The following is a 94,109-nucleotide window of genomic DNA, read 5'->3' as shown; positions in this document are numbered from 1 at the left end:
TTGATGCTGGCCTCCATTCCAGCATCAATGATCAATCACAAATCTGCTGATTTGGGAATCCCGCAACGATTCCGATAAGAAATGATCCGCTCTAGCGGGTGTTCGATGGTATATAGTAATTTCGTTGCAGCTTAATATTGAGGCAGACGCTTTCGTTTTTTAATCTGAGTACCGAGGTTGCAAAGGTATCGATGCCCGATTGAGATAATGGGTACGCACCCACGATTGAATACCTGCCGTCATTCTGACTTTACAGTTAGCACAAGCTTAAGCCCAGAGCCATTTACCACGTCAAAAGGAACGCCGGCCGCTTCCAGTGCGGCCTTAACCACCGTTTCGGTTGGACTAAGGGCGCTAGAATCATTAACTACCAGAGAGACACCGGATGGCGGAAAGTCCCTAAGACCCATTAATTCACTTTGAGAGGTGGTCCAGCCTGCATTGTTCGCCGCCACGGAGAAATCAGCTACCAGCCCGCGAAGCTGCGGAGAGCCCATGTCCTGAGCAATATCCAGATTTCCTTTTTGGTTCTTCAATTTATTTGTAATCGCTGATATTTGCGCTGGACTTAACCTGCGGACGTCGAGCAGTTTCAGTTTTGTCTCCAAAGCATCGATGCGCTTTTTTGCCTCGATCGGAGTTGCTCCGCTCAATTTATCTTTGTAATCCGCGATCATTGCATCTTTCAGTTCAACTAGCGCTTTAGCCGAACTAAGCTCCACGGAATCAAGATAGCGAGTAACGGCAAAAGCCAATGCTGACGCGGCACAAACCAACATAATGACAGAGCGTGGCGCCCTTTTCACTATTGGCCACTCTTTGCTAAAGGTGGAAATAAATTCTTCAATCGACATATTATCGCCTGCTATTAACGATCTCTTTTTGAGCTATATTTGATTCTATCCTTCAAGTCGGTCCAAAAAAACAGATATGCTACATAAGTATCGCAGGTTTGCTCTGAGCCGAGAGTAACGCAGGCGTATGCTCAACCGCATCGGCACGGACCCGTAGGCTTCACCGAGCACGATGAAATTATTCTTCTTCGTTCTGCCAACTAATTATAATCAAAAGCCTCCGGATGGTTCTCCAAGCTGGTCGTCAATGCCGCGTAGAGAATGGTCCTGCCATCGATCGATTCGTTGCCAGCGCCGAGGTTCATCCATGTCAGCCTTTCCGATCTGGTCTCGGGATCGGCAAGCAGCAGTACGCCATACACGATCTTCTTGCCGGGATCGTACATGACGGCGATCTGCTCGGCGCCGCAATCATGCTGCTTGCAGGCGTTCATCACGTAGATTTTCTCTCCTCCGAACACAATCTCATGACCGAGAGATTCCATCGTCTCTCCGTGAATCCAGTCCGGCAGTCGATGCCCCTTCGTCATTGCCTTGAAGGCTGCGGCGGCAGCGGGATCGGCTGAGATTTCGCGGAATGTGGTAGGATGACCCTGGGTGAATGCACCCGCTGCGGCGGAAAAAATGCCCGCCAGAACGACGATCATCATCATCCTTCTCGTGCGCTTAACTCAAGATGCTGTGCACCGAGAAATCGTATCGGCCGCAGGATGAACATGGGCTAAAAGCCGAATGGTCACCCGACCGCAATCCTGTTCCTCACCAGCCTGACGCCTGGGATCGACTCGGCCACCGCGGTTGCCCGCTTCACCTCCTGCGGGGTGGCGACCATGCCGTCGAGGCGGATCTCCTGGCCTGCGGCCGTCACCCTGACATCGGAGGCATCGATACCGCCGGCGACCGCCAGCGCGTTGGCAACCGTTGATTCCAGTTCCGAACGCCTCGAATGCTCGCTTTCCAGATAAAGCTCCACGCCATGGAATGTCGCCGCCTTGAAAACCATACGTTACCCTCCGCAGACAAGTGGACGGGAAACGCGACACCGGGCATTTGGTTCGGCAATTGGCGAAAAATATCATCAAATCAGTAGTTTCGCCTTAAACGGGCATTGCCGGCGGCGCGAAGTTGCATTGCGGCATACTTGCCGCTACCCGCGTTCCCCTGTAGAGCCTTGGAAGATGACAGCAACACGCGGATACCCGAATGACCACCGATAGTAAGTCGAAGCGTCGCCTGACGATATTGGGTTCGACCGGCTCCATCGGCCAGAATACGCTTGATGTCGTTGCCCAACTGGGCGGCCGCGATGCCTTCGACATCGCCGCGATCACCGGGCATGACAATATCGACCTGCTGGCGCAGCAGGCAAAGGACTGCGGCGCAGCCTTCGCCGTTACCGCAAACGAAGATCGCTATCAGCAGCTGAAGGATGCCCTTGCCGGCAGCGGCATCGCCGTCGGCGCCGGCAAGAATGCCCTGATCGAAGCGGCGTCCATGCAGTCGGACTGGGTGATGGCAGCCATCATCGGCACAGCCGGCCTGGCACCGACACTGGCGGCCGCCCGCCGCGGCGCCGATATCGCCCTTGCCAACAAGGAATGCCTCGTCTCCGCCGGTGATCTCTTCGTCCGTGCCGTTTCGGAAGGTGGCGGACGGCTTATCCCGGTCGACAGCGAACACAGCGCCATCTTCCAGGCACTGGAAGACGATCAGCAGCACGCGGTCGAGCGTATCATCATTACGGCGTCGGGCGGTCCCTTCCGTACCTGGACGCGCGAGCAGATGGCCAATGTCACGCCAGCGGTCGCCCGCGCCCATCCCAATTGGTCGATGGGCTTCAAGATCTCCATCGGCAGCGCCTCGATGTTCAACAAGGCGCTGGAAATGATCGAAGCCAAGCATCTGTTCAATGTGCGCCCCGACCAGATCGAAGTCGTGGTGCATCCGCAATCGGTCATCCATTCCATGGTCGGCTATACGGATGGCTCGGTGCTGGCGCAGCTCGGCTGTCCCGACATGCGCACGGCCATCGGCTATGCGCTGACCTACCCCGCACGCACAAAGCTCAGCGTCGAGCGGCTGGATTTTGCGAAACTCGCGCGGCTGGATTTCGAAGCACCGGACGAAGTTCGCTTCCCCGCACTGCGCCTCGCCCGCACCGCGCTGGAGCGCGGCGGCTTGCAGGGCGCGATCATGAACGCGGCCGAGGAAATCGCCTTCCACGCCTTCGTCGACGGTCGCATCGGTTTCCTTGAGATGGCTGACATCGCCGAGGCCGTCATGGACGAGATGATCGCTACGGGCGGCGCCGAAACCATGGATGCGGTCTTTGCCGCGGACGAGGAAGCGCGCGGCCGCGCGGCCGCACTTGTCGCCCAGAGAGAAAAGGTGGCCTGAAACACACCGCGATCTTTCCGGTCGCTCTGTGTGCTTCGGACCCTTGAGGTTATGCATCTCGCTATCGCCAACAGCGCCCACGGGGGCAGATCATTCCATGGCACTTCACCTCGAAACTCCGCTCATCGAATCCCGCCCGCTCAGCCAGGCATCGGGCCGCTCCGTCTGGTTGAAGATGGACGCGCTCCAACCGCCCGGCTCCTTCAAGATCCGCGGCATAGGTGCCGCCTGCGAGCATCATGCCAGAAACGGCAAGCGACGCTTCGTCTCCTCTTCCGGCGGCAATGCCGGCATCGCCGTCGCCTATGCCGGTCGCCGCCTTTCGATCCCGGTCTCGGTTTTCGTTCCGGAAACTACGTCGGATCGAGCAAAATCGCTGATCCGCCAGGAAGGTGCCGAGGTCTTTGTGCACGGCGCATCCTGGCAGGAAGCAAATGAGCGCGCTTTACAGGCGCTCGATGGCGAAACGGCCTTCATCCATCCCTTCGATGACCCGCTCCTCTGGACGGGCCACGCAACGATGATCGACGAGGTCGTCCGCGCCGGGGCGCAGTTCGACGCGGTCATTCTCTCGGTCGGCGGCGGCGGGCTGTTGGCCGGCGTTTCGGAAGGGCTTGATCGCAACGGCCTTCAGCATGTTTCGATCATCGCCGCAGAAACGGCGGGCGCCGCCTCGCTCGCGGCCGCAGTAAAGGCCGGCAAGCCGGTGGAACTGCCTGCCATTACCAGCATCGCCACGTCGCTGGGTGCTCGAAAGGTCGCCGAACGCGCGTTTGAGATTACGCAAAGCAGATCGGTCGATTGCGTTGTCGTCGATGACCGCGCAGCCGTCGACGCCTGCATGCGCTTCCTCGACGACCATCGCGTTCTGGTGGAGCCGGCTTGCGGCGCTGCATTGGCCGTCGCCTATGCCCATGCAGATCGGCTGGCCCGCTTCGAGCGCGTGCTGATGATCGCCTGCGGCGGTGCGACCGCCACCCTCGCGCAGTTGCAGGCCTGGCAAGCATCCTGATCATTATTGCGTCTTGGACAATGGTGCCGTTTAGCGCGGTCGCCGTCGCCCTTGGCGCGGATCGATAAGTAAGCGAAAACTTACTTATCGGCTCTAATGTTGCCAATCCCGAGGATCATGCTAGAGAGGAATTCCGGCCTCACTTTCAAGGGAATCAAGATGCCGGACTTCTCCACACTCGTTCTTTTCGCCGCCGCCGCGCTGGTGCTGACAGCCACGCCCGGTCCTGACATGCTCCTCATCGCCTCGCGCAGCGTCAGCCAGGGCCGCTCCGCCGGTTTCCTCACCTATGCCGGCATTGCGCTCGGCACCTATTGCCACGCCATGGCCGCAGCGCTCGGCCTGTCTCGGCTGTTCCTCACCGTGCCCATTGCCTACGAAATCGTCCGTTGGGCCGGCTGCGCCTATCTGCTTTATCTCGCGGTCAAGACACTGCGCTCGCAGGGCTCAGCCTTCGCACCCTCGGCCGAGCTGAAACGGCTTTCGGGCAGACGCATCTTCATCGAGGGCCTTGCGACCAATATTCTCAACCCGAAGATGGCCTTGTTCGTGCTCGCGCTGTTTCCGCAATTCGTCGATCCGAACGGCGGGTCGATGATTGTCCAGATGGCGCTGCTCGCCACCATCCTGAACGGGATCGGTTTTCTGGTGAATGGTTCCGTCATCATGCTCGGCAGCCACATTCGAGACCGGCTCTCGGCGATCAAACGCGCTCCGAAGCTGCCGCAATATCTGCTGGCGACGGTCTTTGCCGGTCTTGCCTGCCGCCTGGCCGTGGGAAGCCGCGGCTGATCCCAATAGCCTGAAAAGTCATTGCGGAAATGGGCGCCAGCCGACATTTCCGCAATGAGATCATCTCATTTTGTCAGAAGCTGCAACTGGCGATCCAGTCACAGCGCTGGGAAAGCCGTCGCTTACGCGACCGCCCTTGCCAGCGCACAGCGCGACCAGAGCGCATGCAGCGCGCCGACCAACTGCTCGATATCGCCATCCGAATGCAGCGGCGTCGGCGTGATACGCAGACGTTCAGTCTTCTTCGGCACTGTGGGATAGTTGATCGGCTGGACATAGACGCCGGCGTCGAGCAGCAGATCCGAAATCCACTTGCACTTGGCCGCATCGCCAACCATCACGGGCACCACATGGCTCGGGTTGGGCATATGCGGAATGCCGGCAGCATCGAGCTGGGCGCGCAGCTTGCGCACACGATCCTGATGCCGCAGGCGTTCGAACTGGCTGACCTTCAGGTGCTGGATCGAGGCAACGGCGCCCGCGGCAAGCGCCGGCGGCAGCGATGTCGTGAAGATGAAGCCCGAGGCGAACGAGCGGACGAAATCGCAAAGCGCAGCCGAAGCGGCGATATAGCCGCCCATGACGCCGAACGCCTTGCCAAGCGTGCCTTCGATGACGGTCAGGCGATCCATCAAGCCTTCGCGCTCGGCAATGCCGCCGCCGCGCGGGCCGTACATGCCGACGGCATGCACTTCGTCGAGATAGGTCATCGCGCCATACTTGTCGGCGAGATCGCAGATTTCCTTGATGGGCGCGATATCGCCATCCATGGAATAGACGGATTCAAAAGCGATCAGCTTCGGCGCCTTCGGGTCGGCAGCCTTCAGCTTGGCTTCTAGATCGTGCAGGTCGTTGTGCTTCCAGATGACCTTGTCGCACTTCGCATAGCGAATGCCTTCGATCATCGATGCGTGGTTCAGCGCATCCGAGAAGATGATCAAGCCGGGAATGCGCGAGCCAAGCGTGCCGAGCGTCGCCCAGTTGGAGATGTAGCCCGAGGTGAAGATCAGCGCGGATTCCTTGCCGTGGAGATCGGCGAGTTCCTGTTCGAGCAGAACATGGTAGTGGTTGGTGCCAGAAATATTCCGGGTGCCTCCCGCACCCGCGCCACAGTGATCGATCGCCTGCTTCATCGCCTCGATCACTTTTGGATGCTGGCCCATGCCAAGATAGTCGTTGGAGCACCAGACGGTCACTTCCTGCGGGCCATTTGGAGTATGCCTGATAGCACGAGGAAAATTGCCACTGCGACGTTCGAGATCCGCGAAGATCCGGTAGCGGCCCTCATTGTGAAGACCTTCCAGCTCGCCCTTAAAAAATGCTTCGAAATCCATCATCTGCTCCAGTACCGTGCGACCGTTTTCGATAATGCCGGTTCGCCCGTCAACCCCTCCGCATTGCTTTCGCGCCCGCTGCGGCAAATGGCCCCTGATTTTGAACAATTCCAGACAAGAATAGTGATTCACGTCAATTTGACAATCGAAACCATGCTGGAAACACTCTCTCCGGAGCGGAGGGTAAACCCACCGCTCCGGGTTTGTTCGTGGCGAATCTATGCCGCGGCCAGAGCGCGCTTCGCCATGACCTTGATCAAATTGGCGCGATACTCCGCCGTTGCATGCAAATCGGACAGCAACGTCGATGCATCCACCTTTATAGCGGCAACGGCATTCGGCGACCAATTGACCGCAAGCGCCTGCTCCATATCACCCTGGCGGAACACGCCGTCGGCGCCCGCGCCGGTCACGGCGACGCGCACGCCGCCAGCCCCCTTGGCGACGAAGACCCCCGTCATCGCATAGCGCGATGCCGGGTTGGGAAACTTGGCATAGCCCGCTTTCTCCGGTGCATCGAAAGCGATGGAGGTGATGAGTTCGGCTCCCTCCAGTGCCGTTTCGAACAGGCCCCGGAAAAAGTCATCGGCCGCGATCTGGCGCCGGTCGGTGATGATGGTGGCGTTGAGCGCCAGCATCGCCGACGGATAATCCGCGGCCGGATCGTTGTTGGCGACGGAGCCGCCGATGGTGCCCATATGCCGGACGTGCGGATCGCCGATCATGCCTGCAAGGTCGCACAGCGCCGGGCAGACCGCACGGATTGCCGCCGAGGAGGCGACTTCCGCATGGGTCGTCGCAGCCCCGATGGTGACCCTGCGCCCGTCGACGCGAATCCCCTTAAGCGAGGGAATGTGCCTGAGATCGACGAGATCGCCCGGCGAGGCCAGACGCTGCTTCATGGTGGCAATCAGCGTCATACCACCAGAGACATATTTGCCCTCGTCTGCGTTCGAAAGAAGCTTCACGGCTTCGTCGACCGAGGAGGCGCGATGGTAGTTGGTTGCGTACATTGTCTTCTCCTCCTCTCTTTTCAGGCCGTAGCCTGCGCTGCTTCCCACACCTTGAGCGGCGTGGCAGGCATCGTCAGTGCATTGTTGCCGATGGCGTCGGTGATGGCGTTCATCAGCGCCGGCGGCGAGCCGATGGCACCCGCCTCGCCGCATCCCTTGATCCCGAGCGGATTGCTCGGGCAAGGCGTGTTCTGATGCGAGAGCTTGAAGGACGGCAGGTCGTCGGCGCGCGGCATGGTATAATCCATGAAGCTCGCGGTCAGAAGTTGGCCGCTCTCGTCGTAATGCACGCCTTCCAGGAGTGCCTGGCCGACGCCCTGCGCGATGCCGCCATGCACCTGCCCTTCGACAATCATCGGGTTGATGATGTTGCCGAAGTCATCGGCTGCGACGAACTGGACGATCTCGGTCTTGCCCGTCTCCGGATCCACCTCGACCTCGCAGATATAGCAGCCAGCCGGGAAGGTGAAGTTCGCCGGATCGTAGAAGGCGGTTTCCTTCAGGCCCGGCTCCATGCCGGCGGGCAGGTTGTGCGCGGTGTAGGAGGCGAGCGCCACCTGGAACCATGGCAGCGCCTTGTCGGTGCCAGCCACCTTCACCTCGCCGTTCTCGATGACGATATCGCTTTCGTCGGCTTCCATCAGATGCGCCGCGATCTTCTTTGCCTTCGCCTCCACCTTGTCGAGCGCCTTGACCACGGCGGACATGCCGACAGCACCCGAACGGGAGCCATAGGTGCCCATGCCCATCTGCACCTTGTCGGTATCGCCGTGGACGATCGAAATGCTGTCGATCGGCACGCCGAGCCGGTCTGCGACCAGCTGCGCAAAGGTGGTTTCATGCCCCTGGCCATGGCTGTGCGAACCGGTGAGCACCTCCACCGTTCCGACGGCATTCACCCGCACCTCGGCCGATTCCCACAGGCCGACGCCGGCACCGAGCGAACCCACCGCCTGCGACGGCGCGATGCCGCATGCCTCGATATAGCAGCTCATGCCGATGCCGCGTTTCATACCGCGGGCAGCGGCCTCGGCTTTACGCGCGGGGAAGCCGTTCCAATCCGCCTGTTGCATGGCGGCGTTAAGCGAAGCTTCATAGTCACCCGCGTCGTAGTTCATGATCACGGGCGTCTGGTATGGGAAGGACCGAATGAAGTTGATCCGTCTCAACTCCGCCGGCGATACGCCGAGCTCGCGCGCCGCCGTTTCCACCGTACGCTCGAGGAGATAGGTCGCCTCCGGACGCCCTGCCCCGCGATAGGCATCGACCGGCACGGTATTGGTATAGACCGTTCGGACATTGGCGTGGATCGCCGGAATGGCGTACTGGCCCGACAGCAGCGTCGCATAAAGATAGGTCGGCACCGCCGAGGAAAAGAGCGACATATAGGCGCCGAGATTGGCGATCGTGTCGACCTTCAGCGCGGTCATGCGGTTTTGCACATCGAACGCCATCTTGACCTTGGAGACATGGTCGCGGCCATGCGCATCAGTCAGGAAAGCTTCCGTGCGGTCGGCCGTCCATTTGACCGGCACGCCGGTCTTCTTCGATGCCCAAAGGCAGACGATTTCTTCCGGGTAAATGTAGATCTTCGAACCGAAGCCGCCGCCGACATCCGGTGCGATGACGCGCAGCTTGTTTTCCGGCGCGACATTGTAGAACGCGCTCATGACGAGCCGGGCCACATGCGGGTTCTGGCTCGTCGTGTAGCAGGTATAATGGTCTTCGGCCGCATCATAGATGCCGAGCGTGGCGCGCGGCTCCATGGCATTCGGCGAGAGACGGTTGTTGTGGATCTCGATCTCGGTGACGTGTGCGGCCTCGGCGATCGCCTTGTCGGTCGCCGCCGCATCGCCAAGCTCCCAGTCGAAGATCAAATTGTCCGACGACTCCGGATGGATCTGCGGCGCACCGGCTTTCAGCGCATCCACCGCCTCGACGACGGCCGGCAGTTCCTCATAATCGACCGCCACGGCCTCGGCCGCATCACGCGCCTCGCCGAGACTATCAGCTACAACAATGGCGACGGCATCGCCGACATAGCGGACTGTGTCGACCGCCAGGGGGCGCCAAGCGCCCATCTTCATCGGCGAGCCGTCCCTGGAATGGATCATCCAGCCGCAGATCAGGTTGCCGATGCCGTCGGCGAGCAGCTGCTTGCCTTCAAGCACACCGATCACGCCTGGCATCGCCATAGCTGCAGAAATATCGATACCCTTTATCTTCGCATGCGCATGCGGGCTGCGGACGAAATAGGCATATTTCATGCCCGGCGTTACCATGTCGTCGGTATAGCGCCCCTTGCCCGTCAGAAATCGCTTGTCTTCCTTGCGCGCCACGCGCGCGCCAATGCCTTCAACGCCCATCACATCCTCCATTGGGGTTCCGGGCCCGGCAATTCGCCAAGATCACGGTCCAGGCGCTTCGCCAGACGGTCTCGGTGAAACTTTATTCCGCCGCTTGATTGGCGGCGTGCATTTCAGCATTGGCGGACAGGACCGCCTGGACGATATTGTGATAGCCGGTGCATCGACAGATATTGCCTTCCAGCTCGCTGCGCACGATCTTTTCGTCCAGCTTGCCGCTATGACGATTGATCATGTCGACCGCTGTCATCACCATGCCCGGTGTACAGAAGCCGCATTGCAGGCCATGATGCTCCTTGAAGGCAGCCTGAACCGGATGCAGCTCGCCATTGGCGGCCAGACCCTCGATGGTTGTGATCTTGGAGCCGGAAGCCTGTACGGCCAGGATGGAACAGCTCTTTACCGACTTGCCATCCATGTGAATGACGCAGGCGCCGCACTGGCTCGTGTCGCAGCCGACATGCGTTCCGGTCAGGCCAAGCTTTTCCCTGATGAAATGGACAAGCAGCGTGCGATCTTCGCACTCACCGCTGACCGCACGGCCGTTCACCGTCAAAGTCACTTTTGCCATATTTTCCTCCTCGCCTCTCCTCCAGAGGCAGAAGGCATCATTTGACTTTTTTGTAGTCCAATCAACCTCTACTTTAGCGCAGCGGCCGATTTTCTATGCCGCATCGATTGTTTTATTGTTCGAATACGAGGCCAACTTTAACCAGAAGCAAAAAAACTATTCAGTCCCAATGGACAATCATATTTTGCACGATATTTTTTCGTAGTTGCAGGACTGAAAAGACAGCCCATCGTGGTGGAGCTGAAGAATGGGGACGACGTTGCCGGGTTCGGCGTAACTAACGTTGGAGAGAATAAATGAAGAAGATTCTAATGCTCGCATTGGTCGGCTTGTCTATCGCAAGCTGCACGCCGACCGAACAGGGCGCAGGTATCGGTGCGGCATCCGGTGCGATCATCGGCGGCGCAGTCACCGGCAACGTACGCGGCGCAGCGGTTGGCGCAGCGATCGGTGGCGTCTCCGGCGCCCTCATCGGCAGCGTGCAGGAACAGCCTGGCCAGTGCTACTACCGTGACCGCTATGGCCGTCGCTACATCGACGATTGCCCGCGTGGCGGCTATCGCGGCGGGTATGGTGGTGGCTACGGCGGCTACTGATCGATCCCCGATCCAGCAGGTATCGACGTCCCGGACCGCAAGTCCGGGACTTTTTATTTCTGCCGAGACACCGGGCCGTGACACGCCCTGCATGCAGCCTTTCCGGCGCTCCTAATAAGCGCAAACTGCATCGGGTACCGTGTGTTCCTGCCCTTTGAGGTCATCTTTTCGAGGTTTTTGACTCCAAAACGGTACACCTGAGGGACTTTTGCCTCTATGGTGGCCGCGCGTTAACCTGGGGGAAACGTCGAGCTGAGTAAGTTCTCATGTAACCGTAAAGCGGCGTATGCATAAAAGAACTGAACCGAAGAAGAGTATTGCGTATCGGCAGGCAGGAACCGTTGTGGCGGTTGCGGCAGCGCTTGCGCTCGGCCCGGTTTGGGCCGGCAATGCCTTCGCTTTCAAGCTCTTCGGCATCAAGCTCTGGGGTGAGGACGACAACACTGCAGATCAGGTGTCCGATCCCGTCCACTACACGGTCGATTTCAAGTCGGACAACCTCGACAAGGACCTGAAGAGCGCGCTCAGCGACACGTCGATGCTGATCGCGAACAAGGACAAAGCCGTATCCGGCGACCTCGGCGTCGTCGTGAAGGCACGCGACGATCGCGACCGGCTCATTGCCGCTCTCTATGAAAAAGCGCGCTATGGCGCGGTCGTGACGATCACCATCAACGGCACGCCGCTTGATGCATTGCCGCCGACGCCCACCTTCGGCCGGTCCAAACCTGTCGCCGTTGCCATAAGTGTCGATCCCGGCCCGCTGTTCAAGCTCGGCAATATCCATCTGCTGGGTGATGCCGCCAGACTGGATCCGGCAAATTATGGCCTCCTGCGCGGCGGCGACGCGGGCTCCCTGACTATTCTGAAGGCCGGCGACAAGATGGTTGCCGACTTCAAGAAGGAAGGGCATCCGCTCGCCAGGCTCGACAAGCGCGATGTCATCGCCGACCACGCCAGCAACACCGTCGACGTCTCGCTGAAGGTGGAGAGCGGCCCTGTGGCTCCATTCGGCAATGTCGGCGTAACCGGCCAGAAATCGGTCGATCCGGATTTCATCAAGCGCTATGCCCGCATCAACGAGGGCAAGCCCTACTCGCCGGATGAATTGAAGAAGGCTTCGGATCGCCTCCGCAAGCTCGGCGTCTTTTCCAGCGTCACCATCCGCGAAGCCGACAAGCTGGCGCCGGATGGCAGCATCCCAACGACCATCGAGGTATCCGAAGGCAAGCAGCGCTTCTTCGGCGTCGGAGCACAATATTCCACCATCGATGGCTTCGGTCTGCAGGGCTACTGGGGACATCGCAACCTGACCGGCCGCGCAGATTCCCTGCGCATCGAAGGGGCCGTTTCCCGCATCGGCGAGACCACGGACTTCGGCCAGCTCGATTACTCGGCCGGCCTTACCTATGTCCGACCGGCAACCTTCTATCCCTCGGCGACCTTTACTGCATCGCTTAAGATGCAGACGCTGCATCCGGACGCCTACGACGCCAATCTCGTGACCGGGAGCGGCAGTCTTGCCTACGATATCAACGATCAGGATACCGTCTCCGCCGGCGGCGAGGTCAGCTACGAAGCGGATACGACCAACGCCTTCGGCAAGCACAAGTATCTGACGGTCGCGATCCCGCTCGAATATGTCAGAGACACGCGCGACAACAAGCTGGACCCGACGGAGGGCTATCGCGCTTCGATCAGCGCCAAGCCGAGCTATGAAGCGATGGGCGGCTCGGTATTCAGCTCCTTCGAAGGCTCGATCACCGGCTACAAGGGCATCGGCGCCAACAACAACGTCGTCTTCGCCGGCAAGCTCGCCGCCGGCTCGCTGCTCGGCGCAAACGGCATCGAGGATATCCCCGCAACGCGGCGCTTCTATGCGGGCGGAGGCGGCTCGGTGCGCGGCTACGGCTATCAGGAGATCACGCCCTACAACTCCAATGGCGATGCGCTCGGCGGCCGCTCCTATGTGACGGCATCCTTCGAAGCCCGCGTAAAGATCACCGATTCGATCGGCGTCGTGCCTTTCGTCGACGCGGGCAGCGTCACCGATACCGCATTTCCGGACTTTTCCGATCTGCGCATTGGCGCGGGCGTCGGCCTGCGCTACGCTACGCCATTCGGTCCGATCAGGCTTGATGTCGCCGTTCCGCTGAACAAGTACAACAACGGCACCGCCTATGGTATCTACGCCGGCATCGGCCAGGCCTTCTGACGAAACGCATAGTTGTCGCAGACGTTTCAGCACGCGGTTACAAAATTGGGACTATTGTTGCCTTCATGAGCATATTGATTCGAATCCTCGGGAGATTGGTACGCTGGATCGCCTATGCGGTCGTGGCGATCCTTTTGCTCGTGATCGCAGCGGTGCTCGTCGTCGGCATGGTACCTTCGGCTACGAATTATGCCGTCGACCAGGTGGCCAAGCTCGCCTCGACGCCGGACCACACCATCACCATTGCGGCCCCATCAGGCCTGCTCAGCGGTAACCTGAAGGTCGGTTCAATCACGGTCGCCGACACGAAGGGCGTTTTTGCCAAAGTGCAGAATCTCGCGATCGACTGGTCGCCGCTATCGCTGTTGACCGGCACATTCCATGCCGATCGCGTCGCCGCCGATGTGATCGATTTCCAGCGCTTGCCAGTCGCGACGGTCGCTCCGGCACAGCAAACGCAGACGGCAAGCAGCGGCGGTTTCTCCCTGCCCATCGCCATCGATATCGGCAGGATCGCCCTACCCGATCTTCGCATCGGGCAGGCCGTTGCCGGACAGGACTTCATTCTGGCCGCCGACGGCAGCGTGAAGGCAAACAGCGGCAGCATGGGTCTGACGCTCAATGCCTCCAGGCAGGACGTGCCCAATGCCAAGCTGAGCGCCGACATTGCATTTGCCCCAGCCGAAAACCAGCTGAAGCTGAAGACACAGATTTCCGAACCGCGGGACGGCATGCTGGCGAACCTCCTGCATCTACCGGGTGGCCCCGCCGTCAGCATCGACGTCTCGGGCGAAGGCCCGCTGTCCAATTGGGCCGGCAAGCTGCAGGCAGCCCTCGACGGCAAGCCGACGGTCGCCATCAACGGCCACCACAGCCTTTCCGCCGATGGTCTTCATCACATCGACGTCAAGGGCGGCGGCAATGTCGACACGCTTTTGCCTCCGACCATGCGCCCGCTTTTTGCCGGCCAGACGAATATCGATCTTTCAGCGACCTTCGACGGCAAGGGCAAGATCGACATCCAGACAGGCAACCTTGCGACTGGCAGCGTCGTTGTCGCCGCATCGGGTACGCTCGATCCCGCCGGCAACAACAGCCTCAACGCCAACCTCATCGGCACCTCCGGCCCCGTCGATTTTCGCTGGCCGATGGACGACGGCGAGGTTCGCGCCCTGATTTCGCGCGTCGACGTCGCACTGACGGGCGCGGCGCAATCGGTGAAAATCGAGGCCAAGGCAGCTATCGAGAGCGCCAGCACGCCACAGGGCCAGGTCGGCCAGGTAAATCTGAGCGCCAGGAGCGACGCCTTCAATCTCACAACCATGTCGGGTCCGTTGCAGCTGAAACTCGTCGTCGGACAGACGGCCTTCGTCGGCGCCGATCTCAACCGGCTGATCCGCGCGCCGATCGCCCTGACCGCGCCTCTGCAGCTCTCGCCGGACACGATCGGCTTCAACAACACGACGCTGGAAAGCGCCAGCATCGGCGGTACGCTCAACGGCAAGTACACGCTGTCATCGAAGGCGCTGACGGGCAATTTTAAGCTGTTCGCCCTGCCCGGCGTGCTGCCGGATGGCGTATCGAACAAGTTCGAGGGAACGATTGCTCTGGAGGGCCAAGTCGGCGGCACCGTGCCGACCAAGCTCAGCATCTCCAATCTGGCGATAAAATCCAATGTTGCCGAGATTCGCGGCAATGTCTCGCTCAACGACCAGTCGCTGACATCGGATCTATCGGGCAAGCTGCTCGATCTTTCCAAGCTCGTTCCGAATGCGCAGGGGCAAGCCGACATCGCCCTCAAGGCCAAGGGGCCGCTGAGCGCACTCGGCATCGACGCCAAGCTCAAGGCCGTCAACGTAAAACTGGCGGGACGGCTGCTGGACACGCTCGACCTCGGCGTGACGGGAACGGCGGATCCCAAGGCTCCGCAGGCCAATATTCAGGCAAGCGGCGCAATCGACGGCAAGCCGATCCGTATCACGGCAGACGCCATCTCCAAGGACGGCCGCACGAGCATACCGTCCCTGGCAGCCGAAATCGGTACGAACAAGCTGCAGGGCAAGCTGGACCTTTCGTCGAGCTTCGAACCATCGGGGACCATGACGTTCAACCTTCCCGATCTCAGCCTCCTCGCCGCCCTTGCCGGGCAAAAGGCTGAGGGCGACCTCAAGGGCTCGCTCGATATTTCGAGCGCGAATGGCAAGATTGGACTGAAGATCGATGCCAGCGGCAGCGGCATCCGTCGCGACGATCTGGTCATCAATAAGCCGGCAGTGGCGCTCACAGTCGATGATCTCAAGGCATTTTCGGCCAATGGCAGCATCCGCGCCGATGCTATCGCTTCCGGCGCCAACCGCATCGCAGACCTGGGATTGACCTTCACCCAGCAGGGCAGCCGCACCAACTTCGATCTGAAGTCGAACTATGACAATGCACCGCTGACGACGCGCGGCAGCGTCGAGACGGCTGGCGGCCAGACGACCGTCAACCTCGACGCCTTCGCCGGCGCGCCGCGCACGATCCCGGTCAAGCTCGCAGCCCCCACTAAGATCATCATCAAGGATGGTATCGTCTCGCTGAACGGACTGACGCTTCAGGCCGGCGGCGGCTCCGTCACTGTCGACGGCACGGCCGGACAGACGCTGAACATCGACGCCAAGATCGTCAATCTCCCGGCAAGCCTTGCCAATGCCTTTGCGCCGACGCTTGCCGCCGAAGGCGTCATTTCGGGCACCGCATCGGTCACCGGCAAGGCGACGTCACCCATCGTAACGTTCCAGACCAACTGGTCCGGAGCGGCCACCAGCCAGACGAAATCGGCGGGCCTCGCGCCGCTGGGCATCAAGGCGGATGGCAAGTTCGCCGACAATGTCGTCACCATCAATACCAACCTCACCGGACAAAGCGGACTGGCGCTTAACGGCGGCGGCACGGTCGCCATCGCCGGCAGCAAAGCCATAGCGCTGAAGTTTTCCGGCAATCTGCCGTTCGATGCGCTTGCCGGCCAGCTTGCCGCGCAGGGCCTGGTCATGACGGGTGCCGCAAGGATCGACATGCAGGTCGGCGGCACAACCGCATCGCCTGCCATCACCGGCTCTATTTCCACCGACGGCGCCAAGCTCGTCGACGTTCGCCGCAACCTCACCTTGAGCGGTCTCGCCATAGCCGTGACGCTGGATGGAAAACAGGCCGTCATCTCCCGCTTGAGCGGCAACCTGGCCAGCGGCGGCAGCATTTCAGGCAGCGGCACGGTCGGCATTGCCCCGGACAGCGGCTTCCCGGCAGACATCCAGGTGAAGTTCAACGATGCCACTTATGTCGACGGGACGCTGGTCGCGGCAACCGTCAACGGCACGCTCGCCGTCAAGGGTCCGCTCATGACCGCGCCGGTACTGACGGGTAATCTGCGTATCAACAAGGCGTCGATCACCGTGCCCGAGAAGCTCCCGGCATCGCTCTCCGAGATCAATATCAAGCACAAGAACGCCTCGGCCGCCGTCAAAGCCCAGTTCAAGGACCAGCAGCCGGAAGGGCCAAGAAGCAAGTCGACGACGCTCGGCATCGACCTGCAGCTCGATGCTCCCTCGCAGATTTTCGTGCGCGGCCGCGGCATCGACGCCGAACTCGGCGGCAGCCTCACGGTCCGCGGCACAGCGGCGGAACCAGTCGTATCCGGCGGCTTCACCATGCGGCGCGGCCGCTTGAGTATCCTGAGCCGCCGGCTGAATTTCACCGATAGCAGCAAGATCACGTTCGGCGGCGACCTGACCCCCGCGCTCAATATGGAAGCGACGTCAACGGCTGGTTCCACGACCATCACGGTCAACGTAAGTGGCCTCGCTACCGATCCGCAGATCAGCTTTTCCTCCTCTCCGACCTTACCGCAGGACGAGGTTCTCGCACAGCTGATCTTCGGTCAGTCCATGTCTAAACTCTCAGCCATGCAGATTGCACAGCTGGCCGATGCCGCAAGCCAGCTCGCAGGCGGGCGCTCCACCTCGCTGTTCGAAGGACTTCGCAGCCATCTGGGTGTCGACGATCTGGATATTTCGACCGATGCGAACGGTCAGGCACAGGTCGGCGCCGGCAAATACATCAACAAGCGTACCTATATCGAGATCCAGCAGGGCGCCTCCAACAACACCAAGGCGATCATCAATCTGGATGTCGGGCGCGGCGTAAAACTGCGCGGTGCGGCGGGATCGGACGGCGCGGGCGAAGCCGGTGTCGTCTACGAACGCGAATATTGAGTTCGGAACCCTTGTTGCCTGACGTACTACAGCAAGAGGTCAGATTCGAACTTTGTGAAGCGATTGATCGGCGCTGGCTTTGGCAGCCTGGGTTCACTACGGCCTGAAAGGATTGCAGGGCGGCGGCCGTTGCCATAGTTGCGAAGCGCACTGGGCAAATTGCACTCACCTTGACCTCTGCGCCTGCCATTCTGGCAAATGGCACTGAACAATCTGTCGAAAGCTCAGCAATTTTCGACAATTTTCCATCTTTTTGCTGTCATGCAGAAAATCGATAATGGCCGGACAGATAGCATCTAACCCTCGGAGCAATGCCGATGAATACGCAATCCACCACCATCACATTGATCGGCGTTCCCCTTGAAGAAGGCTCGGGTCGCCGCGGCGCCGGCATGGGACCGACGGCGCTGCGCATCGCCGGCATCGAGAGCACGCTGACCGAGCTTGGCCATCGCGTTACCGACAGCGGTGACCTGCGCCCCGTGCCCGCGGCAGACCTGCCCGAGGATCCGAAGGCGCACAATCTGAAAATCGTTGGCGCCTTCACCCGCTCGCTCGAGGAGAAGGTCTATGATGTCGCGTCATCCGGCAGCTTTCCGCTGATCCTTGGGGGTGACCACAGCCTATCCATGGGCAGCGTTTCCGGCATGGCGCGTCACGCAGCGGAAGTCGGCCGTCCGCTTTTTGTCCTTTGGCTGGATGCACATTCCGATTTCAATTCGCCGGCCACATCACCGTCCGGTAATATTCACGGCATGCCTGTTGCCTTCTTCTGCGGCGAGGCCGAGATCGCCAATGTGCTGCCGGCTGGCCGGCCCTTGGTCGATCCGACCAAGGTCTTCCAGGTCGGCATCCGCTCCGTCGATCCACGCGAGCGCGAGGAAATCCGCGAGCACGGCGTCAATGTCTTCGACATGCGTTCGCTTGACGAACAAGGCGTGGCCGCGATCATGCGCAAGGTGCTCGATACCGTCAGTGCCGCAAACGGCCTGCTGCATGTCAGCTTCGATGTCGATTTTCTCGATCCGGACATCGCGCCGGGCGTCGGAACGACTGTGCCGGGCGGCGCGACCTATCGCGAGGCCCATCTCATCATGGAGATGCTCTCCGACAGTAACCTCGTGTCGTCGCTGGATCTCGTCGAACTCAATCCTTTCCTCGATGATCGCGGCAAGAGCGCCCGCGTCCTCGTGGAGATGGCAGCAAGCCTCTTCGGCCGCCGCATCTTCGACCGGCCGACAAGAGCCGCCTGACACCAACGGCTTCGTGATCCCGACCTGCGGCTCGGGATCACGTTTTTCTCGTGCTCGAAAACCCCGGAAAGCGGATTTAGGTTTGAGCAACGTTCTTGTTCTATCGTGGCCTTAACGCGCCGGATTCGGCGTTACGGTTCAACGGGAAGAACGTTCATGGCCACGATCAATTCCACCAACTTCAACGGCGATACTCTGGAGATCATTGCTTTCCGGCTTCATGAGCAGGAATTCTGCGTCAAGACCACCACGATCCGCGAAATCCGCGGCTGGGCACCGTCCACGCCGATCCCGCATGCCCCTGCCGATGTCATCGGCGTCATGAACCTGCGCGGCTCGGTCATCCCGATCATCGACCTCGCCTACAAGCTCGGCATGCAGAGCACGGTCGCCAACGAACGCAGCGCCATCGTCGTTGCTGAAGTCCACAACATGGTCATCGGCATGCTGGTCGACCGCGTTTCCGATATCCTGACGATCGCTTCCGATCAGGTTCAGCCGGTTCCGGAAGTAACGGCCTCCTTCGATCGCGCCTATTGCGAAGGTATCATCGCCACCGAAAACGGCATGATCTGCTTCCTGAACCTCGCCAAGATGTTCAAGGAAAACGAAGCAGAAGAACTGGCCGCCTAAACTCTTATAATGTTGTTTGAAAAAGCCGCTACCTTTTGGGTGGCGGCTTTTTTTATCACCTAAGTTTAGTCAATCTTATTTTATTTAGTTTATAACTTATAATATTCTAAAATATAATCGAAATAATGGAGCTCTCGCATCATTAACGTGTGAAGCGAGGAACGAGATACACCCTCAACATTCCGGCCATTCCCATTCCCGTGCGGAGCGCCGAGCTTTTGGTGTGCCGACGAGCACAGCCGGCCGCTTCGATGCCTGTCCGAGGGGGACCTGACGAAGACACTCGACCACGCTTTCGTGCCCTCAGTGGAACAGCTTCGCCACGACTTCAACGCAACCGTCGAAAGGCTCTCGGAGACGCTGACCACGGTTGGCGAGAATGCCGGCGCCGTTGCCGCCGGCTCGCGCGAACTCTGCGGAGTCCTTCTCAAGACGCACCGAGCAACAAGCGGTCTCCGTGGAAGAAGCGGCAGCCGCGCTGGAAGAGATCGTCACCCAGGTCGGCGCGACATCAACTCCAACGTCGCGGCCATCGTGGAAGCCTTGAAGGAACAGACGACCGCCTCAGGAAATCAACGCGGCGATCAATTCGCTCGATCAGACGACGCAACAAAACACCGCCGCAAGCCTCCGGTTGGCAAACGAGGCCGGTGTGCTTGACACGCTGCTCGCACAGTTCCGCCTGGCGGATGTGATCGTCAGGGAGATGATCATGCGCCACGCAGCATGATTGCTGCTGCATGGACTTCAGTGTGCGAAGCCGCCTCGTCAGCCGGGGCGGCTTTCTCGTTTCATGAAGATCTTTCAGCCGGACCGGTTGGGATTTCGATCATCATTCAGCAGTTTCATCGGAGGCGGGGCGAACTCCCGCGCCACTCTCCAAATACTAAGCCGGCTTAACTTCCCCCGCCGGCGCCGGCTTGTGGATCAGCGCGGCGGCCTCAAGCACCAGAGGGTTGAGCCCGCTATCGCCATTGTCGATGATGGCAAAGAGCTGGCGCCGCATACGCGGCTCCCAGAATTTGTTGATATGGGTGGCGACGCCTTCTACCGCCTCATCCGCTGGCTGGGTCTTGAAGAAGGTGGCGATCTGGTTCGCCATGTAGATGAGCTTGGTTTCGGTCTTGCCGTGCGGCGTTTCGTCAGGCGACATCGGCGATGCTCCCCGTGATGATGCGATGCGGATGGGTGAAAATCTCGAAATCGTCGCCGCGCACCAGCGCCACCAGCGTCATGCCGGCCTCTTCGGCGGTGCGGATGGCAAGCGCCGTCGGCGCGGAAATGGCGACCAGCACCGAACTGCCCAGGATCGCCGCCTTCTGCACCATTTCGACCGATAGTCGGCTGGTCACAGCCACGACGCCATCGGCGCCCTTGCGACCGGAACGAATGACCGCACCGCAGAGCTTGTCGAGCGCATTGTGCCGGCCGACATCCTCGCGTACGGCAAGCAATCCTTCCGACGGTATATAGAAGCCTGCGCCATGCACTGCGCGGGTCTCGCGATGCAGCGGCTGGGCGTCGTTGAGCAGCGCAATCGCCCTGACGATATCTTTCTGCGTGAGCTTCAAGACGACCTTCGAAACGTCAGGCACCTTCCGCACCGCCTGTTCGATCGATTCGATGCCGCAGAGGCCGCAGCCGACGGGACCTGCCATATGCCGGCGGCGCAGCCGCAGCGCATCGGCCGCATCGTCGACCAAGGCAATCTGCACATCGATCCCCTGCTCGTCCTCGACCGGCTCGATCACCGCAATCTGATTGATATCCGTGATGATACCTTCGGTCAGGCTGAAGCCGACAGCAAAATCTTCGATGTCGGCCGGCGTTCCCATCATGACCGCATGCGACGTCCCGCCATAGGAAAAGGCGATCGGCACTTCCTCGGGGACGATGCGGGAGCCCGAGCGGACCAGGCCGTTGCGACGGGCGGTCTCGGGAACGGTTATAGTGGGGGTGAATTTGGTCATTGGATGATGGGGTATGAAATACCCCCCTCTGTCGCTATCGCGACATCTCCCCCACAAGGGGGGAGATCGTTTGGAGTGTGCCGCTTCGTACCTGCAAAACAATAGGCTGCTGATGCTGCGGCTTTGCTATCCATTTCAGTCGAGAGCGTCCCACGAGTCGTTGATCTCCCCCCTTGTGGGGGAGATGTCACGAAGGTCCGAAGGACGAGGGGGGTATTCCTCCGCATCCTCGAATTCACTCCGCCGCCGCCATCTTCCCGACGATACGGCGCGACTGCTTGGCCTGCTCGTCATAGTCGACCTGCCACTGCGAGGGACCATTCGATGGCGAGACCTGTACCGCCGTCACCTTGTATTCCGGGCAGTTCGTTGCCCAGTCGGAATAGTCAGTCGTGATCACATTCGCCTGCGTATCGGGGTGATGGAAGGTCGTGTAGACGACGCCTGGGGCAACGCGGTCGGTGATAAGTGCCCTCAGCGTCGTGTCGCCGGAGCGGCTTGTCAGCTTGACCCAGTCGCCATCGCGGATGCCGCGCTGCTCCGCATCGTGCGGATGGATCTCCAACCGATCCTCCGCGTGCCAGACGACATTGTCCGTACGGCGCGTCTGAGCGCCGACATTGTACTGGCTGAGAATGCGCCCAGTCGTCAGCAACAGCGGGAAGCGCGGACCGGTGCGTTCGTCGGTCGGGACATACTCCGTTCGGATGAATTTGCCCTTGCCGCGCACAAAGCCGTCGATATGCATGATCGGCGAGCCAAGCGGCGTCTTCTCGTTGCAGGGCCACTGCACCGAGCCCATCTTTTCCAGATAGTCGTAGGAGACCAAAGCGAAGCTCGGCGTCGTTGCGGCGATTTCGTCCATGATTTCGGACGGATGCGTGTAGTTCCAGCCGAGACCCATGGCCTGCGCCATCTTCTGCGTCACTTCCCAGTCTGCATAGCCGTTGCGCGGGGTCATGACCTTGCGCACGCGATTGATGCGGCGCTCGGCATTGGTGAAGGTGCCGTCCTTTTCCAGGAAGGTCGAGCCGGGCAGGAAGACATGCGCGTAGTTGGCCGTCTCGTTGAGGAAGAGATCGTGGACGACGACGCATTCCATCGCGGCAAGGCCGGCTGCGACATGCTTGGTATCCGGATCGGACTGGAGGATGTCTTCACCCTGGATGTAGAGGCCCTTGAACGTGCCGTCGACGGCGGCATCGAGCATGTTCGGGATGCGCAGGCCCGGCTCGTTGGCGAGCTTCACGCCCCAGAGCTTTTCGAAGATATCGCGGGTCGCATCGTCGGAGATGTGGCGATAGCCCGGCAGCTCGTGCGGGAAGGAGCCCATGTCGCATGAGCCCTGCACGTTGTTCTGGCCGCGCAGCGGGTTAACGCCCACGCCCGGACGGCCGATATTGCCCGTCACCATCGCGAGATTGGCGATCGCCATGACGGTGGTCGAGCCCTGGCTGTGTTCGGTGACGCCGAGGCCGTAATAGATTGCGCCATTGCCGCCCTTGGCATAGAGGCGAGCCGCGCCGCGCACGAGATCGGCCGGAACGCCGGTGTATTTTTCCGTTTCTTCCGGGCTGTGCTGCGGCTCGGAAACGAAGGCTGCCCAATCTTCGAACTCTGACCAGTCGCAGCGTTCTCGGATGAATTTCTCGTCGAACAGGCCCTCGGTGACGATCACATGAGCCAGCGCCGTCATCATGGCGACATTGGTGCCCGGCTTCAGCGGCAGATGATAGCTGGCCTCGACATGCGGCGTGCGCACCAGATCGATGCGGCGCGGATCGATGACGATGAGTTTGGCGCCCAGACGGAGCCGCTTCTTCAGGCGCGAGCCGAAGACCGGGTGGCCGTCCGTCGGGTTGGCGCCGATGACGATGACGACATCGGAATGCTCGACGCTGTCGAAATTCTGCGTGCCGGCTGAGGTGCCGAAGGCCTGGCCGAGACCATAACCGGTGGGCGAATGGCAGACGCGGGCGCAGGTATCGACATTGTTGTTGCCGAAGCCCGCACGCACCAGCTTCTGCACCAGATAGGTCTCTTCATTGGTGCAGCGCGACGAGGTAATGCCGCCGATCGAATCGCGGCCGTACTGGTATTGCAGCCGCTTGAACTCGGTGGCGATATGGGCAAAGGCCTCATCCCAGGTCACTTCGCGCCAGGGATCGGTCACCTTCTCGCGGACCATCGGGTTGAGGATGCGGTCCTTGTGGGTCGAATAGCCATAGGCGAAACGACCCTTGACGCAGGAATGGCCGCGATTGGCCTGGCCGTCCTTCCAGGGCACCATGCGCACCACTTCCTCGCCGCGCATCTCCGCCTTGAAGGAGCAGCCGACGCCGCAGTAGGCACAGGTGGTGACAACAGAATGTTCCGGCTGGCCGATCGAGATCACGGATTTTTCGATCAGCGTCGCGGTCGGGCAGGCCTGCACGCAGGCGCCACAGGAAACGCATTCGCTGTCGATGAAACTCTCGTGCATGCCGGGCGAGACGCGCGAGCCGAAGCCACGGCCCTCAATGGTCAGCGCAAAGGTGCCCTGCACGTCCTCGCAGGCGCGCACACAGCGCGAGCAGACGATGCACTTCGAGGGATCAAACGTAAAATAAGGATTCGACTCGTCTTTCGGCGTCCATTTCAGATTAATGTCGCCATTGTTGCGCGCCTTGACGTGATTGTCGCCATCATAGCCATAGCGCACGTCACGCAGGCCAACCGCGCCGGCCATATCCTGCAATTCGCAATCACCGTTGGCGGCACAGGTCAGACAGTCGAGCGGATGGTCGGAGATATAGAGCTCCATCACACCGCGGCGGATGTCCTTCAGCCGGCCCGTCTGCGTGTGGACGACGAGACCGGGAGCGACGGGCGTCGTGCACGAGGCCGGCGTGCCGTTGCGGCCTTCGATCTCGACGAGACAGAGCCGGCAGGAGCCGAAGGCATCGATCATGTCGGTGGCGCAGAGCTTCGGCACCTCGATACCGGCCTCCATCGAGGCGCGCATGATCGACGTGCCTTCAGGCACGGTGATCTGGCGCCCGTCGATGGTCAGCGTCACCATGGTTTCGGAGGTGGAGGCCGGCGTGCCGTAATCGATTTCTGGAACGAGGGACATGGCTCTTACTCCGCCGCTTCAATCAAGGGAGCCGGAGAAAAATCCTCCGGAAAATGGGTCATCGCGCTCATGACAGGATAGGGCGTGAAACCGCCGAGTGCGCAGAGCGAGCCGAACTTCATCGTATTGCAGAGATCGGCGAGCAGCTCCTTGTTCTTCTCCGGTTCGATGCCGCGCGCGATCTTGTCGGCCGTCTCGACGCCGCGGGTGGAGCCGATGCGGCAGGGCGTGCACTTGCCGCAGCTTTCGACCGCACAGAATTCCATCGCGAAACGCGCCTGTTTCAGCATGTCGGCGGTATCGTCGAAGACGACGAGACCGGCATGGCCGATCAGTCCGTCCTTGGCCGCAAAGGCCTCATAGTCGAACGGCGTGTCGAACAAGGTGCGCGGGAAATAGGCGCCAAGCGGCCCGCCCACCTGCACCGCCTTGGCCGGCCGCCCGCTGGCCGTGCCGCCGCCGATCCGGTCGACGATATCGCCAAGCGACAGGCCGAAGGCCGTCTCGTAAAGGCCACCATACTTAACGTTGCCGGCGATCTGCAGCGGGATCGTGCCGCGCGAGCGGCCCATGCCGAAATCGCGGTAGAAGGCGGCGCCCTTGTCCATGATGACGGGCACGGAGGCGAGCGAAATCACGTTGTTGATGACGGTCGGACAGTCGAACAGACCCTTGTGCGCCGGCAGCGGCGGCTTGGCGCGCACGACCCCGCGCTTGCCTTCCAGACTGTTCAGCAGTGCCGTTTCCTCGCCGCAGACATAAGCGCCGGCGCCGGTCCGGATCTCCATATCGAAAGCCTTGCCGGAACCAAGCACCGAAGCGCCGAGAACACCGGCCTTGCGCGCGATTTCGACCGCTTCGGTCATCGCAGCAATCGCATGCGGATATTCCGAACGCGTGTAGACGAAACCCTTCGTCGCCCCGGTCGCCAGGCCGGCTATCACCATGCCCTCGATCAGCACGAAAGGATCGCCTTCCATGATCATCCGGTCGGCAAAAGTGCCGCTATCGCCCTCATCGGCATTGCAGACGATGTATTTGCGGTCGCCTGCCGCATCGAGCACTGTCTTCCACTTGATGCCGGTCGGAAAGCCCGCGCCACCGCGACCGCGAAGGCCGGAATCGGTGACTTCCTTGACGATATCGCCAGCCGCCATGCCGATGGCACGACGCAGCCCCTTGAGGCCACCATGCGCCTCATAATCCTGCAGCGAAAGCGGATCGGTGATGCCGCAGCGGGCGAAGGTCAGGCGGGTCTGCTCTTTCAGGAACGGGAGATTTTCGACCTCCCCAAGACAGAGCGGATGCTCGCCGCCTTCAGCGAGCCCGGCATCGAACAGACCGGAGACGTCCTTTGCCTTCATAGGCCCGTAGCCGATGCGTTTGCCGCCGATCTCGACCTCGACCAAAGGCTCAAGCCAGAACATGCCGCGCGAGCCGTTGCGCACGATGCGCGCGTCGAGGCCGCGTTTGGCGATTTCCTGCGCGACCGATTTCGCCACCTTCTCAGCCCCCAGCGAAAGGGCGGCGGCATCGCGGGGGATATAGATGGTCAGGGTCATTGGCGCGCCTCCTTCACGAGGTCTTCTATGCTCTCGGCGTCGAGCCGGCCATGAAGCTCTCCATCCAGCATCGCAGTCGGCGAGCACGCGCAGAGGCCAAGACAGTAGACCGGCTCCAACGTAACGCTGCCATCGAGTGTCGTCTGATGGAAATCGATGCCTAGCAACTGCTTGACACGCTCTGCCAACGCATCGCCGCCCATCGACTGACAGGCCTCGGCACGACAGAGCTTAAGGACATGGCGGCCGGCTGGATGGTCGCGATAGTCATGATAAAAGGTCATGACCCCATGCACTTCAGCGCGGGAGAGGTTCAGCGCCTTGGCAATCAACGGCAGTGCATCCTGCGGCACATAGCCAAACTCTTCCTGAATCCCATGCAGGATGGGTAGAAGCGGCCCCTCCATCGATTTCATGCTATCGATGATGGTTCCGGCGCGGGTTGCTACATCGCCCGCAGCCTGATTCAAACTCATTAACAGCCTCCCGCGCACAGGTTTCGAAAATCGAAGGCGAATTTTCGTAAAACGCTTATGCGGCATTTCCTCCGTGGCGCGCGATCGACACGCCCATCAGTAAGGTCGCAGGGAGAGGCCTGCGGATCAATAAGGCAGTCCCGTCAGTTGATAGAAAATTTCTATCAAGCCTTGCTGCTCTCCGCCAGCAATCTTGCCTCATGCAGCAGAGCGGAGACGAGTGGCGTGAATGGCTCGCGATGCGTGGCGACCAGCCCGACCAGATGCTCGGCATCCGGTTCGGTTATCGGGATCTTGCGAATATCGACGGGAAAACCGAAGGAATCGGCGATATTCTTCGGCATGATGCTCGCCCAGCGCCCAGTCTGGACATGGGAAAACAGCACGATCATCGAATTGGATTCGAGTGTCGGCGTTGCTTCGATGCCGGCTTCGGCGAGATGCCGGTTGATAATTCGGCGATTCTGCATGTCGGCAGTCAATAGACAAAGCCGAAGATTGCCAACCTCCTTCCAGGTGACGCTCTCCCGGTCAGAAAACGGGCTACCGGCTGCGGTAATCAAATGATAGCGCTCGGCATAAAGGGGTACGCTGGTGACACGGCCGAGCGGCTCATTTTCCAGATAGGTGATGCCGGCATCGATCTCGAGATTTTCGAGCAGGCCCAGAACCTGCAGCGAATTGCGTGAGATGATGGAGAAGGTGACGTCCGGGTGCCTTTCCTGGAAAGGCGTGGTGATGCGCGACACCATCGCGAGAGCCGTCGGAATGGCCGCAATCCGGATATGGCCGGCGAGGCCCTTGCGCGCCGCTCGCATCTCCTCGCGCATCGTGCGGCTGTCGCCGACAATGCGTCGCGCCCATTCGAGTACGCGCTGCCCTTCCGGCGTCAGCCCCTGAAAGCGCGAACCGCGGCTGACGAGCATGACGCCCAGCTGATCTTCCAATTGCCGGATCGCCGCAGACAAAGTCGGCTGCGTCACGCCGCATTCTTCGGCAGCGCGACCAAAGTGCTTCTGATTCGCAAGCGCGATGAAGAATTCCAGCTTGTCGATCATCCCACTCTCCCGAAACGAAAGAGTTAGACCCGCAGGTCGGCAAGCGCAACATGCAGGGTCGCTTTAGATCTCGACAATCGAGCGGTTTGCGGCAGGGGCATGCGCGCGCTTCAGCAGAACGCCTCATGCAACGAATCGATCACGGCACAGATTTCCGAGCGCGACACGGCATAATGGATGAGCCGCCCCTCGCGGCGCGTATCGACCAGCTTGTCGAGTCGCAGGCGCGCCAAATGCTGCGAAACCACGGCCTGAGGCAGATCGAGGAGTGCTTCCAGTTCCATCACGGTCTTTTCCCGCTTGGCCAACATGAAAAGAATGGCCAGCCGGGTTTCATGCGAAAGAGCTTTGAGCAAGGCGCTGGCCTTGCGCGCCTTCTCTGTCATTTCCTCGACACTGTGCTCTGCGGCACTGCCCTGCAGTGGAGACGACGACATTTCACTGCCTCTAGTGAGAATTCACATAAAGGCATGCTTATAATATCATCAAACCGCAAGTTGATTTAAAAATGACACGAAAACCAAAAAAGGTCCGACTTTTCAGCAGATAAGCTGACCGCCATTGATCTCGAGCACCTGCCCGGTGATATAGCCGGAAAGCGTCGACGCGGCGAGAAAGAGATAGGCAGGAGCGCAATCGCCCGGCGTTCCAAGTCGCTGAAGCGGAGTGGATTTGCGCGTCTGTTCCAGCTTCTCCCGGGAAGAATAGCGCTCGTGAAAGTCCGTCTCGATCGTGCCGGGCGAGACGCAATTCACCCGAATGCCATCCGGCGCCAGCTCCCGCGCCAGGGCTTTCGAATAGGTGGCGACAAAGGCTTTCGACGCCGAATAGATGGCGGAGCCCGGGCTGCCGCCGGTCAGCGCGGATATCGACACGGTGTTGACGATCGCCGCGTCTCCCGATGCCCGCAGCAGCGGCAACACGCCCCGGGTGACCTCCATGACGGAAGTCTGGTTGAGATGAACGATCTTTTCATATTGCTCGTCCGTCAGCTCGCCCGCCGGAAATCGGCCAACCATGGTGCCGGCATTGTTGACGAGCACATCGACACGATCAAAGCGCTCGCCGGCAGCAGCGATGAAATCCCGCGCGCCGTGGCCTGTGGCGAAATCGCCGGCAATAAGGAAAGCACGACGGTCGGCTTCGGCCTCCATCAGAAAATCCGGCAGCTCGCGATCGGCGTCGCGGCCGATATGCACGAGAACATGGGCGCCACAATCGAGAAACTGCCGTGCCACCTCCAGCCCTATGCCGCGACCGGCGCCGGTGATGACGACATTGCGATTTTCGAAAAGCTTCGGATGAAACACGACGACCTCCCCAAACGCGCAATTCGCGTCTCGGTAATTGCGGAATTTTCACTTTACCATATGATGGCGAAAAAACGAAAGAAAGGGAGCAAGCCCCATGTTCCTGTCCGGGCGCCAGACTGAGATTCTCGAGATCGCCAAGGCCGAAGGGCGCGTACTGGTTGAAGAACTGGCTTCGCGCTTCTCCGTGACGCCGCAGACCATCCGCAAGGATCTGAACGACCTCTGCGACGGCCGCGTGCTGTCGCGCGTGCATGGCGGCGCAATTTTCCCCGGCGGCACGGAGAATGTGAAATACGAGGCGCGCCGCTCGATCGCCGCCTCCGAAAAGCAAGCAATCGGCCGCGCGGCCGCCGGCCTGATCCCCAATAACAGTTCGCTCTTCATCAATATCGGCACGACGACCGAGGCCGTCGGCGAGGCGCTGCTCGGGCATCACGAATTAATGGTGATTACCAATAACATCAACGTTGCCAATAAGTTGCGCATATTTCCATCGATCGAGGTCGTCATTGCCGGTGGTGTCGTGCGCGGCTCGGATGGCGGCATCGTCGGCGAAGCGGCCGTCGATTTCATCCGCCAGTTCAAGGTCGACTATGCGGTGATCGGCGCTTCGGCGATCGATACCGACGGCGCCCTTCTCGATTTCGATTTTCGCGAAGTGAAAGTGGCTCAAGCCATCATCGCCAATGCCCGGCATGTCATCCTCGTGGCCGACAGCACCAAGTTCGAACGCACTGCCCCGGTGCGAATCGGGCATCTGTCGCAGGTTCACACCTTTGTCACAGACGAATGCAGTATTGAATCCGTGCGCACCATCGCGGCCGAGCATAGCGTGCGCCTGGTGGAGACTGCCAAACGACCGGACTGATCGGCGCGCTTTCAGTCAACAAACCTTCGTTTGACATTCGTATCTATTTCATTTTAGATGGATTATCTTTCGGATTTTCATCTTCATGAGATTGCGTGCCTTTGCGGAGTGGCGGGTGAGCGAACAGGTCTACGATATTTTCGTTATCGGCGGCGGCATCAACGGATGCGGCATTGCCCGTGACGCCATGGGGCGCGGCTACAAGGTCGCCCTCGCCGAAATGAACGATTTCGCCTCCGGCACATCGTCCGGCGCCACCAAGCTCATTCACGGCGGCCTGCGCTATCTCGAACATTATGAATTCCGGCTCGTGCGCGAATCCCTGATGGAACGCGAAGTGCTGTGGGCGATGGCGCCGCACATCATCTGGCCGATGCGTTTCGTGCTGCCCTACCATAAGGGCGGCATTCGGCCGGCCTGGCTTATCCGCCTCGGCCTCTTCCTCTACGATCACCTCGGCGGGCGGAAACTGCTGCCACCGACAGCGACGCTCGACATGAAGACCGATCCTGCCGGCAAGCCGCTGAAGGAGCTCTTCACCAAAGCCTTCGAATATTCCGACGGCTGGGTCGACGACGCCCGCATGGTGGTGCTGAACGCCCGCGATGCCGCCGATCGCGGCGCGACGATCCTGCCGCGAACGAAGGTAATTTCCGCGCGACGCGAGGGCGCCGTCTGGGCGATCGAAACGGAAAACACGATCACCGGCGAAAAGCGCCTGTTTCGCTCCCGCATGCTGGTCAATGCCGCAGGTCCGTGGGTCGATCACGTTTTGTCCGACACCTTCGGCAAGAACCAGGTACACAATGTCCGCCTCGTTCAGGGCAGCCACATCATCGTACGCAAGAAGTTCGACGGTCCCCGCGCCTACTTCTTCCAGAACCCGGACAACCGCATCATCTTCGCCATTCCCTATGAAAATGACTTCACGCTGATCGGCACCACGGATCGCGACTTCAAGGACGATCCGAAGGATGTGAAGATCAGCGAGGAGGAAACCGCCTATCTGTGCAACGCCGCCAGCGAATATTTCAAGGAGCCCGTACGGCCCGAGGATATCGTCTGGACCTATTCTGCCGTACGCCCGCTTTATGACGACGGCGCGTCGAAGGCGCAGGAAGCGACACGCGATTATGTCTTGAAGGTCGAGGGCGAGGAAGGCCAGGCGCCGCTTCTCAATGTCTTCGGCGGCAAGCTCACGACTTATCGCCGCCTGAGCGAACATGCGCTGGAGAAGATCGGTGAAGCCATCGGCCTGAAGGGCACGCCATGGACGGCGAAAAGCTCGCTGCCGGGCGGTGACTTTCCGGTTCGCGGCTACGACGGCGAAGTCTCAAAGCTGAAGTCGCGCTATCCCTTCCTGGCCGATCCGCATGCCCGCCGTCTGGTCCGCCGCTATGGAACGCGAGCCACGATGATCCTCGGCGACGCCAAGACGATCGCCGATCTCGGTCGCTGTTTCGGAAGCGATCTCTACGAGGCCGAAGTGCGCTATCTGACGGAACACGAATGGGCCTATAACGCTGCCGACATTCTCTGGCGCCGCTCCAAGAAAGGCCTTTATCTTTCGAAAGAGGAAGCTGCCGCGCTCGAAGACTATATGGCGGACAACCGCGTCCACGCATAGCGCCTCCACTTCAATCGTCAGGATCGAGCAGGCGCGGGCCTGCGCCTTCACTGGAAAGACGATCCCACGGATTTCTGAGCGGACAGCTATCCATCGAGAGACAACCGCAGCCAATGCAGCCGTTGAACTGATCGCGCAACCCCTGCAGACGCCTGATGCGGGTATCGAGATCGTCCTTCCAGCGCGCGGAAAGCATCTTCCAGTCCGCCGCCGTTAGCGGGCGCCCCTGCGGCAGCGATTGCAGCGCCTCCTGAACCTCGGCAAGCGGAATGCCGACCCGCTGCGCCACCTTGATGATCGCCACCCGGCGCAGCACTTCGCGGGCATAGCGCCGCTGATTCCCGCGGCTGCGCTGACTTTCGATCAGTCCTCTCGCCTCGTAAAAATGCAGCGCCGAAACCGCTACGCCGCTCCGCGCCGCCACCTCGCCGACCGTCAGCAGCCTGGAAAATTGACCAGGTTCGATTTTTCCCATTTGCACTATTGACCTCAACTTTACTTGAGGTTTTATAAGCTAAGCTCCAGAGCGCGTAAAGCAGGAGCAAGACATGACGGAACCAACCCGGCTGGCTATCGTTTACGGCAGCACCCGTCCGGGCCGCTTATGTGACCGGGTGGTCAATTGGGTCGCTCGGGAATTGGTGCACTATCCCCTTCTCGAAATCGATGTGATCGATCCTCTCGAATTCGATTTGCCGTTCCAGCATGACCGCACGCACGACGGCGTCGCCGCCCTTTCCGCGCGGCTCGCCGCAGCGGACGCCTTCATCATCATCACACCGGAATATAATCATAGCTTTACGGCCTCGCTGAAGTTCGTGCTCGATCTCGTCTACGAACCCTGGCACGGCAAGCCCGTCGCCTTCGTTTGCTATGGCGGCATTTCCGGCGGCCTGCGCGCCGTGGAGCAATTGCGGCTGGTCTTCGCCGAGCTGCATACCGTGACCGTGCGCGATACCGTCAGCTTTGCCAATCCGTGGGGCCGGTTTGCCGAGGACGGCACGCTGGAAAATCCGCTCGAAGCCAGAAAATCCCTCGTTCTCATGATCGCGCGGCTGACCTGGTGGAGCAATGCCCTGAAGCCGGCTCGCGGAACGCGTCCCTACCGCTCCATCGCCGCTTGATCGGTCCCGGCAACATGTGAATCCGGCCTCTCGTTTCTGGCAGGTGCGAGAGATCGGTTCGACGCCCGGGCCTTGCATTAAAGGCTCGGGCGTCATGCTTTCAAGGATCCATCTTGCCGAAATCGCCGTGATGACCTAACCCAATGCAGAGGAGTTTCGGCGGACACGGAAATGGAGCATGACAGGCGTCTGGGAGGAGCGGATTTCATGCGCGCCGTCGCATGTCTGATGGTGCTTGTGCACCATCTCGTGCTCCGCATGAATTTCTACAAAATCCCCCCAGATTTGGACGTGACCTTCTTGATCGGACGTTTCGGCAATCACGGCGTTTCGGCCTTCTTCGTTCTGAGCGGCTTCCTCCTCGCCCGCCCCTTCTGGTTGGCACTCGACGGTGGTCACCCCCTGCCGTCACTGAGAATCTACGCCATGCGCCGCGCAGCACGCGTCCTGCCGGGCTTCTGGTTCGCTCTAACCGTCGGCTTTGTGATTAGCTTCACAGTCTATGGCTTTCCGTTCGATATGGAGCTTGTGGGCCGATACATCGCCGGCTTCTTCCTGATGAGCCAGTGGCATTGGCGCACCTTTTTCCCGGTGCAGGGAGACGGCCCTCTATGGTCGATCCCCTTCGAGACGACCTGCTATGTCCTGATGCCAATCGGCTTCCTGCTGCTGTTCCATCCGAAGCTGAGATCACGCTCCCCACTCGTCAGCCGCCTCCTTTGGATCGGGATCATCGCGGTATCGCTGATCGGCCATTCGCTGGTCGTTACCTATTTCCCGACGGATAGCGTCGGGCGGGGATGGCAATACGGCTTCCAGGGCGGCGCCAAGGAATGGATGCCGCGCTACAACCCTATCGGCTTCTTCGCAATATTTGCGATCGGCGCGCTGGCCGCCGGAATCCAGACCATCCTCTCGGCTCGCCGCTCGGTGATCTACGATATCATCGGAGCGCTCGCGATCGCCATGGGTGCATGGCAATTGCCGCAGTCCATTGGCGGTGCGGCGGAAGGCTACGCTTGGCTCGGCGTTCCCTATCAATTCCCAGCGCTTCCCCTGGCGGTCGCCATTGCGCTTGCTGCGCTCCCGCAATCACGGTTTCTGGCAAAATTGCTCGACAACCGCCTGAGCCGCTACATCGCCACAGTCTCTTTCGGCGTCTATATCTGGCAGGATATTGTGCTTACCTTGATGCCTCAGCTCTTCCCGTCTTCCTTCGGCACCGGCTCGGATGACGTACTTGGCGGCTGGATCACATCAAGCCTCGTCGCAACCGCAATCATCTTCGCCATCGGCACGCTGAGCTATGTGCTGCTCGAGCGCCCCGTCATGCGTTGGACGCGCACCCGAGAAACGACAATGATGCGGCCCGCCACCGCGTGACGGGCCGGCACGCGAAACTGTCGTAAGGACGGCTCGGCCTAGATGCGCGTCGCCTTCAGGCGCTCCTCGTCGAGAACGATGCCGAGACCGGGCGCAACGCCCAGATCCAGCCAGCCGGCATGATGCTTGAGCGGCGACGCCATCGGATAATCACGGCGGGCCTCGCTCCACTCCGGATTGTCATAGGGATATTCGAGCCAGGCGGCATCGGCAACACCGGCAGTCAGATGCGCATTGGCGAGCACGCCTATGCCGTTCGTCCAGGAATGCGGCGTAAATTGCACGCCCGCCTCGCGCGCCTGATAGGCGAGGCGCCGGCAACCGGTGATACCGCCGACGAGCGCGACATCGGGCTGGATGACGTCAAAGGCGCGCTCCTCGATGATATCGCGGAATTCATAGAGTTCGCGCGTCATCTCGCCGCCGACGATGCGCACCGAAGTCGCCTGTTTCAACTCCTTCATGCCCTTGCGGTCCGAGCGGTAAAGCGGCTCCTCCATCCAGTAGACGCCGAGCCGCTCCAATTCCCTCGCGACAGCAAGCGCATCCTTGAAGGTCCACGGCAATGTCGTATCCCATGGCATGCGCCAGCCCTGATTGCAGTCGACCATCAGCTCCAGACGGTCGCCGACGCGGGCGCGGATCGCTTCGAGCGCCTTGACGTCCTCACGCCAGCCGCCACGCCCGCCCGAGGACGAGGAGAAGCGCACCTTCATGGCCGGAAAGCCCTCATCGATATAGCGCTCGGCTTGATCGGCCATAGCGGAGGGTTCGCGCAGCACGCCAGAGGATGCATAGAGCCGAACGCGGCTGGCGCGACCGCCGAGCATCCGCCAGACCGGCTCGCCGGTGATCTTACCGGAAAGGTCCCACAGCGCCAGATCCATCGGCCAGCAGCGGCCGTAATGGAAGTTGATATGCGAGAGGACTTCATAATGCCGTTCGACATGCCGCGGGTCCTGCCCAATGAACAGATCCTCGTGGCCTTCGAAACCCTTCATAAGGTCGCCGGAGCCGATGCCTTCCCGGCCCTCATCATCCCTGACGCGGACAATGGTCGCATCGAAATGCTTGCGCGGGCGCCCATCCCAGCTCGCCTTGAACGCCGGATCGAGCGGCAGGCAATGATGGGTGATTTCGATGGAAACAATCTTGCTCATTATGGCTCCCCTTTATCCTCCGGGCATGATCCCCAAAGCGTTACCGCCTTGAAGGGGATCATCCCGATATCAATCTCTCAGCCGAACTGCTGCCAGATCGTCTTGTAATCGCAGTACTTGTCGATCGCATGCACCGAACGGTCACGACCGAAGCCGGACTGCTTGAAACCGCCGAACGGCGTGGCGAAGTTCGACATGTCATAGGTGTTGATCCACACCGTACCCGCATGGATCTCTTCGGAAAAGCGGTGAGCGCGATCCATGTCCTTGGTAAAGACCCCACCGGCCAGCCCATAGATCGTGTCGTTGGCGATCTTCAGCGCTTCCTCTTCGGTATCGAAGGGGATGGCTGCGAGAACCGGGCCGAAGATCTCCTGACGCGCCAGGCTCATATCGTTGGTCATGTCGACGAAGACACCCGGCGAAACATAATAGCCGCCGCTCTCGCTCAGGACGCGCTCGGCGCCGAAGACACGGCGTGCGCCTTCCTTCTCACCGGCTGCGATCATCGCCAGCACCTTGTTCATATGCTCTTCCTCGATCAAGGCACCGATCTGCGCCGAGGGATCGAGGGGATGCTTGAGCGCTATGTCGGAGCGAGTCACTGCCTCGATCTTCTCGATCAGTCTGTCCTGCACCGAACGCTGCACGATGAGGCGGGTCGAAGCATGGCAGGTCTCGCCGGAATTATAGAAGCAACCCCAGGCAGCCGCGACGGCGGCGGCATCGAGATCGGCGTCTTCGAAGACGACCAGCGGCGACTTGCCGCCGAGCTCCAGCGCCACGCGCTTGACGTTCGATTGTGCCGCATAACCCATGATCAGCTTGCCGACTTCGGTCGAGCCGGTAAAGGCGATCATGTCGACATCCATATGCAGCGCCAGCGGCTTGCCAGTCTCCTCGCCGTAGCCCGTGACGACGTTGAAGACACCGGCGGGAATACCGGCTTCGATCGCGAGTTCGGCAAGACGAATGGCGGAAAGCGAGGACTGTTCGGCCGGCTTCAGCACGACGGAATTGCCGGCAGCGATTGCTGGCCCCAGCTTCCAGGCATCGATGATCATCGGATAGTTCCAGGGCGTGATCGCTCCGATGACACCGAGAGGCACCTTGCGCACCAGTGCCCGGGCGTTCGGGCCGGTCGGCGCAATCTCGTCATACATCTTGTCGATCATTTCGCCGTAGAACTGGATGCCGTCGGCGCAGAGGCGCACATCGACACCAAGCGACGCCATGACCGGCTTGCCGACATCGATCGTCTCCAGCATGGCCAGCTCATCACCATTGGCACGAATGAGATCGGCCCATTTCAGCATGATCTTCTTCTTTTCCAACGGCTCCTTCTTGCGCCAGGTGCCGCTTTCGAAGGCAGCGCGGGCGGAGGCGACCGCAGCATCGATATCGGCGGCATCGCCGCGCGCAAGCTCAGCACCGGGTTTGCCATCCATCGGCCGGATGCGGGTGAAGGTCTCGCCCGAGGCGGCGGCGCGATGAACGCCGTTTATGAAGTGACGCCCTTCCGGCTTAAGGCCGGAGAGAACGCTTTCCCAATAGTCGCGCGTATAATTCTTGGTCATTTCAGATTCCTTTCGGCAGCGCCATGATGCTGGCGGCAAAGCGGTCGATATCGGCATCCGTCACGTCGCGGATCGTCGAGCGCCTCATGGGCTGGTTTTCGGGTGCGCGCATTTCGCGGGCAAGGTCGGTGTCATTGAAGGGTTTGAAGGCAACCGGAAGCGAGCGCGTGATCCCGCAGCGATCCATCCAGCCGGAGACGAACGCAGGAAGTTCAGCGGCACTCCTGACACCACATGCCTTCGCGGCAGCATTGAGTTCCGGCGTATCGGCTTCGACCAGCCAGCCAAGCGTCGCTTCGAAACCGAGCGCGGTCGCGAGACCATGATGAACGGGGCCAAGGCCCGCCAGGGCATGGCTGATATTATGCGCGATCGCCGTGCCGCAATTGTCGATAGCAATGCCGGCAAAGCAGGAGCCGAGCAGCACATCGCCGCGCGCCGCAATATCATCAGGGTGCTTTACAGCCGTCTCAAGAGCACTGGTGATCAAACGCAGCGCCTGATGCGCATAGAATTGCGCACCGCGATGCGTGTTGCGGTTCGTCGCCGCCTCGAAGGCATGGATAAAGGCATCGAGGCCGCACCATGCCGTCAGGTTGGCGGGCAAGGTCTTCGTCAGCGCCGGATCGAGAATGACGAGATCGGCCTTTGTTTCCGGTCCCCAGATCCAGAGCTTCTTGCCCTCGGGACCGGCGAAGATATTCGTGGCCGAGGTCTCCGAACCGGTGCCGGCGGTCGTCGGGATCATGATCTTCTTCAGTGGGTTTTTCGGCAGCGGGTTGGCCGCCAGCGCATAATGCATCGGATCCTCGCCCGACGCGATGCAGCAGGCGACAATCTTGCCAATGTCGAGCGCCGAGCCGCCTCCGATGCCGATCACCATATCGGCGCCCTGCCCCGCGGCGATCGCAGCATGCAGATGCGCAAGTTTCGGCTCGCCGGCAAAGTCGGAAAAGACCTGCGTCTTTACGCCCACTTCGGCAAGCTCGGCGCTGATCTTCGCGGCAAGGCCGGACTGCGCCAGGAAGGCGTCGATGACAAGCAGAACGGCACCGACGCCATCGAAGGATTTGACCGCAGCGGGAAGGCCGGAGAGCGCATCCTCACCGAAGCGTATGTCAGGAATGGCGGAAATGGAAAAGGACACGCGGGATCACCTTAGAAAAGCACCTGAAAATGATGTCACAATCCTGCATCACAATTTCAGATCTTCAAATCCAGGCAATTATCGGGAATATTGATGATCTGAAGTTATGGAGGGCCGATGCTAGAAAAAATACCGCTGGAGGCCTTCCGCGTGTTCGATGCGGCTGCGCGGGCCATGAACTTTTCACGCGCCGGTCGCGAGCTGAACATCACCCAGGCCGCCGTCAGCCGCCGCATCAAGGGGCTTGAAGATCATCTCGGCGCGACACTCTTTACCCGGCGCGGCCGAAACCTGACGCTGACGCCGGATGGTGAGCGGCTGTTTCAGCGCGTACGGGCTACGCTGGAATATCTGGAGGAAAGCCTTGAGCCTTTTCGCACCGGGACGGGCGAGATCATTTCCATTGCGGCAAGCGGCTCCATCTCGCATCTCTGGCTCGGGCAGCGGCTGAGGGATTTCGGCAAGGAGAGCCCGGGTATCTCGGTGCGCCTGCTGACGACGGACGTGCATTCCGAACTCGCCTCAGAGAACAACGACCTCATCATCATCTATTCCACGGGCGAGCACCCGCGCTGGAGCCTGACGCCGCTGCTGAAGGAGGTGTTGGTGCCGATCGCATCGCCCGACTATCTGGCGGTTCGCGGCCTCGACCCGCAGGCGCTGACACCGGTCGACATCGCCGGGCTTGATCTCATCGACTATGAGCGCGCCAACGCCCACTGGATCAGTTTCCGCCAATGGTTCGGCCGCATCGGCGATCCGCTGAAGGGCAAGCTGCCGCGACCGCGGCTTTCCTTCTCGACCTACATCATGGCGGTGGAAGCAGCCCTCAGGGGTGAAGGCATAGCGCTCGGCAGTCTCGGCCTCATCGAGGAATATCTGCAATCCGGCGCGCTCGTCACCATCGGCAAAGACCGCGTGGAGAGCGGCTTCGGATACTATCTCGGCGCCCCGCGCTTTCGCTCGCTCTCCCCTGAGGCAGTGCAATTGCATCGGTTCCTGCTTGAAGGGCAACAAGCCTGATACGATTTCGCGACGGCTATTCTCGCCGTCCGGGCGCAGGAACCCGCTCGCTTGCAGCAGTTACGGTCTCTCCCCACCCGCCCTCGTGGTTCGAGGGCGCTTACGCGCCGCCTCACCATGAGGCTGATCTTCCCACGCTGCTGCCAAACTACCGCGAAGCATCAAAGCGTATCGATGACCGGGCCAGCCAACTCCATCCTCGCCCTGAGGTGCGACGCCTCCTCGGCTTGTCGAAGGGGCGTAGCCTCGAAGGGCCAGGATGGCCCGCCCCGGGCCTTCCAACAAAAAAGCGGCCCATAGGGACCGCTTTCATCTCACTCATCATCGCCAGGCCGCATCAATCCTGCGGGATCGAGCCGCGCAGATGCGTAAGTTCCATGATGAAATGTTCCAGGCGCGACTTGTGCTCGTGATGCTCGGCATCCTCAAGCTCAGCCTTGGCCGCATTGATGCGGCGATCCAGCTCATCGCGGCTCATATCTTCCACCGGAACGGCAGATTCGGCGAGCAGCGTGCAACCGGTCGGCAGGATATCGGCAAAACCGCCGAATACGACGTAGTCCTGCTTCTTGCCCGAAGCCGAATGCACCTTGACGACGCCCGGCTTGATCGTGGTCATGGTCGGCGCATGGTTCGCCATGACCGTCATCTCGCCTTCGCTGGCGGGGATGACGACATCGATAACCTGTTCCGACAGCAGCAGGCGCTCCGGAGAAACCAGTTCGAAATTGAAATTGTCAGCCATGGCCCGTCACTTTTCGATTGTCTTATTCGCAAGGCAAAGGCGCGCAGGCAATGCCGCGCGCCGATGGATTGGCCTGATTAGGCAGCCAGCTTCTTGGCCTTTTCGATCGCTTCGTCGATCGAGCCAACCATGTAGAAGGCAGCTTCCGGCAGGTGGTCGTATTCGCCGTTGACGAGGCCCTTGAAGCCCTTGATCGTGTCTTCGAGAGCGACGAGCTTGCCCGGCGAGCCGGTGAAGACTTCGGCGACGAAGAACGGCTGCGACAGGAAGCGCTCGATCTTGCGGGCGCGGGCAACGGCCAGCTTGTCGTCTTCGGAAAGTTCGTCCATGCCGAGGATGGCGATGATATCCTGCAGGGCCTTGTAGCGCTGGAGCGTCGACTGAACCTTACGAGCAATTTCGTAGTGCTCTTCGCCGACGACCAGCGGGTCGAGCATGCGCGAGGTGGAGTCGAGCGGGTCGACGGCCGGGTAGATACCCTTTTCAGCGATCGAGCGCGACAGAACCGTCGTTGCGTCCAAGTGGGCGAACGAGGTTGCCGGAGCCGGGTCGGTCAAATCGTCGGCGGGAACGTAAATAGCCTGAACAGAGGTAATCGAGCCCGTCGTCGTGGTGGTGATGCGTTCCTGCATCTGACCCATGTCGGTAGCGAGCGTCGGCTGATAACCAACGGCCGAAGGAATACGGCCGAGCAGAGCCGACACTTCCGAACCAGCCTGCGTGAAGCGGAAGATGTTGTCGACGAAGAACAGAACGTCCTGGCCTTCATCGCGGAAGTTTTCAGCAACCGTCAGACCGGTCAGAGCGACGCGTGCGCGTGCGCCCGGCGGCTCATTCATCTGGCCGTAAACCAGCGCAGCCTTGGAGCCTTCGCCGCCGCCATGCTTGTTGACGCCCGATTCGATCATTTCGTGGTAGAGGTCGTTGCCTTCGCGGGTACGTTCACCCACGCCTGCGAAGACCGAGTAACCACCGTGCGCCTTGGCGACGTTGTTGATCAGTTCCATGATGAGAACGGTCTTGCCAACGCCGGCGCCGCCGAACAGGCCGATCTTGCCGCCCTTTGCATAAGGAGCGAGCAGGTCGACGACCTTGATGCCGGTGACGAGGATCTGTGCTTCCGTGGACTGCTCGACGTAGGACGGAGCATCCTGGTGGATGGCGCGCTTCTTGGCAGTGTTCAGCGGACCGGCTTCGTCGACCGGCTCACCGATGACGTTCATGATACGGCCGAGCGTCTCATGTCCGACCGGAACGGAGATCGGTGCGCCCGTGTCCTTGACCGGCTGGCCGCGAACCAGACCTTCGGTGGAGTCCATGGCGATCGTACGAACGGAGTTTTCGCCGAGGTGCTGTGCGACTTCGAGAACCAGACGATTGCCGTTGTTGTCGGTTTCAAGCGCATTCAGGATTGCCGGGAGTTCGCCGTCGAAAGCAACGTCCACAACGGCGCCGATAACCTGCGTAACCTTACCGACAGAACCTGCGGGGGTAGCTGCGTCAGCCATATTCTTACCCTCTTTTCCTAACCTCAGAGCGCTTCCGCGCCCGAAATGATTTCAATCAATTCCTTGGTGATCTGAGCCTGGCGCTGACGGTTGTAGCTCAACGTCAGCTTATTGATCATCTCACCAGCGTTGCGCGTCGCATTATCCATCGCGCTCATCTTGGCGCCCATCTCGCCGGCGACGTTTTCGAGCAACGCGCGGAAGATCTGGACGGAGATGTTGCGCGGGATAAGGTCCGCGAGGATCGAAGCCGCATCCGGCTCGTATTCGTAGACGGCGCCCTTGTGGGCTGCATCTTCTTCGACGACGGCAGGAGCCGAAGCCGGGATGAGCTGCTGTGCCGTCGGCACCTGGCTGATCACCGACTTGAATTCGGAGTAGAACAGCGTGCAAACGTCGAATTCGCCAGCTTCGAACATTTCGATAACGCGCTTGCCGATGACATCGGCATTGTCGAAACCGATACGCTTGACGTCGCGCAGTTCCTTGCGCTCGACGATCAGCGATGCATATTCGCGGCGAAGAACGTCATAGCCCTTCTTGCCGACGGTGAAGATCTTCACCGTCTTGCCTTCGGCCAGAAGCTTGCGGGCATGATCACGGGCGAAGCGCGAGATCTGCGAGTTGAAGCCGCCACAAAGGCCGCGTTCGGCCGTGCAGACGACGAGCAGATGCACATCGCTCTTGCCGTTTCCGGTCATCAGCAGCGGCGCACCGTCAGCATCGCTGACGGCAGCCGAGATGTTAGCCAGAACAGCAGCCATGCGCTGCGAGTAAGGCCGGGCGGCCTCGGCCGCCTCCTGCGCACGCCGAAGCTTCGCCGCCGCGACCATTTTCATCGCCTTGGTGATCTTCTGCGTCGCCTTGACGGAGGCGATCCGGTTTTTCAGATCCTTGAGTGAAGGCATCCTTGGTCCGTCCTAGAGCTTGGGCCCGATTACGTGAAAGACTTTACGAAGCTGTCGAGAGCAGCGGTGAGCTTGCCCTTCGTCGCATCGCTGATGGCCTTTTCGGTGCGGATGGTGTCGAGGATGTCCTTGCCTTCCGAGCGGAGGTACGACAGCAGACCCTGCTCGAACTTGCCGACCTGGTTGACAGGTAGCTTGTCGAGGTAGCCGTTGACGCCGGCGAATATCACCGCAACCTGCTCTTCCGTCTTCAGCGGCGAGAACTGCGGCTGCTTCAGGAGTTCCGTCAGACGCGAACCACGGTTCAGCAGGCGCTGCGTTGCGGCATCGAGGTCGGAACCGAACTGGGCGAAGGCGGCCATTTCGCGATACTGGGCGAGTTCGCCCTTGATCGAGCCGGCAACCTGCTTCATCGCCTTGATCTGAGCGGACGAACCAACGCGCGAAACCGAGAGACCGACGTTAACAGCCGGGCGGATGCCCTGATAGAACAGGTCGGTTTCGAGGAAGATCTGGCCGTCGGTGATCGAGATCACGTTGGTCGGAATGAAGGCCGAAACGTCGTTACCCTGCGTTTCGATGACCGGGAGAGCGGTGAGCGAACCAGCGCCCTTCTCGTCGTTCATCTTTGCAGCGCGCTCGAGGAGACGCGAGTGCAGGTAGAAAACGTCGCCCGGATAAGCTTCGCGGCCCGGCGGGCGGCGCAGCAGCAGCGACATCTGACGGTAGGCAACGGCCTGCTTGGAAAGGTCGTCGTAGCCGATCAGCGCGTGCTGGGCGTTGTCACGGAAGTATTCGCCCATGGCGCAACCGGCGAACGGAGCCAGGAACTGCATCGGAGCCGGATCGGAAGCGGTCGCAGCGACAATGATCGAGTACTTCAATGCGCCGCGCTCTTCGAGCACCTTGACGAACTGGGCAACGGTCGAACGCTTCTGGCCGACGGCGACGTAGACGCAGTACAGCTTTTCGCTGTCCGGACCGGCATCGTGGATGGCCTTCTGGTTCAGGATCGTGTCGAGAATGATGGCGGTCTTGCCGGTCTGGCGGTCGCCGATGACGAGCTCGCGCTGGCCGCGGCCAACCGGGATCAGAGCGTCGATGGCCTTGAGGCCGGTCGACATCGGCTCATGAACCGACTTGCGCGGAATGATGCCGGGAGCCTTGACGTCGACGCGCGAACGGCGGGTCGCGTTGATCGGGCCTTTGCCGTCGATCGGGTTACCGAGAGCGTCGACGACGCGGCCGAGCAGTTCCGGACCAACCGGAACGTCGACGATGGCGCCGGTACGCTTGACGGTGTCGCCTTCCTTGATGTCGCGGTCGGAGCCGAAAATAACCACACCGACGTTGTCGGCTTCCAGGTTCAGCGCCATACCGCGGATGCCGCCGGGGAACTCGACCATTTCACCGGCCTGGACATTGTCCAGACCGTAGACGCGGGCGATACCGTCACCGACGGAGAGAACCTGGCCGACTTCGGAGACTTCAGCTTCCTTGCCGAAGTTTTTGATCTGATCTTTCAGAATTGCGGAAATTTCCGCGGCGCGGATATCCATCAGCCGACCTCTTTCAATGCAAGCTTAAGGGTGGAGAGTTTGGTGCGAAGGGACGTATCGATCTGGCGGGAACCGACCTTGACGATCAGACCACCGAGGATCGAAGGATCGACCGTGACGGCTATTGCCACGTCCTTGCCGGTGACGCCCTTCAGCGCCGCCTTCAATTCATCTTCCTGCGCCTGAGTGAGCGCATGAGCCGAGGTAACCTCGGCGGAAATCTCGCCGCGATGCTGTGCGGCGATGATGCGGAAAGCCTTGACCATGCCCGGCAGCGCAAAAAGGCGCCGATTGCTGGCCACAAGCTTCAAGAAATTGGTGACGTAAGCGCCGAAGCCGACCTTCGTTGCCAGTGCCTGGATCGCACCGACCTGCTCGTCGGCCGAGAAGACCGGGCTGAGGACGAAACGCTTCAGATCGTCGCTCTCGTCGAGCATGGCTTGGAACCGATCGAGATCGGCAGTCACTGCCGGCACTGCACCCTCTTCAAGGGCCAAATCGAACAGCGACGAGGCATATCGTTCTGCAACGCCAGAAACATGCTGGGATGTGTCTGCCACGGGCACAAAATTCCCTGATTTCAACCCAAGAACCCGACTCCCGGAAAACGGAAGCCATATGCCCTTGAATTCGTTTTGATTTCCCCCAGAAATCAGCAGGAATACGCTCCTGCCTCATCCGAAATTCGGGGTTCGTCTAACATAGGATATTGAGACTCGCAACACGCGTATTCGCCGAATACGCCATTCGGGCGAATTTATGATGGCAAAAATTCAAAAGCATGGGGATAGCGCGTGCAAATACGGCCGCGCAGAAGCCCTTTTCGGCTCAAATATAGCCCAGCCCGTACAGGAAAGGTAGCGCGGCAAGAATCGCCTGCACAACCAGAAGGAGAAGACTGACGATTACACTGCCGCGGTCGGACATTATCGCGAGAATGCGGCCGAACGCCGCGACGCCGAAGGACGCGCCAAGCGCAAGATAAATCATCGGCTGCGCAAGCAGGATCGCCACAAGCCCGAAGCCGAGCATGAAACCGCCGGCCGAGCGCGCCTCACCGTAGGCTTCCGTTCGTCCTTCGCGCACCTGAAGCTTGAGAATACGATAGGTGTAACCCGGCGCAAACATCATGAAGAAGCCGATCAGCGCCGTTGCTGCGGCCGAACAATAGGCGAGCCGCTCGCCGAATTCGGTCGGAAAATAAAGCTCCATCGGTCACCCTCAAAAATCAGCCGCGCGCAAATCACGTAAGTGAGACGGCGACTTATGGCATGATCCGGTCAGACAGGGAAAGGCGCAGTCAATATATCTGCCGCGCCAATCACAGAAAGCTTTGCGGATCGATGTCGAGTTGCACCTGTATGGAGCCGCGCTCCTTCGGTGATTGAGCCAGCATCGCTCGAAGGAAGGCCTGCATATCGGAATTGCGCCGGCCATGCACCAGCAGGCGGAAACGGTGGCGGCCACGCACGAGCGCGATCGGCGCCTCGGCCGGGCCAAGCACCGCAATGCCGGAAACCTGCGGTGCGGCGTTGCGCATGCCGCGGGCATGGGCCTCCGCATCCTGCCTGCTATCGGCTGAGACGATGATCGAGGCCAGCCGGCCGAAGGGCGGCAAGATGGCCCTTTCGCGCTCCAAAATCTCGCGCTCGTAGAAGGCACCGGCATCGCCAGAAACGATTGCCTGCATGACCGGATGCTGCGGCTGATAGGTCTGCAGCAATCCGTGGCTCTTCAAGCCCGTTCGCCCCGCTCGACCCGTGACCTGCGACAGGAGCTGGAATGTCCGTTCGGCCGCGCGCGGATCGCCATTGGCAAGGCCGAGATCCGCATCGACGATGCCGACCAGCGTCATCAGCGGAAAATTATGACCCTTGGCGACGAGCTGCGTGCCGATGACGATATCGGCCTCGCCCTTGGCGATCGCATCGAGCTCCAGTCTCAGCCGCTTGACGCCACCCGCAATGTCTGAGGAGAGCATGATCGTCCGCGCGTCGGGGAAGTGGCGCTCCACCTCCTCCGCAATACGCTCGACGCCCGGCCCGCAGGCGACGAGATGATCGAGCGTGCCGCATTCCGGGCAGGCTTCCGGCGTGCGCTCGGCATAGCCGCATTGGTGGCACTGAATCTGGTTGCGGAACCGGTGCTCCACCAGCCAGCTCGAACATTGCGGGCACTGGAAACGATGGCCGCAGACACGGCAGAGCGTCAGCGGCGCATAGCCGCGCCTGTTGAGGAACAACAGCGCCTGCTCGCCCTTGGCGACCGTCTTGCCAATCGCGCGCAACAGCACCGGCGAAAGGAAGCCGCCGCGCTCCGGCGCGTGCCGGCGCATGTCGATCAGATGCAGGTCGGGAAGTGCCGCATCGCCATAGCGCGTCGGCAAATGGATTGTCGTGTAGCGCCCGCTCTGGCCGTTGACCTGGCTTTCGACCGAGGGCGTTGCCGACACCAGCACGACCGGGAAATCGCCGATGCGGCCGCGCACCACGGCCATGTCCCGCGCATTATAATAGACGCGATCCTCCTGCTTGTAGGCAGGATCATGTTCTTCGTCGACGATGATGAGGCCGAGATCCTCGAATGGCAGGAACAGCGCCGAGCGAGCGCCGGCCACGACCCTGACTTCGCCCGTGACGGCCTGACGCCAGACCTTCTCGCGCATTTTCGGCGCAAGATCGGAATGCCATTCGGCCGGCTTGGCGCCGAAGCGATCCTGAAAGCGCTCGAGAAAGCTTGCCGTCAGCGCGATCTCCGGCAACAGGATCAGCACCTGCTTGCCGCGCCTCAGTGTTTCGGCAATGGCCTCGAAATAGACCTCGGTCTTGCCGGACCCGGTGACGCCGTCGATCAGCGAAACTGCGAACTCACCCTTGCGCACATCGGCCAGGATCTCGTCGGCCGCATCCTTCTGCGGCCCCTGCAGCCGCGAGGCGGTAAATTCCGGATCGGGCTTGGCGACCACCGGCGGTGGCGGCAGGAAGATGGTCTCGAAAATGCCTTGCGAGATCAACCCGTCGACGACGCTGGTGGAAACACCGGCCGCGTGTGCGAGGCCAAGCCGCGTCCAGGACAACCCATCGGCGGCAATCTCCATTACCTTGGCGCGGGCCGGCGTCAGCCTCTCCGGCTGACCTCCGATGAAATGTAGGCCCTCGATCATCGGCTCAGGATCGAAGGCGGCGGGCGCGCGGAGTGCCATGCGCGCCACAAGCCCCGGCGGCGACAGCGTGTAAGTGGCAACCCAATCGATGAAATCGCGCATTTGCTTGCCGAGCGGCGGACAATCGAACACATGGCTGATCGGCCGCAGCTTCTTCGGATCGACGCCACCATCATCATCGCCATCCCAGACGACGCCGATGACCTGCCGCGGCCCGAGCGGCACCTGCACGACGGAGCCCGGCTCCACCGCCATGCCCTCCGGCACGGCATAGGAATAGGCCCTCGGCGCCGGCATCGGCACGAGAACGGGAACCGTACGGCTCATCACAGATTTCGCGGGCGCCGCCTCGAAAAGCGCACCGAACAGATCGGAAGAATCTTTGCTCATTGCGCCAGACCATGCCCCGGACGGATGCAAAAGAAAACCCGGGAGTGTTATACGATCACCCGCAAAATGCGAATGGTCTGCAGCTGTGGAGAGTATTCCGCGTTAGGCAATGATGCCGACAAGGACCATTTTCCGCACGAGGCAGATATTAATTTTAGAAGTCCACATATTTCATCATATCGGGAAATCGGCGAAGTAGATCATCACAATCTTCGCTCTTGAAGCTTTCAGTCAACCTATGAAGGATTTCAAGTTTATCCGGGTCTTGACTGTCTCTAAATCGCATTCCCAGTCGGTCGCTCTTCTCGGTCTCTTCGAAATAGATGTTGCAATAATCCCTCATCGCGGCCACGGCGGCAAGCCGATGCACCTCATATGCCGAGAGAGGCAAGGAAGGCCCGGACGGTGTCGGTGCCCAAGTGCTATGCATCAGCCCCCAAACATGTTCGACAGATTCAACCACGGTAGGCCCCATAGTCACCACCATGGTGAGCAATGCTCCGGTTGCCATCCCATAGACGAAGTTTCGCATTGGTATCCGTGGTGCTGAATATGAGGGCTGGCTACTCGAACAGGAACGGCAATTATGAACTGCCTAAGCGATTTTGTGATTTGAAAATCTCTCGCTCACCAAGTGAAACGGCGACCGAAGGAGCCATAGGAGCCCGGCGCCGATCCGCTTGGATCTAGCTGATTATCCCGTTGGACTCTGTCCTCCCATCGCCGGCGTTCGGCCGCTTTGTCTTTAGCGGGACCTGTCAATTTGCTCGCCGCTACGGGATGAGATTGACCGCCAGCTCCGCCGACCGTCGAGCAGGAAACAAAGAAAAATGCGGGAAAAATACTCAGAATGCCTAGGGCAACTGCCCTCGTGAGCCCACAGTAGACCGCATGCATAGACATCCCCAATGCTCTCGTTGGCCATCTCCAGTAAAAAGGAGGTTATTCGATTTCGCATCGAGTGGAAACCGGAGGCTATTCGGATTTCCCTGTGATGGACAGGAACCGATGCTCCGGGCTCACATTGCTCTCGGTGCCGGCAGAGACAGGAGAACCGTACGGCTCATCACAGGCTTTGCGGGTGCCGCCTCGAAAAGCGCACTGAACAGATCGGAAGAATCTTTGCTCATTGCGCCAAACCATGCCCCGGACGGACGCAAAAGGAAACCCGGGAGTGGTGGACGACTAAAGGCAAAATGGGGATGGCATCCAAATGCGGTGAATATCAGGGCCTGTACATCAATACCTTCAATAGTCGGTGTTGGCCGCAGCGGAGCAGCGGGTAGCATATCCATTGTCAATCTCAGTCAAGGCAGTAGCTGCTGGATGGCACGAGAAACAGTAACCCTCACCAGCCGCGTGACAGCCTTTACTACCTCTAGTATTTCATGATCAACGGCCACCCTGGGAGAGGCTTCCATGAAAAAATCCATCATAGCCCTGACGGCGGCACTTGCGACGTGCACCCACATCGCCAGAACGACACCCGCTTTTGCGACAGATGATGCATGCGCGCCTGTCAGGGCGATGTCGGAAAAACTCAATGCCACGTCACGGGCTCGACTGGACGGCACCAGTCGTCTCATGGCAATCAGTTTCACCAGCCTATTTGTTGATGCCAAACAGTGGTGGCGTGAAGGTTCAGAGCCGTGGCACGTAGAACCGCGCCAATATTCAAAAACCAGTGATCTCGAGAATTGCCAACATGTTGGCAGCGAAACGATAGATGGCGTTCGAACCGAGATTTGGTCCTACGACCACCTGTCTCCCGAACAGGTTGACTCCATTAAGATTTGGATATCCGTTGAGACAGGACTTCCATTAAAATCCCATTTTAAGCGGGTTGAACAAAAAAACGGAGTCGAATGGGACGGTATTTATACTTACAGCCCTGATATCAAAGATCCCGCCTGAACTCGGCACGTCATCCTCGACAGTGATGCCTTGTTAGCATCCTATAAATGCTGTCGGAAATGAGCCGACGTGAGTACCTCCCCTGACCAACGCATCTGCTAAACACATCCACCAACATTAGAGATTGTTTTACACAGCAGACAGCCTGCCGCCCTCACGAATCCGAAGGGTCGGCCGATCAAAATCGTCATTGTTAATTATCGCATCGGCGGAAAAAGCAGGCGCAGCCAGGCTTTCATAGAGAGCAAAGGCGGGCCGGTATCGATCGGCGTAGAGCTGGCGGGTCGTCTCCGCTCCGCCCAGAAGTGCCGTGTCACGTGCAATGCCGCGCTGCTCGGAGACATGTTCGGAGGTTTCGACAAAGATGGCGAGGTCCCAGCCTTGCCGCAGCTCCGGCCGCTGCAGAAAGGTGCCGTCGACGATGAGGATCGCGTCATTTGGCGCGAATTGCGGATCCTGTTCGATCGGCACGTCCTTGTGCAGATCGAACGAGGCCGTGCGATACCACCTGTCGCCGCCAGGCCCCAGGGGTTTCAAAAGCAGCGCATGGATGGCGGGAAAATCACGCGCATCGTAATAGTAACCTTCGGCGGAATGCCGACCGCGCGCATAACGCTCCACCTTCGGCCGATGGAAGCCATCGATCGAGGTGCGGATGATTTGTCGCCCGCGGCCTCTGAGGCACTCGGCCAATTCGTTCGCCAGCGTGGTCTTGCCCGAAGCCGTCCTGCCGTCGATCGCGACGCGAAGCGGCCGCGCCATTTCCCGGCTCGCAATCATGGCTGCCAAGTCGTTCAAGAGAGCAGCTCTATCCGCTGAGGTCATGTCGGCAATCCCATTTCAATAAATCTAAGTGCTAAAAATCCCGGCCGAAATTTGCCCTTGCCGATTTCCCCGGGACATTGAGCAGGTACGGTAAAAGCTCCAACATCTATTATTCATCGCCCTCATCGATCATGCCGGTCAGCCGCATGCCGTCGATCCAGGTGGAGCCGTCCTCGCGGACTACGCGGCGCGGCTTTGCGCCGCAGCGCTCACGCACGGCCTGCGCCAAAACCTCGGAATGGGTAACGATCCAGATCTGGCTGGTCTTGGCCGCCTGCGCGATCATATCGGCAAGCGGCGGCAGCATGTCTGGATGCAAGCTCGCCTCCGGCTCGTTGAGCGCGATCAGCGGAGGCAGGCGATAGGACATCAAGGCGGCAGCAAGGCCGAGAAAACGAATCTGGCCGTCGGAAAGCTCGCGCGGCTGGAAGACGCGGTTGGGAAACTCGGGCAGCATCAACCCGAAATCCGCCGTTTCCTGCGGCTCGGGTACGACAAGCCGCGCGCCACCGAGCGCCGCGGCAAGAACCCGATCCAGTTCGACCGTATCTCCTCGTATATGCGCGAGCGTCGCGAATACAGCGGCAATATTGGCTCCGTCCTCATCCAGCATTGGCGACGTGACCGCGAGACAAGGCCCGCGCAGCGGCGAAGCGCGATCAGTGCGGAAGCCATGAAAGAAGCGCCAGGCGTCAACAGCTCGCCGGAAGGTGCCAATCTCCGGATAATGTCCGGCATCGCCAAGCAGCGCGATTGCAGTTTCCGACGGTAAAGCCTGCTCACGATAGGCTTCCATACGTCCAGTTTCGCCGCGCACCGAAATACCGGCCCCTTCGCGCTTCATCATCGTCACCGGCCTGCGCCCGGCTTCGAACGAAAGTACCTCGGCCTTGATTTGCGGCTCGAGAGAAAACCCCGCGGCAGTCGGCGGCTTCATGCCGGCCTCGATCCAGTAGCGGAAGGTCGCGGCGCGCTCCATGTCGAGCAACTCGACATCGAAGCGGATGCGCGCAGACTCATGCGAACGACGCTTGCCCGACCACATGGTCGAGAACATGCCACCTTCGCCGGAGATTTCATGCGCCAGCCGGCCGCGAACCGCCGCCTGCACCAGCTGCAGCGAGCGATAGAGGTTGGATTTGCCGACACCATTCTCGCCGATGAACAGGTTGACATCGGAGAGATCCATTCGGATCGAGCGCAAGGAGCGATAGTTCCGGGCAGACATGGAGCGTAGCAGCATGCCCTGCGGTCTAGCCGATTCCCGTGTCAAAGAGAATGCGATACCAGGGCTTCATCCCGCCTGGGTAGCACAACCGGAGAGAAAGTTGCATTGCCATCGGCCGCAAGGTCGAAGACCGTATGCCTCTCCAGCGCCTTCGTTACCTCGTTGACGTCACCGTCCAGATGCTCGACCGGGATGAGGTTGCCCACGAGAAAATCGAACCGGTCCCCGCGCTTGTTGAGCAGCTCGTGGAAAACCGTCATGTCGCGCAGCTCGGTCGACCATTTGGCGAACCAGTAGAACAGGCCGGAATTGCGCGCCGTCAGGTGCACGGGCAGGATCGGCAGATTGTACTTGCGCGCCAGCCCTACGGCTGACGTCTTCCAGGGCCGCTCGTTCAGCTTGCCGTTCGCCCAATAGGCGATGCGACCGGAGGGAAACAGCACCGTCACCTTGCCGTCGGCAACCGCCCGGTTCGTCAGCTGCAGCGTCTCGCGCGTCTTCGGCTTGCTCTTGTGTTCCTCGCGCCATTCGACCGGGATGATCATCTCTGCAAAGCGCGGATTGACGCGTACCGCATCTCGATTGGCAAACACCATCATATCGGGCCGGCGCGATTTCAGGAGATCGAAGACGGCGACGCCATCGGCGATGCCTGTCGGATGATTGCTCACGAGAATGAAACCGCCGGATGCGGGAATGCGATCGGCATGGCTCACGCCGATGTCGAGCCGCAGCAGATCGCTCATATATTCAAAGCACTGGAAGCCGGAAAGCTTGGCGACGTCATCGGCGAATTCGATCGCCTTGTTGTAGCGCAGCAGCGTGTAGAGAAACGGGCGCATGAGCGGCCAGAGCGGATTGCGCACGATCTTCTGGCCGCGCTCGGCAATCAAAGTATCGACGATATGTCCGGGCTGGCCCTGGGACACCAAAGCAATCGTTTCTGCGAGCTGTCCCAATGCAGTTATCGAGCCGCGACGCGCCATGAAGTGTCCTGAATGGTTGGGATATATTCTATCGCAATCGAATATGATCGAAGCATGACAAGCGCCTCGCACATAGCCGCTGAACCGTCGGGGGCTTGGGGGCGGATACATGCCGTCATTTTAAAGTGCCGTTGCTCCCGCAGCGCATGAAAAATGCAAGCGGTTCAGCGGGAAAGTTAGTGATTCCATAACCTTCCCTCTTTCAAAGTGGCAGAAGGAATCCGAATTTCAAGGGGTTTTCCACTGAACGAATTATTGATCATCGCCGACTCAGGGTTGATGGCCGAACGCAGCCGCTGGCTCGACGCGCTAGGTCAGGAACGCAGGCTCGCAGCGCACACGCTGAACGCCTATGAGCGCGACACGCGGCAGTTCCTGACGTTCCTCACCGGCCACCTCGGCGGCCCGGCAACGATCGCGGATATTCACGCATTGCGCCCTGCCGACTTTCGTGCCTTTCTCGCCGCCCGCCGCAAGGATGGCGCCGGCGCCCGTTCGCTCGGCCGCAATCTTGCCGGCCTTCGTTCACTGTTGCGTTACCTCGAGAAGAAGGGCCTGGTGAATGCCGCCGGTGCCGCCGCCGTGCGCTCGCCGAAACAGCCGAAGTCGCTTCCCAAGCCTCTCTCCGATACCCAGGCGATCACCGTCGTCAGCGACGAAGCGCAGTTGCACGAGGAGCCGTGGATCGCCGCACGCGACGCCGCGGTCCTAACCCTGCTCTACGGCTGCGGCCTGCGCATTTCCGAGGCGCTTGACCTGAAGCCGCAGGATTTTTCACCGGGTGCCACCTCTTTGCGCATCACCGGCAAGGGCAACAAGACGCGGCTGGTGCCGCTGCTTCCCGTCGTTATCGAAGCGGTCGAGCACTATCGCAAGATCTGTCCTTACCATCTCGATGCCGATGGACCGCTTTTCCGCGGCGCGCGCGGCGGCAAGCTGCAGCCGGGCATCATCCAGCACGGAATGCAGAAGCTGCGCGGCGCCTTCGGCCTGCCGGACACCGCCACGCCGCATGCGCTTCGCCATTCCTTCGCCACCCATCTGCTGGCCGGCGGTGGCGATCTTCGCACTATCCAGGAACTGCTCGGCCATGCCAGCCTTTCGACAACGCAGGTCTATACCGGGATCGATTCCTCACGATTGCTCGAGGTCTATGATCGAGCCCACCCGCGGGCATAAGAAAGCATTAACCCCCTGCGTTAAGGAAAAATGCGTTTACAAAGGGTAGAGCAGAGGCTTGTTCTGCACGTCTCTCGAAAGCCATTTTCGCGCTCTAGAAGCCGTCGCCTTTGCCAGCGGAAGGTTTAGATGATTTCTGCCCTCGGATCCAAGATGACGCGGCCTGCGAAACCGGCGCCTGCCGATATCCTGCTTTGGCTTGCAACGGCCTTTCCGCTGATGCTGGCCGTTATCTTGATCGCGACCCTGCTGACGCTGCAGCCTGTTCATGCCGACCAGGCTGTCTCGGACAAGTGCGGCGGCAAGGATCTGATGGCTGAGCTGCAGAAGACCGATCCGGCGAAGTATGCCTCCATCATCGCAGCCGGCGACAAGGTGGAAAACGGCAAGGGCATTTTCTGGAAGATCGAGAAGCCAGGCCTGAAGCCGTCCTGGATGCTCGGCACGATGCATGTCTCCGATACGCGCGTGCTCGCCATGCCGAAGGGAGCGGCCGAAGCCGTGGCTTCGGCCGACACGATCGTTGTCGAATCCGACGAGATTCTCGATGACAAGAAGGCGGCCGCCGCCCTCTTCGCCAATCCGTCGCTGACGATGATCACCGATGGATCGACCATCAGCGAGCATCTTTCCACCGAAGACAATGCGCGCCTTGAGGCGGGATTGAAGGAACGCGGCATCGTTCTTGCCGCCGTCTCCCGCATGCAGCCGTGGCTGATCGCAAGCTCCTTCGAAATGACGGGCTGCGAGGTTCGCCGCAAGACCGCCGGCGCCAAATTCCTCGATCAGAAGCTGGCGAGCGATGCCGCTGCCGAAGGCAAGCAGGTGAAGGGGCTCGAGACCCTGGCCGAACAGGCTAAGGCAATGAGCGATCTGCCGATCGCGCTGCATCTGAAATCGCTGATCCAGACGCTCGAGCTCGGCGACAAGATCAACGACGTCAACGAAACGATGACCGATCTCTATCTCGCCGGTAATATCGGCGCGATGGTGCCGATGCTGAAGATCATCGAGCCCAGCCAGAAGATCACTGACGAAGATACCGCCGCCTTCGAGCAGCGCATCATCCTCGACCGCAACAAGGTTATGGCCGAACGATCTGCGCCGATCCTCGACAAGGGCAACGCCTTCATCGCCATCGGTGCACTGCATCTCGTTGGCGACAAGGGCCTCGTCGCGCTGCTGCGCAAGCAGGGCTTCACGGTGACGCAGGCAAACTAGCGGAATTCATGCGCCTGCCGAAATCGGCCAGCATCCTCGCGACGATCAGCCGATGAAACGGCGTGATCAGGGCAATATAGATTCGTCCAAGCAATATCTTTCGCTTCACCAGCGTCGTCGTGTCGACCAGCCGGCGCCCCCGACCATCGTCCCGCACGTCGATGACGACGCGAAAATCGAGATGGCGATCGTCAAAGCCCAGAACGACCTGATCGTCCGACTGGCTGACGATCGGAAAGAAGCCGATCGTTTCCTTGTTGCCCGCCAGATCACTGCCGGTGGATTTCAATCCGAATATGCTCGTCACCGAATTGCGCAGCGACATCAGCAGCCGCACCCAGGGCGGAAAACGACCAAGCATCGCACGCGCCGCAGCTATTGCCGTAAGATCCGATTTCGGCACCTGCAGCTCGAAACAATCCGCCCAATCCGCCCCGGGCAAAGCGGGATGCGGCATATGCGGTTTCACCATCAAGGGTTTTGCAGACATCATTTCACCTGTCATTTCGATGTCTGCAGACTATCATATCGGGCAAAACAACCGCAGCGATAAAGCCGGCTGCGGCAATTTACCCGAGGTAGGATCGGCGCTGGAACATCTCCAGGAAAAGTGCGCGGCGCATTACGCTCTAGCGAACAGCCGATCCATCGGCCGGTAAAATCTTCAGGCGCCAGGCCGTCTCGGGCTTCAGATATCGCGTGGCGATCGTGCGGATGTCCGGCGCCGTCAGCGACTGATAGTTGTCTATGCCGCGGCGGATACGATCCAGGCGGCGCGGATCCGTTTGCGCATCGTGAAGGCTCTCCAGCCAATAATTGTTGGTCTGCAGGGACCGCTTGATCTCCTCGACGATCGGCGATCTTGCTCGCGTCAACTCATCGGATGAGACCTCCTTGTCGCGCAAGTCGGCGGCGATCTTGCTTACGAGATCGAAAAAGTGGTCCACCTTCGCCGGCGTCGTCTCCACATAGACATAACCGAAACCATAGCCGGGCACCGACTTGGATAGATCGACACTGCCCTGTGGGCTGTAGGTCGCGCCCTCAGCGACACGGAATTGATCGATCAGCCGATTGCGGAAGATCGCGCCCGTGACATTGGCGGCCGCGGCGCGCGGCAAGTCGGAAAGAAAATCGCCGATCGGCATGGCGACGAGCGCACCGGCATTGTCGCTTCGCCCATTCTGAAGCCGCACGACCGGTTCCGCCGTCGGAGCCGGAAAACGCGCATCGTTGTCGGCAGCCTGCTCTCGCGCATCCGGCCGGGCAGGTAGCGCGCCTAAAGTCTCGGCCGTCAGGCGAATGGCGTCATCCACGGCGACATCGCCTGCGATGATGACCTCGATCTGCCCCTTGGCAAGATAGGGCCGCAGGAATGCTTCGAATTCTTCCGGCTTGGTGTCGAGCAATTGCGCACGGTCCGGAAAAGCCCAGCGTGGATCGCCGGAATGCAGAAGGCCGGGAAGATCGCGGCCGACCACGCTGCCAGGCGTCGCCTGAAGTTGAGCAAGGCTATTCAGATAAGCCTGCTGCACCCGCTTGAAGGTATCCGGCCGATAGACCGGATCGGAAATATAGGCTGTTATGAGCTGCAGCTGGGTTACAAGATCGCTCGGCCGCGTGGCGCCTTCGAACCTGAAAGCGCCGTCCCGGATGGAAAAGTCGCTGGCGGCCACCTTGCTGACCAGCGCCTTCTGCATGTCCTCGTAGCCGATCGCCTTGAGACCGGAGAGCGAAACTGCAGGCGCCGCCCAGATCGGCAGCGGGCGGTCATGCGGCAGATCAAGCAGGCCGCGGCCGATATTGGCGCGAACCAGTATCTCGTCTGCGCGAAGCTTGGTCGGCTTGACGGTCAAGCGGACGCCATTGGCAAACCGCACCATGGTAACGCCGAGATCGTCGACCACTCGCCGCTCGACGACGGCGCCAGCAGGTCCGAAATCGGTATATGGCCACGCGACCGCCTCCGCATGCGACGGTGCGCTGACGGCAACCGCACGCGAAGCGGCATAGGCTTTTTCGACGGCCGCCTCGCCGCCTTCGGGCATTTGCGGACTCTGCAGCACCAGCTGCGGGCCGTTGCCGGCAAAGGCAAGCTTGAGACTTTCGTTGACCTCGGCCGCCGTCAGTCCCTTCATCGCGGCATCGAACAACGAGAGGTCGTCCGCAGGCGAGGTAAAGACGACATCGGCACCGACGCTCCAGGCCAGAGCGCCGGCAATATCGGGGCTTGTGCGCGTCGTGGCACCACCGGCAGCCGCCTGCAGCATCGAACGATACTCGGCAAGCTCTCGGTCGATTTCGCTTTGCGCGACGCCGAACTGGGCAATCCGGCGCTGCTCCTGATCGATGGCGGCAAGTGCCGCCTGCCATCTGTCCGGATTGGTATCGGCGGCGATAAGCGTAGCACGAGCGGATTTCAACAGATTCTGAGAGCCTGCCTGCGCGCTGACGAATGGCGCGTCGGGCTGCTGCGCCAAAACCGATATTCGCCTGTTGAGAACGGCAAGGCCGATACCCTCGATCAACTGCTGGCGGCGCTTGGCGACCGTATCCTGCGCGCTGTCATATGGTCGTGTCCAGGCAATCTGCACGCGGGTGGCTCCGCCAGGCACGACGACGGTCGCGACGCGTTCTCCGTGCTTCTCAAGCGTGCCCAGATCGATGGCAGCCGGTGCGGGCGTGTGGGAAGTCCAGTTACCGAAACGGTCGCGGATATCGGCTTCGATAGCGGCAGCATCGACATCGCCGACCACGATCAGCGTCGCGCGCTCCGGCCGGTAGTTGGCGCGATAGTAATCGCGAACCAGATCGACGGGCGCGTTGCTGATGATATCGGTCTTCCCGATAGGCGGCCGCTGCGTCACCCGCTGGCCGGACAGCACCTGATTGAGGAAGCCCATGCTGCCTCGATATTGCGGCGTGTCGCGCAACTTTTCTTCAGAAAGGATGACCCCGCGCTCGCGGTCGAACGCACCAGCATCGAGCGTCAGCTCGCTTGCCGTCTCGCGCATCAGCATCAGGCCGGTAGAAACACGCTCGGCATCGGCCTCGGGCAGATCGAGCGAATAAGTGGTCTCACCGTAGCTCGTGGAGGCGTTGGTATCGGCACCGAAAGCCAGGCCGAGGCGCTGGAGGGTGCGGATCATCTCGCCTTCAGGAACATGGGTCGACCCCTTGAAGGCCATATGTTCGAGGAAATGCGCCAATCCCTGCTGATTGTCGTTTTCCTGCAGCGAGCCGCTACCGATGCGGAAGCGGATCGCCACCTGCCCTGCCGGCGTCGCATTGTGCATGATGGCATAGCGCATGCCGTTGGGCAGCGTGCCGAAGCGAATGCCTTGCTCCACCGGAAGATCGCTGGCGGCCTGCGGCCAGCCAGTAGCAGGGGCTTCGGCGCGCGCCGGCGCCACACCAACCACAAGGCCCGTGAATACGACGGCAATGGAGAGTTGCAGAGATACGAAAAGTGCTGGGATTTGACGTGACATGCCGACTTCGATGAATGGGAGAGCTTCGATGATGCGATGCACAAAGGTCGTACATCGCATCATCGGGCTTTCATTGCAACCCAGCACCCGGCTCGGCTGGGATGCCCGTTCTTACATGTGTATCGGCTTGAAGAAGGTCGCGAGCGCTGCTTCCTTCACGGCTTCCGACATTGTGGGATGCGCATGGCAGGTACGGCCGAGATCTTCCGAGGAGCCGCCGAATTCCATCAGCACGGCAATCTCGTGGATCATTTCGCCGGCGCCGAAGCCGACGATATGGCCGCCGAGGACGCGATCGGTTTCCTTGTCGGCAAGGATCTTGACGAAACCATCGGTCGCCAGCATGGCGCGGGCGCGGCCATTGGCCGAGAACGGGAACTTGCCGACCTTGTAGGCGATGCCTGCAGCTTTCAGCTCTTCCTCGGTCTTGCCGACGGAAGCGACTTCCGGCTGTGTGTAGACCACGCTCGGAATGACTTCGTAGTTCACGTGACCGGCCTGGCCTGCAAGGATTTCGGCAAGGGCGACGCCCTCGTCCTCCGCCTTGTGCGCCAGCATCGGTCCCTTCACCACGTCGCCGATGGCATAGATGCCGGCGACATTGGTCTTGAAGTGGCCGTCGATCTCGACGCGGCCGCGATTGTCGAGTGCGACACCGGCTTCTTCGAGGCCGAGGCCTGCCGTGTACGGCTTGCGGCCGGTGGCAACGAGAACGACGTCGGCATCGAGCACGACCTTGTCGCCGCCCTTGACCGGCTCGAAGGTGACCTTTGCGCCGCTGCCGGACTTTTCGACGCCGACAACCTTGGCTCCGAGATGGAATTCGATGCCCTGCTTGGCCAGCATGCGTTGGAACTGCTTGGAGACTTCGCCGTCCATGCCGCCGAGGATGTTGTCGAGATATTCGACGACGGTGACCTTCGCGCCGAGACGCGACCAGACCGAGCCGAGCTCGAGGCCGATGACGCCGCCGCCGACCACGATCATCTTGCCCGGCACCTTGTCGAGCGCGATGCCGCCGGTCGAAGAGATGATGATCTTCTCGTCGATCTCGAGCGGAACGCCCGGAATGCCGGCAACGTCGGAGCCGGTGGCGATGACGATGTTCTTGCCTTCGATCTCGGTCACCTTGCCGTCTTCAGCCGTGACGGAAACCTTGCCAGCGGCAACGATCTTGCCGGTGCCCTGGAACGCATCGATCTTGTTCTTCTTGAACAGGAAGGCGACGCCGTCGACATTCGACTTCACGGTCGCGTCCTTGTGGGCCAGCATCTTGCCGAGGTTCAACTTCGGTGCGGCCACTTCGACGCCCAACGCATCCATGCCATGGCCGGCATGATGGAACACTTCGGAAGCATGCAGCAGCGCCTTGGACGGAATGCAGCCGACGTTGAGGCAGGTGCCGCCATAGGTCGCGCGCTTTTCGACGACCGCGACCTTCAGGCCGAGCTGCGCTGCCTTGACTGCGCAAACGTAGCCGCCGGGGCCGGTTCCGATAATGATCACATCGTAGGACATGTTTTAATTTCCTTATTTGGTATCTTTTGTTAGTCGGTCGCCCGTGCCAAGGCGAGGCGGATGCCGAAGCCGACGAGCGCCGCTCCGGTGATGCGGTTAAACCATTTGCCTGACGCGATGAAACGATCGCGAACCGGCTTGACGGTGAAGAAGGTGGAAACGCCGGCAAACCAGGCGACGAGTGCCGCAGCCATGCCGATGCCGTAGCTGAACTGGATGAGCGCCGGCGTGTCGTGATGGACGAGCGTCGAAAACAGCGACAGGAAGAACAGCACCGGCTTCGGGTTCAGCGCGTTGGTAATGAAACCCGTCGCCAGGCAGCGCCAGACGGAAACCGGCTTGCGGTCTTCCTCGGTAATCTCGACATCCTTCACCTTGAAGCCCTGCTCACGGAAAGATTTGATGCCGAGATAGACGAGATAGAGAACACCGGCCCACTTCACCACGCTGAACAGCATGAGGGATTGCGACACGATCAGACCGAGGCCGAGAATGGTGTAGCTGATGTGAAAGAGCAGCGAGAAGCCCATGCCGAGCCCGGTCATCATAGCGGCGCGGCGGCCATGTACGATGCTCTGGCGCAGGATGACGGCAAAGTCGGCGCCCGGAACGACGATGAAGATCGAGAACACCGCCATCAGGCCGAGGAATTCGAAGATATATTGCATGTCGCCTACCCCGTTCCGATCAGCGGCCGCCGCTCACGTCGAGCAGGGCACCCGTTATATAGGATGCATGGGGGCTCAACAGGTAGAGGACGGCATCCGCTACCTCGTCGGACGTTCCCGCACGCTTCATCGGCAGTTGCGGCGCGATATCCCGAGCCCGGTCCGGCCGGCCGGCCGCCGCATGGATATCCGTATCGATGATTCCGGGCCGAACGGCATTCACGCGAATGCCTTCCGCCGCGACCTCTCGCGCAAGACCGATGGTGAAGGTATCGATCGCTCCCTTCGACGCGGCGTAATCGACATATTGTCCGCCGCCGCCGAGTGTCGAGGACATGGAGGAGATATTGACGATCACCCCGCCCTTACCCCCATGCAGCGTTGACATGCGGCGCACAGCCTCTGCCGCAGCCAGCATCGTGCCGCTGATGTTGATGCGGAACATGCGATCCAGCCGCTCCGGCGTCATCTCATCCAGGCGCTGCATGACATCCACGACACCGGCATTGTTGACGAGGCCGTCGATCCGGCCGAAATAGGCATCGACCTTGGCGAAGATGCTCTTGATATCCTCGGGCTTGCCGACATCACCGGCAACGGCGATCGCCGCACCACCGGCATCGAGGATCGTCCCGACCACAGCCTCCGCCGCTTCCTTGTTGGAGGCATAGTTGACCGCCACGGCCCAGCCATGCTGTGCGGCGGCCATGCAGATCGCAGCGCCAATGCCGCGGCTGCCGCCGGTTACGAGAAGAACAGGCGCATCATCATCGGTCATTGATTGCATCCTTTCAAGCTGAGGACGTCCCAAGGCGCCACGGTCGCCTTTCCTTGCCCCCAAAGCGAAGACTTCTGGATAGAGGGGCCGAGCGCCGGCAGGAACAGCCTGTCAGCCGCGCTCTCGCCTTCGGCCGGCAGCGTGCGAATATGGCCCTTCAGGTCGGAGGCGTAAACCATGCCTTGCCAGACCGTGCAGGCCTTGAGATCTGCCCCGGTGACATCTCCTTCCGGACATTCGAACATGATCCGGCCATCAGCGCGCAGATTGTCGTCCGTGCGCATCACGATCCCCTCAGCCACGATCGCGGTATTGCGCACCGTGAGCTTGAGCCTGTTGCTGACGGGTGAGTCGGAGCTCATCGGTTCGAAGCGCAGCTCATAGGCATCGTCCATGTCGACATAGACAGCCTTTTCCTGCGCGCATTCAAGTGCGAGTGCGGGCAAGGGATTGATCACGCAGACCAATATCGCTCCGCACAAGGGGGTCCGTTTGGCAATCGAGGATGTTGCCGGCATGGTCATTTTCCTCCCGGCTCACGCCGGCCATCGGCATTCTCAGCCACACCGAAATCGGTGAACAGCACCAGCGGCCGACCGCTCGCATCGAGCCCCCAGAAAACCGGATAGAACCCGTCGCCCCAGCCGCTGGAGAAAACCGCGACGTTACCGCGCTTGCCCGAGATCGGACGATGCAGGGCGTAATCATTGTTGTTCGGTTCCAATTCGGACGCCAGGACATCATCATAATAGTTGATGTCCGAAGATGACTTCTCTGTCTGGACCTGCTTTTCGCGCTCCCGGATCATCGCGTAAGTATCGGCATCCATATAGCAGCCGAGACCGGCATCGACCGGATAGCCGAAAAATTCATCGCCCTTCAGCGAATTGATGTCCTGGCCCGGGATCACCGCCAGCTCCCAACGCGTGGGCTTGCCCTCGGCAAAGCGCAGGCTGGCTGCGGCGATGCGGCCAAAGGCTTGATAGAGCGTGACGGGATAATCGCCAGGGGAAACGGTGCGGGCAAGCGGGGCGCGGTCAGGCCCGACCAGCGGATCGCTGGCGACAATGCGCCCGGATGTCAGTTCCACTTTGCCGATACGAAGGACCTTGATCGATCGGGCGGCAAGATCGGCGTCGCCAAGGGACGCCAGATCGAGATTGCTGCTGAGCTTGGAGATGTCGATCTCGGCCGCGTTGGTGGAGGATGGCACCCATGCGGCGACGGCGCACAACAATCCGCGCAGCGTCCGCATGGGCCATGTCGACATGATCCAACGCTCCCCTTAGAGATCGAGAACGAGACGTTCCGGATCTTCCAGGCTTTCCTTGACGCGCACGAGGAAGGTAACGGCTTCCTTGCCGTCGACGATGCGATGATCGTAGGAGAGCGCCAGATACATCATCGGACGGATGACGACCTGACCGCCGATAGCGACCGGACGTTCCTGGATCTTGTGCATGCCGAGAATACCCGACTGCGGCGCATTGAGGATCGGCGAGGACATCAGCGAACCGTAAACGCCACCATTGGTGATGGTGAAGGTGCCGCCCTGCATGTCGGCCATCGACAGCGTGCCGTCGCGGGCAGCCTTCGCCAGACGGCCGAGCTCCTTCTCCACTTCGGCGATCGACATCTGGTCGGCATCGCGAATAACCGGAACTACGAGGCCCTTGTCGGTGCCGACAGCCATGCCGACGTGGCAGTAGTTCTTGTAGATGATGTCGGTGCCGTCGATCTCGGCGTTGACGGCGGGAAGTTCCTTCAGCGCGTGAGTGACGGCCTTGGTGAAGAAGCCCATGAAGCCGAGCTTCACGCCATGCTTCTTCTCGAAGATGTCCTTGTACTTGTTGCGCAGATCCATGACGGCCTTCATGTCCACCTCGTTGTAGGTGGTGAGCATGGCGGCGGTGTTCTGCGCATCCTTAAGGCGCTTGGCGATCGTCTGGCGCAGGCGGGTCATCTTGACGCGCTCTTCGCGGCTGACGTCCTCGACGGCGGTCGGGGCCCGGGCGGCAACGGGTGCAGCCGGTGCGGCGGCGGGAGCCGAAGCAGCCTTGGCGACAGCAGCGATGACGTCGCCCTTCAGGACCTGGCCACGCTTGCCGCTGCCGTCAACCTGATCAGCAGAGAGAGAGTTTTCAGCGAGCAGCTTTCCTGCAGCCGGAGCCGGCGGCATGGAAGAAGCGGGAGCGGAAACGGCGGGAGCTGCAACCGGTGCAGCGGCAGCCGGGGCTGCAGCGGCAGGTGCGGCAGCCTGTGCCGGAGCGGCGGCAGCGCCGTTGCCGGCGGAGATCTGGCCGAGCAGTGCGCCGAGACCTACGGTTTCGCCGGCCTGGACAACGATTTCGGACAGGGTGCCTGCCGCAGGGGCAGGAACTTCGATCGTTACCTTGTCGGTTTCAAGCTCGAGCAGCGGCTCATCGGCCTTGATGGCATCGCCGACCTTCTTGAACCAGGTGCCGACGGTCGCCTCGCTGACGGACTCGCCGAGGGTAGGAACGCGGATTTCAGTGGCCATTGTTCAGATCCTGATTTTCGTCATTATGAGTTAGATGGAATTCCGGCGACAGATGGTCGGGGGCTGAGAGCACCAGGAGCGGAAATAACCCAACCGGAGGAAACCGATCGGGCAAATCCCGTGTCATGGCAGTAGGCTGCGCATTGCTGCATGGCGGCCATTCTTTTCCTCGTCGCATCATGCGGAAGGCTGGAGCGCGACGAGGCGATTTTCAAACGAAAACGCATCATCGCGCAACCCCTCAACCGCCGAGCGCGTCCTCAAGGAACGCCGCAAGCTGCGACAGATGCTTGGACATCAGGCCTGTCGCCGGAGAGGCGGCGGCCGGACGGCCAGTGTAGCGAACGCGCTGGTACTTGGCATCGATATGGGCGAGCACCCATTCCAGATAGGGATCGATGAAGGACCATGCGCCCATGTTCTTCGGCTCTTCCTGGCACCAGACCATCTCCGCATTGCGGAAGCGGCTGAGCTCGTTGATGAGCGCCTTAGCCGGGAACGGGTAGAGCTGTTCGATGCGCAGCAGGTAGATATCGTCGATGCCGCGCTTTTCGCGCTCTTCCAACAGATCGTAGTAGACCTTGCCCGAGCAGATGACGACGCGACGGATCTTGTTGTCCTTCTGCAGCTTGATCGGGCCATCCTTGATCACCTCGGCATCGTCCCAGAGCAGGCGATGGAAGGAGGTTTCCCCGGCCATCTCCGCAAGGCTCGATACGGCACGCTTGTGGCGCAGCAGCGACTTCGGCGTCATCAGGATCAGCGGCTTGCGGAAGTCGCGCTTCAGCTGACGGCGCAGGATGTGGAAGTAGTTCGCCGGCGTCGTGACGTTGGCGACCTGCATGTTATCTTCGGCGCAGAGCTGCAGATAGCGTTCCAGGCGAGCCGAAGAGTGCTCCGGACCCTGGCCTTCATAGCCGTGCGGCAGCAGGCAGACGAGGCCCGACATGCGCAGCCACTTGCGTTCGCCCGACGAGATGAACTGGTCGAAGACGACCTGCGCACCGTTGGCGAAATCGCCGAACTGAGCTTCCCAGAGGGTCAGCGCATTCGGGCGAGCCAGCGAATAGCCGTACTCGAAGCCGAGAACCGCTTCTTCCGAAAGCATCGAGTTGATGACTTCGTAGCGCGCCTGGGTCGGCGAGAGATTGGCGAGCGGGATATAGCGCTCTTCGGTTTCCTGATCGTAGAGAACCGAATGACGCTGCGAGAAGGTGCCGCGTTCGCAATCCTGACCGGACAGGCGAATCTTGTGGCCTTCGATGACGAGTGCGCCGAAAGCAAGCGCTTCCGCCATGGCCCAGTCGATGCCTTCACCCGTCTGCACCATGTTGGCGCGGTTTTCCATGAAGCGCTGGATGGTGCGGTGCGCATGGAAGCCGGCCGGAATTTCCGACAGCTTGCGTCCGATTTCCTTCAGCGTCTTCATCGGCACGCCGGTCTTGCCGCGGCGCTGCTCGTCGGCATTGTCGGCCGTGTGCAGACCGGACCACTCGCCGTCAAGCCAGTCGGCCTTGTTCGGCTTGTAGGACTGGCCGGCCTCGAACTCCTGTTCGAGATGGGCGCGCCAGTCGGCCTTCATCTTTTCGACTTCGCCTTCGGTCAGAACGCCTTCGCTGACAAGCCGCTGCGAATAGAGCTGCAGCACCGTCTTGTGAGCGCGGATGACCTTGTACATGTTCGGCTGCGTGAAGGACGGTTCGTCGCCTTCATTGTGGCCGTAGCGGCGGTAGCAGAACAGGTCGACCACAACGGGCTTGTGGAACTTCATGCGGAATTCAGTCGCGATCTTCGCGGCATAGACGACCGCTTCCGGATCATCGCCGTTGACGTGGAAGATCGGCGCTTCGATCATCTTGGCGACGTCGGACGGATAAGGTGACGAACGCGAGAAGGCCGGATTGGTGGTGAAACCGATCTGGTTGTTGATGATGACATGCATCGTACCGGCAACGCGGTGGCCACGCAGGCCGGAGAGGCCGAGGATTTCGGCAACCACGCCCTGGCCGGCGAAAGCCGCGTCGCCATGGATCAACAGCGGCACGACCTTGGCGCGCTCGGAGAGCGGAATGATGTCGCCATCCCACTGTGTGGCGCCCATGTCCTGCTTGGCGCGGGCCTTGCCCATGACGACCGGATTGACGATTTCCAGATGCGACGGGTTTGCCGTCAGCGAAACGTGCACCTTGGCGCCGTCGAAATCACGGTCGGAGGAGGCGCCGAGATGGTACTTCACGTCGCCCGAACCTTCGACTTCGTCGGGTGCGTAGGAGCCGCCCTTGAACTCGTGGAAGATGGCGCGATGCGGCTTGCCCATGACCTGGGAGAGCACGTTGAGACGGCCGCGATGGGCCATGCCGAACACGGCTTCCTTGAGGCCAAGCTGGCTGCCGCTCTTCAGGATCTGCTCAAGCGCCGGGATCAGCGATTCGCCGCCGTCGAGGCCGAAACGCTTGGTGCCCTTGAACTTGACGTCGAGGAACTGCTCGTAGCCTTCGGCTTCGATGACCTTCTGCAGAATGGCCTTCTTGCGCTCGGGATTGAAAGCGATGCCCTTGTCCGGACCTTCGATGCGCTCCTGAATCCATGCCTTTTCCTCCGGGTTGGAGATGTGCATGAACTCGACGCCGAGGGTGGAGCAATAGGTGCGCTCAAGGATCTCGATCATCTCGCGAATGGTCGCGAATTCGAGGCCGAGAACGTTGTCGATGAAGATCTTGCGATCGAGGTCTGCCTCGGTGAAGCCGTAAGCTTCCGGCGACAATTCCTTATAGTCCTCGACCGGAGCGGCGATGCCGAGCGGGTCGAGCTTGGCATGCAGGTGGCCGCGCATACGATAGGCACGGATCATCATGATGGCGCGAACGCTGTCGCGCGTCGCCCGCAGGACGTCGGTCGTGTCAGCCGGCGTTCCGGCGACTTCGGCCTTTGCCTTCAGCTTGGTCTCGATGACCTTTTCGACGACTCCCCAGTCACCGTCGAGTGCGGAGACGAGATCGCCCTTGGCCGCAATCGGCCAGTTCTTACGCTGCCAGGAAGCACCCCTGGCTGCCTTTTTCACGTCGTCGGGACTGTCCTCGAGCGCCTTGAAGAAAGACCGCCATTCGTCGGAGACCGACGACGGGTCATCCTCATAGCGCGCGTAAAGCTGCTCGATGTAAGCAGCGTTCGCGCCATCCAGGAACGATGTGATCTGAAATTGCTCGTTGGCTTCTTGCCTTGCCATGGTGATATGCGGACAGCCTCGTCCGCCTCCCGACTTGTTGCTTTGCCGGCTTGTGGTCATCCGGCGACCGAATTTCGTTCGACCGTTTCGGCCGTAAGTCTGTACTTGCGAATATCGAAACCGGACGGGGCATGGCAATCGCCGCCCCGTCCGGCCTTGCTATAGGTAGGGTCAGCCCTTCAGGACTTCCACCAGCGTCTTGCCGAGACGCGCCGGCGACGGCGACACGCGGATGCCTGCCGATTCCATCGCTGCGATCTTGTCTTCCGCGCCGCCCTTGCCGCCGGAAATCACAGCGCCGGCATGGCCCATGGTGCGGCCGGGAGGTGCCGTGCGGCCAGCGATGAAGCCGACCATCGGCTTCTTGCGGCCCTTCTTGGCTTCGTCCTTGAGGAACTGTGCGGCATCCTCTTCAGCCGAGCCGCCGATTTCGCCGATCATGATGATCGACTTGGTTTCGTCGTCGGCGAGGAACATTTCTAGGACGTCGATGAATTCGGTGCCCTTGACCGGGTCGCCGCCGATGCCGACAGCCGTCGTCTGGCCGAGACCTTCATTGGTGGTCTGGAACACGGCTTCGTAGGTCAGCGTGCCGGAACGCGAGAGAACGCCGACGGAGCCCTTCTTGAAGATGGAGCCCGGCATGATGCCGATCTTGCATTCGTTCGGGGTCAGCACGCCCGGGCAGTTCGGCCCGATCAGGCGCGACTTCGACTTGATCAGGCGATCCTTGACCTTGACCATGTCGGCGACCGGAATGCCTTCCGTGATGCAGACGATGAGCGGGATCTCGGCTTCGATCGCTTCGAGAATCGCAGCCGCAGCGCCCGCCGGCGGGACGTAGATGACCGAAGCGTTGGCGCCGGTGGCATCCTTGCCTTCGGCGACCGACTTGAAGATCGGCAGCTTTTCGCCCTTGGAGCCGGTCCAGGTTTCGCCACCCTTGGAGGGGTGGATACCGCCGACCATCTGCGTGCCGTGATAGGCAAGCGCCTGTTCAGTGTGGAAAGTGCCGGTCTTGCCGGTCAGGCCCTGAACCAGAACCTTGGTGTCTTTGTTGATGAGGATAGACATGCGAGGCCTTTGTTACGAGAGGTTGGAAGACGCGGAGGCAACGCGACGATATAAGCCGCTGACGACCTCCTGCCATGTATCGCTGCCGGCGGGCGAGAAAGTGACGCCCATGCGGTAGCAGTCTTCATTTTCGAACTGAAAGAGAGTGCGCTGCGCACCGCGCGGCGAGACCTTGGTCAGGACAAGCTTGTCGTCGATCCACTCGCCGGAAGCCGGCGAGGCGGGCACAAAGCCCACGGTATCGAACTGATAGAGCTTGTAAGCCTGGTCCGCCGCATCGAAGCCGAGAATGTTCCGGGCTTCGAACGATGTGCTGCCGTCCCGCGTCTGCACGTAGCGCTGTTCAACGAAAAATCCGCCTAACAGACACTCGGCCGTGAGCTGCGCGGTTGCCGTTCCTTCCTTCGTCCAGGCCGAAGCCGCGACACGCTCTTCCCCTTCCCAGGTGCCAGCAAAGGCACCGAGGCGAAGATGAGCAGCCGTTGGAGCGAAGGAAGAAGCCATCCCGATCAGCCCTTGACTGCCTTCACGATCTTCTGGGCGGCATCGTCCAGGTCATCTGCGGAGATGACGTTGAGACCGGATTCATTGATGATCTTCTTGCCGAGTTCGACGTTGGTGCCTTCGAGACGAACGACGAGCGGAACCTTCAGACCGACTTCCTTGACGGCTGCAAGCACGCCTTCGGCAATGACGTCGCACTTCATGATACCGCCGAAGATGTTGACCAGAATGCCCTGGACAGCCGGATCGGCAGTGATGATCTTGAAGGCGGCCGTAACCTTTTCCTTGGTAGCGCCACCGCCGACATCGAGGAAGTTCGCCGGCTCTGCGCCGTAGAGCTTGATGATGTCCATGGTTGCCATGGCAAGACCGGCGCCGTTGACCATGCAGCCGATGTTGCCGTCGAGGGCAACGTAGGCGAGGTCGTATTCGTGCGCCTGGATTTCCTTCTCGTCTTCTTCCGACGTGTCGCGCAGCGCGCGGACGTCTTCGTGACGGAAGAGAGCGTTGCCGTCGAAGGAAACCTTGGCGTCGAGAACGCGCAGACGGCCATTGGTCATGACGATCAGCGGGTTGACTTCGAGGAGCGCCATGTCCTTCTCGACGAAGGCCTTGTAGAGGATCGGGAAGAGCTTGGCAGCGTCTTCGCGGGCAGCCCCTTCGAGCTTCAGCGCGTCGGAAAGAGCAGCCGTGTTGGCAGCAGTAACGCCCGCAGCCGGGTCGATGGCGACGGTAATGATTTTTTCCGGCGTATCGTGCGCAACGGTCTCGATGTCCATGCCGCCTTCGGTCGAAACGACAAAAGCAACCTGACCGACGGAACGGTCAACCAGGATCGAGAGATAGAGTTCGCGGTCGATGTCGGCGCCGTCTTCGATGTAGAGGCGGTTGACCTGCTTGCCGGCCGGGCCGGTCTGCTTGGTCACCAGCGTGTGGCCGAGCATTTCCTTGGCGTTGGTGACGACGTCGTCAACCGACTTGGCAAGGCGAACGCCGCCCTTGGCGTCCGGGCTGAGTTCCTTGAACTTGCCCTTGCCGCGGCCGCCGGCGTGGATCTGGCTCTTGACGACGTAAAGCGGGCCTGGAAGCTGCTTGGCAGCTGCGGCGGCTTCGTCGGCGGAGAAGATGGCAACGCCGTCCGCGACGGGTGCGCCATAGCTCTTCAGCAGAGCCTTGGCCTGATATTCATGAATGTTCATGGACTTATCCCTGTTATAACGCGGAAATTACTTCAGCGACGGTGCGATCGTGGCACAAGCGTCGCAGAGGCCGGCAACGGCAGCGACCGACTTGTCGAAAGCTTCCTTCTCGGCCTTGTTCAGGTCGATTTCGATGACGCGCTCGATACCGCCTGCACCGATGACGGTGGGAACGCCGACATACATGTCCTTGACGCCATACTGGCCGTCGAGGTGAGCGGCGCAAGGCAGAACGCGCTTCTTGTCCTTGAGGTAGGCTTCAGCCATCTCAATGGCCGAGGCAGCCGGAGCATAATAGGCAGAGCCGGTCTTCAACAGGCCGACGATTTCGGCGCCGCCATCACGGGTGCGCTGGATGATTTCTTCGAGGCGCTCGGCGGTGAGCCAGCCCATCTTGACGAGATCGGTGAGCGGAATGCCGGCAACGGTGGAGTAGCGAGCGAGCGGAACCATCGAGTCGCCGTGGCCACCAAGAACGAAAGCGGTGACGTCCTGGACGGAAACGTTGAATTCCTTGGCAAGGAAGAGGCGGAAGCGCGAGCTGTCAAGCACGCCTGCCATGCCGACAACCTTGTTGGCTGGCAGGCCCGAGAACTTCTGCAGCGCCCAGACCATGGCGTCGAGCGGGTTGGTGATGCAGATCACGAAAGCATTCGGAGCATACTTCTTGATGCCGGCGCCGACCTGCTCCATGACCTTGAGGTTGATGCCGAGAAGATCGTCGCGGCTCATGCCCGGCTTGCGGGGAACGCCGGCGGTGACGATGCAGACGTCAGCGCCTTCGATCGCGGAATAGTCGCTGGCGCCGGTGAGGTTGGCGTCGAAGCCTTCGACCGGAGAGGACTGGGCGATGTCGAGACCCTTGCCCTGAGGAATGCCGTCCGCGATGTCGAACAGGACGATGTCGCCCAGTTCCTTCAAGCCGGCGAGATGCGCCAGCGTGCCACCAATCATGCCAGAACCAATAAGTGCGATCTTGTTGCGCGCCATTTCGGTGTATCCTTTGCGATCAAAATCCGTGGCGGGACGCCGAGCAAGGCATCCACAATAGCCGTCAATCGCATAGACCCAAAGGCAGAAATTGGCAATTGATTATTTTTGGATCAGCAATTTCAATCGGTTAGATCGAAAAATTCTTACGTAAACGTAAGGTATTATGTCGCCGAATTGTCACTCTGCGGCACGTCTTGCCGGAGTCTGAGCCAGATACTCGGCGCTGCGCATCTCGAAAAGACGCGAGGCCGTGCGGTCGAACTCGAAGCCCTCCGTCCCTCGCCGTTCCGTCAAAAGATCCTCGGGCATCGCCGCTGCGGAGACATAAAGGCGGATATTGTGATCGTAGAGCGTATCAATAAGAATGATGAACCGCTTCGTTTGGTTCCGCTTGTCCGGCCCGAGTTTCGGCACGCGATCGAGGAAGATCGTATCAAAGCGCTCGGCGATGGCCAGGAAATCGGCAGGTCCGAGCGGAGCGTCGCAAAGATCGGCAAACGAGAATCGAGCCATGCGATCGACCGCAAGCGGCACATGGATGGAGCGCCCCTTCATCGGGATCTCCATCGGCTGCGCCTTGCGCCCATGCAGCGCCTGCATCCAGGAAGCGTCCATCGCCATCTCGGCGCGCTGGTCGAGCGGCGTCAGATACACCGGCTGGCTGTTCAGCTTCTCCATGCGGTAATCCATCGGAGAATCCAGCGTCACGACATCGACATGCTTCTTCAGCAGATCGATGAAAGGCAGGAAGAGCCCACGATTGAGCCCGTCGCGATAGAGATTGTCCGGCTCGACGTTCGACGTGGCAATCAGGACGCAGCCGAGCAAGAACAGTTCGGAAAACAGCCGCGACAGGATCATCGCATCTGCAATGTCGGTAACAGTGAACTCGTCGAAGCACAGCAGTTCGGCTTCGGCATAGAGATCGGCAGCGACTGGCGGTATGGGGTCTGCCTGCTTCGTCTCGCCGTTCTTGAATTTCAGCCGCTGCGCCGCGATGCGATTGTGCACATCGGCCATGAATTCGAAAAAATGCGCCCGGCGCTTCTTCTGGCACGGGGCCATGGAAAAGAACATGTCCATCAACATGGTCTTGCCGCGCCCGACACTGCCGTGAATATAGAGACCCTTGATGGCGTCGACCGACTTCTTGCGCGCGGCAAACATCCAACCGAGTGCGCTGGACTTTGCGGCAGGCCGCTTGCGCTTAAGATCGGCAAGCACGCGATCCAGCATCTTCGCCACATCCATCTGCGCCGAATCCACTTGTAGGGATCCGGAAGCCGTCAACGCCTTCAGCTGTTCGCAGACGCTGAGCGAGTAGTCTGGCATGGGCTGCATGGGGAAGTATCCGCCTGTGCAAATGGGGCGCACCCAAGGGGCGCCGCCCCGTCAATTAGAGCAATTCCAGGAAAAGTGCGCAGCGGTTTTCCATCCGGAACTGCATCGAACAACATTCTAGAGCCGCCAAACGATTCCGTGAAACGCTTGGCGGTACCAAGCTTATCGGCTGAGGCTGAGCGGCTGGCCGGACGCCGTCGAGCCGTCGAAGCGCGAAGCGGCCGTCTTGTAGAGTGTGCCGACCGTCGAGCCGTCGCGGTTCTTCAGAAGCACCTGCTTGCCGGAGACTTCCCACGATCCCATCGAGGTCAGTTCGCCCGAGCAGCCGCGTGTGCCGCCGCGGGAACCGCTACCGAGATTCGTGAGCGTCAGGAACATATCGCAGCTCGAACCGCCGTTGCTGACCTTCCAGCTGCCGACCATCGATTCCTTCGTCACATCCATGGCGGAAGCCGCCATCGCTTGCTGCTGCTGTGGATTGCCCGCATTCGGCGCGCCTGTCGGAGCAGCCGGGAATTGCGAGCCATTTGCACCACCTGCAGGCGGAAGCTGGCTGGATTGTACGGGATTGACAGGCTGAGCCTGCAGTGGGGCCGGAGATGAATAGGTGTCGTTATTGTATGCCGTGCGCTGGCAACCGGCAAGCGACAGGCCTATCGCCGCAGCCGTCACTGCATATTTGAACTGCATCATCACACTCCTAATTAATTGTCCACCGCTGACATTCGCAAAGTGATGCTCAATGACGTGGGAATTATCGTATTTCACTTTGGTTAATCAAGTCGATACCGCGATAAATTGCCGTAAAGCCATAGCTGGACAAGAATTGGGTGGTTTCAAGGCGTCACCCGGCAAACCTCGTCAAGATAAAAGCGGTCCGCGAGTTCCTGCATCTTCCTGTCCCGCTCCTGATCTTCCCCGTGCTTGCCGGAAAAGTTGAAATAGCGATCGAGAGAGTTTGCGAGAAATTCCGAGATCGGCAATGGAGGCACACCCTCCCCCATTTCGCGCGTCTCTTTTTTAACCGCCACCAACTCTAGAATGCTTGTCCGAAAACCCTCGGCTATATCTATAGCCGCGAGACATTCAAGCATGTTCATTGGCGGCAATCTGGCAAAACCCGTTTGTCGCATCCATTCAAGCGCTATCGCCGGACGGATGGAATAAAGTAGCGTCTTCAGACGGATGCGTGCAGTCGAGTTCTCCGGCTGATGTTGCTTCATGAGACCAATATAATGCTTGGCAACCTTCTCCGGCACCATGATCACATCCAGCAACGCGCCTAAACGACTGCGAAAACCAGGTTCCTCTTCGTAGACGATCGGTGATTTCAACCATTCGACGAGAACAGCGTTGCCCTTCAGCGCTAGAAGCAGAGCTTTCCGCAAGTCCCACCCACCGGTGTCGATGTCACCGACAATCGGAAACTCAATGACATCGCGATGGGGGAATAAAGTCAGATGATCCCGCCCTGGCCTGACATAAACGAAGCGACAGTCATAGTCGCTGTCCGGGGAAGGAAATCCCCACGCACGACTCCCACTTTCGATGGCGAAGCCAATACGAAGGCCGTTGTCCTTGACCGATGCGAGCCGGGAGCGAATTTCGTCAACGGCCGCTGGCGCGAAACCCTCCATCGTCATACGAACGTCATCCTCGTCGCCCGGTAATGGAAGTCGGCGGGTTAGACCCGCCGCTCGACCATCATCTTCTTGATTTCAGCGATCGCCTTGGCCGGGTTCAGACCCTTCGGGCAGGTCTGGGCGCAGTTCATGATCGTGTGGCAGCGATAGAGACGGAAGGGATCCTCGAGATTGTCGAGGCGCTCGCCCTTGGCTTCGTCTCTGGAGTCGATCAGCCAGCGATAGGCCTGCAGCAGCACTGCTGGACCGAGATAGCGGTCGCCGTTCCACCAATAGCTCGGACAGGAGGTCGAGCAGCAGGCGCACAGGATGCACTCATAGAGGCCATCGAGCTTCAGACGGTCTTCGTGGCTCTGCTTCCATTCCTTGGCCGGCGGCGGCGATACCGTCTTCAGCCAGGGCTCGATCGAGCGATGCTGCGCGTAGAAGTTCGTGAGATCCGGTACGAGGTCCTTGACAACGGGCATATGCGGCAGCGGATAGACCTTCACCGTGCCCTTGATCTCGTCCAGACCCTTGGTGCAAGCGAGCGTATTGGTGCCGTCGATGTTCATGGCGCAGGAGCCGCAAATGCCTTCGCGACAGGAGCGGCGCAGCGTCAGCGTCGGGTCGATGTTGTTCTTGATGTAGAGCAGACCGTCGAGCACCATCGGGCCACAATCGTCGACATCGATATAATAGGTATCGATGCTCGGGTTCTGGCCGTCATCCGGGCTCCAGCGATAGACGCGGAATTCGCGCGTGTTCTTGGCGCCGACCGGCTTCGGCCAGACCTTGCCTTCGCGCATCTGAGAGTTCTTGGGGAGAGCGAGTTCAACCATGGTCAGTTCCTCTCAGATCAGTACACGCGTGCCTTCGGCTCGATCTTGTGCGGATCGATGCCTTCGGCGATCAGGTCGGTGTGAACGGGACGATAGTCGAGCTTCACGTCGCCGGCCTCGTTGACCCAGGCAAGCGTATGCTTGCGCCAGTTGTCGTCGTCACGGCCGGCAAACTTGCCCTCGGTATAGTCCTCGCGGGCATGCGAGCCACGGCTTTCCTTGCGAGCCTCTGCGCCGTAGATCGTCGTGATGGCATTGGCCATCAGATTGTGCAGCTCGAGCGTCTCGACGAGGTCTGAGTTCCAGATCAGCGAACGGTCGGTGACCTTGATGTCGGGCAGTTCCTTCCAGATCTCCGAAAGGCGGCGGCAGCCGGATTCCAGCGATTCCTGCGTGCGGAACACGGCGGCGTCTTCCTGCATGGCGCGCTGCATCTTCTCGCGCAGCGCTGCCGTCGGCGTCGAGCCGCTGGCGTGACGCAGGCGATCGAAGCGATCCATGATCTTGTCGCAGGCCGCAACGTTGAGCGCCGGAACCGGACCGTCGCGGTCGATGACCTGACCGGCACGGATGGCGGCGGCGCGGCCGAAGACGACAAGGTCGATCAGCGAGTTGGAGCCGAGGCGGTTGGCGCCGTGCACAGAAGCGCAGCCGGCTTCGCCGACGGCCATCAGGCCCGGCAGCACGCGCTCGGGATTGTTGCTGTCGGCGTTCAGCACTTCGCCCCAATAATTCGTCGGAATGCCGCCCATATTGTAGTGAACGGTCGGCAGGACCGGGATCGGGTCGCGGGTCACGTCGACACCGGCGAAAATGCGGGCGCTCTCGGAAATACCGGGAAGGCGCTCGTGCAACACGGCCGGATCGAGATGGTCGAGATGCAGGAAGATGTGGTCCTTGTTCTTGCCGACGCCGCGACCCTCGCGGATCTCCAGCGTCATGCAGCGCGAAACCACGTCGCGCGAGGCAAGGTCCTTCGCCGAAGGAGCATAGCGTTCCATGAAGCGCTCGCCCTCGGAATTGACGAGATAGCCGCCTTCGCCGCGTGCGCCTTCGGTGATCAGGCAGCCCGAGCCGTAAATGCCGGTCGGGTGGAACTGAACGAATTCCATGTCCTGCAAAGGCAGGCCGGCGCGAGCCACCATGCCACCGCCGTCGCCGGTGCAGGTATGGGCAGACGTTGCCGAGAAATAGGCGCGGCCGTAGCCGCCGGTCGCCAGCACCACCATCTTGGCGGCGAAGCGATGGATCGTGCCGTCATCGAGGCACCAGGCGACGACGCCGGTGCAGCGGCTGCCATCGTCGGACATGATCAGGTCGAGCGCGAAATACTCGATGAAGAATTCGGCATTGTTGCGCAGCGACTGGCCATAGAGCGTGTGCAGGATGGCGTGGCCGGTACGGTCGGCGGCAGCGCAGGTGCGCTGCACCGGCGGTCCCTCGCCGTAGTTCTGCATGTGGCCACCGAAGGGGCGCTGATAGATCTTGCCTTCCTCGTTACGCGAGAAGGGCACGCCGTAATGCTCGAGTTCGTAGACGGCCTTCGGCGCTTCCATGACCATGTACTGCATGGCATCGACGTCGCCGAGCCAGTCGGAACCCTTGACGGTGTCATAGAGGTGCCACTGCCAGCTGTCGGGCGTCATGTTGCGCAGCGAAGCGGCAATGCCGCCCTGGGCGGCAACGGTGTGCGAACGGGTCGGGAAGACCTTGGTGATGCAGGCAGTGCGGAAGCCCTGCTCGGCCATGCCGAGAGTGGCACGCAGGCCGGCGCCGCCGGCGCCGACGACGATCACGTCATAGGAGTGATCGACATATTTGTAGGCTTTCCCGTTTTGAGCAGCCCCATTCTGAGCGGATGAGTTCGGTGCCATGATGCATTTATCCTACGAACGCGATCTTCAGAATGGCGAAAAGACAGAGCCCCGCCAGAATGACCGCGAAAAACGTGTTGAGCATGAGAAGGACGATCTTGCCGAATTCGCCGTGGACGTAGTCCTCGATGATGACCTGCATGCCGAGCTTCATGTGAATGATCCCGGAGATCACCATCAGGCCGAAGATGACGGCGACGAGCGGGTTCGACAGCGCGTGCACGACTTCCGCATAGGGCGCGCCGGCGTAGATCATCAGGAAGATGACGAAGAAAATGAAGAGCGGAACGTTAGCGACGGCGGTCAGGCGCTGGCGCCAGAAATGATCGGTGCCTTCCTTGGCGGAACCGAGACCGCGGACTTTGCCCAAAGGGGTGCGCATATCCATGAGAAATATCCTCTAAAGCACAATCCCGAAAGGCATCCCTGCGCTTCCGGAAACGATCATGCCAATTCAACCCAGCCGGATGGCGATGCCGATGACCCAGACCAGTACGGTCAGACAGATCGAGGCGATGATCGTGATCTTGGCCATCTTCGTCGAAACGGCAGGGTCGAAACCATAGCCGAGATCCCAGACGAAATGGCGCATCCCGCCGAGCATGTGATGCAGCAGCGCCCAAGTATAGCCGAACAGGATGATCCGACCGATGATCGAGCCCATGATCCAGTTGACCAGATCGAAATAGCCCTGGCCGGTCGCAGCGGCGATCAGCCACCAGGCAACCAGCACCGTGCCGAAGTAGAGCGCGCCGCCGGTAATACGGTGGACGATCGACATGACCATGGTGGGAATTGGTTTGTAGATTTGCAGATGCGGCGACAAGGGCCGGTTTTGTGTGACGTTCGCCATCAGAACCTCGCGGCGTTACGATACGCTTAGAACCCGGAACTCCGGGGCAACGGGCGCACAGGACGTGCAGTGTGCGTTGCATCATTGCGACCATTAATCGCGGAAATGCCTATCGACAAGCACAATTGATGCCCGCATCGAATTTAATCGATTGGGATCGCTCTGCACTTTAGCGAGTATGCAAAGACGGGCTCCTCATTCCGAGCCGTTTACCATTTCGTCAACCCTGACGTGGACTTCGCACCGCTCTTGGGGCAATCTGCCGTTAAGATTTTATTAACGGATGGAAACGGAGCGAATCATGAGTTCGAATCTTTTCAAGGCAGCAGTGCTCGTTTTGACGGCAGTGGCCACCGTTTCCGCGACCTCGGCGCTTGCAGGCGATTATCGACACTGGCGCCATCACGATCGTTCAGGCCTCGTGCGCTTGCCGCAGCTAGCGCCTTCGCTTGGCTTCAAGCAACAGCAACCGGCCAAAATCGTACTCATGGACAGGCATGAGGCGGCAAGCACCGGCACCTATGCCGGCACGGCGGATGTCTACCGGGCCAATGGCGGGACTTACGTCGTCGGTTATAACGACTATGACCCATATGCACGCCCGGCAGCGCCGCAGCCGAGACCGCGCGCCAAGGTCATCAACGTCCGCCATGCTCCAGACCCATGTTCACATGAAGCTGGTGTCTGCGTGATTCGCCCCTGAGGGCCTCAAGGCCGGATCAGGAAAAATGCGCCGATGTTTCCGTCGGGAACAGCGCAGGGCCTGGATCTCTGACCGCTCTTAATCGGCTAATCGGCGAGAAATTGCCAGACCGTCGTTTTCTTGACTTCGCTGTCCTCCAGCGCCCGCGTGACAGGCACCTGATAGGTCTCCTGCGGCTCCAGGCGATCCTTCGGAAGATAGGCGCGGCCGGGATCGCCGACCAGAACTGCCCTGCCTTCGCTCGCCAGGCCGCGTAACCAGGGAACGAGGCTCGCGGCAAAATCGCGATCGTAGAAAACGTCGCCGGCGAGAATGACGTCCGCCCCGACCAGGCGGCCAATGATGTCTTCTCCGGAAAAATCCACGGCAACGTTGTTTTCGACAGCATTCAGCCGGATCGCCGTACCCGCCCAGGGATCGATATCGACCGCGAGCACATGGCTCGCGCCTGCACGCTTGGCCGCTATCGCGACGAGCCCGGACCCACTGGCGAAATCAAGCACGCTTCTGCCGGCAACACTTTCCGGATGATCGAGGATGTAGCGTGCCAGACCCTGGCCGCCCGCCCAGGCAAAGGCCCAGAAGGGCGGCGGCAGACCGATCTCTTCCAGCTCCTCCTCCGTCTTCAGCCAGAGCTCATGCGCTTCGCTCGCCAGACGCAGCCGGATTTCCGGCACATGCGGCGGCGCCATCAGACTGGTATTGGCGCGGATGAAACTTTCCGGATCGGTTTTCAAAGAATCCTCGAACCGGATCAGACCGGCGGATTGTCCAGACCGCCCATGCGGCAGACTTCGAGCCATTCCTCGTCCGTTACCGGCTGCACCGAAAGCCGCATGGAGGTGACAAGCGCCATCTGCGCGAGCTTCGGATTGGCCTTGACGTCCTTGAGGGATACCGGCTTCGGCATGTCGCGGACAGCGCGGATATCAACACATTCCCAGCGAAGATCGTCCTTGGCGGTCGAATCCGGATGCGCCAGCGCGCAGACTTCGACGATGCCAACAATCTCCAGCCCGTCATTGGAATGATAGAAGAAGCCCTTGTCGCCGATCTGCATGGCCCGCATGTTGTTCCGGGCGAGATAGTTGCGCACGCCGGTCCATTCGGTCCCCTTGTCGCCGGCGTCCGTCTGCTGCTGCCACGACCAGGAGGCCGGCTCGGATTTATAAAGCCAGTGCGCCATGTCTCATGCCTCCGGATTGTTGAAAACCCAGTTGAACGGCTTGATCTCGACGCTCTCGAACAATCCGGCCTTGGTGTAGGGGTCGGCATCCGCGATGGCGACCGCCGCTTCGACGCTATCGGCCTTGACGACCACCAGGCTGCCATTCGGCTTGCCTTCGGTATCGAGGAAAGGACCAGCCATCTTCAGAGTGCCTTCGGCATTGAGCTTGTTCAGATATTCCAAATGCGCCGGGCGCGTCTCCATGCGGACGTTCAGGTAACCGGGCTTGTCCTTGCAGACAAAGGCGAACAGCATGATTGGTCTCCTTCAGATATCCAAAACTATTCCGTGGTGATCGGCCGTGTCATCAATTGCCCGATGGCTGCGGAAATGTCGAGCTTGCCGTCGATGATGGCGGAAACGGCATCGGTGATCGGCATATCGACGCCGAGTTCATGCGCAAGCCGAGCCGCGATCGAGGCAGCATAGGCGCCTTCGACCAGAGTGCCGTGTGCCGGATCGACCGTATCCCCCTCGCCGAGCGCGATACCGAATCTGAGATTGCGGGATTGATGGCTGGTGGCCGTCAGCACGAGATCGCCAAGACCGGACAACCCACGCACCGTTTCCGCCTTGCCGCCCTTGGCCGCGACGAAGCGCGACATCTCGGCAAGACCGCGACTGATGAGCGCCGCACGCGCCGAATCGCCAATGCCGCAGCCTTCGACGATGCCGCAGGCAATGGCGAGGACATTCTTCAGCGCGCCGCCGAGCTGTACGCCGATACGGTCATCCGACGCGTAAAGGCGGAAGGTCGGACCGGAGATCGCCTGCGCGAGCCTTTCGGCAACAGCCATATCGGCAGCGGCGATCGCCATGGCCGTCGGCAGACCCTTGGCGATGTCGGCAGCAAAGCCGGGTCCGGAAAGCACGGCGATGGCATGCTGCGGCAGTTCCCGCTCGAGCATGTCGGTCAAAAGGTCGCCGGAGACCTTGTCGATGCCCTTGGCGCAGGTGACGATGATGGCATCCTTGCCGAGATAAGGGCCGTAATGCCGGGCTGCATCCGCCTGCGCTTGCGAGGGCATGGCGAAGAGGACGATATCGGCACCGGAAATAGAGTCCGCTTCAGCGGAGAATTGCAGCGAATCCGGAAGCTCGATGCCGGGAAGAACCGCATCATGCATGCGATCTGCGGCGAGATCCTTCATCAGTCCGGCATTGCGTCCGACGAGCGTCACGGCGCTGCGGCCTGTGAGTGCGATGACGGCGGCAAGCGCCGTGCCGAAGGCCCCAGCGCCGATGACTGCGATCCGTTCGTTGCCGCTCATGCCTTCGCTCCTCGTTTACCGTGGCCCAGGAGGGTTTCCGCCTTCTGATCCAGTGGCCAGCGCGAACGCGGTTGCACATCGAGATCGTCAGGCGCTGCACCCTTTGCCATGCGCTCGAGCCCCGCCCAGGCGATCATGACGGCATTGTCAGTACACAATCTCAATGGCGGCGCGATGAAACGGAAACCGTTGGCATCACAAAGCTCCTGCAGCGTGCGGCGCAGCTCCAGATTGGCGGCAACGCCACCTGCCACGACAAGCGACGGCTTTTCCTCGGTCTTCGGAAACTCCGTCTTGAAGCGCTGCAGGCCGCGGCCGATCCGGTCCTTCAATGTGCGCGAAATCGCCTTCTGGAAGGAGGCGCAGATGTCGGCGATATCCTGCTCGGTGACGGGCGCAATGGCCGTCGCCGCCTGACGCACTGCTGTCTTGAGCCCGGAGAAGGAAAAATCGAGGCGTGCTTCACCCACCAGCGGCCGCGGGAGATCGAAGCGATCCGGATTGCCGTTTTTCGCAGCAGCCTCCACGGCCGGCCCGCCAGGATAGGGCAGTCCCAGCAGCTTGGCCGTCTTATCGAAGGCTTCGCCCAGCGCATCGTCGATGGTCGTCCCCCAGCGCTCATAGTCTCCGACGCCGCGCACGAGGATAAGCTGCGTGTGGCCGCCGGAAACGAGCAGCATGAGATAAGGAAAAGCAAGTCCATCGGTCAGCCGCGCCGTAAGAGCATGGCCTTCCAGATGGTTAATGGCGTATAATGGTTTGCCTGTGGCGCGCGAGATCGCCTTGCCGGTCATCAACCCGACGAGCAACCCGCCTATGAGGCCGGGGCCGGAGGTGGCGGCAATGGCATCGACGTCTGAGAGCGACACATTGGCGCGTTTCAATGCTTCGTCGATCAGCGTATCGAGCGCCTCGACGTGTGCCCGCGCGGCAATTTCCGGCACAACGCCGCCATAGGCGCTATGTTCGTCCAGCTGGCTGAGGACGACATCGGAACAAACCGTAGGTGTACCGTCATCCCGGCGCTCGACAATGGCCGCAGCGGTTTCGTCGCAGCTTGTTTCGATGCCGAGAATACGAAGAATGGACGTCATGGAGAAAGTTCGTTGCCTACAGGTCGATTGCGGTAAAGCGGAAATATGGTTACGGGAACTGTCGGTAACAACGGATCAAAGCGGATGCAAACAAAACCTTTCCGGATCGGCACGCGGGGCAGCCCGCTGGCCCTCGCCCAGGCCTATGAGGCGCGCGACCGTCTGATGGCGGCACACGGCCTCCCGGAGGAGATGTTTGAAATCGTCGTTCTGACTACCAAGGGCGACCGCATCACCGATCGCGCATTGGCGGCGATCGGTGGCAAGGGCCTGTTCACGGAAGAGCTTGAAGACAGACTGACTTCGGGCGAACTCGACTTCGCCGTCCACTCCGCCAAGGACATGGCAACCAAACTGCCCGAAGGCCTGGCCCTGAACGCCTATCTGCCGCGCGAGGACATTCGCGATTCCGTCATCGGTCGCACCGCACCGAAGTTGATCGATCTGCCGCATGGCGCCACCGTCGGTTCCGCCTCGCTGCGTCGTCAGGCGCTGATCCGTCGTATGCGACCCGATATCAACGTCATCACATTCCGCGGCTCGGTCCAGACGCGCCTTCGCAAGCTGGAAGAGGGACAGGCGGATGCGACGCTGCTCGCCGTTGCCGGCCTGAAGCGGCTCGGCAATGTCGAAGTCATCACCGATATTCTCGATCCGGATGAGTTCCCGCCGGCTCCGGCGCAGGGCGCAATCGCCATCGAAAGCCGCATCGACGATGTCAGGATGAACGATCTGCTTGCTGCGATCAACGACGCGCCGACCTTCGATGCCGTCTCCTGCGAGCGCGCCTTCCTGGCAGCTCTCGACGGTTCCTGCCGCACGCCGATTGCCGGCTATGCAATCTGCGAGGGCGATCATCTGCGCTTCTTCGGCATGATTCTTACTCCCGATGGCAAGCAGGTGCACACGACGACCATCGAGGGCCATCGCCGTGATGCCGAGGCGCTCGGGGTCAATGCAGGCCAGGCAATTCGCGCCGAAGCGGGCAGCACCTTCTTCGAAGATTGGGTCTAGGATCCCATGCGCGTCGTCGTCACCCGCCCTCAACATTCGGGTGAGCGTACCGTCGGGCGATTGACGCGGATGGGCCATGAGGCACATTTGCTGCCGCTGGCCGAACCCGTTCATCATGTCGAAGACGCGAGGCGCGCACTCCTTGAGACCCAAGGCGCCATCGCCGTCACCAGTGCCGAAGCGATTCGAGTGCTGGCGGCTTTGGGGCCTGCTCTTGCCCAGCATCTCGCCCGCCCGATCTTTGCCGTCGGCAAGGCAACGGCAAAGGAAGCGGCCGAACTTGGCTTCACCAATATCACGGCGTCGGAAGGCGGCGGCAACGAACTGGCAGCCCTGATTTCGAGCCATGCCACAGCCAACGGCGGAGCTTTGCTTCTTTATCTGGCGGGCGTTCCCCGCGCCGCCGGTTTCGAGGCGGGATTGACCGGTCTGCGACTGCCCTTCCGCACGGTCGAATGCTACCGGATGCAGAATATTATTCCCGATGACGCCACCCTTAGCCAGCTTTTCGTGGACCGGCCGGCAGATGCGGTGCTGCTCTACTCCCAGCAGACGGCGCAGCGCTTTTTCGGCCTATCCTTCGTACAAAGAAATCAAACCCTGTTCGACGGGATACGTTTCCTCTGCCTGAGTGAAGCCATCGCCGAAGCGATTCCCGTTGCTCTGCACCGACATGTCGACATTGCTGGCACGCCGGATGAAGACCGACTTCTGGCGCTCCTTGTCGCAGAGTAAGGCCGCAATTTTGATCTAAGGTCTTTCCATAATCGCCTTGTCTGTCTAACTTCGTTGCAGCGCATGAAAAGAGGACCTCATGGTACCGGGAAAACCGCCTAACCATTCGAAGCCCAAAGACGAGCCGGTCACGATCGACCTGGAAGCCGAAAAAACTGCGCAGGACGCAGCGCCCGAGGAATTGACGGAGCGCGGCCACGTCGACCCCGGTTCTTCCTCCGCCAATGAAGTGGAGATGCCGCTGGAAGCGGAGAAGGAACCATTACCGGGGAGAGATCGGGAGCGCGTGTTCGGCCCGCTCCCCGAAGAACCGAAAGCCGCTGAAGAACAGAAGCCCAATCCGGCGCCGCCTCGTCCTGAGCAGCCGAGACGGGAGGGAGCGACCTCCGGCCTGATCGCCGCCGGGATTGTCGGCGGCCTCATCGCCCTCGTTTGCGCAGGCGCGATCCAATATGCCGGCCTGTTGCCGGGCCGAGGCGCGACCAAGGACCATTCCGCCGATATCGTCGCGCTCAACGCCGAAATCGACGAGCTGAAGCAAAGCATCGCCAAGCTTGCCGCAGCCCCCGCCGCGAAACCGGACAACGCACTCGCGGCCCGTGTTGCCGCACTCGAAACATCGGCCGCCAACAGTACGCCAGGCGAATCGACTGGCGCTACGAGTGCCGATGCCGATCAAAAAATCGCCTCGCTGACAGCCGAGGTCGGTCAATTGAAAGCTGATCTCGGCAAGGCGACTCAAAGTCAGGCGACATCGGAGGCCGAGGTCAGCAAACGCCTCGATGACGCCGAGAAGAAACTGAGCGGTCCCAACCAGGAAAGCGCGGTTGCCCGCGCCATTGCGGCAGCCGCACTAAAGGCCGCCATTGATCGCGGCGGCCCCTTTCGACCCGAACTCGATACGTTCGCCAATGTTGCGTCGGACGACCCTGCCGTCGCCGCTCTCAAGAATTTCGCCCAGACAGGCGTTCCCTCGCGCGCCGACCTTATCCGTCAGGTGACCGATGTCGCCACCGCCATCGTCGCCACCACGCAAAACAACGACCCGAACCAGAGCTGGACCGATCGATTGATGTCGGGTGCGAAATCCCTGGTGCAGGTACGCCCCGTCGGCAATGTTCCGGGCGACGGCGTCGATGCGATCGCCGCACGCTTCGAAGACAAGGTGAAAAATGGCGATCTGCCTGGCGCGGTCAACGAATGGAACAGCCTGCCAGAGACGGCCAAATCCGCCTCCGCCGCCTTCAAGCAGTCGCTGGAAGCCCGCATCCGTGTCGAGGATCTGGTGAGCGATGCGCTGTCGAAGGCAATCGCCAATACCGGGAAACAGAATTAGAGCATGATGCCGAAAAGTGTGATCGGTTTTCGGACAACATCATGCTCTACCTATTTGGTTTTAGAGCGGATTCTGATTTTAGGTCGCTTCGATCTAAAATCATCCGGCTCTAATGACGGAGCGCAGCAATGATCAGACTGCTTATCTTCGCCATTCTCGTCCTGGCTCTCGGCTATGGCTTCTCGTGGCTGGCGGATCGCCCGGGCGATCTTTCGCTGGTCTGGGAAGGCCAGCTCTATCAGACCAGGCTGATCGTGGCCGCGGCAATCCTCATCGCCTTGATCGCTGCCGTCATGATCGTGTGGTGGTTCGTCCGGCTGATCTGGACCTCGCCGCATTCCGTGACCCGCTACTTCCGCGCCCGCAAGCGTGACCGAGGCTATCAGGCTCTGTCGACCGGGTTGATTGCCGCCGGTGCCGGCAACGCCCTGCTTGCTCGCAAGATGGCGGCACGTACGCGCGGCCTCATCCGCGCCGACCAGGAACCGCTCATCAATCTGCTTGAGGCCCAAGCCGCCCTCATCGAGGGCAAGAACGACGAGGCACGCCAGAAATTCGAGCTGATGGCCAACGATCCCGAAACGCGCGAGCTCGGCTTGCGTGGGCTCTATCTCGAAGCCAAGCGCCTCGGCGCGCACGAAGCCGCGCAGCAATATGCCGAGAAGGCTGCCGATCAGGCGCCATACCTGCCCTGGGCCGCGCAGGCAACGCTGGAGTACCGCAGCCAGGCCGGCCGCTGGGATGATGCCATCAAGCTTCTCGACCAGCAGAAGGTCGCCCACGTCGTCGACAAGACGACGGCCAACCGCCAGCGCGCCGTGCTGTTGACGGCCCGCGCCAATGACAGGCTGGAGAGCGACCCGACAGGCGCCCGCGACGATGCGCTGGCTGCATTGAAGCTTGCGGCCGATTTCGTGCCGGCCGCCTTGATCGCTGCCAAGGCCCTGTTCCGCGAGGACAAAGTGCGCAAGGCCGCATCCATGCTCGAACAAGTCTGGAAGGCACATCCGCACCCTGAAATTGGTAAGGCCTATGTGCGTGCTCGCAGCGGCGATTCCGTCACCGACCGCCTGAAGCGTGCCGAACGGCTGGAGGCCATCCGTCCCAACAATGTCGAAGCCCTGCTTTTGACGGCCAAAGCGGCGCTGGATGCCGGCGATTTCAGCAAGGCCCGTAACAAGGCCGAAGCAGCCGCAAGGATTGATGCCCGCGAAGGCGCCTTTCTGCTTCTCGCAGACATCGAGGAAGCCGAAACCGGCGATCAGGGCCGTGTCCGGCATTGGATGGCGCAGGCGCTGCGTGCTCCGCGCGATCCCGCCTGGGTCGCCGACGGCTTCGTTTCGGAAAGATGGTTGCCGCTATCGCCCGTGACGGGCCGCCTCGACGCCTTCGAATGGAAAGCACCCTTCGGCCAGATCGAAGGCCCGGTGGAAGAGGGAACGGCCGTATCCGTCGATGCGATTCTGAAATCGCTGCCGCCGGTACGCGCGCCCGTCTCCGCAACCGCGCCGGAGACGCCGGCTTCACCGAAAGTTGCAGCGACGCCATCCGATACCTATGTCATGGAATTGGAGCCGGCTGCGGCAAAGCCCAAGCCGAGCGCATCGGCCGCAGCGGCGCAAGGGGAGCCCGAACCACGGCCCTTCTTCGGTGGCGCCCCGGATGATCCGGGCGTAAAAGATCGCAAGCTTGAACCGGAACCCAAGACACGGCTCAAGTTGTTCTAGACTACGTCCGGCAAGACCGCGCTGCGGTTTTGCTGGAAATGCGCATGTAAACGAAGAGATCGGGCATGGTGACCCAAGACCCCTGCTCTGCTCGCATTAAGAACGGATACGGATGTTTGAACGATTTCAGGAATTTCTTCATAACCTGACCCAGGACCACCCGAAATCCGGCTTTGCACCCGACGATCCGCGTGTTGCGGTAGCGGCGCTCTGTATCCAGGTCATGGAGGCCGACGGCAAGATCGAGAACAGCGAGAAGAAGAGGCTGCGCAAGCTTCTGAAGGACCAATACGGCCTTGCGGGCCGCCAGCTCGACGCGCTGATCGCCGCCGGCGAAGAGGCCGAGAGCGAAGCGGTCGACTACTATCGCTTCACCTCGGATCTGAAGCGTCATCTCGATAGCGCGCAACGGCTTGAGCTGCTCGGCATCCTCTGGGATATCGTCTATGCCGACGGCGAACGCAGCGAAATGGAAGACCACGCGATCTGGCGAATTGCCGACCTCATGGGCATTTCCGACCGCGAACGCATCATGAAGCGCCAGGAGGCGGCGGCTCGCGCACCCGGCATCAGGGTGGAGACCGGCAATGATGATTGAAGCGCCGAAGCGCACCGGGCGTCCCATATTGATCGTGCTCCATCAGGAGCGTTCAAGCCCCGGTCGCGTCGGCCAGATGCTTCTCGAAAAGGGCTATGACCTCGATATCCGCCGCCCTGTGCTCGGCGACCGCCTGCCCTCGACGCTTTCGGCCCATGGCGGCGCGGTGATTTTTGGCGGTCCGATGAGCGCCAACGATCCCGATGATTTCGTCAAGGCCGAGATCGAATGGCTGAAGGTGCCGCTCAAGGAAAACCGCCCCTATCTCGGCATCTGCCTGGGAGCGCAGATGCTCGCCCGCCATCTCGGCGCCAAGGTGAAGGCGCGCGACGACGGCAAGACCGAGATCGGCTGGTATGCGCTGAACCCCACTGAAAAGGGCCGGCTGCTGATGCGCTGGCCGCAAATGGTCTACCATTTCCATCGTGAGGGCTTCGATCTGCCCCATGGCGCCGAGTTGCTGGCGACGGCGGAGACCTATCCCAACCAGGCCTATCGCTACGGCGCCAATGCCTGGGGCCTGCAATTCCACGCCGAACTCACGCGCGCCATGATGCAGCGCTGGGTCGTGCATGGCGAACACCGCTTCTGCATGCCGAACGCCCAGCAAGGCCGCGAACATCTTGAGGGACGCATGATCTTCGACGCCGCGCTCAAGGCATGGCTATCGGAGTTCCTCGATCTGGTTTTCGAGGGCAAACAAGCGATGGCTGCCTGAAATGCCAGAGCTGTCGGTCGCGCCGACTGCCTAATCGAGTCACGGATCACGGCAGGGATCGATCTGCCTACGCCGCCATCCCCAGCGCTCAGGCCGACTGCGGTTCGCCATCGCGATCCGGCGCGTTTAAACTGTCGATCTGGCGAAGCTGCGGGAAGCCGGTCGCCCAAAGAAACGCAACCGTAAGCGTGCCGAGACCACCGACGACCACGGCAGGGATCGCGCCGAAATAATGCGCCATGATGCCGGCGCGGAATTCGCCGAGTTCGTTCGATGCCCCGACGAAGACCATGTTGACGGCGTTGACGCGGCCACGGACGTGATCCGGCGTCCAGAGCGTGATCAGCGTTTCGCGCACATAGACCGAGATCAGGTCGGATGCACCCATGAGGGCAAGGGCTGCTATCGACAGCCACGGCGTATGCGAGATACCGAAGACCAGCGTTCCCACGCCGAACATGGCAACACCCGCGAACATGCAGATGCCGGCACGATTGCGGATGGGATAGGTCGCCAGAAACACGCCCATGGCGATGGCGCCGAAGCTTGGCGCGGCGCGCAGCATGCCGAGACCCCAGGGTCCGAGCGTCAGGATATCGCGCGCATAGACGGGCATCAGCGCGACGGCACCGCCGAGCAATACGGCGAAAAGATCGAGCGAGACCGCGCCGAGCACCACCTTTTCCGACCAGATGAAGCGAAAGCCGGCAAGCATTTCGCTCAGGCTGCGCTTCTCATGGGCAACCCGTTGCTGCGGCTTCGGGATGAGGAAGGTCAGCACCGAGCCGGACGCAAAGAAAAGCACGGCCACGGTGTAAGCAACGCTGGGGCCAACGCCGTAAAGCAAGCCGCCCGCTACCGGGCCGAGGATGGCGGCTGCATCCCATGACATCGAATTCCAGGTGATGGCATTCGTCAGGTCTTCGGGCGGGATAAGATTGGGCGCCAGCGATTGCATCGCCGGCGTCATGAATGCGCGCTCGACACCGAAAACCACGAGAATCATGAACACGAGAAGCGGCGCAAAACTGCCCGAGACGGTAAGAAACAGCAGCGCCGCCGCGCAGAGAGTGCCGACAAAAATGCAGATCGCTGCAATCAGGCGCCTGTTGTAGCGATCCGCAGCCGTGCCCGTCACCAGAATGAGCAGGAGCGATGGCAGGAACTGCACCAGACCGATCAGACCGAGATAGAGCGGCTGGCCCGTGTGCTCGTACATCTGCCAGCCGACCGAGACGCTGACGACCTGGGTGGCAAATGCGGTGAGGAAGCGCGCGAAAAAGAAATAGGCATAGGCGATATGCCTGAAGGCGGCAAACCGGTCTCCGCTGGCAGCGAACGACATGGAGTAGGACTTTCCAAGCGGACATCCAGCGCAAAAGCGGCTGCCCGCCATTTAAACATGATTCAACACGCTTCGGAGCATGGGGCTTGCTCGTTTAGTCGCCAATGTCTACATGTCTGTCAACCGCGAAATGGAGACGGAAATGATCGCCTTATTTCAAACCATTGATCTGGCTTTGAATCTTTATACTTGGGTGCTGATCGCCAGCGCCATCTTTTCCTGGCTCTATGCTTTCAACGTCATCAATTCGAGCAATCAGTTCGTCAACTCCGTCGGCAGCTTCCTGTATGCGGTCACCGAACCGGCTCTGCGCCCTATCCGCCGCATCCTGCCCGATCTCGGCGGCATCGACATCTCGCCCGTCATCCTGCTGCTGCTGATCTTCTTCATCCGCTCGCTGATGTGGAACTCGCTGGTTCCGCTGTTCCTGCGGTGAGCCGGCCCTGGCAGGCCTCTTCGGATCACCTGCGGCTATCCGTGCGTCTCACGCCCAATGGCGGGCGTGACGCGATCGACGGCGTCGAAACGGGCAGCGACGGCGAAAGCTACCTGAAGGCGCGCGTCTCCGTCGCGCCGGAAAAGGGCAAGGCCAACAAGGCGCTGATTGCGCTGCTTGCCAAGAGCCTCGGCATCCCCAAATCCTCGCTTACATTGCTCAACGGTGAAACCGCGCGTAAAAAAATCCTCCGGATCGAGGGCGAACCGGAGGATCTAGTGGTGAAATTAACCGCTATCGCGAAGGGCTGAATATCAGGCCTTTGCCTTCTTGGCGCGCTCGATAGCTTCGAGGATGAGTTCGCCAGCTTCCTTGGAGCCGCCCCAGCCAAAGATCTTGACCCATTTGCCGGGCTCCAGATCCTTGTAGTGCTCGAAGAAGTGCTCGATCTGCTTCAGTGTGATTTCGGGAAGGTCGGTATGTTCCTTGACCTTCTCGTAACGCAGCGTCAGCTTCGGCGACGGGACAGCGATGATCTTTTCATCCTTGCCGGAATTGTCTTCCATCTTCAGCACGCCGATCGGGCGAACGTTGATGACGCAGCCGGGAACGAGCGGACGCGTGCTGGCGATCAGCACGTCGATCGGGTCGCCGTCTTCGGAGAGCGTGTGAGGAACGAAGCCGTAATTGCCCGGGTAGGTCATCGGCGTGTAGAGGAAACGGTCGACGACCAGCGTGCCGGCCTCTTTGTCCATTTCATACTTGATCGGATGACCGCCGACCGGCACTTCAACGATGACGTTGATGTCTTCGGGCGGGTTCTTGCCAATGGAAATCGCGTCGATACGCATACATGTCCCCTAATAAGGATGGTTGCCGCCCGCCAAATAATAGGATTCATGCCGCAACGCAACAACGCATCGGAAAACCGGCTGATTTAGTTGGCGCTTAAGGCCAGACGAAGCCGATCTTCTTCAGCTGTCTGTGGTCGAAAGTTTCGATGCCTTCGCAGAAATCAACGCCGCCCTGACTGCGATAGAAGCGATCCGCGTTTTCGTTTTCCTCGAGGCACCAGACGACCAGTCCCTTGCAGCCGAGCGACTTCAAAAGCCGGCGTGCTTCGCCGAACAGCATGCGCCCAAGGCCCAGACCCTGATATTGCGGACGCAGATAGAGTTCGTAGATTTCGCCCTCCTGCGGAAGAGCCCGAGCCCGGTTGAGCCCAAGCGTGGCATAGCCTGCGATCTCGCCGGCCACATCGAGGACCAGAAGCGTGGCCGGGCCGCTAGTCGCCTTGCGCCACCAGCCCTCGCCGCGGCGCTCGATCATCTGCCCGAGAGCACGATGCGGAATGATGCCGGCATAGGTGTACTGCCACGCCTGGCGGTGCACCTCCGAAATGGCTCGGGCATCATGGGGTTCTGCCCGCCGAACATCAATCGACAACGTCTTCATAACGTCTACTCTGGTCTTGCGAACGCGAATTAACCATCCTCATTCATAAAGATGGCGAACTTGCCCACAGGCTTTATCCGTGGATCATCAACAAAAATTAACGACTTTTTAACCTTTAGGACAAGGGCTCAAAAACCGAACACACAAATAAAAACCCCGGCACGATGGCCGGGGTCTCATGATTCCAGGCTGTTTGGCTATCAGGCCAGACGGGCCTTCTCGAAGCGCTTGCGCTCGTTGGGATCCAGATACATCTTGCGAAGACGGATCGACTTCGGCGTGACTTCGACCAGTTCATCGTCCTGGATCCAGGACAGAGCACGGTCGAGCGTCATACGGATCGGCGGCGTCAGCTTCACGGCTTCGTCCTTGCCGGCGGCGCGGATGTTGGTGAGCTTCTTGCCCTTCAGCACGTTGACTTCAAGGTCGTTGTCGCGGGAGTGGATGCCGATGATCATGCCGGCATAGACCTTCTCGCCGGCGTCGATGATCATCGGGCCGCGGTCTTCCAGGTTGAACAGGGCGTAGGCCACGGCTTCGCCGGCTTCGTTGGCGAGCAGCACGCCGTTCACACGGCCGCCGATTTCGCCCTTGTACGGCTGGTAGTCATGGAACAGACGGTTCATGACGGCGGTGCCGCGCGTATCGGTCAGAAGTTCCGACTGATAGCCGATAAGGCCGCGAGTCGGAGCCAGGAAGACGAGGCGAACACGATTGCCGCCCGAAGGACGCAGCTCGGACATTTCAGCCTTACGCTCGGACATCTTCTGCACGACGATGCCGGAATGCTCTTCATCGACGTCGATGACGACTTCTTCGATCGGCTCGAGAACCTGGCCGCTCTCGTCCTTGTGCATGACGACGCGCGGACGCGACACGGCAAGCTCGAAGCCTTCGCGGCGCATGGTTTCGATCAGAACGGCGAGCTGCAATTCGCCACGGCCGGAAACGTAGAACGAATCCTTGCCTTCGGCTTCTTCGATCTTCAGCGCGACGTTGCCTTCGGCCTCCTTGAAGAGACGATCGCGGATGACGCGCGAGGTGACCTTGTCGCCTTCGGTACCCGCATAGGGGCTGTCGTTGACGATGAAGGACATGGTGACTGTGGGAGGGTCGATCGGCTGTGCGACCAGCGGCTCGGAGACCTGCGGATCGCAGAAGGTGTCGGCGACGGTGCCCTTGGAAAGGCCGGCGATAGCAACGATGTCACCTGCCTGCGCTTCTTCGATCGGCTGGCGCTCGATGCCGCGGAAGGCGAGGATCTTCGAGATACGGCCGGTTTCGATGAGGTTGCCGTCGGCACCGAGAACCTTGACGGCCTGGTTCGGCTTGATCGAACCGGAATGGATGCGGCCGGTGATGATGCGGCCGAGGAAGGGGTTGGCTTCCAGGATCGTGCCGATCATGCGGAACGGGCCTTCGCCAACGGTCGGCTCCGGAACGTGCTTGACGACGAGATCAAGAAGCGGGCCAAGGCCTTCGTCCTTTGGGCCATCGGGCGAGTAGTTCATCCAGCCATTACGGCCGGAACCGTAAAGGATCGGGAAGTCGAGCTGCTCGTCGGTGGCGTCGAGGTTGGCGAAAAGATCGAAGACTTCGTTGATGACTTCGTCGGCGCGGGCGTCCGGACGGTCGATCTTGTTGATCGCAACGATCGGACGCAGGCCGACCTTCAGCGCCTTGCCGACGACGAACTTGGTCTGCGGCATCGGGCCTTCAGCAGCGTCGACGAGAACGATCGCGCCATCCACCATCGAAAGAATACGCTCGACTTCGCCGCCGAAGTCGGCGTGGCCGGGGGTGTCGACGATGTTGATGCGGGTATCTTTCCAGACGACCGAGGTCGCCTTAGCCAGAATGGTGATGCCGCGTTCCTTTTCGAGGTCGTTCGAGTCCATGACGCGTTCGGCAACGCGCTGGTTCTCGCGGAAGGAGCCGGACTGCTTCAGAAGCTCGTCGACGAGGGTGGTTTTCCCATGGTCAACGTGCGCGATGATCGCGATGTTGCGAAGTGCCATATGTCTTAATCTCTGAGGCTGGGGCGCAGTGTCTAGTAAACACGCCAATTGCATTTGGCGCGCTCATACCCTTTTTTTCGCGAATGCGAAAGGGGGGAGGCAAGAAAGCAGCCGAAAGCCAGCTTTTCGTGCCTCACGAGCGCATCAACCTCGCAATTATAGTGAGGGTTCTCAGTTCTCCCTGCCGCCAAAATCAAAGGCTGCGCCCGCCTTCTTTAGGACCACGCCATCCGTCAAGCGGCGCGCTTCAGCAGCCAAGCGTCATGATTCACCAGGAAAACCTTGAGGCGATCCGCATAGTCGTGCGTCACCGCATCCCGCACGCTTTGCCGTAAAGCCAATTCCGCGCGCCATGCCGCGACACGTCGCAGCCCATCGAAAACGCCAGTCGGTGTGATCGTATCGAACACGTCAAAATAACGGAAGATCGGCGCAAAGACCGCATCGACCAGGCTGAACGCCGCGCCGGCGAAAAACGGAGCATCCTTCAACTCCGTCTCGACACGAGCGAACTTATCGGCCAGCGCTTTCCGCTTGGCCTCATAGGTTTCCTCATCCTTGGCGGTCTCAAATCCCCACAGGTCCGAAAGGATGGAAGAACCGAACTCCATCCAGCCACGATGCCGGGCCCGCGCCAACGGATCGGCCGGATGGAGCCGCAGCCCTGGCTGGGTTTCCTCAAGATACTCACAGATCACGGCGCTCTCGAACAGAACCGTTTCAACCCCATCATTCTGCCGCACGATCAGAAGCGGCACTTTGCCGAGCGGAGAAATGGCCAGAAACCAATCCGGCTTCGCCGACAGATCGACATAGCGGATCTCGAATGGCGCCCCCTTCTCAGCAAGCGTGATGGCGGCTCGCTGGACGTAGGGGCAAAGGTGATGGCTGACGAGAACCAGTTTCGTATCGGGCATAATCGCATCTCCGGAAGTTTTCGCTCAATATAGATGTAATTACATCTATATCCGCGCTTGCCAGTCCCGTCAATATAGATGTAATTGCATCCATGTCCGATTATTCAGATGCCAAAATCCCACGGCCTTCGCCCGCGATCACGCGAGCGTGGATAGGCCTGATGCGCACTCAGCAAGTCGTCCTCGCCGCGATCGAGCAGGACTTCAAGGCGGCGGAGCTGCCACCACTTGGCTGGTATGACGTGCTGTGGGAGTTGGCGCAGGCCACGGCCGGAAAGTTGCGACCCTATGAGATCGAGGAGCGCACGCTTCTCGCCCAGCATAACCTGTCTCGCCTTCTCGACCGGATGGAAAAGGCTGGCCTCGTTTACCGCGAAGTATTTTCCGACGACGGCCGAGGCCGCTGGGTCATCATCACCGAAGCGGGGAGCGCCATGCGCAGCCGCATGTGGGCAGTCTATGCCCCGGCACTTCAACGCCACTTGGGCGACAAGCTGGATGATGCACAAGCTGATCAGCTGGCCGGGCTGTTAGCCATGCTGTCGCGCAAGCCCTGATCGGGCGGGCAAATCAATCCGCAACGAGCGTTGCTAAAAAGCGTTAGAGCGTTTCATGTTTTGACGGAAGCGTAGCCTGCGTTTGAGAAGTAGTTGGCGCACTCTTCTGGCTTGATGGTGTTGGCGAGTATGCCCAGA

At 60.5% G+C, this 94,109-nt stretch carries 86 protein-coding genes and 1 pseudogene; 27 read left to right on the top strand and 60 right to left on the bottom strand.

What is annotated here, in order from left to right; translation table 11 throughout:
• Positions 1–239: 239 nt before the first annotated feature.
• The 3 genes from GGD46_RS27565 to GGD46_RS27555 form a co-directional block, all read right to left on the bottom strand.
• A complete protein-coding gene (locus GGD46_RS27565; RefSeq protein WP_184709862.1) occupies positions 240–854 on the bottom strand; it encodes a hypothetical protein in 615 nt (204 codons plus the stop codon).
• A gap of 200 nt (positions 855–1,054) precedes the next feature.
• Positions 1,055–1,504 (bottom strand): Ivy family c-type lysozyme inhibitor, encoded by a 450-nt coding sequence (locus GGD46_RS27560; protein WP_210325736.1) that lies wholly within the window; start codon positions 1,502–1,504, stop codon positions 1,055–1,057.
• An 86-nt stretch (positions 1,505–1,590) separates the two neighbouring features.
• Positions 1,591–1,857 (bottom strand): BON domain-containing protein, encoded by a 267-nt coding sequence (locus GGD46_RS27555; protein ID WP_184709858.1) that lies wholly within the window; start codon positions 1,855–1,857, stop codon positions 1,591–1,593.
• A gap of 200 nt (positions 1,858–2,057) precedes the next feature.
• Here GGD46_RS27555 and dxr point away from each other — a divergent pair, with 200 nt between their 5' ends.
• From dxr to GGD46_RS27540, 3 genes are all read left to right on the top strand, one after another.
• Positions 2,058–3,251 carry a 1-deoxy-D-xylulose-5-phosphate reductoisomerase gene (dxr, locus tag GGD46_RS27550; protein ID WP_184709856.1) on the top strand — a complete coding sequence of 398 codons (1,194 nt, stop codon included), beginning with the start codon at positions 2,058–2,060 and terminating at the stop codon, positions 3,249–3,251.
• Between the two features lie 97 nt (positions 3,252–3,348).
• Complete coding sequence (locus tag GGD46_RS27545; RefSeq protein ID WP_184709854.1) at positions 3,349–4,263, top strand: pyridoxal-phosphate dependent enzyme; 915 nt, start codon at positions 3,349–3,351, stop codon at positions 4,261–4,263.
• 159 nt (positions 4,264–4,422) lie between these two features.
• Complete coding sequence (locus GGD46_RS27540; protein WP_184709852.1) at positions 4,423–5,055, top strand: LysE family translocator; 633 nt, start codon at positions 4,423–4,425, stop codon at positions 5,053–5,055.
• Positions 5,056–5,177: 122 nt separating this feature from the next.
• On the opposite strand, the gene hemA is transcribed toward GGD46_RS27540, so the two are convergent.
• The 4 genes from hemA to GGD46_RS27520 form a co-directional block, all read right to left on the bottom strand.
• Positions 5,178–6,389, bottom strand: coding sequence for a 5-aminolevulinate synthase (gene hemA / locus GGD46_RS27535; RefSeq protein WP_184709874.1), 1,212 nt, complete (start codon positions 6,387–6,389; stop codon positions 5,178–5,180).
• A gap of 218 nt (positions 6,390–6,607) precedes the next feature.
• Positions 6,608–7,402, bottom strand: a complete 795-nt coding sequence (locus tag GGD46_RS27530; protein WP_184709850.1) for an FAD binding domain-containing protein — start codon at positions 7,400–7,402, stop codon at positions 6,608–6,610.
• Positions 7,403–7,422: 20 nt separating this feature from the next.
• Positions 7,423–9,768 carry a xanthine dehydrogenase family protein molybdopterin-binding subunit gene (locus GGD46_RS27525; protein WP_184709848.1) on the bottom strand — a complete coding sequence of 782 codons (2,346 nt, stop codon included), beginning with the start codon at positions 9,766–9,768 and terminating at the stop codon, positions 7,423–7,425.
• 82 nt (positions 9,769–9,850) lie between these two features.
• Complete coding sequence (locus tag GGD46_RS27520; RefSeq protein ID WP_184709846.1) at positions 9,851–10,339, bottom strand: (2Fe-2S)-binding protein; 489 nt, start codon at positions 10,337–10,339, stop codon at positions 9,851–9,853.
• Between the two features lie 296 nt (positions 10,340–10,635).
• Between GGD46_RS27520 and GGD46_RS27515 the strand changes: the two genes are divergently transcribed.
• The 6 genes and pseudogenes from GGD46_RS27515 to GGD46_RS34050 form a co-directional block, all read left to right on the top strand.
• Complete coding sequence (locus GGD46_RS27515) at positions 10,636–10,935, top strand: glycine zipper domain-containing protein (RefSeq protein ID WP_184709845.1); 300 nt, start codon at positions 10,636–10,638, stop codon at positions 10,933–10,935.
• A gap of 286 nt (positions 10,936–11,221) precedes the next feature.
• Complete coding sequence (locus tag GGD46_RS27510) at positions 11,222–13,150, top strand: autotransporter assembly complex family protein (protein ID WP_184709843.1); 1,929 nt, start codon at positions 11,222–11,224, stop codon at positions 13,148–13,150.
• 65 nt (positions 13,151–13,215) lie between these two features.
• Positions 13,216–17,400, top strand: coding sequence for a translocation/assembly module TamB domain-containing protein (locus tag GGD46_RS27505; RefSeq protein WP_184709841.1), 4,185 nt, complete (start codon positions 13,216–13,218; stop codon positions 17,398–17,400).
• A gap of 317 nt (positions 17,401–17,717) precedes the next feature.
• On the top strand, positions 17,718–18,653 hold the full coding sequence (rocF, locus tag GGD46_RS27500; protein WP_184709839.1) for an arginase: 936 nt from the start codon (positions 17,718–17,720) through the stop codon (positions 18,651–18,653).
• A gap of 156 nt (positions 18,654–18,809) precedes the next feature.
• Positions 18,810–19,286 carry a chemotaxis protein CheW gene (locus tag GGD46_RS27495; RefSeq protein WP_184709837.1) on the top strand — a complete coding sequence of 159 codons (477 nt, stop codon included), beginning with the start codon at positions 18,810–18,812 and terminating at the stop codon, positions 19,284–19,286.
• A gap of 246 nt (positions 19,287–19,532) precedes the next feature.
• Positions 19,533–19,800, top strand: a pseudogene (locus GGD46_RS34050) (chemotaxis protein); the annotation flags it as partial.
• 372 nt (positions 19,801–20,172) lie between these two features.
• On the opposite strand, the gene GGD46_RS27490 reads toward GGD46_RS34050, so the two are convergent.
• From GGD46_RS27490 to GGD46_RS27455, 8 genes are all read right to left on the bottom strand, one after another.
• Positions 20,173–20,439, bottom strand: a complete 267-nt coding sequence (locus GGD46_RS27490) for a formate dehydrogenase subunit delta (protein ID WP_184709835.1) — start codon at positions 20,437–20,439, stop codon at positions 20,173–20,175.
• Positions 20,429–21,256 carry a formate dehydrogenase accessory sulfurtransferase FdhD gene (gene fdhD, locus GGD46_RS27485; RefSeq protein ID WP_184709833.1) on the bottom strand — a complete coding sequence of 276 codons (828 nt, stop codon included), beginning with the start codon at positions 21,254–21,256 and terminating at the stop codon, positions 20,429–20,431. Before fdhD ends, GGD46_RS27490 begins: the two co-directional genes overlap by 11 nt.
• 235 nt (positions 21,257–21,491) lie before the next feature.
• Entirely contained in the window at positions 21,492–24,371 is a 2,880-nt protein-coding gene (gene fdhF / locus GGD46_RS27480) for a formate dehydrogenase subunit alpha (RefSeq protein ID WP_184709831.1), read from the bottom strand.
• A 5-nt stretch (positions 24,372–24,376) separates the two neighbouring features.
• Positions 24,377–25,933, bottom strand: coding sequence for a formate dehydrogenase beta subunit (locus GGD46_RS27475; protein WP_184709829.1), 1,557 nt, complete (start codon positions 25,931–25,933; stop codon positions 24,377–24,379).
• Entirely contained in the window at positions 25,930–26,409 is a 480-nt protein-coding gene (locus GGD46_RS27470; RefSeq protein WP_184709827.1) for a formate dehydrogenase subunit gamma, read from the bottom strand. Before GGD46_RS27470 ends, GGD46_RS27475 begins: the two co-directional genes overlap by 4 nt.
• A gap of 164 nt (positions 26,410–26,573) precedes the next feature.
• Positions 26,574–27,467 (bottom strand): LysR family transcriptional regulator, encoded by an 894-nt coding sequence (locus GGD46_RS27465; protein WP_184709825.1) that lies wholly within the window; start codon positions 27,465–27,467, stop codon positions 26,574–26,576.
• Between the two features lie 110 nt (positions 27,468–27,577).
• Positions 27,578–27,904, bottom strand: a complete 327-nt coding sequence (locus tag GGD46_RS27460; protein ID WP_184709823.1) for an ArsR/SmtB family transcription factor — start codon at positions 27,902–27,904, stop codon at positions 27,578–27,580.
• A gap of 102 nt (positions 27,905–28,006) precedes the next feature.
• On the bottom strand, positions 28,007–28,777 hold the full coding sequence (locus GGD46_RS27455) for an SDR family NAD(P)-dependent oxidoreductase (protein WP_184709821.1): 771 nt from the start codon (positions 28,775–28,777) through the stop codon (positions 28,007–28,009).
• A 97-nt stretch (positions 28,778–28,874) separates the two neighbouring features.
• Here GGD46_RS27455 and GGD46_RS27450 point away from each other — a divergent pair, with 97 nt between their 5' ends.
• Together GGD46_RS27450 and glpD are read left to right on the top strand one after the other, a co-directional pair.
• Positions 28,875–29,648 (top strand): DeoR/GlpR family DNA-binding transcription regulator, encoded by a 774-nt coding sequence (locus GGD46_RS27450; protein WP_184709819.1) that lies wholly within the window; start codon positions 28,875–28,877, stop codon positions 29,646–29,648.
• 85 nt (positions 29,649–29,733) lie between these two features.
• Entirely contained in the window at positions 29,734–31,275 is a 1,542-nt protein-coding gene (gene glpD, locus GGD46_RS27445) for a glycerol-3-phosphate dehydrogenase (protein WP_210325735.1), read from the top strand.
• 10 nt (positions 31,276–31,285) lie between these two features.
• Here the strand turns inward: glpD and soxR are convergent, their stop codons facing one another.
• Positions 31,286–31,750: a redox-sensitive transcriptional activator SoxR gene (gene soxR / locus GGD46_RS27440; protein ID WP_184709817.1), complete on the bottom strand. Its 465-nt coding sequence runs from the start codon at positions 31,748–31,750 to the stop codon at positions 31,286–31,288.
• A gap of 73 nt (positions 31,751–31,823) precedes the next feature.
• On the opposite strand from soxR, the gene GGD46_RS27435 reads away from it, so the two are divergent.
• Both GGD46_RS27435 and GGD46_RS27430 read left to right on the top strand, forming a co-directional pair.
• Positions 31,824–32,399 (top strand): NADPH-dependent FMN reductase, encoded by a 576-nt coding sequence (locus tag GGD46_RS27435; RefSeq protein ID WP_184709815.1) that lies wholly within the window; start codon positions 31,824–31,826, stop codon positions 32,397–32,399.
• Between the two features lie 171 nt (positions 32,400–32,570).
• Positions 32,571–33,782, top strand: coding sequence for an acyltransferase (locus GGD46_RS27430; protein ID WP_184709813.1), 1,212 nt, complete (start codon positions 32,571–32,573; stop codon positions 33,780–33,782).
• Positions 33,783–33,820: 38 nt separating this feature from the next.
• Here the strand turns inward: GGD46_RS27430 and GGD46_RS27425 are convergent, their stop codons facing one another.
• From GGD46_RS27425 to GGD46_RS27415, 3 genes are all read right to left on the bottom strand, one after another.
• Entirely contained in the window at positions 33,821–34,942 is a 1,122-nt protein-coding gene (locus tag GGD46_RS27425) for a mandelate racemase/muconate lactonizing enzyme family protein (protein WP_184709811.1), read from the bottom strand.
• Positions 34,943–35,019: 77 nt separating this feature from the next.
• Entirely contained in the window at positions 35,020–36,519 is a 1,500-nt protein-coding gene (locus GGD46_RS27420) for an aldehyde dehydrogenase family protein (protein ID WP_184709809.1), read from the bottom strand.
• A 1-nt stretch (position 36,520) separates the two neighbouring features.
• Positions 36,521–37,666 (bottom strand): iron-containing alcohol dehydrogenase, encoded by a 1,146-nt coding sequence (locus GGD46_RS27415; RefSeq protein WP_184709807.1) that lies wholly within the window; start codon positions 37,664–37,666, stop codon positions 36,521–36,523.
• A gap of 117 nt (positions 37,667–37,783) precedes the next feature.
• Here GGD46_RS27415 and GGD46_RS27410 point away from each other — a divergent pair, with 117 nt between their 5' ends.
• Positions 37,784–38,689 carry a LysR substrate-binding domain-containing protein gene (locus GGD46_RS27410; RefSeq protein WP_184709805.1) on the top strand — a complete coding sequence of 302 codons (906 nt, stop codon included), beginning with the start codon at positions 37,784–37,786 and terminating at the stop codon, positions 38,687–38,689.
• A gap of 337 nt (positions 38,690–39,026) precedes the next feature.
• On the opposite strand, the gene GGD46_RS27405 is transcribed toward GGD46_RS27410, so the two are convergent.
• The 8 genes from GGD46_RS27405 to GGD46_RS27370 all read right to left on the bottom strand — a co-directional run bounded on the left by GGD46_RS27405 (position 39,027) and on the right by GGD46_RS27370 (position 47,494).
• Positions 39,027–39,434: a F0F1 ATP synthase subunit epsilon gene (locus GGD46_RS27405; protein WP_113215361.1), complete on the bottom strand. Its 408-nt coding sequence runs from the start codon at positions 39,432–39,434 to the stop codon at positions 39,027–39,029.
• 77 nt (positions 39,435–39,511) lie between these two features.
• Entirely contained in the window at positions 39,512–40,942 is a 1,431-nt protein-coding gene (atpD, locus tag GGD46_RS27400) for a F0F1 ATP synthase subunit beta (protein ID WP_112504441.1), read from the bottom strand.
• 23 nt (positions 40,943–40,965) lie between these two features.
• A complete protein-coding gene (locus GGD46_RS27395; RefSeq protein ID WP_184709803.1) occupies positions 40,966–41,850 on the bottom strand; it encodes a F0F1 ATP synthase subunit gamma in 885 nt (294 codons plus the stop codon).
• A gap of 29 nt (positions 41,851–41,879) precedes the next feature.
• Positions 41,880–43,409, bottom strand: coding sequence for a F0F1 ATP synthase subunit alpha (atpA, locus tag GGD46_RS27390; protein WP_184709801.1), 1,530 nt, complete (start codon positions 43,407–43,409; stop codon positions 41,880–41,882).
• Positions 43,409–43,975, bottom strand: coding sequence for a F0F1 ATP synthase subunit delta (locus GGD46_RS27385; RefSeq protein ID WP_184709799.1), 567 nt, complete (start codon positions 43,973–43,975; stop codon positions 43,409–43,411). The genes atpA and GGD46_RS27385 overlap by 1 nt, the downstream gene beginning before the upstream one ends.
• A 262-nt stretch (positions 43,976–44,237) precedes the next feature.
• Complete coding sequence (locus GGD46_RS27380) at positions 44,238–44,621, bottom strand: DUF4345 domain-containing protein (RefSeq protein WP_184709797.1); 384 nt, start codon at positions 44,619–44,621, stop codon at positions 44,238–44,240.
• A 109-nt stretch (positions 44,622–44,730) separates the two neighbouring features.
• A complete protein-coding gene (locus tag GGD46_RS27375) occupies positions 44,731–46,962 on the bottom strand; it encodes a primosomal protein N' (protein ID WP_184709795.1) in 2,232 nt (743 codons plus the stop codon).
• A gap of 154 nt (positions 46,963–47,116) precedes the next feature.
• Positions 47,117–47,494 carry a hypothetical protein gene (locus tag GGD46_RS27370; RefSeq protein WP_184709793.1) on the bottom strand — a complete coding sequence of 126 codons (378 nt, stop codon included), beginning with the start codon at positions 47,492–47,494 and terminating at the stop codon, positions 47,117–47,119.
• An 887-nt stretch (positions 47,495–48,381) separates the two neighbouring features.
• Here GGD46_RS27370 and GGD46_RS27365 point away from each other — a divergent pair.
• Positions 48,382–48,876, top strand: a complete 495-nt coding sequence (locus GGD46_RS27365) for a hypothetical protein (protein ID WP_184709791.1) — start codon at positions 48,382–48,384, stop codon at positions 48,874–48,876.
• A gap of 129 nt (positions 48,877–49,005) precedes the next feature.
• On the opposite strand, the gene GGD46_RS27360 is transcribed toward GGD46_RS27365, so the two are convergent.
• The 3 genes from GGD46_RS27360 to GGD46_RS27350 all read right to left on the bottom strand — a co-directional run bounded on the left by GGD46_RS27360 (position 49,006) and on the right by GGD46_RS27350 (position 51,915).
• A complete protein-coding gene (locus tag GGD46_RS27360; protein ID WP_184709789.1) occupies positions 49,006–49,701 on the bottom strand; it encodes a uridylate kinase in 696 nt (231 codons plus the stop codon).
• 109 nt (positions 49,702–49,810) lie between these two features.
• Positions 49,811–50,944 (bottom strand): AAA family ATPase, encoded by a 1,134-nt coding sequence (locus GGD46_RS27355; protein WP_184709787.1) that lies wholly within the window; start codon positions 50,942–50,944, stop codon positions 49,811–49,813.
• A gap of 26 nt (positions 50,945–50,970) precedes the next feature.
• The gene (locus GGD46_RS27350; RefSeq protein ID WP_184709785.1) at positions 50,971–51,915 is read right to left on the bottom strand and encodes a GNAT family N-acetyltransferase; all 945 of its coding nucleotides are present in this window, start codon (positions 51,913–51,915) and stop codon (positions 50,971–50,973) included.
• Positions 51,916–52,158: 243 nt separating this feature from the next.
• Here GGD46_RS27350 and GGD46_RS27345 point away from each other — a divergent pair, with 243 nt between their 5' ends.
• Positions 52,159–53,094 carry a tyrosine recombinase XerC gene (locus GGD46_RS27345; protein ID WP_184709870.1) on the top strand — a complete coding sequence of 312 codons (936 nt, stop codon included), beginning with the start codon at positions 52,159–52,161 and terminating at the stop codon, positions 53,092–53,094.
• A 129-nt stretch (positions 53,095–53,223) separates the two neighbouring features.
• On the top strand, positions 53,224–54,315 hold the full coding sequence (locus GGD46_RS27340) for a TraB/GumN family protein (RefSeq protein ID WP_184709783.1): 1,092 nt from the start codon (positions 53,224–53,226) through the stop codon (positions 54,313–54,315).
• Here the strand turns inward: GGD46_RS27340 and GGD46_RS27335 are convergent.
• From GGD46_RS27335 to sdhC, 20 genes are all read right to left on the bottom strand, one after another.
• Complete coding sequence (locus tag GGD46_RS27335) at positions 54,293–54,805, bottom strand: DUF2867 domain-containing protein (protein ID WP_184709868.1); 513 nt, start codon at positions 54,803–54,805, stop codon at positions 54,293–54,295. The two genes, GGD46_RS27340 and GGD46_RS27335, sit on opposite strands and share 23 nt — an antisense overlap.
• A 139-nt stretch (positions 54,806–54,944) precedes the next feature.
• Positions 54,945–57,806, bottom strand: coding sequence for a M16 family metallopeptidase (locus GGD46_RS27330; RefSeq protein ID WP_184709781.1), 2,862 nt, complete (start codon positions 57,804–57,806; stop codon positions 54,945–54,947).
• A 111-nt stretch (positions 57,807–57,917) separates the two neighbouring features.
• On the bottom strand, positions 57,918–59,324 hold the full coding sequence (lpdA, locus tag GGD46_RS27325) for a dihydrolipoyl dehydrogenase (protein WP_184709779.1): 1,407 nt from the start codon (positions 59,322–59,324) through the stop codon (positions 57,918–57,920).
• Positions 59,325–59,353: 29 nt separating this feature from the next.
• The gene (locus GGD46_RS27320) at positions 59,354–59,992 is read right to left on the bottom strand and encodes a LysE family translocator (RefSeq protein ID WP_184709777.1); all 639 of its coding nucleotides are present in this window, start codon (positions 59,990–59,992) and stop codon (positions 59,354–59,356) included.
• A gap of 19 nt (positions 59,993–60,011) precedes the next feature.
• On the bottom strand, positions 60,012–60,770 hold the full coding sequence (locus tag GGD46_RS27315; protein ID WP_184709775.1) for an SDR family oxidoreductase: 759 nt from the start codon (positions 60,768–60,770) through the stop codon (positions 60,012–60,014).
• Complete coding sequence (locus GGD46_RS27310; RefSeq protein ID WP_184709773.1) at positions 60,767–61,294, bottom strand: hypothetical protein; 528 nt, start codon at positions 61,292–61,294, stop codon at positions 60,767–60,769. Before GGD46_RS27310 ends, GGD46_RS27315 begins: the two co-directional genes overlap by 4 nt.
• Positions 61,291–62,040, bottom strand: coding sequence for a DUF4241 domain-containing protein (locus tag GGD46_RS27305; protein WP_184709771.1), 750 nt, complete (start codon positions 62,038–62,040; stop codon positions 61,291–61,293). The genes GGD46_RS27310 and GGD46_RS27305 overlap by 4 nt, the downstream gene beginning before the upstream one ends.
• Before the next feature lie 15 nt (positions 62,041–62,055).
• Complete coding sequence (gene odhB / locus GGD46_RS27300; RefSeq protein ID WP_184709769.1) at positions 62,056–63,291, bottom strand: 2-oxoglutarate dehydrogenase complex dihydrolipoyllysine-residue succinyltransferase; 1,236 nt, start codon at positions 63,289–63,291, stop codon at positions 62,056–62,058.
• 241 nt (positions 63,292–63,532) lie between these two features.
• The gene (locus tag GGD46_RS27295) at positions 63,533–66,517 is read right to left on the bottom strand and encodes a 2-oxoglutarate dehydrogenase E1 component (protein WP_184709767.1); all 2,985 of its coding nucleotides are present in this window, start codon (positions 66,515–66,517) and stop codon (positions 63,533–63,535) included.
• A gap of 171 nt (positions 66,518–66,688) precedes the next feature.
• A complete protein-coding gene (sucD, locus tag GGD46_RS27290; protein ID WP_184709765.1) occupies positions 66,689–67,591 on the bottom strand; it encodes a succinate--CoA ligase subunit alpha in 903 nt (300 codons plus the stop codon).
• 12 nt (positions 67,592–67,603) lie between these two features.
• A complete protein-coding gene (locus GGD46_RS27285; protein WP_184709763.1) occupies positions 67,604–68,095 on the bottom strand; it encodes a DUF1579 family protein in 492 nt (163 codons plus the stop codon).
• Between the two features lie 5 nt (positions 68,096–68,100).
• Positions 68,101–69,294: an ADP-forming succinate--CoA ligase subunit beta gene (sucC, locus tag GGD46_RS27280; protein ID WP_184709760.1), complete on the bottom strand. Its 1,194-nt coding sequence runs from the start codon at positions 69,292–69,294 to the stop codon at positions 68,101–68,103.
• A gap of 27 nt (positions 69,295–69,321) precedes the next feature.
• On the bottom strand, positions 69,322–70,284 hold the full coding sequence (gene mdh / locus GGD46_RS27275) for a malate dehydrogenase (protein ID WP_037148983.1): 963 nt from the start codon (positions 70,282–70,284) through the stop codon (positions 69,322–69,324).
• A 180-nt stretch (positions 70,285–70,464) separates the two neighbouring features.
• Positions 70,465–71,628 (bottom strand): cell division protein ZapE, encoded by a 1,164-nt coding sequence (gene zapE, locus GGD46_RS27270; protein WP_184709758.1) that lies wholly within the window; start codon positions 71,626–71,628, stop codon positions 70,465–70,467.
• Positions 71,629–71,790: 162 nt separating this feature from the next.
• Positions 71,791–72,318, bottom strand: a complete 528-nt coding sequence (locus GGD46_RS27265; protein WP_184709866.1) for a protease inhibitor Inh/omp19 family protein — start codon at positions 72,316–72,318, stop codon at positions 71,791–71,793.
• A 146-nt stretch (positions 72,319–72,464) separates the two neighbouring features.
• A complete protein-coding gene (locus GGD46_RS27260) occupies positions 72,465–73,271 on the bottom strand; it encodes a DNA polymerase beta superfamily protein (protein ID WP_184709756.1) in 807 nt (268 codons plus the stop codon).
• A gap of 41 nt (positions 73,272–73,312) precedes the next feature.
• Complete coding sequence (locus tag GGD46_RS27255; protein ID WP_112607823.1) at positions 73,313–74,092, bottom strand: succinate dehydrogenase iron-sulfur subunit; 780 nt, start codon at positions 74,090–74,092, stop codon at positions 73,313–73,315.
• Positions 74,093–74,109: 17 nt separating this feature from the next.
• The gene (gene sdhA / locus GGD46_RS27250) at positions 74,110–75,966 is read right to left on the bottom strand and encodes a succinate dehydrogenase flavoprotein subunit (protein WP_184709754.1); all 1,857 of its coding nucleotides are present in this window, start codon (positions 75,964–75,966) and stop codon (positions 74,110–74,112) included.
• A gap of 7 nt (positions 75,967–75,973) precedes the next feature.
• On the bottom strand, positions 75,974–76,354 hold the full coding sequence (gene sdhD / locus GGD46_RS27245) for a succinate dehydrogenase, hydrophobic membrane anchor protein (RefSeq protein ID WP_184709753.1): 381 nt from the start codon (positions 76,352–76,354) through the stop codon (positions 75,974–75,976).
• A 66-nt stretch (positions 76,355–76,420) separates the two neighbouring features.
• Positions 76,421–76,819 carry a succinate dehydrogenase, cytochrome b556 subunit gene (gene sdhC / locus GGD46_RS27240; RefSeq protein WP_184709750.1) on the bottom strand — a complete coding sequence of 133 codons (399 nt, stop codon included), beginning with the start codon at positions 76,817–76,819 and terminating at the stop codon, positions 76,421–76,423.
• Between the two features lie 301 nt (positions 76,820–77,120).
• Here sdhC and GGD46_RS27235 point away from each other — a divergent pair, with 301 nt between their 5' ends.
• Positions 77,121–77,522: a hypothetical protein gene (locus GGD46_RS27235; protein ID WP_184709748.1), complete on the top strand. Its 402-nt coding sequence runs from the start codon at positions 77,121–77,123 to the stop codon at positions 77,520–77,522.
• A gap of 86 nt (positions 77,523–77,608) precedes the next feature.
• On the opposite strand, the gene GGD46_RS27230 is transcribed toward GGD46_RS27235, so the two are convergent.
• The 5 genes from GGD46_RS27230 to tsaD are packed head-to-tail and all read right to left on the bottom strand — an operon-like array spanning position 77,609 to position 81,115.
• Positions 77,609–78,325, bottom strand: a complete 717-nt coding sequence (locus GGD46_RS27230; protein WP_184709745.1) for a methyltransferase — start codon at positions 78,323–78,325, stop codon at positions 77,609–77,611.
• Positions 78,277–78,708 (bottom strand): EVE domain-containing protein, encoded by a 432-nt coding sequence (locus GGD46_RS27225; protein WP_184709743.1) that lies wholly within the window; start codon positions 78,706–78,708, stop codon positions 78,277–78,279. Before GGD46_RS27225 ends, GGD46_RS27230 begins: the two co-directional genes overlap by 49 nt.
• Before the next feature lie 3 nt (positions 78,709–78,711).
• Positions 78,712–79,005 (bottom strand): YciI-like protein, encoded by a 294-nt coding sequence (locus tag GGD46_RS27220; protein WP_184709741.1) that lies wholly within the window; start codon positions 79,003–79,005, stop codon positions 78,712–78,714.
• Positions 79,006–79,031: 26 nt separating this feature from the next.
• Complete coding sequence (locus GGD46_RS27215) at positions 79,032–80,021, bottom strand: NAD(P)H-dependent glycerol-3-phosphate dehydrogenase (protein ID WP_184709739.1); 990 nt, start codon at positions 80,019–80,021, stop codon at positions 79,032–79,034.
• Complete coding sequence (gene tsaD, locus GGD46_RS27210; protein WP_184709737.1) at positions 80,018–81,115, bottom strand: tRNA (adenosine(37)-N6)-threonylcarbamoyltransferase complex transferase subunit TsaD; 1,098 nt, start codon at positions 81,113–81,115, stop codon at positions 80,018–80,020. Before tsaD ends, GGD46_RS27215 begins: the two co-directional genes overlap by 4 nt.
• An 84-nt stretch (positions 81,116–81,199) precedes the next feature.
• Here tsaD and hemC point away from each other — a divergent pair, with 84 nt between their 5' ends.
• The 6 genes from hemC to GGD46_RS27180 all read left to right on the top strand — a co-directional run bounded on the left by hemC (position 81,200) and on the right by GGD46_RS27180 (position 87,243).
• Positions 81,200–82,129, top strand: coding sequence for a hydroxymethylbilane synthase (gene hemC, locus GGD46_RS27205; protein WP_184709735.1), 930 nt, complete (start codon positions 81,200–81,202; stop codon positions 82,127–82,129).
• A 6-nt stretch (positions 82,130–82,135) separates the two neighbouring features.
• On the top strand, positions 82,136–82,864 hold the full coding sequence (locus GGD46_RS27200) for a uroporphyrinogen-III synthase (RefSeq protein WP_184709733.1): 729 nt from the start codon (positions 82,136–82,138) through the stop codon (positions 82,862–82,864).
• 79 nt (positions 82,865–82,943) lie between these two features.
• A complete protein-coding gene (locus GGD46_RS27195) occupies positions 82,944–84,200 on the top strand; it encodes a COG4223 family protein (RefSeq protein WP_184709731.1) in 1,257 nt (418 codons plus the stop codon).
• Between the two features lie 128 nt (positions 84,201–84,328).
• Positions 84,329–85,927, top strand: coding sequence for a heme biosynthesis protein HemY (locus tag GGD46_RS27190; protein ID WP_184709729.1), 1,599 nt, complete (start codon positions 84,329–84,331; stop codon positions 85,925–85,927).
• 112 nt (positions 85,928–86,039) lie between these two features.
• On the top strand, positions 86,040–86,525 hold the full coding sequence (locus tag GGD46_RS27185; RefSeq protein WP_184709728.1) for a TerB family tellurite resistance protein: 486 nt from the start codon (positions 86,040–86,042) through the stop codon (positions 86,523–86,525).
• Positions 86,518–87,243 (top strand): glutamine amidotransferase, encoded by a 726-nt coding sequence (locus GGD46_RS27180; RefSeq protein ID WP_184709864.1) that lies wholly within the window; start codon positions 86,518–86,520, stop codon positions 87,241–87,243. The genes GGD46_RS27185 and GGD46_RS27180 overlap by 8 nt, the downstream gene beginning before the upstream one ends.
• 88 nt (positions 87,244–87,331) lie before the next feature.
• Here GGD46_RS27180 and GGD46_RS27175 read toward each other — a convergent pair whose 3' ends face one another.
• Positions 87,332–88,588: an MFS transporter gene (locus tag GGD46_RS27175; protein WP_184709726.1), complete on the bottom strand. Its 1,257-nt coding sequence runs from the start codon at positions 88,586–88,588 to the stop codon at positions 87,332–87,334.
• A 112-nt stretch (positions 88,589–88,700) separates the two neighbouring features.
• On the opposite strand from GGD46_RS27175, the gene GGD46_RS27170 reads away from it, so the two are divergent.
• Together GGD46_RS27170 and GGD46_RS27165 are read left to right on the top strand one after the other, a co-directional pair.
• Positions 88,701–89,024, top strand: a complete 324-nt coding sequence (locus GGD46_RS27170; RefSeq protein ID WP_184709724.1) for a YggT family protein — start codon at positions 88,701–88,703, stop codon at positions 89,022–89,024.
• Positions 89,021–89,335: a DUF167 domain-containing protein gene (locus GGD46_RS27165; protein WP_184709722.1), complete on the top strand. Its 315-nt coding sequence runs from the start codon at positions 89,021–89,023 to the stop codon at positions 89,333–89,335. Before GGD46_RS27170 ends, GGD46_RS27165 begins: the two co-directional genes overlap by 4 nt.
• A gap of 3 nt (positions 89,336–89,338) precedes the next feature.
• Here the strand turns inward: GGD46_RS27165 and ppa are convergent, their stop codons facing one another.
• From ppa to GGD46_RS27145, 4 genes are all read right to left on the bottom strand, one after another.
• Positions 89,339–89,875, bottom strand: a complete 537-nt coding sequence (ppa, locus tag GGD46_RS27160; RefSeq protein WP_184709720.1) for an inorganic diphosphatase — start codon at positions 89,873–89,875, stop codon at positions 89,339–89,341.
• Positions 89,876–89,972: 97 nt separating this feature from the next.
• Complete coding sequence (locus GGD46_RS27155; RefSeq protein ID WP_184709718.1) at positions 89,973–90,479, bottom strand: GNAT family N-acetyltransferase; 507 nt, start codon at positions 90,477–90,479, stop codon at positions 89,973–89,975.
• Positions 90,480–90,679: 200 nt separating this feature from the next.
• Positions 90,680–92,497 (bottom strand): translational GTPase TypA, encoded by a 1,818-nt coding sequence (typA, locus tag GGD46_RS27150; protein ID WP_184709716.1) that lies wholly within the window; start codon positions 92,495–92,497, stop codon positions 90,680–90,682.
• A 233-nt stretch (positions 92,498–92,730) separates the two neighbouring features.
• Positions 92,731–93,414, bottom strand: coding sequence for a glutathione S-transferase family protein (locus GGD46_RS27145; protein ID WP_184709713.1), 684 nt, complete (start codon positions 93,412–93,414; stop codon positions 92,731–92,733).
• Positions 93,415–93,506: 92 nt separating this feature from the next.
• On the opposite strand from GGD46_RS27145, the gene GGD46_RS27140 reads away from it, so the two are divergent.
• Positions 93,507–93,971, top strand: a complete 465-nt coding sequence (locus GGD46_RS27140; RefSeq protein WP_184709711.1) for a MarR family winged helix-turn-helix transcriptional regulator — start codon at positions 93,507–93,509, stop codon at positions 93,969–93,971.
• Positions 93,972–94,109 lie beyond the last annotated feature (138 nt).

This window comes from Martinezella lusitana, from assembly GCF_014207095.1.
In the GTDB taxonomy this organism is placed as follows: Bacteria; Pseudomonadota; Alphaproteobacteria; order Rhizobiales; family Rhizobiaceae; genus Rhizobium; species Rhizobium lusitanum_B.
This window is presented reverse-complemented; position numbering and strand designations above follow the sequence as displayed.

Coding starts and splice junctions, on each gene's coding strand:
- GGD46_RS27330 (WP_184709781.1), bottom strand. CDS start 57,806: ATGTCACGTCAAATCCCAGCACTTTTCGTATCTCTGCAACTCTCCATT.
- sucC (WP_184709760.1), bottom strand. CDS start 69,294: ATGAACATTCATGAATATCAGGCCAAGGCTCTGCTGAAGAGCTATGGC.
- GGD46_RS27505 (WP_184709841.1), top strand. CDS start 13,216: ATGAGCATATTGATTCGAATCCTCGGGAGATTGGTACGCTGGATCGCC.
- GGD46_RS27370 (WP_184709793.1), bottom strand. CDS start 47,494: ATGCGAAACTTCGTCTATGGGATGGCAACCGGAGCATTGCTCACCATG.
- sucD (WP_184709765.1), bottom strand. CDS start 67,591: ATGTCTATCCTCATCAACAAAGACACCAAGGTTCTGGTTCAGGGCCTG.
- GGD46_RS27200 (WP_184709733.1), top strand. CDS start 82,136: ATGCGCGTCGTCGTCACCCGCCCTCAACATTCGGGTGAGCGTACCGTC.
- dxr (WP_184709856.1), top strand. CDS start 2,058: ATGACCACCGATAGTAAGTCGAAGCGTCGCCTGACGATATTGGGTTCG.
- GGD46_RS27180 (WP_184709864.1), top strand. CDS start 86,518: ATGATTGAAGCGCCGAAGCGCACCGGGCGTCCCATATTGATCGTGCTC.
- GGD46_RS27540 (WP_184709852.1), top strand. CDS start 4,423: ATGCCGGACTTCTCCACACTCGTTCTTTTCGCCGCCGCCGCGCTGGTG.
- atpD (WP_112504441.1), bottom strand. CDS start 40,942: ATGGCTGACGCAGCTACCCCCGCAGGTTCTGTCGGTAAGGTTACGCAG.
- GGD46_RS27520 (WP_184709846.1), bottom strand. CDS start 10,339: ATGGCAAAAGTGACTTTGACGGTGAACGGCCGTGCGGTCAGCGGTGAG.
- GGD46_RS27215 (WP_184709739.1), bottom strand. CDS start 80,021: ATGAGCGGCAACGAACGGATCGCAGTCATCGGCGCTGGGGCCTTCGGC.
- GGD46_RS27375 (WP_184709795.1), bottom strand. CDS start 46,962: ATGAGCAAAGATTCTTCCGATCTGTTCGGTGCGCTTTTCGAGGCGGCG.
- mdh (WP_037148983.1), bottom strand. CDS start 70,284: ATGGCGCGCAACAAGATCGCACTTATTGGTTCTGGCATGATTGGTGGC.
- GGD46_RS27380 (WP_184709797.1), bottom strand. CDS start 44,621: ATGGAGCTTTATTTTCCGACCGAATTCGGCGAGCGGCTCGCCTATTGT.
- GGD46_RS27340 (WP_184709783.1), top strand. CDS start 53,224: ATGATTTCTGCCCTCGGATCCAAGATGACGCGGCCTGCGAAACCGGCG.
- GGD46_RS27425 (WP_184709811.1), bottom strand. CDS start 34,942: ATGAGCAAGATTGTTTCCATCGAAATCACCCATCATTGCCTGCCGCTC.
- GGD46_RS27350 (WP_184709785.1), bottom strand. CDS start 51,915: ATGGCGCGTCGCGGCTCGATAACTGCATTGGGACAGCTCGCAGAAACG.
- GGD46_RS27285 (WP_184709763.1), bottom strand. CDS start 68,095: ATGGCTTCTTCCTTCGCTCCAACGGCTGCTCATCTTCGCCTCGGTGCC.
- GGD46_RS27525 (WP_184709848.1), bottom strand. CDS start 9,768: ATGGGCGTTGAAGGCATTGGCGCGCGCGTGGCGCGCAAGGAAGACAAG.
- hemC (WP_184709735.1), top strand. CDS start 81,200: ATGCAAACAAAACCTTTCCGGATCGGCACGCGGGGCAGCCCGCTGGCC.
- GGD46_RS27230 (WP_184709745.1), bottom strand. CDS start 78,325: ATGGCTCGAAGTCTGCCGCATGGGCGGTCTGGACAATCCGCCGGTCTG.
- GGD46_RS27450 (WP_184709819.1), top strand. CDS start 28,875: ATGTTCCTGTCCGGGCGCCAGACTGAGATTCTCGAGATCGCCAAGGCC.
- GGD46_RS27145 (WP_184709713.1), bottom strand. CDS start 93,414: ATGCCCGATACGAAACTGGTTCTCGTCAGCCATCACCTTTGCCCCTAC.
- GGD46_RS27355 (WP_184709787.1), bottom strand. CDS start 50,944: ATGCTGCTACGCTCCATGTCTGCCCGGAACTATCGCTCCTTGCGCTCG.
- GGD46_RS27565 (WP_184709862.1), bottom strand. CDS start 854: ATGTCGATTGAAGAATTTATTTCCACCTTTAGCAAAGAGTGGCCAATA.
- zapE (WP_184709758.1), bottom strand. CDS start 71,628: ATGCAGCCCATGCCAGACTACTCGCTCAGCGTCTGCGAACAGCTGAAG.
- GGD46_RS27515 (WP_184709845.1), top strand. CDS start 10,636: ATGAAGAAGATTCTAATGCTCGCATTGGTCGGCTTGTCTATCGCAAGC.
- GGD46_RS27295 (WP_184709767.1), bottom strand. CDS start 66,517: ATGGCAAGGCAAGAAGCCAACGAGCAATTTCAGATCACATCGTTCCTG.
- sdhD (WP_184709753.1), bottom strand. CDS start 76,354: ATGGATATGCGCACCCCTTTGGGCAAAGTCCGCGGTCTCGGTTCCGCC.
- soxR (WP_184709817.1), bottom strand. CDS start 31,750: ATGGGAAAAATCGAACCTGGTCAATTTTCCAGGCTGCTGACGGTCGGC.
- GGD46_RS27265 (WP_184709866.1), bottom strand. CDS start 72,318: ATGCAGTTCAAATATGCAGTGACGGCTGCGGCGATAGGCCTGTCGCTT.
- GGD46_RS27195 (WP_184709731.1), top strand. CDS start 82,944: ATGGTACCGGGAAAACCGCCTAACCATTCGAAGCCCAAAGACGAGCCG.
- GGD46_RS27190 (WP_184709729.1), top strand. CDS start 84,329: ATGATCAGACTGCTTATCTTCGCCATTCTCGTCCTGGCTCTCGGCTAT.
- GGD46_RS27460 (WP_184709823.1), bottom strand. CDS start 27,904: ATGTCGTCGTCTCCACTGCAGGGCAGTGCCGCAGAGCACAGTGTCGAG.
- typA (WP_184709716.1), bottom strand. CDS start 92,497: ATGGCACTTCGCAACATCGCGATCATCGCGCACGTTGACCATGGGAAA.
- GGD46_RS27430 (WP_184709813.1), top strand. CDS start 32,571: ATGGAGCATGACAGGCGTCTGGGAGGAGCGGATTTCATGCGCGCCGTC.
- GGD46_RS27510 (WP_184709843.1), top strand. CDS start 11,222: ATGCATAAAAGAACTGAACCGAAGAAGAGTATTGCGTATCGGCAGGCA.
- GGD46_RS27170 (WP_184709724.1), top strand. CDS start 88,701: ATGTCTGTCAACCGCGAAATGGAGACGGAAATGATCGCCTTATTTCAA.
- GGD46_RS27225 (WP_184709743.1), bottom strand. CDS start 78,708: ATGGCGCACTGGCTTTATAAATCCGAGCCGGCCTCCTGGTCGTGGCAG.
- GGD46_RS27175 (WP_184709726.1), bottom strand. CDS start 88,588: ATGTCGTTCGCTGCCAGCGGAGACCGGTTTGCCGCCTTCAGGCATATC.
- glpD (WP_210325735.1), top strand. CDS start 29,734: ATGAGATTGCGTGCCTTTGCGGAGTGGCGGGTGAGCGAACAGGTCTAC.
- hemA (WP_184709874.1), bottom strand. CDS start 6,389: ATGGATTTCGAAGCATTTTTTAAGGGCGAGCTGGAAGGTCTTCACAAT.
- GGD46_RS27560 (WP_210325736.1), bottom strand. CDS start 1,504: ATGATGATCGTCGTTCTGGCGGGCATTTTTTCCGCCGCAGCGGGTGCA.
- GGD46_RS27335 (WP_184709868.1), bottom strand. CDS start 54,805: ATGTCTGCAAAACCCTTGATGGTGAAACCGCATATGCCGCATCCCGCT.
- tsaD (WP_184709737.1), bottom strand. CDS start 81,115: ATGACGTCCATTCTTCGTATTCTCGGCATCGAAACAAGCTGCGACGAA.
- GGD46_RS27465 (WP_184709825.1), bottom strand. CDS start 27,467: ATGATCGACAAGCTGGAATTCTTCATCGCGCTTGCGAATCAGAAGCAC.
- GGD46_RS27185 (WP_184709728.1), top strand. CDS start 86,040: ATGTTTGAACGATTTCAGGAATTTCTTCATAACCTGACCCAGGACCAC.
- GGD46_RS27435 (WP_184709815.1), top strand. CDS start 31,824: ATGACGGAACCAACCCGGCTGGCTATCGTTTACGGCAGCACCCGTCCG.
- GGD46_RS27365 (WP_184709791.1), top strand. CDS start 48,382: ATGAAAAAATCCATCATAGCCCTGACGGCGGCACTTGCGACGTGCACC.
- GGD46_RS27360 (WP_184709789.1), bottom strand. CDS start 49,701: ATGACCTCAGCGGATAGAGCTGCTCTCTTGAACGACTTGGCAGCCATG.
- GGD46_RS27470 (WP_184709827.1), bottom strand. CDS start 26,409: ATGAGTTTGAATCAGGCTGCGGGCGATGTAGCAACCCGCGCCGGAACC.
- GGD46_RS27310 (WP_184709773.1), bottom strand. CDS start 61,294: ATGACCATGCCGGCAACATCCTCGATTGCCAAACGGACCCCCTTGTGC.
- GGD46_RS27410 (WP_184709805.1), top strand. CDS start 37,784: ATGCTAGAAAAAATACCGCTGGAGGCCTTCCGCGTGTTCGATGCGGCT.
- GGD46_RS27155 (WP_184709718.1), bottom strand. CDS start 90,479: ATGAAGACGTTGTCGATTGATGTTCGGCGGGCAGAACCCCATGATGCC.
- ppa (WP_184709720.1), bottom strand. CDS start 89,875: ATGCGTATCGACGCGATTTCCATTGGCAAGAACCCGCCCGAAGACATC.
- GGD46_RS27475 (WP_184709829.1), bottom strand. CDS start 25,933: ATGACCCTGACCATCTATATCCCCCGCGATGCCGCCGCCCTTTCGCTG.
- GGD46_RS27495 (WP_184709837.1), top strand. CDS start 18,810: ATGGCCACGATCAATTCCACCAACTTCAACGGCGATACTCTGGAGATC.
- GGD46_RS27555 (WP_184709858.1), bottom strand. CDS start 1,857: ATGGTTTTCAAGGCGGCGACATTCCATGGCGTGGAGCTTTATCTGGAA.
- GGD46_RS27315 (WP_184709775.1), bottom strand. CDS start 60,770: ATGACCGATGATGATGCGCCTGTTCTTCTCGTAACCGGCGGCAGCCGC.
- GGD46_RS27305 (WP_184709771.1), bottom strand. CDS start 62,040: ATGTCGACATGGCCCATGCGGACGCTGCGCGGATTGTTGTGCGCCGTC.
- odhB (WP_184709769.1), bottom strand. CDS start 63,291: ATGGCCACTGAAATCCGCGTTCCTACCCTCGGCGAGTCCGTCAGCGAG.
- GGD46_RS27220 (WP_184709741.1), bottom strand. CDS start 79,005: ATGCTGTTCGCCTTTGTCTGCAAGGACAAGCCCGGTTACCTGAACGTC.
- GGD46_RS27260 (WP_184709756.1), bottom strand. CDS start 73,271: ATGACGATGGAGGGTTTCGCGCCAGCGGCCGTTGACGAAATTCGCTCC.
- fdhD (WP_184709833.1), bottom strand. CDS start 21,256: ATGACCAAATTCACCCCCACTATAACCGTTCCCGAGACCGCCCGTCGC.
- GGD46_RS27420 (WP_184709809.1), bottom strand. CDS start 36,519: ATGACCAAGAATTATACGCGCGACTATTGGGAAAGCGTTCTCTCCGGC.
- GGD46_RS27395 (WP_184709803.1), bottom strand. CDS start 41,850: ATGCCTTCACTCAAGGATCTGAAAAACCGGATCGCCTCCGTCAAGGCG.
- sdhC (WP_184709750.1), bottom strand. CDS start 76,819: ATGGCGAACGTCACACAAAACCGGCCCTTGTCGCCGCATCTGCAAATC.
- GGD46_RS27255 (WP_112607823.1), bottom strand. CDS start 74,092: ATGGTTGAACTCGCTCTCCCCAAGAACTCTCAGATGCGCGAAGGCAAG.
- atpA (WP_184709801.1), bottom strand. CDS start 43,409: ATGGATATCCGCGCCGCGGAAATTTCCGCAATTCTGAAAGATCAGATC.
- GGD46_RS27320 (WP_184709777.1), bottom strand. CDS start 59,992: ATGCAATATATCTTCGAATTCCTCGGCCTGATGGCGGTGTTCTCGATC.
- lpdA (WP_184709779.1), bottom strand. CDS start 59,324: ATGTCCTACGATGTGATCATTATCGGAACCGGCCCCGGCGGCTACGTT.
- GGD46_RS27545 (WP_184709854.1), top strand. CDS start 3,349: ATGGCACTTCACCTCGAAACTCCGCTCATCGAATCCCGCCCGCTCAGC.
- GGD46_RS27490 (WP_184709835.1), bottom strand. CDS start 20,439: ATGTCGCCTGACGAAACGCCGCACGGCAAGACCGAAACCAAGCTCATC.
- GGD46_RS27405 (WP_113215361.1), bottom strand. CDS start 39,434: ATGGCTGACAATTTCAATTTCGAACTGGTTTCTCCGGAGCGCCTGCTG.
- GGD46_RS27530 (WP_184709850.1), bottom strand. CDS start 7,402: ATGTACGCAACCAACTACCATCGCGCCTCCTCGGTCGACGAAGCCGTG.
- GGD46_RS27140 (WP_184709711.1), top strand. CDS start 93,507: ATGTCCGATTATTCAGATGCCAAAATCCCACGGCCTTCGCCCGCGATC.
- fdhF (WP_184709831.1), bottom strand. CDS start 24,371: ATGTCCCTCGTTCCAGAAATCGATTACGGCACGCCGGCCTCCACCTCC.
- sdhA (WP_184709754.1), bottom strand. CDS start 75,966: ATGGCACCGAACTCATCCGCTCAGAATGGGGCTGCTCAAAACGGGAAA.
- rocF (WP_184709839.1), top strand. CDS start 17,718: ATGAATACGCAATCCACCACCATCACATTGATCGGCGTTCCCCTTGAA.
- GGD46_RS27235 (WP_184709748.1), top strand. CDS start 77,121: ATGAGTTCGAATCTTTTCAAGGCAGCAGTGCTCGTTTTGACGGCAGTG.